Below are 115,343 nucleotides of genomic sequence, written 5' to 3' on the forward strand. Positions count from 1 at the left end.
AGGCCCTGAAATACAAAACGCCCGATGAGGTTCATCGGGCGTCAATTGCCTTGGCGGGCTAGGTGCCCAAGGTCGCCATCAAAACCTGTCAACCTATGTCAGGACTTGACAAAGGGCCGACGCCGCCTCAGGCGCTCTGCTGCGTATTGCTCGCCGCCTCCAGCTTCTCGCCGTTCTGGTGGTGATCCGCCTGTGTCTTGCCGTCGGCAGCCTTCTCGGCCTGCACGTCGGCAACGCGCACGCCCAGCAACTGGCGCAGACGCGCGCGCTCGGCCAGCACCTTGGCGCCGTAGCCGCCGTCGGTGTTGGTGGTGGCGCCCACGTAGTACTTCAGGCCGCCTTCGATCGAACCGGCACGGGCGATGCAGTCCTTCAGCACCAGCGCGCCGATCTTGATGTTGGCGTACGGATTCAGTGCGGCGGTCACGCCGCCGACAGCCTGGTACTTGTCCTGATGCACCTTGGTCATGACCTGCATCAGGCCCTGCGCACCGACGCCACTTTCGGCATACGGGTTGAAGCTGGACTCGATCGCGATCACGCCCAGGATCAGCAGCGGGTCGATGCCGACCTCGCGGCCGGTCATGTAGGCTGCCTTGACCAGTTGCGCGGTGGCCTGCGCCGCCACGCGGTACTTGCGCGCAATGTAGTCGGACACGGCCGCCTGTTCGCGCGCGGTGCCAAGCGTGCTGGTGCTGCGAGCGTCGAGCGCCACGCGGGTCACCGGGATCTGGGCCGCCAGGTGGGCCACGGATGGCACCTTGGCGGCCGACGCCACGCTCCATTCATCCACGCCCGACACGGTCGGCAGGCCCGCGCGGCCATAGCCGAGCTTGGCTGCCGCCACGTCCGCCGTACTCGAAGGCACGGCAGCGCTGGCGATGGCCGGCACAGGTGCAGGCGCCGCGGCGCCCACCAGCACAGCCGGCGCTTCGTCGCCGGCCAGCAAGGCCGCCACCGTGGTGCGCCATTCCTGGCTCAGCGACAGCGAGACGGCCGAAACGACCGATACCACGCCGAGACTGTTCAGGGCGTACTTCAAAGTTGTGCGGCCCCCGCGCAAGGCGCGGCCCGCGACCGGATGCGCAAATCGGAACTGAAACGCCCGATTCACTCCGGGTACCGGCTTTCTGAGGCGGACCTGCAATGCCCGCCCGATGCCGGGAAGATGAAGGGTTTTCCAACCGCTCATGCTTACCTCCATCCGTTGCCCGCTGCACGCGCCAGACAGCTGCACGCACCCGATCTCAACGTACTCAAGTAAGGATGCTGCGCTGCCTAGCAGTGGCAACCGGCACCTGTTGGTGGGCGCTCCCCATGCGCCCAACTAGAAACAGGGCACGCTCTTGGGGGAGCACGCCCTGCCACGGACAACTCAGAACGCCCGGCGAGTCGGCAGAGCGCAACCGGTCGAGCCCCTGGGGCCCGCCTACCGGTCTGGATGGAGGAATCTTCTGCTCACATTTTTTATGTGCACCCCTTGACACAAGGGGAAATTCCATGTTGCAACACAACATTCCATCGAGCAGACGCGATTGTAGGAACGCTTTTATAACCAGTCAAGAATAACGATCAGGAATAACAGTACTTTTGGTTATTAGTAACAGGCCCCACGGGGTGAGATGAACGCCACTCGAAGGCCGGGAATCGTAGGCCAGGCCTAGGCCCGTCCCGATTCTAACGACGCCGGCGCGGTCAAAAAACTTACAATTTGCGTTGACGCAAACAAGCGTTTTTTTTGCCGGGACGCTCGTGCGTGTGTATCGTGGCACACATCACAGGGGCGCACCGGCATTGCCGCGGCGCCGCACCAGGACCAGAATTCACTATGCAATACAAAGACTTGCGCGATTTCATCAACCAGCTTGAGCAACAAGGGGAGCTGCGACGCGTCAGCACGCCGGTGTCCCCCAACCTGGAAATGACGGAGATCTGTGACCGCTTGCTGCGCGCTGGCGGGCCGGCTGTCCTGTTCGAGCGCCCGGCGGGCTGTGGCAGCCCTGACGGCATCTATAAGGTTCCAGTGCTCGCCAACCTGTTCGGGACAACACGAAGGGTGGCGCTGGGCATGGGTGCGGAATCGCTGGAAGACCTGCGCGACATCGGCCGGGTGCTGTCCGCGCTAAAGGAACCCGAGCCGCCGCGCGGACTGCGCGAGGCCGGCAAGCTGTTCACGCTGGCCAAGTCGGTCTGGGACATGGCACCCAAGCGCGTCAGCAGCCCCGCCTGCCAGGAGATCGTCTGGGAAGGCAATGACGTAGACCTGTCGCGCCTGCCGATCCAGACCTGCTGGCCCGGCGATGCCGCGCCGCTGATCACGTGGGGGCTGGTCGTCACCAAGGGGCCGCACAAGAAGCGGCAGAACCTGGGTATCTACCGCCAGCAGGTGATCGGCCGCAACCAGGTCATCATGCGCTGGCTGGCCCACCGTGGCGGCGCGCTCGACTTCCGCGAACACGCGCTGGCCAACCCTGGTAAGCCATTTCCGATCGCCGTGGCGCTCGGCGCCGACCCGGCAACAATCCTCGGCGCGGTCACGCCGGTGCCCGACACCCTGTCCGAGTACCAGTTCGCCGGCCTGCTGCGGGGCAGCCGCACGGCGCTGGCCGGATGCCTGACGCCAACGCTGTCCGAGCTGAGCGTGCCGGCTTCGGCCGAGATCGTGCTGGAAGGCCATATCCAGCCTGACCCGGAACATCCGTCGGGTTACCAGCACGCGCTTGAGGGCCCCTATGGCGACCACACCGGCTACTACAACGAGCAGGACTGGTTCCCGGTCTTCACCATCGACCGCATCACCATGCGGCGCGATCCGATCTACCACTCGACCTACACCGGCAAGCCGCCCGATGAGCCGGCGGTGCTCGGCGTGGCGCTCAACGAGGTGTTCGTGCCGCTGCTGCAAAAGCAGTTCCCGGAGATCACCGACTTCTACCTGCCGCCCGAAGGCTGCAGCTACCGCATGGCGCTGGTGCGCATGAAGAAGCAGTACGCCGGCCATGCCAAGCGCGTGATGTTCGGCGTGTGGAGTTTCCTGCGGCAATTCATGTACACCAAGTTCATCGTGGTCGTGGACGACGATATCGACGTGCGCGACTGGAAGGAAGTGATCTGGGCCATCACCACGCGCGTCGATCCCGCGCGCGACACGGTCATGGTGGAGAACACGCCGATCGACTACCTGGACTTTGCGTCGCCGGTATCCGGGCTTGGTTCCAAGATGGGCATCGACGCCACCGACAAGTGGCCGGGCGAGACCACGCGCGAATGGGGCCGCACGATCAGCATGGATCCGGCCGTCAAGGCCAGGGTGGACGGCATGATGGCCACCCTGTTCGACCGCCCTGCCGGCGCGTGAGCCCGGACGCCGCTATCATGTCAGGCTGAACCGCGGAGCGGCGCGGGACGCACCCCTCCGCCCCGTTCGACCTCAGCATCCCCTCACGATCCGATACCCGCGACAGACGGGAGCCAGGAGGAGACATGACGACCCTCGCAGACGGGAACCTGATGTGGACGCCGTCCGCCGCTTTCCGCGACCGCAGCCAGCTCGCGCAGTTCATGCGCTGGCTCCAGCGCGAACGGGGGCTCGCGTTCGATGATTACGCCAGCCTCTGGCAGTGGTCGGTCACCGAGATCGAAACCTTCTGGGATGCGGTGCGCACGTACTTCGACGTGCGCTTCGATACGCCCGCGCAGCGCGTGCTGGACCGGCGCGCAATGCCCGGCGCGCGCTGGTTCGAAGGCGCCAGCCTGAACTACGTGCAGCAGGTGTTCCGCCACGCCGGCAACGGCCCTGTCCGCCAGCGTGCGGCCATCCGTCATGCGGGAGAGAATCGTCCGCTGGAAGACGTGAGCTGGGATACGCTCGAAGCACAGGTCGCGTCGCTCGCGCATGCGCTGCGCAAGATGGGCGTGCGCCGCGGCGACCGCGTGGCCGGCTACCTGCCGAATATCCCGGCGACCATCGTTGCCTTCCTCGCCACGGCCAGCCTGGGCGCGGTATGGTCGGGCTGCGCGCCGGACATGGGCCAGGTGGCCGTAATCGATCGCTTCCGCCAGATCGAGCCCAAGGTGCTGATCGCGGTGGACGGCTATCGCTACGGCGGCAAGGACTATGACCGGGCGCCGGTCGTGGCGGACCTCGTCGCCGCCCTGCCCTCGCTCACCGATGTGGTCATCGTCCCGCACACGGGCAACCAGGTCCGTGCACGCGCTGGCGTATGCGTCCAGGCATGGCACGACGTGCTGTCCCACCGCGTGCCGCTGGCCATGGAATCCGTGCCATTCGACCATCCGTTGTGGATCGTCTATTCATCCGGCACCACGGGCATGCCCAAGCCGATCGTGCACGGCCATGGCGGCATCGTCATCGAGCAACTCAAGCTGATGGCGTTCCATAACAACCTCGGCCCCGACGACGTGTTCCACTGGTACAGCAGCAGCGGCTGGATCATGTGGAACGCGCAGGTCGCCGGACTGCTGCTGGGCACGACCATCGCGCTCTATGACGGCAACCCGGCATGGCCGGATGCCGGCGTGCTGTGGCGCTTCGTCGACGACGCGCGCGTCACGGTGTTCGGCGCCGGCGCGGCCTTCTTCACCAACTGCATGAAGGCCGGTGTCGAGCCGGCGCGCATCGCCGACGTGTCGCGGCTGCGTGGACTGGGCTCGACCGGCTCGCCGCTGCCGGTGGAAGCCTACGACTGGATCTACCGCCACGTGCGCGGCGACATCTGGCTGGCGCCGATGTCGGGCGGCACCGATTTCGCCGGCTCCTTCGTCGCCGGCTGCCCGCTGCTGCCGGTGTATTCCGGCGAGATGCAGTGCCGCTGCCTCGGCGCCAAGGTAGAGGCCTACGACGACAACGGACGGGCCCTGATCGACCAGGTCGGCGAACTGGTCTGCACGGAGCCGATGCCGTCGATGCCGCTGTTCCTGTGGGGCGATGCCGATGGCAAGCGCTACCGCGACAGCTACTTTGACACCTACCCCGGCGCATGGCGGCATGGCGACTGGATCAGGATCACGGCGCGCGGCGGCGCCATCATCTATGGCCGCTCCGACGCCACCATCAACCGGCACGGCATCCGCATGGGCACCAGTGAGTTGTACCGCGTGGTGGAAGAGCTGCCCGAAGTCCTGGACAGCATGGTGGTGGATCTCGAGTACCTGGGCCGGGAGTCGTACATGCCGCTGTTCGTGGTGCTGCGCGACGGACTCGTGTTGGACGACGCTTTGCGCGACACGCTGCGCAGCCGCATTCGCGACGCGCTGTCGTCCCGCCACGTTCCCAACGAGATCCTCCAGGCGCCGGCCGTGCCGCGCACGCTGTCCGGCAAGAAGATGGAAGTCCCGATCAAGAAGCTGCTGCTTGGGCATGCGCCGCACAGCATTGCGAACCGCGACGCCATGGCCAACCCGGACAGCCTGGACTGGTACTTTGCCTACGCCGGACGATATCTTGCGGCTCGGCAGGCCGAGTCCGCCCCGGTCTGAAGAGCCTGAAGCGCCGTGCGCCCGGCGAACGTCAGAACTCCACGTCGAGTTCGCTGATCTCGTCGGGCTCCTGCTTGGCTGCGGCAATCCACTCCTGCAGTTCGGGCATGGCCAGGATCTGCTTGCAGTACTCGACGGGCACCGGGTCCAGCATCACGCCGTAGGTGACGAAGCGCGTTACCACCGGCGCATACATGGCGTCGGCCATGGTGCGCGCGCCAAACAGGTAGGGCCCGCCATAGCGCGTCAGGCAATCCGTCCAGATGGCTGTGATGCGATCGATATCGGCCTGTGCGCGCGACCACACCTTCAGGCCGGGGAAATGCCCCTTGAGGTTCATCGGCAAGGCCGCGCGCATGGCGGCGAAGCCTGAATGCATCTCCCCGCAGATCGCGCGGCAATGCGCGCGCGCGGCGCGGTCGTCCGGCAGCAGCCCCGCCTCCGGACGGATCTCGTTCAGGTATTCGGCGATCGCCAGGGTGTCCCAGACGGTCACGTTCTGGTGGCGCAGGCAGGGCACCAGGATCGAGGGCGACAGCAGGAGGATTTCGGCGCGCACGGCCGGATCGTCCGGGGTCACCAGCACCTCGTCGAACTCCAGGCCGGCAAAGCGCGCCAGCAGCCATCCGCGCAGCGACCAGGACGAATAGGTCTTGCTGCTGATGGTGAGTGTGGTCTTGCCCATCTCGCCTCCTTGTCGCCCGTCGCGACGATCTGCACGATTGCCGGCCGTCCGGCGCAACGCACCCATGCGGTGCAGCGGGTCGCACCAGCGTGAAGCCCTTCCTTGCGCCGCCGGCCCGCCGCCCCTTTTAGGCGGCTATCACACCACTCACGGCCCGTTTCGCCCGCTCTCGCCGTGCGGCTCGCAAAGCTTGTGCCACCATTGATGCGGATGGCATATATATTGCGGATAGCGGGCCCACGAATTCACGGGAGGCGAGCCATGCTGTACCAGGCGTATCAGACCTACGCGGACATGATGCAACCGGGCTGTACGCTGGCCGATCTCACCGCATCCATGCTTGCCATCAACCCGCGCTCCGTGGGTAGCGAGTCAGTGCGTTCGCTCTGGGCCGCCTGCGAAATTCTGGCGCTGGCACGCCTGACCCATCACCGGCCCGCTTTCGGTATTGACAGCGTAGTCGTCAACGGCGTGCCCGTGCAGGTTTCCGAGGAAGTCGTCGCCCGTACGCCATTCTGCTCGCTGCTGCACTTCCGCCGCCACGGCGTCGGCGGGCAGCCCCGCGTACTGCTGGTCGCACCGATGTCCGGTCACTTCGCCACGCTGCTGCGCGGCACCGTGCAGACTATGCTGACCGACCATGACGTCTACATTACCGACTGGCACAACCCGCGCGATATCCCGCTGCTTGCCGGCCGCTTCGGCTTCGACGAGTTTGTCGGGCACCTGATCACGTTCATGCACGAACTCGGCGGACACACGCACCTGGTAGCCGTGTGCCAGCCCACCGTCGCCGCATTGGCCGCCGCCGCGCTGATGGCCGAGGACGAGGATCCGGACCAGCCGCCCAGCCTGACGCTCATGGCCGGTCCGATCGACGCGCGCGTCAATCCAACCAAGGTCAACGAGCTGGCCATGAGCCGGCCGATTGAATGGTTCGAGAGCACGCTGATTGGCTTCGTCCCGCTGCGCTTTGCCGGCGGGCTGCGCCGCGTCTACCCGGGCTTTGTCCAGCTGCTGGCCTTCATGAGCATGAACCTGGAAAAGCACGATCAGGCGCTGCGCGAAATGCACGCGCTGCGCTCGCGCGGCGAACATGAAAGGGCCGATACCATCCAGGATTTCTACGTCGAATACTTCGCCACCATGGACCTCACGGCGGAGTTCTACCTTGAGACTGTCAGCATGGTATTCCAGCGTTTCCTGTTGGCGCAGGGACTGCTGGAAGTGGCCGGACGCCGCGTATCCACGCGTGCCATCCGCCGCACGGCGCTGCTGACCGTGGAAGGCGAACGCGACGACATCTGCGCCATCGGCCAGACCATGGCCGCCCAGGACCTGTGTGGCAGCCTGCGGCCGTACCTGCGCATGCACCATGTGCAGACCGGCGTGGGCCACTATGGCGTCTTCAACGGCAAGCGCTGGGAGACCCAGGTCTATCCGCTGGTCCGCGACACGATCTATATGCGGGATTGACGCGGCCGGCAGCCGCGGCAACCCGCGGGCCCGATTGCATCAGGGGCCACGGCGAATACAATGCGCAGTCCAACACCGGACCCAGCATGGCATCGCTACACATCCAACGCTTTCAGGACCAGGACCTGGTCCGCATCGGCCACGACGAAAACTACCTGCTGCTTGCGCCGCGGCATGGCGGGCGGCTGGTGCGCTGGGTCCTGCACGGGGAGGACATCCTCTACTGGCCCGACCAGGCCGACTGGAGCCGCCCTGCGAAGATCCGCGGCGGCAATCCGCTGCTGTTCCCGTTTATCGGAAGGCATTTTGCCGACGGGCAGGTTGGGCACTGGCGCGACGCGGATGGCACCGTCCACGCATTGCCGCAGCACGGCTTTGCGCGCGATCTGCCCTTTGCCGTCGCCAACAACGTGGACGACAGCATCGCCATGGTTCTGGAGGCGTCGGACACTACCCGGACCGGCTATCCCCACGCCTTCCGCTTCGAGGCGCACTACCGCCTGATCGACCGTGGGCTGGAAGTGGCCCTGCGCACCGAAAACACTGGCAGCACGCGCCTGCCCTACTATGCCGGCCACCATTTCTATTTTCGCCTGCCCGCCGCGCAGCGGCGCAAGAGCCGCCTGCTACTCCCGGCAACGGCACGGGTACGACAGGAGCTGGATGGCCGGCTGACAACGGCGTTGTTGGGTGACCCCGCCTATGCACTGGACGATGAACGCCTGCAAGACACTTTCCATGTGCTGCAAGGCGCCGGGCCCGTCACATTGACCATGCCGGACCGGACGCTGGCGATTGACCTCGACATGCCAGGCGGCATCGCCTGGCATGCGGTTACCACATGGTCGGAAAGCGAGGACTACGACTTCTATTGCGTCGAGCCGTGGCTTGGCCTGCCTGACGCCATCCACAACGGCCAGGGCCTGCGCTGGCTGGAGCCCGGGCTACAGGAAACCGCCTTCTGCCGCCTGCGCGTGGATTAGATCGCCACCTCAGTGCTCGAAATCCAGCCCGCCGATCAGCACCGACGGGTCGGCCTGCGACAGCGAACTCCAGTCGAGCTGGCGCGGCTCCTGCCAGGCCTTCAGCTTGGCCGGCAAGGCCGCCAGATAGCCGGCAAAGCGCTGCGGGCCACCGTCCGCAAACAGGGCCTCGACCTCCAGCCCATCCCACGCCAGGGTGACATCGAGCGGATGCGTGAAACGCTTCAGTTCCACCGCCCCGTGGCCCCGGATGCGAACGCGGGCAGGCCAGCCGGCCGGCGTGCCCGGCAGGACTTCCACCTGCAAGCGGTGCGGGTAAAGGCGGACGATCGCTTCGACGATGCGCGGGATGCAGTCTGCTTCGAAACGCGCGATGAAATCGGTGGTCACGGTGGGCCCTTCTGTGTTGAGCAACTGTTGGACGGCTTTGCCGGAGGGCAGCAGTCGTTGCTGCAGGCAAGCATAAGGCCCAGCCGCACGGCCGGGCAACCAGCCGGCTGGCGCGATCGGCAATTGCGGCGGGGTGGCACCAAATCGTGCTAGAATCCGGCCCCAAGTCATGCCAGAGGCATGACAAGGCGGGCGTCGTATAATGGCTATTACCTTAGCTTCCCAAGCTAAAGACGTGGGTTCGATTCCCATCGCCCGCTCCACTGCCAAGTCTCTTGGCGTGTGCGGCTGGCCCCCAGACGGGCCGATAGGCAGCAGGAAGACACTCGTTGTCCCCCGTTGCGGCCGACTCCATCTCCCGGAGTAGCTTTGCCGCATTCGCAACCCTGGTTTTTCGCCGGGGTTACCCATGCTCCACACGGTCCGCCCGTTATCCGAGGATGATAAGTGCCATCTGAACAACGAGATGTATCTGTGCTGCACGCCAGCAAGAAACCGGTCCATGTGGCATTCGGCGTGGATGCAGGCTACTACCGTGGCATGGGGGTAGCCATCACATCCGTTGTGGAAAACAACCCGGGGCTGGATTTCGTTTTCCATGTTTTCGCTTTCTCCATCACGGCAGACAATCAGAAAAAGCTGGAGAAGCTGAAGGAACAGTATGGCGTAGCTGTTCAGCTCCATCTGCTCGACACTGCCGCCCTTGATGAGTTCCGCCAGTTCCCCTGCTTCAGCAAGCATTCGCTGGGTACGTTCATCCGCTTGCTGATCCCAACGACGCTGAAGGGCATCGCGGATCAAGTGTTGTACCTGGATGCTGACCTGCTTTGCTTCGGCGACCTGTCCGACCTGCTTGCGATCGATCTCGGGGACTGCATCGCCGCGGCGGTCGCCGATGAGAAGGACACTACTGTCAACACACAGATTCCGGCACTGGGGCTGAAACACGGCCACTACTTCAATGCAGGTGTCATGTACATCGATGTGCGGAACTGGGTTGCCGCCGACATCCAGCAGGTCGCGTTGAAGGCTCTCTCGACGCTGGACATGCGATTTGCGGACCAGGATGCCCTTAACATCGCGCTCGATGGCAGGGTCAGATATGTTGAAACGAAGTGGAACTATCGATATCACCTCGTTGACTACCTGACACGCGGCGAAACCAAGCTGAACGTCTCACAGCCTTACGTTTTCATGCACTTCACCGGCCCGGTAAAACCGTGGCACACCTGGTGCCTGCATGATATCCGGGACTTATTCACGGAAATCCAGTCTCGCTCGCCATGGGCGGAGTCGCCACTTGACGGGCCGCGAACCGCGCGTGAACTGAAACTGTTCTCCAAGTTCCTGATCACACAACACCGCATTGCCGAAGGCGTCTACTGGCATTGCCGCTACCTGAGATCGCGGCTGAAGCAAAAACTGAAATCCTCATAGGGCTCTCGCCTGCGAACTAACCGTTTTACGCAAGTAAGTGCAGACCAAGAAGAGAATGACTCAACAACTTGATCAAAGCCTCGCTTCAACCGCTTCAGTGTCGGGCTTTGCTTCCATGGAAAGGGACAACGCGATATTCCGCGTCATGACCCGATTTGCCGCATTTATCCTTGCTGCTTTTTACGTGCTCGCGCTGATCGTCGATCGTGCGGCCGGAGTACTTTACGGCCTGCTGATTGTGCTGGGCCTTGCAGTTTTGATCTACCGCTGGAAGTCACAGAAGCGATTATTTGCCGACCAGATAAGGCGCTACTGGCCGCTAGCCCTCGCAATGGCCGCACCGATGTTGGCGGTAATAGCAAACGAGATTTCAAGGCTGCAATTCTCAGGCCGAAGCATTGATGCTCCATCGCGACTGGCTCTTTTTGCGCTGGTGCTCTGGACTGTTTCTCGCACACCGCTTCGATATTTGCGCCATTTGCAGTGGGCCTTTGTGGTCGGTGCGATCTTGTCCACCATCAAGATCCACGTATTAAGCCACGGCGGGCAAGACAGGTATCTGACGGACTTTATACCCATTACCATCTTCATTGAAATGGCTATGGTGCTCGGAACGTATGGGTTATTCTCAATTGCCTGGAACTCGAGGCAGAACAAGACTCAGATCGCGATTAAAGTCTTGGCGGCAGCGGCGATCCTGTATGGCAGCTACCTTTCCCAGTCACGCGGGGCATGGATAACCATACCCCTGTTCAGTGGTATTGCGCTGTACTCCAGTGGAATTCTGCCAAAGGGCCGCAAGCTTGCTGTGGCAGTCGTGATTGCGTTTGCGCTTATCGCGGCCATGAGCCAAGCCAGGCTAGTCAAGGATCGCATCGCCGATGCACGCAATGACATCGAACAGTATGTAACCGGAAGCAATGTCGAAACCTCAATCGGCTTCCGGTTTCAGCTATGGCATGGATCCGTCGTGATCTTCCGGGAGCATCCGGTTTTCGGTGTAGGTGCCGACAAGTATCGCGACGCCCTTGCAGATCTGGCAAATCGGAAAATCATTACCCCATCCGCTGCCATTTTTGCCCATTCGCACAACGAATTTCTCTTCAATGCCGCCAAATTGGGCTTGTTTGGCATTGCTGCCTTGCTGGCCTTGTACCTGGTGCCTGCCTACTATTTCGTGCGGGATCTCCGGCACCGCGACAAGGAAGTCCGTGCCGCGGCTTGCATGGGCGCCTCCTTATGCGGCGGCATTTTTGTGCTCGGCCTGACCGATGTAGTATTCCTTTGGTGGGAAGTTTTTCCCTTCTACGCGGTGGGCATTGCCACATTCTTGAGCTTCATCGACAAGAAAAAAGCCGCCATACCGGCTCCACAAGGCGCCGCCGGGTAGATGCCGCTGATCAGGTAAAATTCCACTTCTCCGCAGCAGCACCGCGCCGCAAGACGGACTGCTTCAGATTTGAACAACTTGCCCGCCGCGAAGGCCTGCAGCCAAATGGCCGACGCGGTGCATCCCTTGCCGTAAGCTGCCTGAACCGCCGGTCGCAAGACCTCCAGCGGTCCTCCCGACGGCTTTTTCGTTGCCATGCCTGCCCAAGACCCCAGTACCGAAGCCATCTCGACTAAAGACGTTCCAAGTGGCGAGAACGTTGAAGCGCCATCCACGACCGATCCCGAAGGCGTCGCCCACCCCCGCCGCATCCGCTCCTTCGTCCGGCGCGCCGGCCGCACCTCCACCGGCCAACAACGCGCCATCGATGAAGTAGGCCCACGGCTGCTGGTACCCTACGCCCCCCAGCCGCTGGACTGGGAAGCCACATTCGGCCGCAAGGCCCCTGCCATCCTTGAGATCGGTTTCGGCATGGGTGAAACCACCGCGCATATCGCGCAGTTGCGCCCGCAGGACAATTTCCTTGGCTGCGAAGTGCACGAACCCGGCGTGGGCGCGCTGCTCAAGCTGGCGGATGAGCGTGCTATCGGCAACATCCGGATCGTCCAGCATGATGCCGTGGAAGTCATCGCGCATATGCTCACCGAGAACTGCCTGGACGGCGTGCATATCTACTTCCCCGACCCGTGGCACAAGAAGCGCCACAACAAGCGCCGGCTGGTGCAGCCGCCGCTGGTGAAGCTGCTGGCCGGGCGTCTGAAGCCGGGCGGCTACATCCACTGCGCCACTGACTGGGAAGAGTACGCGCACCAGATGGTGGAAGTGCTGTCCGGCGAGCCGGCCCTGGAGAACACGTCCTCGGCGGCTGATGGCTTCTCGGAGCGGCCGGAATATCGCCCCATTACGAAGTTCGAGCGCCGCGGCGTACGGCTCGGGCATGGCGTCTGGGATGTAGTGTTCCGCAAGCGCGGCTGAACCGCTCCACCGGCGCAAACAAAAAGGCGTGGCACATTGGCCACGCCTTTTTTGCTTCCGGCATATGCCTTGTCAGGCGTGCCAGGAAACGAGCCCGGTGTACGCGGTAGCCAGCACGATGATGCCGAATGCAATCCGGTACCAGGCAAATGGCTTGAAGTCGTGCGTGGCGACGAAGCGCAGCAGCCAGCGCACGCACAGGAAAGCGGACAGGAAGGCGAAGACGAAACCGACCCCGAAGATGCCCAGGTCGTCCGCGGACAGCAGCGCGCGGGCCTTGTACAGCTCGTACACGGTCGCTCCGAAGATCACGGGGATGGCAAGGAAGAACGAGAACTCGGTCGCCACCTGGCGCGACAGGCCGAACAGCATGCCGCCGATGATGGTGGCGCCCGATCGCGACGTCCCCGGCACCAGCGCAAAGCACTGAGCAAGGCCGACCTTCAGGGCATCGCGCCAGTTCAGGTCGTCGACCGATTCGATGCGCGGCGCACCGGCCTTGGCGGCTTGCAGCAATGCATTGCCGCGCGGATTGCTCACCACCGCGCGGCGGCCCTCGCGCCATTCGGCCAGCAGGATCACCACACCGCCGACGATGAAGGCCAGCGCCACCGTGATCGGGTTGAACAGGTGGGCCTTGATCCATTTGCCGAACACCAGCGCCAGCACGATGGCCGGCACCGTCGCCACGATCACGTTGATGGCAAAACGCTGCGCCTTGGGGTCCGTCGTCAGCCCGGCCAGCACGTTGCCGATGCGCCGGCGAAACTCCCAGCAGACCGCCAGGATGGCGCCGAACTGGATGACGATCTCGAAGATCTTGCCCTTTTCATCATTGAAGTCGAGCAACTGGCCGGCCAGGATCAGGTGGCCGGTGCTCGAAATAGGCAGAAACTCGGTCAGTCCTTCGACGATGCCGAGTATGACGGCTTTTAGGGCAAGTGCGATTTCCATGGATGGGATCGTTTAGGCGGGGACATGTCCGATGTTGGCCGGATGATGCCTGCTCTGTGGCTCAGGGGCGATTGATTTTGACGTTGATGCCGTCAGACAAGACGGTGATTGTACCGGGCTCGACATCACTTCCCGCAAGGCGCAGCTGGTCCGGCCGGAAGGTGTACAGCGCGTAGCCCTGCAGGAACTGTTCAGCCACGATCCCGCCCAGCGCATTGATCTGGCGCGAAAACTGGCCGGGCAGGCCCTGCACGTCGAACTGCCGGACTTCCGGATCCTGCAGCACGACCGAATGACTCTGGGCGTCGTAACGCAGCCCGCTATCCAGCGCAAACCGGCCCGCCAGCGCCTGGCGGAAGAACAACTTGTTGTCAACGGTGGCATCGAACTGCAGGTTGACACGATTGCGCGCCGGGTCGAGCGTCAGGCGCGGGTTCGACAACTGGATGTCGAACAGCTCCAGGTAGCGCTTGCTGAACGGGAACTTATGCTCGAGCGCCGACTGCAACTGGCTCTGCGAGAAGGTGTAGTCATTACCGAAGGAACCGCAGGCGCCCAGCCAGACAGTCACCACGGCAGCGGCGATGGCGCCTGTCCAGCGCCGCCGGGAAATCCGGATCATATTGCCTCCGATGGAGTGGGTTTGCGCCGATCGGCGCGGGCGGCCCTAGTTGGCCCTTAGTTGGCCCTTAGTTAGATGTCGCGCCGCGGCCGTCAGGCGCGGTCAGGATCTCGAGTTTCGTGAGCCAGCGCAGTGCGGATTCGCGAGAGTCGCCGCACATTTCGGCGGATGGCTGCAGGCCGCCGCAGAAGGCCGGCCGCTCGGGCCGGCCGAACACGGCGCACCTCGCATCCGGCAGCAGCTGCGCGCAGCGAACTCCGGCCGGCTTGCCCGCGGGCATGCCGGGAAGCGGCGATGCGATTGACGGCGCGATGCAGCAGGCGCCGCAACCGTCGCGGCAGGAAATGTGAGACTGGCAACTCATGGGAATGGTTCAGCAAGCCGCTTCCGGGCAATGGCAAACGCGCCATTGTGCCCGAATACCAGCCCGATCCTGCCGCCCTTCCGGGGATTCCGCATCAAGAGCACCCTGAATCACCTGTTGTATGGGTGCCGCGCCTTCGTACCGAGGCAGGGCGAACCCGGGTTGACCCCCGCTGCAGAGCCGCCCTACATTACTGACCCACAAGTTATTAATATTTGCGCTGCTGCTGCTTCATCCATGGCAACCCCCAGGAAGTCCCCCGTGACCAACCGCCCCGCTCACCCCAACGACGCCGAAGCACCGCGCTGGAGCCGGCGCAAGGCCGCGCGCCCGCAGGAACTGGTCAGCGCCGCGCTCGACTTGTTCGTCGAGCGCGGCTATGCCGCCACGCGACTGGAAGACGTGGCGGCAGCCGCCGGGGTCTCCAAGGGGACGGTGTACCTCTACTTTGCCAACAAGGAAGAGCTGTTCAAGACCGTGGTGCGCGAGAACCTGGTGCCGGCGCTGGCGCGGGGCACCGACCTGGTCGACCGGTTCGAGGGCTCGACGCCGGAGTTGCTGCGCGAACTGCTGCGTGGCTGGTGGGGACTGATCGGCGCCACGCCGGTGGCGGGCCTGACCAAGCTGATCATGGCGGAATCGGGCAATTTCCCGGACATCGCACGCTTCTACCAGGAAGAGGTGATGGTGCCTGGCGACGAACTGTTCGCACGCGTGCTGGCGCGCGGCGTGGAGCGCGGCGAGTTCCGCGCCCTGCCCTCCAACCCCGCCACCACGCTGGTCTGCGCGCCGCTGGTGTTCCTGATGCTCTGGCAGCGTGCGTTCGGCCTCTATGCGCACAAGGAAATCGACCCCGATGCCTATCTCGACAACCTGCTCGAGATGCTGCTGTTCGGCCTGACGACTGGTGAGACCCGCGACCGCCCGCTGCCGCCGAAGTCCGGCCCCTACGTCTGGGAAAAGCTCCGAGACGAGATGCAAGCCCAGCGGCTGGCGCAGCGCACCGACGAGCCGGACACGATGGCAACCCCTGGCGCCGCACAACAAGACAAGACATGAAGCGAAACAAGAAGATCCTGATCGCCGTGCTGGGCGCGGTGGCCGTACTCAGCGCCACCGCCGCCGTACGCAAGGCCGGCAGTGCGCGCCAGGCACATGCATCGGCGCAGGCCGCGGCGCCCTCCGTGGTGGAGTTCCTGCAGTCCGACCTGGTGCAGGCGGGCACGCATGACCTGCGGGTCGCGCTGCCGCTGTCGGGCAGTCTGCGCGCGCTGAACCAGGCCTCGGTCAAGGCCAAGGTCTCGGGCGAGGTGCAGCAGGTGCTCGTGCGCGAGGGCGAGGCCGTGCGCGCGGGACAGGTCATCGTACGCATCGACCCGACCGAGTACGAGGCCAAGGTCGCCCAGGCTCGCGGCCAGATGCTGGCGGCGCGCGGCCAGTTCGAGAACTCGCGCCAGACCTGGGAGCGCAACCGCGAACTGGTCGGCAAGGGCTTTATCTCGAAGACCGCGTTCGACAACTACCAATCCAACCTTGACGTGGCGCGCGCCAACCTGGACGCCGCCCAGGGCGGGCTGGCCGTCGCGCAGAAAGCGCTCAACGACACCGTGGTCAAGGCCCCGCTCGATGGCATGGTTGCCGCGCGCGCCGTGCAGCCCGGTGAAAAGGTATCGCCCGACACGCGCCTGATCGACGTGGTCGACCTGCGCGTGCTGGAACTGGAAGCACCCGTGCCGATGGCCGACGTGGCGCGCGCGTCGGTGGGCCAGTCGGTGCAACTGAACGTGGAAGGCGCCGGGCAGTTCACCGGCGCGCTCGTGCGCATCAACCCGGCCGTGAGCCAGGGCACGCGCAGCATCATGGTGTACGTGCGCGTGCAGAACGGCGACGGCAAGCTGCGCGCCGGCATGTTCGCGCGCGGCGCGCTAGTGCTCGGCGAGCGCAGCGGCGTGGTGTCGGTGCCGGCCTCGGCCGTACGCAGCGACGGCGACCGCGCCTTTGTCTATGTGGTCGAGAACGGCCTGCTGGCCGAACGCGCCGTGCAGACTGGCGTGCGCGACGACGGCAGCGGCCTGGTCGAGATCACCTCGGGGCTGGTCGCCGGCACCGAGATCGTGCGCAACAACCTGGGCACGCTGCGCAGCGGCAGCCAGGTGCGCCGCGTGAAAGCCTGAGGACGACGCGCCATGTGGTTCACCCGCCTGTCGATCCAGAACCCGGTGCTGGCCACCATGATGATGCTGGCCTTCATCGTGGTGGGCCTGTTCTCTTACCAGCGCTTGCCGGTGGACCAGTTCCCCGACATCACCTTTCCGGTGGTGGTGGTGCAGACCGAATACCCGGGCGCCGCACCGGAATCGGTCGAGTCCGACGTCACGCGCAAGGTCGAGGAGATCGTCAACACGATCTCGGGCATCGACGAGATCTTCTCGCACTCCTACCAGGGCACCTCCGTCGTCGTCGTCAAGTTCGACCTGAGCGTCGACGTTGGCCAGGCCGCGCAGGACGTGCGCGACAAGCTGGCGCTGATCCGCCCGCAGCTTCGCGACGAGGTCGAAGAGCCGCGTGTACTGCGCTACGACCCGACCGACGCACCGATCTTCTACCTCTCGGTCTCGAACGCGCCGGGCGCCCAGCGCAGCCAGCGCGAGCTGACGACCATTGCCGACCAGATCGTGCGCAAGCGGCTCGAGACCGTGCGCGGCGTGGGCGCGATCAACATCGTCGGCGGCACCAAGCGCGAGGTCGAGATCCGCATCCGCCCGGCGCAGCTCGAAGCGCTCGGCATCGGCATCGACCAGGTGATGAACGCCATCCGCAGCGAGAACCAGGAGCTGCCGGCCGGCGAGCTGCGCTCGTCCTCGACCGAGACCGTGGTGCAGATCAAGGGCCGCGTGCCGACGCCCGATGCCTTCCGCCACATCATCGTCGCGCGCCGCGCGGGCCAGCCGGTCACGCTGGGCGAGATCGCCGACGTGCGCGATGGCCAGGAAGAACAGGAAAGCCTCGCGCTGCTCGACGGCAAGCGCGCCCTCTTCCTCTCCGTGGTCAAGGCCCAGGGCCAGAACACGGTCGATACCGTCGACGGCCTGGTACGCATGGCCGATGAAGTGCGCAAGCTGGTGCCCGCGGGCGTGCAGCTTACCGTGGTCAACGACACCGCACGCGGCATCCGCAGCAGCGTGAAGGAAGTACGCTCCACGCTGCTCGAAGGCGCGCTGCTGACCGTGGCGATCGTCTTCCTGTTCCTGGGCTCGTGGCGCAGCACGGTCATCACGGGCCTGACGCTGCCGATCGCGCTGATCGGCACCTTCGGCGTGATGTACCTGTGCGGCTTCACGCTCAACGTGATCACGCTGATGGCGCTGTCGCTGTGCGTGGGCCTGCTGATCGACGATGCCATCGTGGTGCGCGAGAACATCGTGCGCCACAACCTGATGGGCAAGGACCACCGCACGTCGGCGCTCGATGGCACCGCCGAGATCGGGCTGGCGGTGCTGGCCACGACGTTCTCGATCGTCGCGGTGTTCCTGCCAGTGGGGTTCATGGGCGGCATCATCGGGCGCTTCTTCCACCAGTTCGGCATCACCGTGGTGGCGGCCGTGCTGATCTCGATGTTCGTGTCGTTCACGCTGGACCCGATGCTGTCCTCGGTCTGGCACGACCCCGACCTGCACGGCACCGGCAACAAGACCAGCTGGTACGGCCGCACCGTGGGCCGGCTGCTCGACTGGTTCTCGGCGCGCATGGACGCACTGGGCCATGGCTATGCCGGCATGCTGGGCTGGGCGCTCAGGCACCGGCTGGCCACTACGCTGATCGCGATCGTCACGTTCTTCGGCAGCTTTGCGCTGGTGCCGCTGATCGGCACGGAATTCGTGCCCGCGGCCGACCTTGGCGAAACGCAGGTCGGCTTCACCACGCCGGTCGGTACGTCGATGGAAGTCACCGAGGCCAAGGTGCGCCAGGTGGAAGCCGCGCTCAAGTCTTTCCCCGAAGTCGCCTATACCTACGCGACGATCAATTCCGGCAATACGTCCGGGCGCAACAACGCACTGGTGTCGGTGCGGCTGGTGGAGCGCCGCGCGCGCAAGCTGTCCACCGTGCAGCTCAACCCGAAGATCCGCGAGCGCCTGAGCGGAATTGCCGGCATCACGCTGACCATGGTCGGCATGCCCGACGGCGCCGGCGGCCAGAAGGCGGTCCAGGTGTCGATCCAGGGCGATGACCTCAACGAACTGCGGCGGCTGTCGCAGGAGGCCAGCCGCCGCATGCGGTCCATCCGCGGCCTGGCGGACCTGGATTCGAGCATGAAGGACGACCGGCCCACCGTCGAGGTGCGTATCCGCCGCGAACTGGCGTCGGACCTGGGCGTGGGCGTCGCCCAGGTCGGCAATGCGCTGCGGCCGCTGCTCGCGGGCGATGCCATCAGCTCATGGCGTGCACCGGATGACCAGAACTACGACGTGCGCGTGCGGCTGCCGCGCGACGCGCGCACCGGCCTGGCCGACCTGACCGCGTTGATGATCGCCAGCAACCAGACCAACCCCGACGGCACGCCGAAGATGGTGGCGCTGCGGCAGGTGGCCGACCTGGTGCCGACCACGGGCGCCAACCAGATCAGCCGCCGCGACCTGAACCGCGAAGTCGAGTTGACCGCCAACACCGCCGGGCGCTCGGCAGGCGAAGTCGCGCGCGACGTCAAGGCCGCGCTTGACGGCATGACCTGGCCGGCCGGCTACAAGTACCGCTTTGGTGGCTCGACCAAGTCGATGAACGAGTCCTTCGGCTACGCGGTGTCCGCGCTGGCGCTGGCCGTGATCTTCATCTACATGATCCTGGCGTCGCAGTTCGCCAGCTTCTTCCAGCCGATCGCCATCATGACCTCGCTGCCGCTCACGCTGATCGGCGTGTTCGCGGCACTGCTGCTGTTCCGCTCGACGCTGAACATGTTCTCGATCATCGGCTTCATCATGCTGATGGGGCTGGTCACCAAGAACGCGATCCTGCTGGTGGACTTTGCCAACCAGGCCCGGCGCGGGCACGTGGACGGCGCCGACGGCCAGGCGCCGCTCTCGCGCGAGGCCGCGCTGATCGAAGCCGCGCGCGTGCGGCTGCGCCCGATCCTGATGACCACGCTGGCCATGATCTTCGGCATGGTGCCGCTGGCCTTCAGCCTGGGCGAAGGCGCCGAGCAGCGCGCGCCGATGGGCCAGACGGTGATCGGCGGCATCATCACCTCGTCGATCCTGACGCTCGTGGTCGTGCCCGTGATCTATACGTACCTTGATGATTTCGCGGCGTGGCTGCGGCGACGCTGGCAGGGCAAGCCGGCAGTGGCGGCCAGTTCTCCCGCCGGGGCCGACGCAGGAGGAGCGGCACAACATCGGAGCGCCGAATGAGCCGGACGGCGCACGGAGGGTTAAAATACTGGGTTTGACAAGACTGCCCGGCCGTGGCACCGCGCGGCCCGGACACAAGCACCCACATAGCGGTTGGCATTGGTAAGGAATGGCAAGATGGATCTCGAAAAAGCCCGCTTCAACATGATCGAACAGCAAATCCGCCCATGGGATGTGCTGGACCAGGAAATCCTCGACCTGCTGGCAGTGGTCAAGCGCGAGGAATTCGTTCCCGCGGCCTACAAGGGCCTGGCCTTTGTCGACATGGAGATTCCGCTGCCGGGCGGCCAGAACATGCTGCCGCCGCGCGTGGAAGCCCGCATCCTGCAGGAACTGGCCGTGCGCAAGCATGAGAACGTGCTGGAAATCGGCGCCGGCTCCGGCTACATGGCCGCGCTGCTGGCCAACCGCGCGCGCCATGTGCTGACCGTGGACATCATGCCGGAACTCGTGGCCCTGGCCCGCCAGAACCTGGCCGACGCAGGTGTCACCAATGCCGACGTGGCCGAAGGCAACGCCGCCGACGGCTGGACCGCCGCGGCCCCGTACGACGTGATCTGCATCTCCGGCTCGCTGCCGGCCATCCCGCAGTCGATCCTGTCGCAGGTCAAGGTGGGCGGCCGCATCGCCGCGTTTGTCGGCGCGCTGCCGGTCATGGAAGCCCGCCTGGTCACGCGCCTGTCCGAAACCGAATACCAGGTGGTGAACCTGTTCGAGACCGCGGTCAAGCCGCTGATCGGCGCAGCCCAGCCGTCGCAGTTCCGTTTCTGAGGACACAGCCGCCATGCAGGTCATCCAAGCTACCGAACTGGCCCAGTGGCTGGCCGACGCCAGCCGCGCCAGGCCGGTCCTGCTCGATGTGCGTGAGCCGTGGGAGGTGCAGACCTGCGCCATGCCCGGCATCACCCACATCCCCATGCGCGACATTCCGGCACGCGCCGCCGAACTCGACGAGGACGCGGACATCGTCTGCATCTGCCACCACGGCATGCGCAGCATGCAGGTAGCCGCGTATCTCGAACGCCAAGGCTATGCCAGGGTCTACAACCTCACCGGCGGCGTCGACGCCTGGGCGAGCCAAGTGGATCCGGCCATGCCGAAGTACTGAGAGGCCGGCTCTGGCTTGCCGGCCGGCCCGCGAAGTCAAACCCGAAGAAGAAACGACCGTTGGCCGCGCCTGTGCCGGCAACCTGGAGATGTGATGACGTTTGCGCCTTTCGCCGCGACCGGCAGGATGCGGCTGGCTGTAGCGCTGTCCTTGTATGCGCTGCTGCAAATGCCGGCGGCCTCGGCTGCCGACCTGCTGCAGGTCTACCGCGATGCCCAGTCCAATGACGCCCAGTTCGCCAGTGCGCGCTCCCAGTTGCTGGCCACGCGCGAGAAGCTGCCGCAGGGCCGGGCCGGCCTGCTGCCGCTGGTCACCGGCACGGCCGGCGCCAACCGTACCCGGCTGGACCAGACCGCTTCAGTCGCGCAGGGCCTGGTCAGCGCCTCGGGCGTGCGCTTCTTCGACAACAACAGCTGGGCCCTGCAACTGAGCCAGCCGCTGTTCCGCTGGGACCGCTGGGAAACCTACAAGCAGGGCGAGCTGGCCGCCATGGCTGGCGAAGTCACGTTCCAGCAGGCGCAGCTCGACCTGATCACCCGGTCCTCGCAGGCTTATTTCGACGTGCTCACGGCCCAGGACAACCTCTACCTGGCCGGCGCGCAGAAGAAGGCCATCGGCGAGCAGCTCGCGCAGGCCAAGCGCAATTTCGAGGTGGGCACCGCCACCATCACCGACGCCAACGACGCCCAGGCCCGCTACGACCTGGCCACGTCGACCGAAATCGCCGCACAGAGCGCGCTGGAAGTTGCCCGCGCCAACCTGCAGCAGATCACCGGCAAGCCCGTGGACGAGCTGCTCGGGCTGCGACCCGAGGCCGAGTTGCCCGCTCCGATGCCGGCCGACTCCAACGCCTGGGCGGCCCAGGCCGAGGCCAGCAACCTGCAGGTGGGCCTGGCCAACTACAACCTGGAAACCGCCCAGCGCGAAACCAACAAAGCACGCGCCGCGCACCTGCCGTCAGTGGACCTGGTGGCCTCTTACGGTTTCACCAACCAGACCGGCAGCGCCACGCAGACAGTGTCCACGCACTACACCGCCTCGCAGATCGGTGTACAGCTGAGCATGCCGATCTTCGCGGGTGGCCAGATCCAGTCGCGCGTGCGTGAAACCATAGCGCTGGCCGACAAGGCCGCCAGCGACCTGGAGTTCGCACGCCGCACTGCCGCGCAGGGCGCGCGCCAGAGCTATTCGGGAGTCTCCAATGGCCTGGCGCAGGTCAAGGCGCTGGAAGCGGCGGAGCGTTCAGCGCAGAGCGCCGTGGAATCGAACCAGCTTGGATACGAAGTGGGCGTGCGCATCAACATCGATGTGCTGAATGCCGAGGCGCAGCTCTTCCAGACACGCGCCAACCTGGCCAAGGCCCGCTATGACACGATCATGAACGGCCTGCGGCTGAAGGCCTCGACGGGCGCGCTGAAGGAAGACGATATCGTTCAGATCAACACGCTGCTGACGTCGGCGCCGGGGGCCATGTACCAGTTGCCGCAGAAGGCCAAAGTAGGCGCGGTGGCATCGCCCGCGCCCACGGCGGCCAGTCGCCGCGGGGGCCGGCGTGAAGCGCTGGCAAGCGGGACGCCCCGCTCCTGACGGACACGATGGACAGCACAGAACGGGCCGCAATGCGGCCCGTTCTGTGCGCCGGCCCTAGTTCGCGCGCGTGCGCGACTCCACGCTGAGCAATTGCCAGCGGATCGAAGCGGCATCCGCAGGCGGGTTGGGCACCTTGTACTCGCGCACACGCAGCTTGTACGACACACCCTGCTCGAAGTCCAGTCCCTCGATCGGCCCGTACCAGAGCTGCCACGGCGCATCCGGCGACTCGCGCCAGCGGTAGCAGGTCATGCGGCCCACGCCGCTGCATTCCACGCGCTGGGAATCGATATAGACGATCTTTTCAACGCTGCCCGCGGCATCGATGCGCGCGCCGCGCTGGCCGACGCCCTCACGCTCGACGAACTGCAGCAGGTCCTCGCTGGCGGTCTTCCAGATGATCTGGCGGCCCGTGGAACCTGACGTCGGCTGCGAGCCAACCGTCAGGAACGGGGTCTGCATGGCCTGGAGCAAAGCCGACTCCAGCTCCATGCGCGGCGGCGGGCAGGCCATGCGCGTACCGGCGACGCGGTCGAAGCGGATGCCGGTATCGGTCTTGCCGTAGCTGCCGGTGAAACGGTTGCATCCGCTCGTGCCGCTGACCGTGCCCTGGGCGGCGTCGATGCCGGCGCTGAACTCGAAGATGATGGGCTGGCCGTTGTCGCCATGCGGGATATCGCGCAGCCTGCCGTCGGGCTGTTGCCAGCGCACCAGTTCCCAGCGGCTGGGGCCGGAGGATTGGGTCTGGTTGAGGGCGGTGGTGGCGCCGGTGGAGTCAGGCGCCGCCCCGGTCGCGCACGCGCCCAGGGCGCCTGCCAGTATGGCCGCGGCTGCCCCGCGCCGGGCAATCCGGCGGCAGGTATCACGGGTCAATGTCTGCATGGGTCTTGGCTCCTGTCATGAGGCGAGCCAGGCAGTCCACTGACTGGCGCGCCAGGTTAATGCCCCTTAGAGCCCGGGCCTTGCCGCGAATTCCCGTTCCGCTCAGGCACCCAGCGCGGGTGCCAGCGCCGCCAGCGTCCGCACCGTTGCCCCACGGTGCACACCCGCGAACGTGCGTGCATGCGCGCGCATCTCTGCCAGCGCGGTGGCATCCGCGAGCAAGCGGGCCGCGGCCTGCATCAACTCTTCGGCATTCGCCACGCGCCGGCATGCACCGGCCGCGATGGCGTCTTCCGTCGCCTGCGCGAAGTTGAAGGTATGCGGGCCGACCAGCACCGGCGTGCCCACGGCGCAGGACTCGATCAGGTTTTGTCCGCCCAGCGGCAGCAGGCTGCCGCCCACGAAGGCCAGGTCCGAAGCGGCGAAGTACATGGCCATCTCGCCCATCGAATCGCCGAGCACGATGTCCGCGGTGATCGGTGCGGCCAGTTTGTCGACATCCATCGCACTGCGGCGCTGGACCGAGAAGCCCGCGCGTTCCGCCATGGCCGCGACTTCGTCAAAGCGTTGCGGATGGCGCGGCACCAGCAGCAAGGCCGGCCTTGGCGTGTCGCCGCAAAGCTGAGGCCAGCGCGAGAGCGCATCCAGCAGAAACGGTTCCTCACCTTCCCGCGTGCTCGCCGCCGCCAGCACGGCACGGCCGCCAAACGCCTGGCGCAGGCGATGGCCGCGCTCGATACCGGCCGGTGCCGGCTGCATGTCGAACTTGAGGTTGCCGGTGATCTGGACCGCTTCGAGGCCCAGGGCCTGGAAACGCTCGGCATCGCCGCTGGTCTGCGCCAGGACGCCGGCAAAGTCCGCATACATCGCCGACGCGGCGCGGCCGAAACGCGCCGTACGGCGGAAGCTGCGCGGCGACAGGCGTGCATTGACGAGGAACAGCGGCACGCCGGCCCGGCGCGCGCCATGCACAACGTTGGGCCAGACCTCGGTTTCCATCAGCATGCCCGCGGCCGGCCGGAAATACCGCAGGAACCGGCGCACGAGCCACGGCAAGTCATAAGGCAGGTAGCACTGGAGCACGCGCGGCTCCTTGCCGAACAATTGCGCGCCGGTCTGCCGGCCGGTCGGCGTCATATGCGTGAGCAGCAGCCGGTGCGTCGGATAGGCCGCCAGCAATGCCTCGACGAGCGGCTGGGCCGCGCGCGTCTCGCCTACGGAAACCGCATGCACCCACAACCATGGGCCTTGCGCGGGCAGGTGCCCGTAGGCCCCGAGACGTTCGCCGATGTTGCGCACATAGCCCGGCTCCTTGCGCCCGCGCCAGACCAGCCGCAACAACGCCAGCGGCAGGATGACGACCCATAGCAAGCTGTAGAGGACGCGCAACATCAGGCCCCTGCCCCGCGTACGCGGCAGGCCGCCTGCCAGACTTCATCGACCGTGGGCACAACCCCGTCATCGCCCACGTTGGCGATCCGGTCGGACCAGTACCCCTCGGTCTTCCAGCGCCAGGTGGCGGTATAGATTTCCACGGTCGGACGGCACAGCGCCGCGGCAATATGGACCAGCCCGGTGTCCACGCCAATGACCACCTCGGCGCGATTGATCAGCCCGAAGCCCTGCATCACGGAGAAGCGCGGCAGAACCTGCGCACCAGGCACACCGGCTGCGATCTCCTGGGCCGCGCGGCGCTCTGCCTCGTTGCCCCAGGGCAGCAGCATGGCCAGGCCATCGGCCCGCAGCCGTTGACCGAGCGCGTGCCAGTTGGCCAACTGCCATTTCTTCTTGGCGCCGGCGGTGGCATGGAAGCACGCCGCATAGCGCGCCGGCAACTGCGCCCAGAGCGGGTCATCGACGTGGAGCGATCGCGCCGACTCGCCGAAGAACCTCGGCGGCTCGGCCGGCGCCATGCCGGTCAGTGCGGCGCCAAGCAGGCGCGAGCGGCGCACCGAATGCGCCTGGCGCGGAACGCGGACAGGGGCGGTGTACAGCAGGCGCGCGGCAGGCTCGTAGCCGGAACCTTGCGTGCGGTTGCCAAGACCGACGATCGGCGCACTGGCAGCCCGCGCTGCCACACGAGCAACCACGGCGGTTTTCAGAAGCCCTTGGCTTTCGACCACGGCGTCGTAGCGCTGCGCGCGCAGCGCATCGCGGACCTCGCCGATCTCATGCCAGATGGCCGGTTGCCAGAAGCGCTTGCGCCAGCGCCGCAGCGCAAACGGGATCACGCGCGCAACGTCGGGCAGCAGGCGCACGAGGTCGACATAGCCCTCTTCCACCACCCAGTCGATCTGCGCGCCAGGCCAGCGCGCGCGCAGATCATGGATCAGCGGCATGTTGTGGACGACATCGCCGAGAGACGAGACCTTGACCACCAGGATGCGCGGATTGGCCGGCAACGCGAACGGCACCGCCTGCGTCACGGCGTGCGGTACCGCCGGAGCGGCCATCGCCTCGCGCATCTGCTCAGAACGGGAGCTTGGCATCAGGCTTTTCGGCCAGGATCACACGCTTGAATTCAGCCTGGATGCGGGCCAGCGCCGCGTCGTTGTCGGCCTCGAACCGCATCACCACAACGGGGGTGGTGTTGGACGGACGTGCCAGGCCAAACCCGTCGGGATACTCCACGCGCACGCCGTCGATGGTGATCACCTCGCGCGCGCCGTCGAACTTGGCGTTGGCCTTGATCTTGTCGAGCAGCGTGAACGGCTCGCCTTCCGCGCACTTGAGCTGCAGCTCCGGCGTGTTGTTGGCGTTGGGCAGCGCGTTCAGCACGGCGCTCGGGTCGGGATGGCGCGACAGGATCTCAAGCAGGCGCGCGCCGGTGTACAGGCCATCATCAAAACCGTACCAGCGGTCCTTGAAGAACACGTGGCCGCTCATCTCGCCGGCGATCGGTGCGCCGGTTTCCTTCAGCTTGGCCTTGACCAGCGAGTGGCCGGTCTTCCACATCAGCGGCTCGCCGCCGTGCTGGCGGATCCACGGGGCCAGCTTGCCGGTGCACTTGATGTCGTAGATGATCTGCGCGCCCGGGTTGCGGCCAAGGATCTCCTCGGCGAACAGCATCAGCTGGCGGTCCGGGAAAATCACCTGACCGTCCTTGGTCACCACTCCCAGGCGGTCGCCGTCACCGTCGAAAGCCAGACCCAGTTCGCAATCAGTTTCCCGCAGAGACTTCATCAGGTCCTGCAGGTTTTCCACGTGGGCGGGATCGGGGTGGTGGTTGGGGAAATTGCCATCCACGTCGCAGAAAAGCTCGGTCACCTCGCAGCCCAGGCCGCGGAACAGGTCGCCCACGAAGGCGCCCGCCACGCCGTTGCCAGCGTCAAGAGCGATCTTCATCGGGCGAGCCAGTTTCACGTCGCTGGTGATGCGGTCGAGGTACTGCTGACGCACATCATATTGGCGGTAATCGCCTGCGCCGCTGGTGAAGTTGCCGGACTCGATACGCTGGCGCAGGGCCTGGATCTGGTCGCCATAGATCGCCTTGCCGGCCAGGACCATCTTGAAGCCGTTGTAGTCCGGGGGGTTGTGGCTGCCGGTGACCATGATGCCGGAAGTGGCTTTTACGCCATCCAACTCGATATTCGTACCGAAGTAGACCATCGGCGTGGCGACCATGCCGAGGTCAATCACGTCCATGCCGGCAGCGCGCAGGCCGTCGACCAAGCCGCCGATCAGGTCCGGGCCAGAGAGCCGGCCGTCGCGGCCGACCACCACGGCCTTCTCGCCGGCTTCGGCCGCCGCGGAACCGAATGACAGGCCGATCAGGCGGGCCACGCCGCGGGTCAGCGACTTTCCGACGATGCCGCGGATGTCATAGGCTTTGAAGATGGAAGGATCGATTACCATACTTAGTTCCGTATTGGCGGCCTTATTCGCCGCAATTGATAGTCAACTCAGTCGCTATTGTGCCGGATTTATGTTCCAGAACTGAGGGACAGGCGGTTTATAATGCGCCCCCATCCCCTTCTAATGGCCGTATGCCCGTTGCCAAGGCTAATCCCGCCTGCGTACCCGGTTGGGCCTGCAGAACCGACGAAAATCTCAACCGCGCACAGCGCCTTGAACCGACAAGCCCCGACTGTTCTGTATGCAGCGCCCCCTAGAACCGGCTGGTCATACATTGGCGCGGCTCCCGCGTCATAAAATGAAGCTGCCAACGCGAACGTCATCTGAAACCATCCGCCGCCGCAGCCGCATGCTCGCATGGACCGGGCTTGGCCTGCTGTTCTACGGGTTGGCTGCCTTGGCAGGGCATGAGGCGCGGCGACACGGACTGGTAACGCAGGTTTTCCTGAATACCATTGGCATGTCGGTGATCCCCTATGCCGTCGCTTACCGCTTGCTGGACCGCACCATGCATATGCCCCCGCTTGAGGGGAACAATATGGTGGCGCCTGCAACGCTCCTACCCTTCGCCCTGCTGCTTGCCGTCTGCGCGACATTTCGCATCGACTATTCACGCGGGGCAATGCTCGTATGCATGCTGATCACATTGTTGTGGCTCTGGAGTGGCTACAAGCGGTTTGTCAGTCAATACGTTCCCACCTTTGGCTATAGCGACCCACAGTCGCTCGCGCACCTCAATACACTGCTAGACATGCCAGGTGCGGCGCAAAGCTCACACGCAGAATTTCGCCATATAGTCACTTTGCCCGAAGCCGTCAACTGCGATGGGCTCATGATGGACCGTAGCGCAACCGTTGACCCGGAACGTACCCGTGCGCTTGCCCGGTTCAAGCTTAGCCACGTTCACGTTTATTCGGTGGAGCGGATCGCCGAACTCCTTACCGGACGCCTGGCTCTGTCGAACATAGATGAGAACTTCCTGGATGACCATGCCCAGAACTTCATCTATGCCCCGCTCAAGCGAATAAGCGATATCGCGGCAGTCCTGATACTGGCACCGATTGCCATTCCCGTGGGACTAATCGTCGCAGCCGCCATCCGTTTGGAGTCCAGCGGACCGGCGATCTTCCGCCAGGAACGGGTAGGCCTTTATGGCAAGGTGTTCACCATGTTCAAGTTCCGAAGCATGGCGGATGTACCCGATGTTGAAGCCCAGTTTGCCGCGCACCGGGATCCTCGTATTACGCGGGTTGGACGCTTTATCCGCAAGTACCGACTCGACGAAATCCCGCAACTCTGGAACGTATTCGTTGGACAGATGAGCCTGATTGGCCCCCGCCCGGAACAGGCATCGCTGGTGGACTCCTTCTCGGAAACGATCCCATACTATCCGTACCGCCATCTCGTGCGCCCCGGATTATCAGGTTGGGCCCAGGTCCAGCAAGGGTACGCTGCCAGCCACGAAGAGACGATCACCAAGCTCAGCTATGACCTTTACTACGTCAAGCACTGCTCGATGGCGCTGGATTTGCTGATTGCTTCCAAGACCATACGTACCCTCCTCACGGGTTACGGGGCACGTTGATGCGATCCGGCTCACCTGGCTGCCGCCTCACAACCTGATGCGTATTCTGTTGCTGACCACCGGGCTCAAGCTTGGCGGGGCAGAGCGCCAGGTCGCAGATCTGGCCAGCCAGTTCACCGCACTCGGGCATAACGTAGCCGTGGTAAGTCTTACCCTCGCGCAAGAGATTGAGCTACCACCTGGCGTAACGCTGTTCCGTGTCGACCTGCGCAAGGCTCCACTGCAATTCCTTTTCACGTTGCGCGCTGTACGAAAATGGGTCGAAGACTGGTGTCCGGATATTGTTCACGCGCATATGTTTCACGCCAATATCTTTGCGCGACTGATGCGCGCCCAGCGATCCACGGGCAATCGCATTCCGGTGGTTTGTACGGCGCACAGCCTGCGTGAGGGTGGCTGGCTTCGTATGCTTGCGTATCGACTGACGGACCGATGGTGCGCGCTGACCACGCATGTCAGCGCAGAAGGCCGGCAGTACATGCTGGACGTCCACGCGACGACTGCAGACCGCATCCGTGTCATGCCAAATGGAATCGACACGGATCGCTTTCGGCCTGATCCCAATGCCCGCATACAAACGCGACGAGCGCTCGGCTTGGGCCCGGACAGTAGAATCCTGTTGAACGTCGGGCGGCTCGTCCCGGAAAAAGCGCAACAACACCTGATCGAGGCATTTGCTGTGTTGCGCCGTGACCCGCAGGTCGCCGCCAACACGCATCTGCTGATAGCCGGCGATGGCCCCCTCAGGGAAGCACTGTCCAGCCATGCCGCCGCGCTGGGCCTGTCTCATGTGGTCAGGCTGCTCGGCCCCTGCTCCAACGTGCCCGAACTCATGAACGCCAGCGATGTCTTCGTGCTCTCTTCCGTGCTGGAAGGGCTGCCTCTTGTCGTTGCCGAGGCATTGGCTTGCGAGACTGCCGTCGTTGCGACCGACGTATCAGGCATACGATCCCTGCTCGCAGCGTCTGGCACCATCGTAGCGCCAGCCAATATTGGCGAACTCGCCACAGCGATGCGTATGGCCCTGCGCGAGCGCCAGGATGTCGCGTCGGGACGGGCACACGTCGTAGCCACCTACGGCCTGCCCCACGTCGCAATGCAATGGATTCAGTTTTATCAAGATCTGTCTGGCGCTGGGGGCCGCAGCCCAGGCGATGTGTCCTGCCAGGGGGCTGGGCATGCGTAGACAGATCGCGCGCAACGTGGTCTGGCTGCTTGGTGAGCGCGCCCTTCAGGTCACGATCGGTATCGTTACTGTTGCATTGATCGCGCGTGGCGTAGGCCCGGAAGGTTTCGCCCACTTCCAGTACGCGCAGTCCCTTGTCCTCATTGCCTCATCCATCGGGCTCATTTGTGGCAGCGAGGTGGTTGTGCCGCGCCTGGTCGCCAGCTCGTCACCCGCCGCGCAATACCATCTTCTGGCGCATGTGTTCGGACTACGGGCAGTAGCCGCCATGGCAGGCTACCTGCTGCTCCTCCTGGCAATCGTGCTCACCGGTCAGGATGCCATCACAGTGCACATCGCCGCGATCCTCGGGCTGTCCATCTTGCTGCGTGAGCCGTTCGGCGTAGTCAATGCCTGGATGCAGGCCCATACGGATAATCGCGCGGGTGTTACCTTCAGCTTGCTGGCGTTGATGCTGAAAGGAGCGTTGATTAGCTCCCTCTACCTTTTACAAACGCACGCCGTTCAAGAATATGCGTGGGCCTTTGTGTTCGAATCCGCCCTGCTGGCTGCCCTGCTGGCCCGCCACTACCTGCAACGCCGTCCGCGCCTGCCGGCATCGGCGGACCGGGCGCTAGTTGCCAGTCTGGTACGAAGTGGCTCGGTATTCTGGATCGGCATGATGCTCATGTTCAGTGCAAGACGCATCGATCAACTCTTGCTTAAACCTCGTGTGCCGTTGCCGGACCTTGGGGCGTACGCCGCCTGCATGCAAGTCCTGGACAACTTTGCGCTACTTGCCACGATTATTGCCAGTTCCGTCGCGCCACTTGCGATTTATGCGCAACCGACGCTGGCCACGGCACGTCGCAACGTGGCGCGAGTCGCGGGCGGCATGGCAGCAATAGGCGCAACTGGTGGCGCAATCATTGCCGTCAGCGCGCCGTGGATTGTGCATCTCCTCTATGGCGGCCGCTTCGATGCCACGGTGACTCTGCTTCGGCAGGGCGCCCTTGCAAGCGGCCTGCTCTTCGCTGATGTAGGCCTATCCCTGTTTGCCATCCACCTGCGCAAGCCAGGCTGGCTGGCCGCCAAATGCCTGCTCGTGCTGGTTGTCACAGCGGCTGTCGACCTGGCCACCATTCCGCGCTTTGGCGCACAGGGTGCCGTCTTCGGGTATATCACTGGCAACGCGCTGGCAGTAGCGGCAGGCCTTGGCTTACTGCTACTGTACCGCGGCGAGCCCGCCGCTTCGCCGCGAACCGCATGAACCCGCGTCCGACAATCTGCTTCCTGACCGGCACACTGGATGCACTTGCTGGCGCCGAGCGGGTTACCGCAGTCATTGCCAACGGACTCGCACGCCGTGGCTGGCAAGTGCGAATACTCTGTCTCTGGAGCCAGAACACCCAGTACACCCTCGATTCCTCCATCCGACTTGATGCCCTCCACTCCAAACGGCCGTCGTTCAAGTCAAGGTATATCGAGACGGTGCTTGGGATCCGGCGTTATGTGGCCGACCATCAAATTGATATCCTGATCAGTGTGGACACCATGCTGACTCTCTTCACGCTACCCGCCTGTTTCCGTTTGCCAGTGCGGCAGATCGCATGGGAACACTGCAATTTTGACCAGGACTTGGGACGGCGCAGCCGGCGCCTTGCACGACGGCTGGCGGCGCGATTTTTCGAGCGAGTGGTGGTACTGACTGCGCGAGACCGTGCACGCTGGCATGCGTGCCTGAATCCCGCAAATCCAGTCGAAGTCATCTCCAATCCCCTCCCCTTCAAGCCACCTGAGTCAAGCCCGATGCCTCACTCAAGAACCGTGCTGGCGGTAGGCCGCCTGACCGAGGCAAAAGGTTTTGACGTCTTGTTGCGCGCCTGGAAACAGGTGGCAATGGCCTACCCCGGCTGGAAGCTGCGCATTGTGGGTGAAGGGGAATGCCGGGCTGAGTTGGAACGGCTTCGTGATCAGCTCGAACTGAGCGATTCGGTGACACTGCCTGGCGCAACCAGCCAAATTACGAACGAGTACAGCGATGCGGATATCTTCTGCCTGAGTTCACGTTTTGAAGGCTTTGGCATGGTCCTGATCGAGGCCATGGCCTTTGGCCTGCCAGTTGTATCGACAGATTGTGAAACCGGGCCACGCGAGATTCTGCAAGACGGCAAAAATGCACTGCTTGCTCCAGTGAACGACAGTGAGGCATTGGCCGGGCGAATTATGCAACTTGTTGCTGATGATGCCCTGCGTCAGCAAATTGCGCGGGGCGGAGCCGCCACGGTGCGTCGCTATATGCCAGACCTGGTCCTCGAAAGCTGGGAGCGACTGTTACTAGCTCCTAACGCCTGAGATATGCCGGAATTGGTTCGGATGCGCCATTGAAAGTGAAGCAACGGCAACGCCAGCGTATTCATGGGGTTCTGCTAAAATCCGCCCGGCCCAGCGTAATCCCTGATGAGGCGCGCAGGCAGGGATGCAGAACTACGCGACTGACTGTTCATGCAGTGGATTGACCGTCAAAATAGACTGCGAAGGATGCGAAATAGTACTTACGAACGCCCAGCCCCGATTATGCTGGGCGGCCAGGAAGCAACGGCTGCGCGGTCGGACGAACGGCGACTGGACGGCACTCATGTTGCATTCGTAGCGAACTCGTGCTGGTCCATCCAACAGTACCGTAGCGGCGTTATACGCGCTTTGCTTGCCCGTGGCGCCAAGGTCAGCATTATTGCTCCGCCGGACCGCGCCTCCGATTCGCTCCAAGCGCTAGGCTGCGAATTTCACCCCCTGACCCTGTCCGCAAAGAGCGCCAATCCCCTGGCTGACTGGAAGTGCTTCAGCCAATTGGCGCGGCTGTACAGGCAGCAAAGGCCCGATTGCATATTCCAGTACACAATCAAGCCCAATATCTATGGTTCGCTGGCAGCCCGACTAGCCGGCATTCCCTGTATTGCAGTAACCACTGGGCTTGGCTTCGTCTTCATCAATGACAATCTCGTGGCCCGTATCGGGCGGGCGCTCTACCGAGTCGCCCTGCGCTCGACCCGCCAGGTGTGGTTCCTCAACGAGGACGACCGGCGCGAATTCCTGATACGTAACCTTGTCAGGGAACAACAGACCTTTGTACTCCCCAGCGAGGGGATCGATCTTGACTACTACGCCCCAGGTCAGCGACCGCCCAACGAAGACGGCACCTTTCGATTTCTCTTGATTGCGCGAATGCTATGGGACAAAGGCGTTGGCGAATACGTCGAAGCAGCACGCCGCATCCGCGCTGACCATCCCCATGTCCGGTTCCAATTGTTGGGGCCCGCCGACGTCGCGAATCCCAGCGCGATTTCACGCGCACAGCTCCTAGCCTGGCAGAACGAAGGGCTCATTGAATACCTTGGCACCGCACCGGATGTCAGAGGCGCCATTGCCCAAGCAGATTGCGTCGTCTTGCCGTCCTACCGCGAAGGCGTGCCGCGCACGCTGCTCGAAGCAGCTTCGATGGAGAAGCCAATAGTGGCCACAGACGTACCCGGATGCCGTGATGTGGTGCGTGATGGTGTAACTGGTAGGCTTTGTCGGGCGCGCAACTCTGATGAGCTGACGGCAACTCTGCTGGAGCTGTGCAATAGCGACGATGAAACGCTGCGGGAGATGGGCAAGGCCGGGCGGCAGGATGTTGCAGCCCGGTTCGGCGAAGCTCAGATTGTTGATATCTACCTTCAGACAATTAACCAGTTCATGCTTCTCAAGGCCTACTGGCCTGGTCGCTAGAACTCTTGGACCCTTTCCCCGTCCTTGCCCGAGCGGGATAAAACTTGCCACGCGCTTCTGGAGCGATCTTCATTCGGTCCGTCCCCTCCCATAGCCGCGGACGGCGCAGTCCGCGCCTGAAATGCATCCGTTTCTACACGCTTCTTGCGAGGACAAAGATTCCACCGGTAATCAGGAATATACCGAATGCTCTCCCAAGGGAGATGCTTTCGCCGAACACGACTGTGCTTGCAACCGCCACCAGCAGAAATGTTGCGCCCGCCATTAATGGAGCCGCCATGGAGAGCGGATTTACGGCGAACACCTTCACGGTAAGCAAAAAGCTCGATCCGTAGAGGGCAATTGCAAGGAGCAGCCATGGCGATAGCCAGGACGCCAGGCCTTCGCTACCCACGCCGTGCCGCCCCGCCACTTTGATCATCACCTGTGCACCCACGTTGCACAGCACCGATACGAGGGCCAGCAATGGAGCGTTCATCATCGAACATCCTTTTCGTGAGAAACGCGAACAAAAGGCGGGCGCCCCTTTATTTCATCGTAAATCCGACTCAAGTAATGACCAATAATACCGAGACTCACCATCAGTATGCTGCTCGTCATGATGATCAGGAGATTGACCGTCGTAAAACCATCGAGCGCGCTACCTTCAGCTTTCTGAATCAAGCTCATCGCCCCGACAATGCCACCTAGTATGAACATCAGCGCGCCAAGCCAGGTAATGGACTTGAGGGGAAAACTAGAGAACATGGTGATGTTGTTGACGGCATACTTCAGCAACTTCAACTTGTTCCATTTAGATCCACCAACGTCACGCTCGGCGACCTCGAAGGGGATATGAGCACTCCTGAATCCTGCCCAATGAATCAGGCCACGGAAAAACCTATTACGCTCAGGCAAGTTTATATATGTCTGTACTACAGCCCGATCAAGCAACTTGAAGTCAGAGTGGCCAGCGATATCGAGTTCCGACAAGCGGTGGAATAGTGTATAGAAAGCCCTGGCAAAGAGGCCACTAGCCAGCCCCTCTCTGCCTCGGCTCGCTTTGACAGCCTCGACCACCGGGAAGCCGCTTTTCCAAAGACCGATCATCTCCGGGATGAGTGCTGGCGGATGCTGCAAATCAGCATCAATCACAATTACGGCATCCCCCCTCGCCTCCATTAAACCGGCGAGAATTGCCGCCTCCTTGCCGAAATTGCGCGTGAAGTTGACTCCCCTGATCCTACTATCGGAGGCGGCGGCACTACAAATCTGTGCCCACGTGCCATCCGTCGAGCCATCATTGACAGCAATGACTTCCAGGGTATGGTTCTCTGATTCGGCTTCACGCGCGATAATTTGCAAATTGCGCGTCACAATCGCCTCTTCGTTGTACAACGGCACTACTACTGAAATCATTGTCATTTATTAGGACCTTCTCTCCACGGTGACGCCGTAGATCTCAATCACGCCGTTACCGTCATACATGCTTCGAATCTCAAGTGCCGGCAAGGACCGATCCGATGTGAAATCCGCACTGAGACTCACACTCGATCCATTTGTACCCCGCAGCAGCCCCTGAGAAATGTTCCGCATCTTGTTCGCACCGTCCGCGACAACATCCCACGAGCCACATTGACCATCCGTAGCCATCGAACACGAATACTCGATCGATACCCGGTATGTGCCTGGCGCAAGGTCGACGTAGGGGCCGTAGTTCAGGATGCCAGGGCGGCTAATTTCGCTGACAATGCGCTCGTCTTTGCGGCGCCCCACTACTGTAGGAAGTTCATTGGCTGAATATTCCGCTTTCGTTTCAAGCATCAAGCCGTCGATGGCCTTCGCACCCCAATGAATTGCCCCTTCTCCCCACCTCAGTCCGCGCCTACACAGGAAGATGCCATCAACAACCATGCATTCATCACGTTTAACTGCTGATGTGAGCGCCGGCGGGAGATCGAATCGGATGAATGGGAGTTCGCTCTGGGGCATGATGAAGACCGCATCTTCGTCGAATTCGGCGGGCAGACCGGCTCCCGCTACGCCGCATGACGTACGCAAGCGTGCGATGTAGCCCGTATTGAACGTCAGGCCCTGGCGAGCCGCCAGGTTCTGGAAGTACAGATATTGTTCTGGACCACCGTGGCCGCAACCGAATGCCGGATACATAATCAGATGCCGAGCGCCAGCGAGAATAGCATTCCATGGCTTAGGGTCCTCTTGGGCTGGACGATGAACGGCCTCCATAACGTTCTTTCGGATTGCCGAAGTGTCGGTCCATTGCACTGCCAATGCCACAGCAAGTACGGCGACCGGTACCAGGCGAGCTTTGCTCTTCAACAATTGGGCTAGCGCTACAAACAACAAGAGGTATCCAACCACCCAGAAAAAACGACCACTCGCCCGAAAGGTTCCGGTCACTATTTTGAATACGGAAGGAAGTGAATAGCTGAGTACCTTGTCGCCAGCCAGATACCATGTAGTCGAGAGGGCATAAAGGGTCAAAGTACCTGCCATCAGGATCAGGAACGGATACCTGTGTCTGGCGGCACCAGGACGGGGATTGCGTATTGCCGACAAGGCGCCAGCAGCGAGGACCAGAAGCCCTCCTGCGCCGAAATAATTAAAACCCTCCGCTTGTCCGCCCGTAGCGTCGATTTGGCAATGCAAGAGTAGACCTCCGCAGAAGGGGGAGGCCATATTCATTGAGAAATAGTCAAAGCCTCCAGCCCCCCCAGCCGATCCGACGTAGCCGAGAAGGTACATCAGTGTCGTTAGCACACCCAGCGACGTCGCAATGCGAAGTCCTTGCAGACGCCAGCCCTCCCCCGCGACACCCATATCAAGCACGTAGGCAAGGAAGATGGCATAAATCATTGCCAACAGGTATGGATGCACCACCAGCCCAATAGCGCTCAGAGCGATCAGGATTACGCCTGCCAGCCTGCTCTTCCTTGTATCCCAGCGTCCTGCGAAGTAGGCACTCAGCGCGAACAGTATGAGGCCATGGGTCATCAAAGACGTGTGTCCCAGGCGATTTGATAGTGCTGGCCAGGTAACAGCGAATGCCGCGGCTACGCCCGCAGCGAAGAGCGTCCGACAACCGAGCACGCGTATCAGTACAGCGGCTGCCAGAGCCTGTAATAAGTAGGCAACGCCGTGCCACAACCCAATGTACTGGAAACCCTGTGGTAGATAAGCGGTCAGCGGCTTGAGAAAAAGGGCGACCAGCGGAATACTGTCGGTCAGCGCGATGCTCACACCGTCCGGGGCGTTTAAGCGTGACGTGCGGAGCAGCGGAAAGTGCCAACTGTCGTGCGCGTAGAACAACCACCCGCTAACGTGCTGGGCGGCGTCGCCATCGGCAAAGTAGGCCCCCGTTCCGCGGAAAAAATCCAATGGATAGATATACGTCACGTATGCCAACGCTACCGCAACCGCCATTGTCACAGCTGCCCAAGTTGGACAGGCAAACACGAATATTGCTTTGGCGATACGCCTCACAAGCACTCCCCTCCCACTTCAATGCTTTTAGCCGTTAAGACCCGGTCGAGCATATCAGCCCTCGGCCGTGCCGCCCTCTAGCACCCTGTGCCAGGACCCCCTCTAGCACCCTGTGCCAGGACCTAGTCGAACCGTATAGTATGCCTTGAGCCAACACCTCTTCTCAACATGCACACGAGTTTCACTCGGCAGAGGTCGCCGAATCCTATAGCTGCCTCTCTCGCATCGCCGTAATCACGACCCACTTGCCGGAAATACCCATCTGCTCAGCCCTTTCCCAGTAACCAAAACAGCGATGCCAATGCTCTTCAAAGGAACGCCCTATGGCGGGGAAGACCTGGCCTCTCATCTGGTGACTTGGATCCCAAATGTGGACAATCGCGACCAAAAAAAAGGACTGACCGTTTGCAGGAATATGAGGCAGCCATGAAAGCGTCATTCGATCCACAAGAATTGGTGCAGTGACGCGACCCTCAAGGCTTCCATGCGGCAGACTAACGACGATTGGATGTCCGCAATTTACCCCGCCCTCGATCATATCGTTGTAGCTGCGAGAACCCAGCGCCAATCACCCATCCACCATCGGATCCCTGCACGGTGTGCAGGGATCCGATGGTGGATGCCATGTGGGACCGTGCTCAGCGACTGCATTGCACGGCCCACCACGGGTCCAATCGAACGCTATCTTTTCCTCAAAGACGTCCAAATCCACACACCCTCTACTTGCCTATGACACTCCCGCAAGAGGCACTTCCAGGCCCGCGCCTTGAACCACTTCAAACAGATTGCACAGCCCTCCAGCGCGACAACCGCAGTAAACTCTTCCTAGGCCGTTAGGAACTCGATGCGCTCTAGATCTATAACCGATATAGACTGAGCATAAGCTTGAATTTCGAAATGCGTGATGTCATCACGCACTACAAAATTAGTTTCTAGCATGTCCTCCGACAATTCAAACTCTGCCAACTGCGACTCCCCCCCTTCAACCAAAATGACTCGGACCTTCCCTCGAATATGACCATGCAACCTTAACTTCCAATTCCCTTTCCGCAAAAACCATCTAGGCCCAGCAAATAGTATTTTGCCATCCTTGCCTAAATAACGTTTTGCAATCCCGCCTTCGACCCCATCTCCATACAACTGATTCGGGTACACTGAAAATCCGGTTCGACACAAGCTATCAACGGCCGCCGACGGGGCTGCCAATACATCGCCGACCCATTCACAATAGCTACTTTTCAGTTCCAATGGCACAAGAGTCGCAAATGGCCCGACCCCATAGAGTGCCAATCCACGACCAGAAAGAAATTCTCCGATTTCGTCTGATACGTTCCCTGCGGAATCCAATTTTTCGAATAATATCTTCGCGTTGGGTGAACGGTTGAGAACGTCTCCCATCCCTTGGAGAACCCTCAGTTCATGCCCCTCCACATCGATCTTCACCAAATCGACCGCCAAATCTGCGGGCAATAAATCATCGAGAAGCCTTGCTCGCACCGCCAGTTTTTGCCCCCGCCCACTCGAAATTCGAGAGGAGGATCCCTGGCCAAGATGGCCATCGGGAAAAAATAAATCCAAGATCTCATCTTGGTCGGAGGCCGCACATTCAAATACCTGCACCACCTTCTCAAGTCCATTCAACTGCAGACTACGCTGAAGCAAGTTAGTCAGGGTCGGATGAGGTTCCACAGAAAATACTTTACCACCACCCTTCAGTCGGTTACCCAGGGCAATGGAAAAATATCCGACATTCGCTCCAATATCCAAAAATACACTCTTATCAGTCAGAAAACTATACAGAACTGCGAGATTATCCGGCTCCCAAATACCACCATTGATGATTGGTGATGGACACCCGAGGTCGCCGGTATTCACAAAAATTGGACTCTCATCCCTTAGATAAGTAAGTGCCATGCCAGGCCCGGCATAGCTGGCATATCGGTGTTTGATAAACTCAACGTCATTGGCAATCCGTGCAAACATTTTCCCGCGATCCGCATCATGAATTGAGCCCGTTCTAATCCCCGGCCCGACGTGTGCAGAGATTGTCCTACCGAGGCCAGATACTTGCCAACTGACACTAGCAAATCGTTCCTCGGTCATCTTCGCGAGGTTCGCAACCGCTTGACGAAGCTCTCGATTGTCATGCCACAAATCTGAATTATCTTTCCGCAAATCCGCGTTAGCTTCAATCATCAATGCCTTGACTCGCAATACTATCCGACGGGTCACAGGTCTCGCTAACTCGTAAAGCCATCGCCCGAGCTTAAGACCCTTGCGTTTAATAAATGGTTTTAGTTGAATAGCGTATGACCGATTTGTGCTCAAAGCTCTCGGACTAGTGTCAGCGTCGGCCGGGGCGATCGCCGAGCAATCCCTACCGCTGTTGTCTGTCGCCGGATCCTCGCCTTCGGCAACTGCAGTCGGCAGCACTGCCGAGGGGCGAGGCAATATTTGTAGGAACCGGGTAAGCAATGCAACCTCGTCAAACTGAAGCTTAAATACTTCTCCGGCAGAAACGATCATCCGATCCACTTCTCCCTTCTCCAGCGACACAATTTTTGACACAAGGTCTTGTGTATTGAAGGACCATCCATCCACAATGGCTCTCGCATTGTCCGGAACAGGTACCGGTGCTGCCGGTATCAACCAACCAGTTCGGCCTTCGAGAACAATTTCGTTGTGTGGACGAGCATTAAGGGAAATTACCGGCGTGCTCCTACTAATGGACTCAAAAAATCCGAGTCCAAGTCCTTCATGCGATGAAACCTGGATGCTGACATCATGCTCTTCGTAGAGAGCCAAAATCTCTTCCCTTGACAAACTCTTGTCAATAATTGTGATATTCTCTGGCAGTTCACCGGAGTAATAAGACGATACGGAGTCGAGGGAAGTTACGGTCAGCTCGATATCGTCACGCAGCTTCAACGCATTTGAAAAGGCCTCTATCACCTGAGGAGTGTTCTTTCGAGTCTTAGGATTATGACCCGCAACATGCAGAAAACGAAGCTTTGAGCGGTCCGCCAACCTGGCCCGCTTCTCCCGAATTCTATTACCCGGAAGCGGACTACCAAATCCGTGCCCCAAGAAAGCACCATTCTTTATCCCCTCCCGAGAAAGAGTGGACTCGGCCAACCTGGTACAATAGAAAGTCGATGTCAGTCTATTATGATTAGAAATCTCCTCCTTAATGACAATCTCGATCATCGGAACGCTGCAGATTTCCAATCGGTTTACTTTGAGAGCAAACAAACGCTCCCAATTTTGCGACCAGCAGATTTCAGGGACAATCAATGTGTGAACATTGTTTGCCAGAATGAACTGAGTAATTTCATGAACGGTAACATTTTCCCGATCGTTCAAGGAGTAATAAATAGAATCGGCGTGGGAAGGCGCACTCCAATCATCAGGATTACTTTGCCTAACAAGCCCTTTTCCATTCATCGCGTACGGTTGCGCTGAAAATATGTGGACTTTATAACCAACTCGACGCAAGAGTTTACTGTATGTGTGAGAGAGATTTCCCAACCCCTGATCACCCCAAATCGTAAACATGCCGACATTACGATTGACCGAGTTATCAATTAACCCCATGGCGGTCCGGATAAACCCGCGAAAATCACTTCCAAACATCGCACGCAGGCGAGACTGTTGCGCTTGTCCGATTTCCCTCAATCGAGTTTCGTTGTGATAGAGACTCGCTATCATTTCTACCCATTCCGCCGGATTCTCAGAAAGAAAGACTCCAGCATCGCCGAGCATCATAGGTAAATACCCGTTGGCAGTCGAAAGAACAGGAATACCGTTCATGGCCGCCTCAAAAGCCACGCGACAGAATGTCTCGTCCACTAGAGTTGGAACAATAACCAAGCGAGCTGTGCGGTAAAAATCACGCACATTGCCATATGATTTCAACTCGCAAAGCGGATGACGGCCAACTTCATCAGCCAAGCGCGTAAATAGATCCGAAGGTTCTGGCTCGCTCTGTATTCCCATGAATGGAATAACAGCCCCCAGCGCCCGAACACATTCAAGAAAAATCTCCCCCCCCTTCAGTGCGCAAACATTGACCTGCAGCACATAAGTGCCAGAATCATCCCTATTCGCCAAGAATTGAGCACTATCGGATATCGGATGTAGTACCTGCAGTTCCTCCGCGCCATTTAGGCGCTTATAGACGTCCTGCATGAACTCTGATGCTACGTACTTCGAAATCAATCCGGATTGATGGCCAATCATCGGCCTCAATTGGTGATTCTCCAAATTATCCAGAATATGACGATTACCGGTCTCCCCAAGGTCGACCAAGCCGCTCCAGAAATGATATCCAATCATAGTCGTGAGGCGACAATCTTCGGCAATCTCCATTGCCGCATCGTTAGTGCCGCCCTGCGCGTGTACTAGATCCGGGCCAAAAGCGTCGATTGCCCGCTGCATGTCTTCCCTACATCGTCCTCCTGCATAACGAACATCCACGTAGTAGGGCGTATAGGTGACCGAGTCCTCTATATACCAGCCTTTTTCCGGGTGGAGAAAGCTTACCCAAACGCATTTCACGCCAAATTCACTCAGAATTCTGCATGTTTGATGCATAAAGGACTCACCCCCTCCCATCGGATAACCGAGGTGGGTGGGGATCAAGTACACGGGAACAATCTTTCCAAGCTTCCTCAGTTCTGCTATGAATTCTATTTCTGAGTAACGATCAATCAAATCGAATACATAATCCTCTGCAACCCAGGCTAGGCGCAAGAGAATGTTGAAAATTTCATTTGGTAAAACAAGTTGAAAAGAAGTCTGTGACCGCAGGGAGTCGCATTTCTTAATATCACTCAGCGCAGGAAGGTTTCTGCAATTTCGCGCAGCAAAAATAACTTCACCGATCTTCTGCGGATCAATAAGCGTCTCCCCGAGAGCAAGCGATTCGAATTCGTACGCCTTCAGGGCACAAAAAAGTCGCTTTTCCGGACAATTTTCCTCGACATAAGGCAAAATAACCGACCGAATCATCTCCAGCCTCTGCCCAATAATGTCGTATTCCAGCATCCACTTATGAGCACCCGACACGTCTCCATTGAGACCCTGACCTATTGTTGCTTCCAACTGAATCGAATCACCAGCTGATATGCTGATGTTGGATATCAGTGCGAAGATGGCCTCCAAGTGACCCGCCTTGGAAAGCAGGCGAATACATGTGCTAACCCCGTCCTGATCGGCACGGAGCGCGGATATTAGTTTTGAATCGGTAATTATCAGAGCTTCGGACAAGGCGTAAGCTAGATTACTGCCGTTTTCGTCAAGCACCTCATCGAAAGCAAGTGCCTTGGCCGAATCAATGAGATTTCGGGATCCGCCCATGAGTAAATTATCGACATATAAATTGTTCATTCTCGCAACCTAGCCTTTCGCACCGATCGGATTCGACGTCATTTTCTCCCAATCGACGAAGAAGAAGCGATCAGAATTACTAACTAATAGCACCACCGCAACGATCAATACTCCGAACAGCATGTTTAATTTGGTAAACTTCCAACTCCGGACATAGGCTGTCTCGGTAACCATGACGGAGAACGCTACACTAGTAGCAAGCACGGCCCAATAAACATATCGAAAATCTGCCATGGGCGTCGCTGGCACGTAGCCAAGAATATAAAGAAGAGCAGATATTAATAATGCTCTAACAACCGCTGTAGACGCAGTCTTGGCGGATAAAAATGTTACCCAAAGAAGTGCCAGCGAAAGAAGAAGCCAAAAATACGGCTTGAAGAAAAACGAAATAGCTGCAGCGGATGATTTAACGTACCATTCAACCGCTACCGTCAGACCATTCTGAGCCTGTCTAATCCCCATTTTATTCTCATCTATACCAGGATGCCAAATGTAAAACGGCTCCATGCTCGATGATCGAAGCAAATAGGAGAAGGCCGATAATCTAAACCACAAATAACTGAAAGGATCTTCAACAACTTCCCGACGCCAAACATCTCTAGTTCGAGAACTATAAAGATCACTTCTCGAATAACTCTCTTTACGAGAAAGGCAAAAGTCCCTTCCAACAAGTTTGTTTTCCCCCACCTCCTGGCTGGCGCAATCCCGTATATCATCCATCGGAATTCCGGGTATCAAACTTCTACCTCTCTTCATCGACAAATAGGAAAGATCATCAACCATCATATAGGTGGATGGACTCGATTTCACCGCCCGCAGAACTTTATAATTAAGAACATTTCCAAGCGCGATCAACACGACCAAAAGCGCCATCGCAAGAGCGGCAATTCCATATTTGGAAGTGCGATCAAACCATTGTCTCAACATTAGAGCGACGATAGGAATCGCAGCAAAGAGAGCATTGTATCTAAGATTTATCGCATAAAAGACCAAAATAAGCGCTACCACCATTCTCGCTCGGGTTTTCTTCTGAATGATCAAACCCATGGCCAAGAGAAGCGCGTACGCCATCTCAACATCTTTCCATAGCACACCGGAAAAATTCACAATCCACGGCAAAAATCCTACCCCCAGGATTATCCAAGAATATCTCTTATCACTATATTTTTGATACCAAGCATACAATCCCAGCCAAAACAATCCCAATTGAAACAGCAATAACCCCTGCGGTCCGTCAACATAAACATCCAGCATCGACCAAACCCACGACATGATAGGTGGATGCCAATCATTAAATTCCAATGTTTTGGAAATTGAATACTGCACAAGGGAATCCGGAGACATGAACCCCGGATAGAAAGCCGTTACTAGTAATACATAACCGAGGATAGCGATACGCACTGGCGTTCCGAGCGCCTTCAGTTTGGTCATCGAGTTTGCGTGCATTTACACACCCGAGCGCGGATTATAGATTCCGACGCAAACTTTAATTAGTGTACTCAAAATGGCTAAATTACCCTTGAAACTGCTAATTTTGGTCGGAACTTCGCCATCCGGATATCTCCGAATAGTTGGGATCTCGTCGCATCGGTAAGCAAGCTTCGGCACTCGGTACGAAAAATACGCGAGGAGTTCATAGCTCATGAACACATTACGAAACGGGGCAATATTGGGATCGAGGAGCACCCTTCTACTGTATGCACGAAATCCCTGAGTAGTGTCCGTCCACTTAAAGCCCGAGGCGAGACTTAACATCGGCGCGTGTATGAAGCGGATAGCCAAATCCCTCAATTTTGGGGTATTCTCAGCCTTACCCCCGGGTAAAAAGCGAGAGGCCTGTACGAAATCCACCCCATCCTTCAAAGCATCAATGAACCGGGGAATTGCCTCCGGGTCATCTTTGTCATTGCCGTCAATGGTAATGATCCCCTCATAACCCTGATCTAACGCAAAGGCATAGGCACAGCGGAGTTGTGCACTGAGCTTGCCTGCCCCTTTTTTGACCAAAAGACCACAAACTCCCGCCTTTTTCAGCCCCGTCAATTCAAGGGATCCGTCATCACTACCGCCGTCAACAATTATTATGTCTGCCGTATTGGCAATGCTCAATGCTGCCATTCTTGTCAGAAGCCCTTTTATGCGATCACCCTCGTTGATCACTGGAATTACTACGCACCAACGATGCTGTCGACGTAACCAAAGCGGTACCTCGAACGCCGGAACATCCCAAGTCGCTCGAACGTCGGGGCAAATATTTGAGGTCAGATTCATGCTTCTTATCTCTTACACTGCATGAACAGTGATGAGAACCACTCCAGCTATTACTAATAAGATACCGACGCCAGCAGTCCAGTGGATCGGCTCCCCAAAAATAAAAAAGGAGAACAAGGCAACTGTTGCAACGGCCCCAGACGTAAGTATTGGGTGCGCTACATTTAACGGTAGGCGAGCAAGAGCCGCTGCGTAGAGCAGGAACGCGCCGCCATATAGGCTCAGCCCGGACCAAAACGGCCAGTTAAGCACAAAGGCCATCGGGTCGGATAGCGTTGGAAATCTTCGTGGTGGTATCATCGCCATTTTTATTAGAACGCTGGCAGACGCATTAGTAGTGATACCAAGTATAAGAATGAGCCACTTCATCGAGTCACCACACAAACATTTCGATAATGTTCATTAGCTACCTTCAGGCTTCTTTCGATTGACACCAGGTGCGGTTCATTGTTGGTCGCTACCATTTCGATCGAGACGATCGACTCGGGCAAGTATCGCCTAATTGCCGCACTTATCCGTGCATGATCACTTCGACCATCACCGAGAGGAAGTAGATCCGGTTCACTCGCATGAATATGACCAATCAAGGGAGCGCAATCCTTCAGCACGGCTGCAGCAGCTTCTCCATTGATCGTCAATGCGCCGGTGTCAAATTGCATCTTGATCGCCGCATGGTCAACATATCTAACCATTTGAGCAGCCTCGATACTCGTTGTCATAAAATTCGCGCCGTAACAGGGTGGATTCGGCTCGAGGCAAATGAAAACTCCATGTGACATAGCAATGTCACCAAGCCGTCTAAAGAATGACACTGCCACTTCCAATGATTCTTGGAATCCTAGGCCCGTACGGTCCCGATTTTTGGGAGACCCGAACACTATCCGTGGGGCTCCCAGTTCGGCGCCGAGTCGACAAACCGCCGAAAGATGTGCGAGCATTTTCTCCCGTACCTCATCGGAACCGAACAGGTTTAATCCAGTGGTTCCAAATAGCAATGCCTGCATACCGGTAATTTCGATACCTTTCTCTGCCCACCAGGTCTTCACCCGCGCCACATCTTCTTTGGTGGTATTGTTGTGCAAAGGGAAGTACTTTCCCGGTGCAATATCTATTGCATCGATGCCGTAGTGCATTAGCAATTGGGCGACCGTCTCGTCTTCCGAGACATCCCAGGCAATGTTAGATATCGCAAGCCTCATCCTGTTACTCCCGCCTCCAACTTCAACGTCATCGCCTCAGACTGCGCGAAGGCCCGAATCGCTTGAATCGACTCACGGGTGCTGTATTGGTAATCGCCCTGCACTCCAAAAGCTGCTGCGTGTCGGGTGCGCATGTCGTATCGTGCGGGAGATCCAGCCAATTCGTGGCTAAAGATCTTACCAAAACCATATAGGGAAACATCTGCAACACTCATTGGTGCTGCAGAAAAATGGACCAGACGCAGTCCGACATCGAGAGCAATTCTAATGTCATACCACAAATTGATCATTGGGTAAAACTGAAATACCGCTCGACTGTCAATCAAGTGCAGGTTGTTCTCGTTCAAGAAATCAAAAATAGCGTTCTTGCGTAGACCTGGCCCCACCAACCCAGGAAGGCGGACAATCAGATAGTTTGAGAAGTGGGTTTCCACAAATTCCTCAAGAAACCGCCTATGTGTGCCGTAGGCATGAAGCCCAGTAACATCGACAATGGTATCTTCATCCACACCGACCGGATTCTTGAAGACATCGACTGTACTAATCAGAATGAAAGTTTTGCACTTTATAGTTTTCAAGTGCGCAATTAGACTTTCGATTTTTTGGCGATCTGAATGCGGCTCGCGATTTGCAAGCCATTTTTGGGCTGGTGCACCAGCGCAAACGACTGTATCAAATACCTCGCCTTTAATGTCGGATATATTGGAAGAACGATATAGCGCCGCAAATTTTGTCTGCTTGAGCAGCGTACCCCCAACGAACCCTGAAAACCCGATCAACGCATTTTTCATTTAATTCTCCAAGACGCTTCCAAACTGTTCGGCGTTCAGCAGCTCAAGGACGTCATAAATATTATCAATCTTTCCGCCGAGTACGGAGTAACATCCGGGGAGTTCGACGTGCCGCTCAAACAAGATAGGTCGACCGTCGTCCCCTTCGTTCTTTGCAAGAACCGTCTTAACCTCAAAAAGAGACTCGACATACTTTGCGCCTGTCACCGACGGCAGATATCGCCGCACGTCTCTAACCATTCGGTCTACCCGAGTTTCGCACTCGTAGGATGCGAGCCTTTTATATGGATCTATCCCCCGTTCATCGCTCCAGTTCAAATGTGGGGTGTAACGAACGTGAGAGAGTGTGTGCAAACCGCGCGCCGGAAAGGGCATCATTGAGAAGAAAGGGCCGTCCATAACCGTGATACCCAGTCCTTGAAGTACAGAGGGGACTTGCATCAGTGCCATTTCTGTGATCTCATGTTTCAATCTCGTTCGGGTGCCCCCGAACTCGCCCTGAAATTGATTAAGACCACTGTACGTACAGTTAAAAACGTATTGGCAATCGATCACTTCATCAATAGAAGTTTCGTCTGATTGGATAACAACTATCAACGAGTTCCTGGGTCCCCTGGATATTGCATTCACTTGCGTCTGAAATCGAACCCTCACACCGCTCTCTTCCAATTCACGTTGTGCGCTTTGAGCTAGGCGACTCGTGTCAAAAGCATACTCTTCTACGAGGAACACGTTCTCAATCAGTCGAGGCTCGAAGAGGTTTCGAAGATGCGACTCAGCAGGTTGAATCCTTGCGCCGATCTCCCGGCAGAAGCGTTCGAACTGTTTGGCGGTGACTTTGGAGTTGCGACGAGCAATGGCGTAGAGCTTGATGAAATCCTGTTTTATCGCGTGTGGCCAGTCGTGTACAAATCGGGGCAGATTGACGCGACTCCGGTAGGCGGTCGTGAAACTACGTGGATAGTGATAGCCATTATGGACCCGTGCCTGGTTGCTATATGAGGCACGCGCCAATAGTGACGTCTCACGCTCAACGAGAAGAATGCGCTTTAGGCCTCGCTGTTTAGCCAAGTAAACGGCAATCGCGGAGCCATAAAAACCGCCTCCAATAATTAGCGCATCCACTTTATTGTCTGACAGCCTCATCCGGCAACTCGTCTAGACGGGGAAACCGGCGCTCTAATGGCCTGCGATTCCACTACTTCAATATTGAGTTTTTCTCGGCGTGTAATGCGAGCGCTCGTGAACTCCTGACCAATATGATAGAGAGGCCCTTCGTTCGACAAGCTGGCCATGTTAAGGATATATTCGCCAAGCACCAGGAGCACCAAGGAAATCAGAAAGAACATCCCGGATTGCTGCAATGACAAACTGATCCATCCCGGGGCAACGTCTGCCTTAAATAGACCAATAGCGACCACGTAGATTGAATAAAATAGGTTGGCAACGGCACCGAATAGCGAGAGAGAGGTCACGAGCCGCATGGGCGCTCGGGTTGTCGAGATCAATAGTCGCATACCGCGATCCACACTCTCGCTAAGCCTCTTCTCGCGTAGCTCGCTTGGTTTGGCGCTGTACTCGAGATTGGCCCGTGCAAAGCCACCTGTTGCCGGCAGATGGCGATACGTTACAGCCGGTTGCGGGTGCTGCAAGATAAAGTTGACAACCCGTTTGCTCAGAAGACGGTATTGGGGCGCCTCTTTGGCCAAGTGAATCCCGCTGAACGATTTGTAGAGTCTATTAAAAATGGCGTTAGCGCAACGGTATGCCCAACTTTGCGATGACTTCTGCCGATTATTTGCAAAAACGACATCCACACCAGAGACAGCAGTATCGAGCATTTCAGGCAAAAAGATGATCTCATCTGCTAACGGATCAATTACCGCGATGAAATCACCTAGTGCATTTTCAAGGCCGACCCACGATGCGGTGTCGGCGTCTACCTCCTTAGTCAAGGCATATACCTGCAAATTTGGTAGCCCATTTTCGTTAGTCAGCCTCTTAAGAATTGCCACACTCTCGTCGTCCGAGCCATTATCAACCACAATCAATTCATGGTCGGCGACCAAGGACGAAAGAAAGCCGGCTGCATTTGTTAGGAGATGCTCTAAATGGGCGGAGTGGTTGCGGACTATATATACAACCGAAAGAAAAATCGGGAAATTTGCCATCAAGTGCCCCCAAATACCCGCGAATTAGCGAGCGCCATTTATCATGAAGACTGCTATTTTAAGCTGTGAGGGTGGCTCCGTCACCCTTTTTCCTGCGATGCAGCGTGAGCCTCCCTGCGCTTAGGCTCCCGCTGTTTGTACTCCTCGCCCCGAGGCCGCCCTGAGCCAATTTGGACACCTCGAGCCATGATCAGAACCGCTCCGTCAGAGTGACTGTCTGTATCAGACGACCTCCTCATGTCAAGCCCGCCGCGTCGCAGAAGTCAATCTGACTCAACGGATCCTGCATCATGCGGCGGCTTTCGCGCCCGTCCGCCGGACCACTTGCCCGGCTTTGGGACTGGCATTCAGTCTCTAGCTTTCGTCACTAATTTGCACGATGTGCATGATCTGCCGTCAACGCTGATCTGCGAACGCCGGGGCCATTGGGTAAACGCAAGGTCACTCGCCAATACGGAAGGAGTCGGCCTCTTCACGCCAGAACGGCGGCGAGCCGTCGATGACGAGCAGCCTCGGTCCGCTGATCGCGCGGCTTAAGAACTCGGGCAATCGGTTCCGTTGGCGCGCCGTCGCAAGTCGCATCACAGGTCGGTGACCGTAGTGAAGCACCTCTTGATGCCCGCCCCGCGTTACCCGATAGGCGGGCGCGCTTGCGATGTGCGTCATGCCAACGCCAGAAAACCCAAGCAGCAAAACATTCTCAGCCCGCTCGATCAATGCGAGACTGGCCAACTCTTGTATCTGCTCGTCCGGAGAATGCTGGCGAAGCCGAAGTCGAATTGCTCCAGCGCCTTGATGCTCGGCAGGAACGCAAGCTTCGTGAATATCCGGCGCTTTGCGCTCCTGGCGTGCACCGTGTTCGGCCTGCAGGGAAGTCGCGCCAGGAAGTCGGCGATGCTCGCACCGATCGTCGCGGCGTGGTTGCGCGTGCACGCAACTACGCGCAAGCGTCCGACCACACTGGCAGATGAGCAGGCAGCACTCCTACGTCGACATCTGCCGCTGTGTTCTCTCGAAGTTGTGCCGCGGGCTGCCGCGCAAAAGCCGAAAGCCCCGCAACATCCGCAGGCAGTGTATGAGTGCTGCTGGAGGTTGCCGCATGAATCTCCAGCATCGGAAGATTGTCAGGCTGCGCGTGCACCTCAAGCTCGACAGTATCGCCAGCGATTTGGGAGCACTCGCGCGGCAGATGGCGGCTAAAGTGCTCCATCTTGCTCTTGACCATCACCCGATAGAGGACTGACACCTTCGGTCTGACGCCGTGGGTCTCAGCGACGGCGAAGTGCGGCCACGGTTATGGATACTGAGAAATTTCTCGCCACTCGCTTTGCGAGAAACAGTGATACGACCTCAGATCCACGCCTTAACAGTCGTGTCTGTTCATCACGCTCCAAAATATGCTGCAACCACCGATTGAGGATCACCATCCATGCGGACTTTCCCATGCTCCAGCCAGATAACGCGATTGCATGTATGTAAAATCAGCTCCCTAGAATGACTTGCAATCACCAATATATTAGTGGATTGGACCAGCTCGGCCATGCGCGCCTCGGCCTTGTGCTTGAAGCCTTCATCGCCCACCGAAAGCCATTCATCCATCAGTAGAATTTCCGGTCGAACAATGGTCGAGACCGCGAACGCCAAGCGCAAATGCATGCCAGTCGAATAGGTACGTAACGGCATATCGACGAAATCCCCAAGCTCGGAAAACTCGATAATTGCGTCAATTTGCTTCGCGATTTCGGCTCTGGTCATGCCTAGGAGTCCTCCGCGAAGGTAAATGTTTTCCCTACCTGTCGCTTCAGGATCGATCCCCAAGGAAATATCGATCAGCGACCCGATATCGCCTTTGATTTGGGCGGTACCTGAAGATGGCTCATAAACGCCGCTCAACAGCCGAAGCAGCGTACTTTTACCCGCACCGTTGTGCCCCAGCAATCCGACTCGATCTCCGTCTTTTAGGGAAAAATTAAGGCCTTCTAATGCCCGTACCACAACGCGACCTTGCTCGTTGGCTCCTAGTTGACCACCCGTCGCAACCTGGATCAACCGTTTCTTCAATGATCTGCCACTTGCATTGTAAATAGGAAAATCAACACAAACATCCTTGAATTCTATAGACGCCACCGTTCAATTTCCTCCATTAAAGCCAGTAGGCGATGCGATGCTTGTAGCGGCCGAACACGGTGATCGCGACGCCCCATCCAATCAACGCCAGCGCCAGCGACACGTTCCAATTCGTCGCGGTTGGTAGTTGCCCCAAAAGAGGAGAACGAACAATCTCGAGCAGGTGATAGACAGGGTTCATATCCAGCAGGTAGAGGCCGGCTCGTTCAGGCAGGCTGCTCGGCAGCCACATAATAGGCGTTAAGTAGAAGATGACCTGCAGAACGCTATTCACCATTTGGGGGAGATCGCGATATCTTGCGCATAGGACTGCCAGAATCAAGGCAACCCACATCAGATTAACAATCGCCAACAACAAGCCAGGAATGCTCAGAAATGCAACAATGCTTAAGGGCTTGCCCACTATTAGGAAGACGAGCGGCAAGATCACGATATTGTGAGCGAGAATCAGGAGATTTCGCCAAATCATGCGCAGGATATGGACGAACAATGGAATGGGGAGTTGTTTAATAATCCCTTCCGCAGCGATAAATCCGGTGCACCCTTCCATAATAACGGAAGAAACAAAAGTCCAGAGAATCATACCCGCGCTAAGATATGGCAGAAACTCCTTCAAGGGCGATTTAAAAATCTGGCCAAACACGACGCCAATAGTACCAATCATCACCCCCATACTAAGGGTAAGCCAAAATGGCCCCAGGGCCGATCGCCTGTAACGTTGACGCACATCTTGCCACCCCAGCATCGCTACTAAGGAATAGCGCTTGGATGCCGCTCCTATATCAGAAATAGCAATATTTGCCGAACCGTTCCGCATTAGAAATACCGAGTTAGTCACAAATTTACAATTACGAGGATATAAGCCCCCGCCGCAGTACGAGCATCAAATTACGTCACGTATGAAGTATCAGGAGTGCATTTACTGTCTTTCAGAATTTGGTGGTACAACTTCACGTATGACGCCGCCATCTTTTCCGCCGTAAATTCGGATTCAAAGCGCTGCCGAGCCTTGCCGCCCATGGTCGTCGCAAGGCCACTGTCGGCATATAATCTATCCATTGCACTTCGAAATGCGAGTGGATCTCCGGGCGGCACCACCAGGCCCGTCTCGCCATCGATGTTGATAAAGCTACTTCCTGTTCCGATTTCAGAGGAGATTAATGGTTTACTATTCATGGCACCCTCAAGAAGCGTTACGCCGTAAGCCTCAGAGCGCAAATGCGATGGGAATACCACAGCTCGGCAAAGTTTCAACAATGCCATTTTGTCCTCATCCGGCAATGCACCGAGAAAATGAACGTTGTCGAGCTTTAGTTGCTCCGCTTGCTTGCGCAATTGAAATTCGATTGGGCCGGCACCCACGATAACAACTTGAAAAGGTGCTCCAGCGATCGCATCGAGCAAAATATGCAAGCCTTTGTAGTAGCGGATAACACCGACAAACAGAAAAAAACGGTTTCCGAGTCGCGCCTGCCAATATGCAACCCGATCGGGGCTAACCGCCGGATAGCTGGCCTCGTTCAGGCCAATGGGTATGACTGAAACTTTGCCGCGGAATTGCTGCAGGGTCTCACTAGTTTCTACATAATTTGGAGACGTTGCGACAACGGCATCCATGCTACTGATAAACTGTCGCATCAGCGGCCGATAGAATTGCAGCAGAGTACGCTGACGCACTATATCTGAATGATAAGTAAGCAGCGACGGCTTTCCAGGACGTGCAGCCAAATGCAACACGTCACCGAAAGGCCATGGAAAGTGGTAATGAATGACATCCGCCCACGCCGATGCGTCGCGAAACGGTTTGAGCGCGGAAAGTGAGAGTGGCGTTGAGGCTATATTTATGCATGAAGGCGCCTGGATGACCTCAATGTCACCATCATGGACAAAACGCACACGGGGCGCAGATTTGCTGAGCGTGAAGACCCGCCCTTCCACGCCCAATGGGCGGGAAGATAGGGCAATTTGACGTATCACTTGCTCGACGCCGCCAAAGGAATCAGGATAGTACGTTTTGAAGACGTGTAATACGCGCATAATTGGTCCGGCAGCTCAGATGACGCTTCGGTAGACTTCGGCAGTTAGACTCGCGGTATTTTCCCACGACAGATGAAGCGCACGCTCCCGACCCAAGGCGATGCATGTGTTACGTGAATTCTGATCCTCCGCCAGCCGCTCCATCGCTGCCACGAGATCGTCTACGCTAAGCGCATCAACTTCCATGGCTGCGCCAGCGGATACCTCCGGCAACGATGAACTGTTCGACGTAATGACAGGCACTCCCGAAGCGAAGGCTTCGAGTACGGGGATACCAAATCCCTCATATAACGAGGGGAACACGAACACCCCGGCATTGGCATAGATTGCCTTGAGGTCCTTCTCTCCCGTAATGGATTCGAGCCATACGACCCGCTCCCCCTTTGCTTGCGCGGCACGAATCGCTTCAACCTCCGACTTGCAACTCCAACCTGCCCGCCCGACGATCACAAGCTGACATGATTCGCGGACGCTCTTTGGCAAGGTAAGATACGCCGCCAAGATTCGCGCGACGTTTTTGCGAGGCTGAAGGGTGCCAACAAAGAGGAAATATCCAGGTATCAGGCCGAACCGGCTAACAACGGTCGCCGCGTCGGCCGTTTCGACCGGCTGGAGCCAGTGGCGATCAATGCCGCACGGCACCACTGAAATCTTGCTTTCCTCGATTCCAAAGAATTCCACCAGATCGGGAATTGATGCGCGCGCATGAGCAATGACATGATCAGCGATGCGCCCCGCCTGTCGAATCTGCCAGTTCTTTAGCCAGCGCAGTCGGGAGGAAGTCCACTCCGGATGTTTCAGAGGAACCGCATCATGGAGTGTTGCAACGACCGGACAATCCATTCGCACGACGTGAAAATCCGTGGCATGGTACACGTCAATCCGTCCCTCGGTGCGCAATGGCCAGCCCAGGCTGCTGAAGGCTGCCTGGGCATGGAACGACCGGGGAAATGCGATACTGCCGGAGACGCTGGTAGTTTTAGCAGTCCTGCGAACTAGACCCGGAGAAGAGTAGAAGCACGGCGTAGGCTTGCACCGTGAGTTGGGAAGCGCGCGCGCCAATGCTGCAGTGTAGACACCAATGCCATCGGCCCTTGTGCCGTGCCTCTGGAAACTCAGGCCAACACGAAGCTCGCCTTGAAGTTCCTCTTCAAGCAGCTCGGTCATGCTGCATACATCCACTGCAAGGTCTCTTCGAATGCAGGCCTTTCCAGATCGGGGACTAGCTCATCCAGCTTCTTGGCAGAGCCAATCAACGTGCGGACTTCATTCTGACGGACGAATGCCGGATTGACACGGACCTCGATCTCATATCCGGCCGCGCGCTCCATAGCCGCAATGATGTCGCGCAAACTATATGGGCGGCCGCTGCAAATATTGACCGTTTCCCCGCTTGCGGCCCCGCGCAACAGCGCAGCATAGGCACTCGCCACTGTACGCACATCGGAAAAATCGCGCGTCACATCTAGATTGCCGAGCTCAATGGATGCCTCGCGCCGCTTGAAATGGGACACGATCTTCGGCACCAGGAATTGGCCAGCCTGGCCGACTCCTGTGTAATTGAATGGTCTGGTCAGTATGATGGGGAGCCGGTCAAACCAAGTGCGCACCATGTACTCCATCGCCACTTTGCTCGTCGCGTAGTGGTTGACGGGCTGCGGCGATTGGCTTTCCTCAATCACGCCTTCACACGCGTTCCCATACACGTTGGCGCTACTGGCTACAAGGATCTTCGCAGGCTCATGGCCAACGTCGGCGCAGGCCTGCAGCAAGTTCAACGTGCCAAGGACATTGACCCGGTAGAACGCTAGTGCATCTTCATGCGCGACAAAGCTGATAGCTGCGAGGTGCGCGATATAGTTCGGCCGATACTCGTCGATGACGCGTCGGCACTGTTCTATATCCGTGATATCAAGCGCTACGTCGCCCACGCCGCCACCTTCAACGTCGGCACAGGTTTTCACCACAGCAATACCAGCTTGCTGCAGTGCGTCGCTGAGGTAGCGCCCTGTAAAACCTCGAGCTCCAGTGAGCATAGCGCGCATGGTTAGCTCCGTAGACACCTTAAAAGGAGAAGCCAACCTGATTCCTCCGCAGATCGGCCTCAACCATCATCTGGCATAGTTGCTCGAGTGTCGTATGAGGTTGCCAACCCAGCTTTTCCTTGGCCTTGGCGGGGTTGCCGATAAGCAATTCCACTTCGGACGGTCGATAGAACTTCGGATTGATGCGAACTATGGTCTTGCCCGTCGCGGCATCAATGCCAACTTCGTCTTCAGCGCGGCCCTTCCACTCGATCGAAACCTCCACAGCCTTGAAGGCCATCGTCACGAAGTCCCGGACAGTTTCCGTGCGATTGGTGGCGAGAACGAAGGTATCTGGCTCATCAGCCTGCAGCATGCGCCACATCCCCTCGACATACTCCTTGGCAAAGCCCCAGTCCCGCTTGGCATCCAGGTTGCCGAGCTCAAGCACGTCCAGCTTGCCCAGTTTGATCTTCGCTGCCGAATCGGTGATCTTGCGTGTTACAAACTCGCGCCCGCGCAGTGGCGACTCATGATTGAACAGAATACCGCTGGAGCCAAAGATGCCGTAAGACTCGCGATAGTTGACGGTAATCCAGTGCGCGTACAGCTTGGCAACGCCATATGGGCTACGCGGGTAAAACGGTGTAGTCTCGATCTGCGGGATGGCCTGCACCTTGCCGAACATTTCGGAAGTTGAAGCCTGATAGAAGCGAATCTTAGGATTGACGATTCGGATAGCTTCGAGCAGGTTAAGGGCCCCCACACCCGTGATCTCGGCAGTGGTCACAGGCTGCTCAAATGAAACCCCGACAAAACTCTGGGCGGCCAGATTGTAGACTTCGGTGGCACCACTGGCCTGGAGCAGGCGAATACACGTGCTCAGGTCGGTCAGGTCGAACTCCACAAGGTGAAGATTTGGGTGATGGGTAATTCCCAGTTCATCCATCCGCCAGAAATTGACCGAACTGGTCCGACGATAGGTGCCATAGACCGTATAGCCCTTTTCCAGCAAGAGCTCAGTAAGATAGGCACCATCCTGGCCAGTCACGCCAGTGATTACTGCAGCACGTTGAGTCATTGTTCGGTTCCTGAAGAAAAGTTAATTGTCTGCGCTTTTGCAAGGCCGCCGGCGCCATCCTCAAACAGCTTGCTGGCCAGCTGCTGGGCGCTCTCGCGCCAGGTGATGGGGCGAATTTTACCCGCCAACGCCCGACGCTCGTCCTTTGTCATCTTCGAAATGTGATCCACTGCTTCTTGCAGCGAAGACGGTACGCCCAATTGGAAGTACAGTGCACCGTCTCGACCGACCTCGCGGAACACAGGGATATCGCTCGCGAGTACCGGTACCTGGTGCATTGCGGCCTCAACGATTGGCAAGCCATAGCCCTCAATCGTCGAGGCGGCAATCAACGCGGTTGCATTCTCATAGCAGCGGTTGATCTCTGCGTCGGTGAAATCCTCGATCACAAACAACTTTTTCCCATTCATGGGATGGTTGCGAATCCTTGACACCAGCGCCTCAACGTGCCAACCCTGCTTTCCAGCCAGACACAATCGTGCATCGCCGCCCGCAGCCCAGATCCGCTCAAAGGCATCGAGGACAAAACCATGCCCCTTTCGCGGTTCAATCGTGCCTACCAGGAGAAATAGTGGCGACTGGTCTGTGATCACGTCCAGTACGGCTGCCCGAATTTCCGCTTCCCGATCAATCTCCACCAAGTCTGCGCCGAGGTTCCAATGCTCTAACAAAAGCGGGCGCGGGGGTGCCTCCCCCAGCCTTGCCAAGTATGCTTCCAGGGTCGTCTTCACGGCTCCCGAAATGCAAATCAGCATATCGCTTTCCCCTACCGCTAGCCGCAGCCATTTGCTGAAGACGGAAACTAGGCCTGGGCTGCAAAACTCAGGATGCAGGATCGGGATCAGGTCATAAACCACAGAGATGACGCGCCCCCCGAACTGCCTGACTTGCTCGAAGACCGGCAGGAACTGCTCATATTGTTCCCAGGACGAGTCGATCATCAGCAGGAAATCGCCGGGCTGAACATCGATGAACGATTCACCATAGGCGTCACGCTCGCACTCAAACACCGATGCCACCACGCCGCTGGCGCGAACCAGCCTGCCCTTCACGAGCCGCACAATTTCAATGGGGGGCGTTTCCGTGCCCCGGCACAGTTCCCTGACGATATTGCGGACCACACGTTGAATTCCGCTACGCGCGTCGTTCTTGGCCAACTGCGTGACATCGATCAGGAGGCGCCGACGCCGATTGAGCCTCAGGTTATGGCCGACGCTGGTAGAGATCCGATCAATCAATAATTCATCAACCGCAGATCCATGCAAAACCTGTGCAACTTCATCGACTAGGCGCGAAGGCGAAAGGTAGTAAGCATTATCGACAATCGACTGGAGATCCTCGGTACGGTCACCTGCCATGTCAACCACGGCAATCGGAGGGCACCAACCGTTGGCGCAATGTCCCTGCAGTGCCCTTGCGGAATGCTCTGTTTGGGTAACCACGACCAGACAGGATGCCAATAGATGCTGGGTTGCTGGCGGCCTAGTCCGATCGCCACCGATGCTGCCATTTGCAGGCCGAAGAAGCGCACGGACTCCCGCTTCAGGGTAATTGCCCGCCAGTCCCGAAGAACCCAGCACAAGTACACCTGGGTTGGCACGCATTTCATACAACAGTGATGCGGGCGGTGATGGGCTCTCGCACGCGTAGATCGTCAGTCCGCAACCTGACGCGCCACCAAAGGGCGCCGGCTCGGCCGAACCAGGAGTGATCGTAGCCGGCGAGCTCGGCTGCTCCTGCTCTAGAACGTTCGCAAAGACAGACAGCCGGCTGGCGAGTTGCCTGGCAAGATCTGGTTCATGGCCAGAGCGGACAGCATCAGCGGTGACAAGTGAAACTGCAGGCCGTAACGAATCACCTACCGGTGCAGCATCATTGGCGCTGTATCGAGGCAGTTCCATCGCTTGCTCGATAGCCGTCCAGGCTTTCGCACCTACATCATCCCAGCTGAAAGCCGCTGCCCGAGCAAGGCCAAATGTCTTCAGCTCCTGCCGCAAGCTTTCATGTGCGAGCACATTTGATAAGGTCCCGGCGATGGACTGCGGATCCTCAGCACTAAACAGCACATCGGCTCGACCCATGACTTCCGGAATCGAAGAGTTATTGGCCGCAATGACCGGCGCCCCACAGGCCATCGCCTCCAACACCGGCAGGCCGAAGCCTTCATAAAGAGATGGAAAAACAAAAACTTTGCACTGCTGATAGAGCGCGACAAGTTCATCGTCATCGACGTGGCCAGTCACAACAATGTCATCTTCGCTCAGGCCAAGCGCCTTCGCCTGTTTCCAGAACGTCAGACGGTCTCCCGTCTGGTTGACCACAAGCTGATGTGCGCGTCGCACCGCCTCGGGCAGGCGAGCAAAGCCCTGCAACATGCCCGATAGATTTTTGCGGTAGTCAGCATTCCCGGTATACAAAACGAAGGGGCGCTCAATGCCAAGCCGGGAAATATCCCCGAGGGCTTCGCCCGGAGCCTGCGGACGAAACCGCTGATCCGCAGCACCACCGATGACGGCAATTCGGTGCGGATCAATACCAAGCTGCTGGATGGCATCCTGACGCGTCGCCTCCGAGATGGCCAGCAGCAGGTCGAATCGTTTCAGCTGTTGAAGGCGCTTTGTGTACCACGCCTTATACGAAGGCGAGCCATTCAAGTATTGCGCAGGGAAGAGCCACGGAATCAAATCGTACAAGACGGCCACACGCAGGCTGGACCCCACACGAACACCAGGATCGGGCACAACTCCGTTTTCGCCCCAACCTTCGAATGGACTCAGACACAGGACTGCGTCGGGAGCGAGGACTCGATAGGCTCCGCTTACCAGACCTGCGGCTAACCGTTCATCCTCGGGCGCAGAAACACCGCAATGACGATAACTGGCCAAACGCCCTGCGCCCAGCGTGGGAGACAAGGTAGCGCGCAACTCGTCACACGCCTTGCTGAACTGCGCATCCGCCAAAGCATGCATTTGATGCGAGCCCCGGGAGCGCACTAGCGCCTCTGTCAATGCCAGCGCGTATCTGCCAATGCCGCGCAATCGGGACGTGGTTTGGCAAGGAAGCAAATCAAGCAAAAGCCGCATCAGGAAGGCTCCCCGGAGATCTTATTTTCTGTGTGCAGCCGATTGATTAGTGCCGCCTTAAACATCTGTGCATCTTCGGTGAGATACGGGACGACCAGCACCTCATTAGCTATAGCACCGCGGACGCGGCGCATCAACCAATCCCAAAACCCCGGGAATTGCCTGGCGATCCACCTGAGGATCGGGCGCAACCATGCCTGAGCCTGCACAATCGGCACCAATGCCCTGATCACGCGTTTCGAGATTGCCAAAGCACTCGCTCTTGGCCGTCTGATTGCAGGCAGCGTATTGGCGAACGCCCGCAGCGGCTTGGTAAGTCTCCATGACGTACTACCATACACAGCATCGAGGCTGGCCTGCAATCTGCGGTTCTCGGTTCGCATCTGTTCGAGTTCCGTGCAGAGAGTCTCGTAACGTCGAACCACCTTGGCAAGGTCCGATTCCCGTTGTCTAGTTTGTCTTGCCATCTCCGCTCTTTCGGCTACATCGGCCTGCCGTTCCTCGACCCGACCCACAGAAACCATGCGATCAATAACGAAATCGTCAAATACGTTAGGGGGTACTCCGAATGCGCCTTCCAGATTCCGCTGCTCCTCGGCAACGTAAAAGCGATTCAGTCCGTCGAAATAGACGAAGCTATATCCAGCCAACAGAACGGACGACTCCCACAGCTGATGATTCGGCTCGGTACTATTGGGCTTGGTGGCTTCCACGACCAGCACCCAAGGACGCCAGACCTTCAAATTGAGGCCCTTCAGTACTGCGCCCTCGGCACCCTCCACATCAATTTTGAGAAAATGAACGGGGCCAGTTGCATAGCTGTCTAGAACGTTTGATAAGGTATCGACCTCGATTTGATGGGCGACCACATCAGTGCCACCGGCACGATATGCGTCGGCAACCGTAGGATCAAGCGTTGAAAGCCCGCGCTGCGGGACAGAGTAAAAGGAAGCTATCCCCTTGGACTCCCCTACCGCGATGGGCAAATTAACGTCCCGCGTTCGCGCCTCGCTGAGGCGACGCCAGTAGTCGTGCTCCGGTTCAATGTTGATACCCGACCAGCCGTGCTCGTAGAAAAGCCTCGTAACTGAGTCAACGTCCGGGTCATTCGCACCAACGTCGACATAGAAGCCGTTGGAGACTTGCTTTAACGCGCGCCACAACACGATGTCTTCGAGGTTCTGCGCGTACGACGTAATGGTCATTACCTTACTGTTCTGGACATGGGGGAGCCAGTGCCCGTTCTGGCACAAAGCATCCGGGACCTTGTTAGCTCAGCTCTAGGAATTGACCAGGAAGCCTGTCATCCCGGACTGGCGCCCCCTCACATGGTGCTGACTCAACAAGGTGCAGACGAGCAGCGCGGACTTCGGTTCTTGCCGAAAAATAAGGCAACAACAGGCGGCTAGCTAATGCATCAGGCGTTAGTGACGAACACACCGGACCGTTGCCATGAGGTATTACACCATTTACTCGTCCGAATTTTCCTAAACTACCCGACCATACGAATCTGCAAAGCGCACGATATCGTCTTCACCCAGGTACTCGCCACATTGCACCTCAATCAGCACGAGATCCATCACACCGGGATTAATCAACCGATGCTTATGCCCGGCCGGAATATAGGTAGACTGATTCGGTTGCAGCGAGATAATCTGCTCGCCGTTAACAACGTTGGCGGTCCCGCTCACCACAATCCAGTGCTCGCTGCGGTGGTGGTGCATTTGCAAAGACAGCTGCGCACCGGGCTTCACCACGATCCGCTTGATCTTGAAACGGTCACTCTCTTCCAGCACCGTGTACGTACCCCATGGGCGGTGCGCTGTCTTATGGATCTTGTAGCTATCATGCCCGTTCTGCTTGAGCTGACCGACGATGTGCCTCACGTCTTGCGTACAATCGCGGTTTGCCACCAGCAGCGCATCTGGGGTATCGACAATAATCAGATTGTCTACACCCACAGCACCGACCACTCGATCATCGCTCTTGATATAGCAATTGCTGACACCATGCAACAGCGCATCGCCATAGATACGATTACCCTGTGCATCCGGTGGCGTCAGTTCGCTAATGGAATGCCAAGAGCCGATATCACTCCATCCCATATTGCTCGGCACGACCGAGACGCGATCCGATTTCTCCATGATCGCGTAATCGATAGAGATGTCCGTGACACGCTTGAAGTGTGCCGCCTCGAGTTCCAGAGCGCGGCAACAATCAGCCGTCGAAACAGCACCAGCAGCAAAGCTGCCTTCACAAGCCCGAAGCAGGTCGGGAGTAAAGTGATTGAATTCCTTGAGGATGGTCTTCACGCTGAAGCAGAACATCCCCGAGTTCCAAAGATGCGAGCCACCCGCAACGAGCGCCTCGGCGACGTCCAGCTTCGGCTTTTCGACGAACCGGACCACAGGATGAACGCCGTCCAATCCTCGCTTCGTATCGAACTCGATATAGCCATAGCCAGTCTCGGGAGCGGTCGGGCGAATACCGAACGTCACGATGCGCCCTTCGGCCGCAGCCGCAGCCGCAGCATTCACTGCGGACTGGAACTGTTCGAGGTCTTCAATCAGGTGATCTGCAGGCAACACCAACATCACCGCATCCTCGCCGTGATGCTGCTTGACCCAGCATGCCGCCGATGCCACTGCCCCTGCCGTATTCCGGCCAAACGGCTCAAGCACAAACCCAAGCGGAATGCGATCCTCATTCACCTCCTGGCACTCATCCCGAGTCAGGAAAAAAGTCTCCCGGTTTGTGACGACCACGACCTCTGGCACATCCTCAAACAAAGTCGCCCGCTTGAAAGTCTTCTGGAGCAGACTTTCCCCATCCGCAAGCTTCAGCAGCGGCTTGGGGAACGCCTCACGGGAAACCGGCCACAGCCTGGTTCCTGCCCCACCGGAGATAATGACTGGAATGATTTGCATGTTTGACCGCTTCTCTTGGCTTAGTCGCGAATTGTAACGGAGCGCTCCAGCCCCCCTGTAATAGCCGTGTAAATTTGTCTTGCCAGCTGTAAGGTTCGGCGCAAGCCGACCATCTGTACTTGCCAAGAGCACGCCGTACTGCTAGCACACAAATTTGAAACCGATCCCACCATCTAAAGACCCAAACCGCTGCAACAAGCGACGCGAGCTTCACTCAACCGGGAGTGTAATTGTGAATTATGCATCACAAATAACAACTCCTACCGATACACGTGCTTACAGAATCGGGGGAATGCGGGAGTTCAGCAAGAGCCGTTCCTGTCACCAATCGTGTAGCCCGCCAGCACAGCCGGGCGGAATTGCCTTTCACGATCAGTGTGCAAGGCTCGCGCTCTTGTCCCCGCCACATCCATTGGCACCATCACCATGTATGTGTATGCCGTTTGACGACAATTACATGAGGGCAGACTGCTCCACATCAACTAGCTCTAGAGCAGAGGGGTGGCGACTTTGCAGAGCAATCCTGCATGCGCTGACAAGACCAAGGGCCTGTGCACCAAGCGTTCAGACATCCAAAACGTGGTGCAGCCCAAGTCATCTAGCCGGCCCGATGGTCGGCTGTTGGCGCGAACCCAGTATTTTGGACGAACCTGCTCAAAGAAAGCAACCGCTTGCTCCAAGATGCGTCCTTGTCTGCCCGCAATAAGGGGGGCGATCACGAAGCTGCCACGCGGCTAGTTGTCCAGGCGAGACACACGGAGCCGCGAGGACCTTGAGGCCCTGGCCTGCCATCCGACGAATGGCGCAGCACTAGTGCAATGCCCAGCCAGACCATGCGCACCGGTTGCAGTTGTCGTAGACAACTGGTTGTGGGCCAACGTCCTGCACACTTGGCCACTTTCTTGCCGGTAACTTGTATCGAGCAAGTGTCGAGTTACCTGCGTTCCCCATTCCACCGCGCGACTTCCTAGGTCACGCAAAGACTTCCGCCTCTGCCAACCGCCTGCCTGCTGCATCCTTGGCAGCAAGGACTGGCTGACCTTCAGTAGGCCATTCGATGCCAATCGTCTCATCACTCCAAAGAAGGCTGCGCTCATGCTCCGGGTACCAATAGTCAGTCGTCTTGTAGAGAAACTCCGCTGACTCGGAGAGGACTACGAAACCATGCGCAAACCCCTCAGGTACCCAAAGCTGTTTCTTGTTGTCAGCGCTCAGCCTCACACCGACCCATTGTCCAAATGTCGGCGACGATCGGCGCAGATCTACGGCAACATCAAAGACTTCGCCTGACACAACACGCACGAGCTTCCCCTGAGAATGCTGGATCTGATAATGGAGGCCGCGGAGCACATTCTTCGCCGAACGGGAATGGTTGTCCTGAACAAACTCGGGCCGCAGCCCAGTGGCCGTCTCGAAGTCCCTGGCATTGAAGCTTTCAAGAAAGAATCCACGGTCGTCGCCGAACACCTTCGGCTCAAGAACCATTACGCCATCAAGCTTCGTGGCTGTTACCGTCAATTTCATTGTTTCGGCCCCTCTTACCGAATGCCGTCCAGGAGAAGGCGCTGCAGGTATTGCCCATACGAATTCTTGGCCAAAGAAGCCGCCAACTTGGCCACCTGCTCGGCACTGATCCACTTGCTTCGATAGGCAATTTCCTCCGGACACGCGACCATCAGTCCCTGGCGCTTTTGCAGCGTTGCGATGAAGCTCGCGGCATCGAGCAACGAGTCATGCGTACCCGTGTCCAGCCATGCATAGCCGCGGCCCATGATTTCGACATTCAGGCTGGACATCTCGAGATACCGCTTGTTGACATCGGTGATCTCAAGTTCGCCACGGCCTGACGGCCTGATATCAGCGGCAATGTCGCAGACCTGGTTATCGTAAAAATACAGCCCCGTCACTGCGTAGTTCGAACGCGGCTTGACCGGCTTCTCTTCCAGAGATACGGCTCGAAATCGCTCATCAAACTCCACAACGCCATAGCGCTCCGGATCCTGGACGTGGTACGCAAAGACCGTAGCCCCCTGCTCTTGCTCCGCGGAACGTGTAAGCTGGCTAACCAGATCGTGCCCGAAGAACAGGTTGTCCCCAAGGATCAGAGTGCTCGGGTCATTGCCAACAAATTCACGGCCAATGATGAACGCCTGGGCTAGTCCATCAGGCGATGGCTGCACAGCATATTGGAGGTTCAGCCCCCACTTGCTGCCGTCCCCCAGCATCTCGGAAAAGCGCGGCGTGTCTTCGGGCGTGGAGATGACCAGGATGTCCCGGATCCCCGTCAGCATCAGCGTGGACAACGGATAGTAGATCATCGGCTTGTCATACACTGGCAGCAGCTGTTTGGAAACAGACCGCGTGATCGGGTAAAGCCGAGTGCCGGATCCACCGGCCAGGATAATTCCTTTACGCATGTCGACCCCTGTTATGGAAGGATCTGGTCCAGCAAATGGTGGACCCCCTGCTTCCAGTCCGGTAAGTAAATGCCGAAGGTTTGCCGCAGTCGCGTGGTATCCAGACGAGAGTTGGACGGTCGCGGCGCCGGCAGCGGATACGCCGTGGCAGGAATGGCTTCGATTTGTTCTGGATTGACCTTGAGTTCAGCGCCATGCGATTTTGCATAGCGAAGGACTTCCGTGGCATAGGCGTGCCAGGTTGTCTCACCGGCGGCTGCCAGATGATAGATGCCGCCGGCAAAGGCGTTGCGGTCACCCGCCAGCCAGTGGCGAGCGACGATCTGGGCCGTGACGTCTGCAACAAGCGATGCGGTGGTGGGCGCACCAAACTGGTCGGCAATGACACGCAACTGGTCACGCTCCTTGCCCAGACGCAGCATGGTCTTGGCGAAGTTGCCGCCGTGCACACCGGCCACCCAGCATGTCCGCAGCACCAGCGCCTGCGCCCCCGAGCCAGCGATCGCCTGCTCGCCGGCCAGCTTGCTCCTGCCATATACGGACTGGGGATTGACCGCGTCCGTTTCGATATAGGCGCCGTCCTTGGTACCGTCGAACACGTAGTCCGTCGAGTAATGCACCAGCAGACTGCCAAGCGCCTTCGCCTCTTCCGCCAGGATGCCGGCAGCAGCGCCGTTGATGGCAAAGGCCATTTCGGCGTCTGATTCGGCCCTGTCGACCGCGGTATATGCGGCAGGGTTGACGATCACATCGGGCCGATTCTCGCGTATCACCTGGCGCACCACATCGGGATTTGTCAGGTCGCACGCGGCACGGTCCAGAGCCACCACGTGGCCGAGCGGCGCCAGACTGCGGCGCAGCTCGAATCCAACCTGCCCATTGCAGCCGGTGATAAGAAGCGTCGGCGCCTCCGGATTATGCTGCATAGTGCTTCGCCACCCAGTTCCGATACTCGCCCGACATCACGTCCTGCACCCATGCGTGATTGTCCAGGTACCACTGCACGGTCTTGCGCAGCCCTGTCTCGAAGGTCTCGACAGGCTTCCAGCCCAGTTCGCGTTCCAGCTTGCGGGCGTCGATCGCGTAGCGGCGATCGTGGCCCGGCCGGTCTTTCACGAACTGGATCTGGTCGCGGTAAGAGCCACCGCTCTTCGGGTGGAGTTCATCCAGCAAGTCACACAGTGTGTGGACGACATCCAGGTTGGTCTTTTCATTCCAGCCACCCACGTTATAGGTCTCGCCTGGCCGTCCGCATGCCAGCACTTCTCGAATGGCGGAACAGTGATCGCCGACATACAGCCAGTCACGCACATTCAGGCCGTCGCCATAAACAGGCAACGGTTTGCCAGCCAGTGCATTGGCAATCGTCAGCGGGATCAGCTTCTCGGGGAAGTGGTAGGGCCCGTAGTTGTTCGAGCAGTTTGTGGTAAGGACCGGCAAACCATATGTGTGGTGGTACGCGCGAACCAGATGATCCGAGGCGGCCTTGGATGCCGAGTATGGGCTGTTAGGCGCGTACGGGGTCGTTTCCGAGAATTGCGGATCGTTCGCGTCCAGCGATCCGAACACCTCGTCCGTGGATACGTGGAGGAAGCGGAATGCGGATTTGGGCGGTTCTTCCAGCGAACCCCAGTAAGCGCGAGCGGCCTCGAGCAATGTAAAGGTTCCGACAATATTCGTCTGAATAAACTCCCCGGGACCATGGATGGACCGATCAACATGGCTTTCCGCAGCAAGATGCACGACCGCCCGCGGCTGATATGTGGCGAACAGTCTGTCCAGCGCGCCACGATCGCAGATGTCCGTCTGCGAAAAGACGTGGCGACTGTCGCCCTCCAGCGATGACAGCGTCTTGCGATTGCCGGCATAAGTCAGCTTATCTACATTGACAACGCCATCCGCCGCGCTATTGCGCAACCATGCCAAAACGAAATTGGCTCCGATGAATCCGGCGCCTCCGGTGACCAAAATATGCGGCACGACGTGCTCCCTGCTTCGATATTCTCCGAAACCCGGCAAAAACCGACCGTCCACCATCTCCGTAACTGGAGCGCTAAGTGGGTGCAGAAGTCGAGGTATTCTATCGAACTCTATGTACTCGACGCCCTCGCACGGGCGTCGGTTTGTACGACGAGTAACAATCTCATTAGATTGGGGAATCTTCTCGAGAATTAGCCATGACTTCTCCTTCCTGCCCTCAGATGCGAACCTGATGTGACTTTTAAAGCATATTTCGCCATAGGCGACCTCCAAGGGTGCTCCGGCTCCTTCGACCAGCTTCTTGCCAAGCTCCCCGCCGGCAGCGGCCTCCGCCTAGTCGGCGACCTCATCAACCGCGGCCCCGCCTCCCTCCAGACCCTGCGCACCGTGCGCGGACTCGGCGCACGCGCCGAAACCGTCCTGGGCAACCACGACATCCACGCCTTGGCCGCGGCCGCAGGCCTCCGCAAGAACGGCAAATCCGACACCCTGCAGGACATCCTGATCGCCCCCGACCGTGAGGACTTGCTCACCTGGCTGCGCCACCGCCCCCTCGCCCTGCTTGAAGACGGCTTCCTCATGGTCCACGCCGGCGTCCTCCCCCAATGGTCCGCCGAGCAAGTCATCGACCTCGCCCACGAAGTCGAAGAACAGCTGCAAGGCCCCAACTGGCAAGACTTCCTGGCCGACATCTTCGGCAATGCTGCCGACCGCTGGCATGACGGCCTTCGAGGCGTCGAGCGTCACCGGGTGGTCATCAACGCCCTGACGCGGCTGCGCTATTGCACCGCCGACGGCGTGATGGACTTCAAGACCAAGGAAGGGCTGGGCAAGGCCCCGGCCGGCTTCATGCCATGGTTCGACGTGCCGGCACGCCGCACGGAGAATGTCACCGTGGTATGTGGGCACTGGTCGACACTCGGCCTGGTGATGCGACCGAACCTGATGGCGCTCGATACCGGCTGTGTCTGGGGTGGCAAGCTTACCGCTGCGCGGCTGGCAGCGGATCCTGCCGCGCGGACGCTCATCCAGGTGGAATGCCCGCAATATTGTGATCCGCTAGCCTGATCCTGTCGTCCCCGCCATGGCAGGGGACGACAGTTGAACTCAGCTCATGGCAGTGGGAGCTGGCTCGCTGGGTTCGCCCGAATCTTCCTGACTGCGCCGCACCGCGGCAGCAGCGGCAACTTCGTGTGCGCCCTGCTTCAGGTGAACGACCACTTCGCGCGCAGCGCCCGCCAGTTCGCGGCGACTGTCAGATGTGGGATGAAGCAGCGGTCCGATCGCAAGCCGTGCCTTGATGCGCGGCGCCTTCAGGATAGCGTTCAGGCAATCAAGCAAGCTCAGGTCACCAATGTAGGCCGGCGCCAGCGTCGGCCTGCCGGTCGCAGCATCCACATAGCTGAGTCCGAGCGGCAGCACCGGCAGTCCGCCCGAGATCGGCGCCTGCATCAGGTTGGCGTGAAACGGCAGCACATCGCTGCCGTCCGTCGTCGTGCCCTCCGGGAACACGCCGACGAGGTCGCCCTGCAGCATCACATCGGTAATGTCATGCAGCACGCGATGGGCATCGCGCTTGCGTGCGCGTTCGATGAACAGCGTGCCGGTCTTCTCGCACAGCCAGCCGATGACGGGCCAGCTACGGATCTCCGATTTGGCGACAAAGCGCACCGGCCGCCAGCTGTGAATCACATAGATGTCCAGCCACGAAATGTGGTTGGAAACCACAAGCGCGCCCTGGCTGCCGCCGTGCGTCGGCAGTTCACCGGCGATTTCGAGCTCGATCCCGCAAATCCGCAGCAGACGGCGCGACCAGCGCCGGATGTGCCATTCGCGTGAACGCACGCCCAGCCAGGGGAACAGCACCGCACACGTCAGCAACCCCCGCACCAGGTGCAGCACCAGCGCAGTCTTGCGCAGCCAGACCATGCGCGTGTCAGTGATGGTTGTGGTTGCCGTGAACGACCTGGCCACCAACCACCGTCATGCGCACCCTGCCCTCCATCTCATAGCCCAGCCACGGCGAGTTCTTGCCCTGGCTCTTGATGGACTGGCGCTCGACCTTCCAGACTTCCTTCGGATCGAATACACAGATGTCGGCAACCGCGCCCATTGCCAGAGTGCCGGCCTTCAGGCCTGCCACGCGCGCGGGCTCGGAGGTGATGCGGGCAAGGGCCTTCTGCAGCGGCACTTTATGCTCGCTTGCCCAGCGCAGCGTCAGCGGCAGCAGCAGTTCCAGGCCGATGGCACCCGGCGTGGCTTCGTCAAACGGCAGCAGCTTCTCGTCATCATCCACCGGCGTGTGGTCCGAGCATAGCGCGTCGATGGTGCCATCGGCCAGCGCGGCGACGATGGCATCGCGGTCGCGCGCGCCGCGCAGCGGCGGCGAGAAACGCATCTGCGAGTTGAAATAGCCGATGTCCACGTCGGTCAGCGAGACGTGGTGGATGTTGACGTCGCATGTCACCGGCAGGCCCTCGAGCTTAGCTTGGCGGACCAGTTCCAGCCCCGCTGCCGACGACAGGCGGCAAAGATGGACGCGGGCGCCGGTCGAGCGAATCAGATCGAAGATGGTATGCAGGCGCACCGTCTCGGCGATCACGGACACGCCCGACAACCCCAGGCGCGACGCCACCGCGCCACTCGCGGCCACGCCGCCCCCGAGGAACGGATCTTCCGGGCGCAGCCACACGGTGAAGCCGAAGGTCTGCGCGTACTGCAGTGCGCGCAGCAGCACCTGCGTGTTGCGCACGGGCGCCTCGGCCTGACTGAAGCCGACGCACCCGGCTTCAGTCAGCTGGTTCATCTCGGTCAGCACTTCGCCCTTCAGGCCCTGCGTCAGCGCGCCCAGCGGGTAGACGTGGGTCTGGTTCAGCGTACGGGCGCGGAACTTGAGCATCTCTACTAGTCCCGGCTCGTCGAGCACGGGGTCAGTGTCAGGCGGGCAAAGCAGGCTGGTCACGCCACCGGCGGCCGCGGCGGCCACTTCGGATTCGAGCGTGGCCCTGTGTTCGGACCCGGGCTCGCGCAGCCGGGCAGACAGGTCGACCAGACCCGGGCACACGATCAGGCCCTGGGCATCGATGGTCTTGTTGGCGGTGAAGTCCGCCGGCGCGCTGCCAACACCGACGATCTTGCCGGCGGCAATATAAAGGTCCTGCTGGACGTCGAGGTTCGCAGCCGGGTCGATCAGGCGGCCGCCCTGGATTTGAATTTTCATCAGTTTGCGCGAGAAACCTCAGCCTTCAGGCTGGGGAGGGATAGCGCGCGACGCGAAGCGTCGCCCCTGTTTTCGCTCTCCTTGCGTGCGGGCGCTACGAATGAATAACCATATCCGTCACCGCGCTGAATCAGCTTGCAATGCTTGTAGGAAATACCCTGCACTGCGCCAGATGCGGTCTGGATGTTAAAGGAACCGGTTGCCCGAACGGCGACCCGGCCGACATACGTACCAGTCTTTTTGCCGGAGGGGACCACCGCCTTGACCATGTCGCCGGTCTGAAACCCATATGCGTGTTTGCTTCGCATGAGAAAGCCGCGCGGGAAGCCGTGGGCTGTCAGCCGGGTCCTCTGATAGCTCCCTCGGCCAGTGCATTTGATACGCAGCACGGGTTGTTGCCAGTCCAGGACGGAATGCACTTCCCCAACGCAGGCTGCATCGAGCGAATGCGACTTGGGGATTTCGAGGCGCCGACGGTTGTACTTGGTCTGGCCGCCTGATCCTGTCTCGACCGGCAGGCCAAACGATTTGAGGGTCTCCAAGAGGGCGAAGCGAATGGTGTTCACCGCAGCGGCATCCCGCAATGGTGCCTTCGCGCGTGTCAGGATTCGCTTGGCGCGCGCTGGATCCTTGCCCAGAAATACCTCCAGCGGTAATTTTCCCTTTTTCTCGTTACATGGCCGGCAAGCGAGCGTGAGATTGGAAACGCGATCCGAGCCCCCGTTAGCCTTGGCGACAATGTGCTCAGTTTCCAACGGGCGATCTACCGCGTCGCAGTATGAGCAGGTTCGCCCAAACTTCGCCAGGAGATACTCCTTCACCTCGTAGCCAAGGAGAGTCCCTTGCTGGTATTCGACCCCGGAGATTTCGGGATTTTCCATCGCCTGCATATCAAAGCGGACCAGCTCCACGCCGGCGGCCTGAAGGGGGGCGAGGTTGCTGAAGCGGCGCACCCACGCTTCGGTGGTTACGACGCGGTGGCGAAGGCTAGGCGCAAGCCAGCCTTTAGGCTTGTGCCGATTGTCGAATCTGGCCGCGCGGTATCGAGTCTTGCGCCCGCGGCGGGCGCGCCGAATCGAACTGCGGGCAGTCAATGCCTCGCTGATCTGCCGGCCACGGTGGATGATCTCGGCCAGCAAAAGAACGTTAGCCCTGCGGGCTCCCACTGCGCCAAAGATCGCCTCACGGACGATTGCGACACCAGTCTCTTTGCTGCCCGGATCCAGTTTGAGGCGCAGGGGCTGGAGTTCACTGTCGCTCAGGTCCCGGTCAATCAGCCGGATCGCGAATGGCATCAGCCGATGCACGCGAGCGCGGCCACGCTCGAGCAGCAACCGCGCTCGCTTCTCACTACACGGCATCAACGGCTTGCCGTGCTTGCCCAACACAAAGACTGCCATGGCAATCTCCCCTAGATGGTTGCCCTTACGGGCCTGGTTACGCGCCCCTTACGGGGCGTCTCCCTTCGGCAATGTTGCGAATCGGCGATCTGCCCCGATCCGTTTCGTGCTTACCCTGTCGCTTGTCTGCAACCGGAGCTTCGAGAGGTTGGAACTAAGGAAGCATCCCAACGTCGGTCTTGCACCTATTCGCAACGTAGCGGGTTGGTTACCGCTTTGCCTGGTCAACTCGAGCTTGTCAGTTGCGTTTCAAGCTCCGGCCTTTGGGCCGGGGTAGTTGACAGCTTGGCTTGTCGTGTTCAGGGTGATGTCGTTCGGCTGCGGCATCAGTCGTTGTTTCCTGCCACGATCCCCATCACCGCCATGCGCACGGCGATGCCGAACGTCACCTGGTTCAGGATCACCGATTGCGGGCCGTCCGCCACCGCGGAGTCGATTTCCACGCCGCGGTTCATCGGCCCCGGGTGCATCACGATGGCATTGGGCGCGGCCAGCGCCAGGCGCTCGGGCGTCAGGCCGAATGCCTTGAAGTATTCCTGCGCCGACGGCAACAGCGCGCCGCTCATGCGCTCGTTCTGCAGACGCAGCATGATGACCACGTCCACGCCCTTGAGACCCTCTTCCATGTTGTGGAAGACGCGCACGCCCATCTGCTCCAGGCCGGACGGCAGCAGCGTGCGCGGGCCGATCGCGCGCACTTCGGGCACGCCCAGCGTAGTCAGTGCGTGGATGTCCGAACGCGCTACACGCGAGTGCAGGATGTCGCCGACGATTGCCACGCGCAGCTGCGTAAAGTCCTTCTTGAAGTGCCGGATGGTGTACATGTCCAGCAAGCCCTGCGTGGGATGCGCATGGCGGCCATCGCCCGCATTGATCACGTGCACGTGCGGTGCCACGTGCTCGGCGATCAGGTATGGCGCGCCGGAACTGGCGTGGCGAACCACGAACATGTCCGCCGACATGGCCGACAGGTTGTTGATCGTGTCCAGCAACGACTCGCCCTTGCTGGTCGACGAGGCGTTGATGTTCAGGTTCAGCACGTCCGCCGACAGCCGCTTGGCGGCGATCTCGAAGGTGGTGCGCGTGCGTGTCGAGTTCTCGAAGAACAGGTTGAACACGCTCTTGCCGCGCAGCAGCGGCACCTTCTTCACATCGCGGTCGGAATCGGACAGCGACACGAACTGGCTGGCGGTGTCCAGGATGTGCGTGATCATGTCACGCGACAATCCCTCGATCGACAGCAGGTGCTTCAGTTCGCCGTTCTTGGTCAGCTGCGGGTTGCGGAACGTCTTGGTCATGGGTGGTCAGGCGCGGGCAGGAATCGGGGGGTCTGGTCTCGGGGCCGGTGGACGAAAAATTGGCCGGTTCAACCGGCCGAGGATTCGGTGGAAAAAGCAAAGGTCGCCTGCGCGCCCTCGCCCTGGCGCGACAGCACGAAGGTGGCCTCGCGCGGCAGCTCGGTCTGCAGCGCGACAAGGTCCGCCGCAATCGGCAGCTCGCGGCCACCGCGGTCCACCAGCACACCCAGCGCAACACGCGCCGGGCGGCCATAGTCGAACAGTTCATTGACCGCCGCACGGATGGTGCGGCCGGTGGCCAGCACGTCGTCGATCAACAGGATCTTGCGGTCCTGCACGGCAAACGGCAGCGTGCTCGGCTGGGCCTGGCTGTGCAGGCCCTTCTTGGCATAGTCGTCGCGGTGAAAGGCGACATTGATGACGCCATGGCCGGGCAGTCCCAGGTCCGCCGCCAGCCGCTGCGCAATCCAGGCGCCGCCGGAGTGGATGCCGGCCACGGACCACTGCGCAGGCTCGGCCTGGATCAGCGCTCGGGCCTGGTCGAGCAACGCGCGGTACAGCGCCTCGGCGTCGGGATTGGTATGTCGGGTCATAGCGGAAGCTGGTCGAAATACTGTTGCAGGATGATGCGTGCGGCCTCGGCATCGAGTTCGCCGCGGCGCGCGCCGGCCATGGCGGCCATGCGCGAGGAATAGCGTTCGTCCACCCACTCCACCGGCAGACTGAAGCGCCCGTTGAGCTGGTTGCCGAAGCGGCGCGCAAGCCGCATGGAAGGTTGCTCGCCGCCTTCAGGATTGACCGGCATGCCAACAATCAGCTGCACCGGGGTCCATTCGCGGATCAATTCGCCCACGGCCTGGAAGCGGCCCTCGACGGACAGGTTCGGAACAATGGTCAGGGCGGTGGCGTGGCGCGTGACGAAGTTGCCCAGGGCAACGCCGATCTTTTTCTCGCCGTAGTCGAATGCCAGGACCGTGCCGTCGCGGGGCAGTTCGCGCCCCACGCCGTCAGGCATGCCCGGCCTCGCCCGAAAGCATGGTGAAGTCGATGCCCAGCAGGCGGACGGCTGCCGCAAACCGGTCTTCCGGCGGCACGCTGAAGATGATCTCGGGATCGGCCTGGACCGTGAGCCAGCCATTGCGGGAAAGCTCTTCTTCCAGCTGGCCGGCGCCCCAGCCGGAGTATCCCAGCGTCAGCAGGAAACGATGCGGACCACTGCCGTTGGCCACGGCTTCCAGCACGTCCTTGGAGGTGGTCATCTCCAGCCCGCCGGGCACCGCCAGCGACGACACGTAGATGCCCACCGGGTCATGCAGCACGAAACCGCGCTCGGTCTGCACCGGACCACCGAAATAAACGGGCTGATGGGCCACGGGCTGGATTTCCAGCTTGAGGTCGATCTTGTCGAACAGCGTGGCCATATCGATATCGATCGGGCGGTTGATCACCAGCCCGAGCGCGCCGCGCTCATTGTGTTCGCAAAGGTAGACAACAGAGCCCGAAAAGGTCGGATCGGCCATACCGGGCATGGCAATCAGGAACTGATTGGTCAGGTTGATGGGTGTGGGTGCTTCGGGCTTGGCCATACCTCGCATTTTATCAAATCGCCGGAGGGCGTCCGGAAAAGAATTGGACGACGCTGCAGTGCAGCAGCCGTGCGCTTATTCCTTGCTGTTCAGGGCCGCTAGGTCCTCCGGTGTCAGCCAGCGCCACTCGCCTTCGGGAAGCGCGGGATCCAGCTTCAGGCCGCCTACCGCGCTGCGATGGAGGGCCGTCACGTGGTTGCCGGCCGCGACCACCATGCGCTTGACCTGATGGTACTTGCCCTGCAGCAAGGTCAGCCTCAGGCTATGTTCGCCGGTGATTTCGCAGGCTTCTGCGGCGATCGGAGCGGGTTCGTCGTCGAGTTGCACGCCAGCTCGCAACGCTTCGGCCTGTTCCGGCGTCACCGGCTCCGCCGTGGTGACTTCGTACACCTTGGGCACCTTGCGCTTGGGCGAAGTCTGAGCGTGGATGAACTGGCCATCGTCGGTCAGCAGCAGCAGGCCGGTGGTGTCGTGATCCAGCCTCCCCACTGCCTGGACCTCGCGCTGCCGCAGCGGCACCGGCAGCAGGTTGTAGACGCTGGGATGGTTGCGCGGGCGCTGCGAGCACTCGTAGCCGGCCGGCTTGTTCAGCATCAGGTAGGCCTTGGTACAGGCCACCCACGCCTCGCCATCGACGGTCAGCCGCAGGCCGTCGACCTCGAACTGGGCACGCGGGTCTTCGCAGAGTTCGCCGTTGACCTCCACCAGCCCGGCGCCGATCAGGTCGCCACAGTAGCGCCGCGTGCCGAAGCCCTGGGATTGGAGGATGCGATCAAGGGTCATGGAAATGGAATCGTCAGTGAAAAGATTGTGGAGCGGCGCAGCCGTGTCGCTATGGTAGGGTATCGCCCGGCCTTTCCTTCCTCCAGGCACCATGCACGTCGCAGACACATCGGCCGCAGCTCGTCCGCCATACCGCATCGGCCGTCAGTTCGACCGCGGGCTCGTGTGGTTCCGGCGCGACCTGCGGGCCACGGACCACGCGGCGCTGCATTATGCCCTCAAGCACTGTGTCCGGGTGTGGTGCGTGTTCGTGTTCGACCGGGACATCCTGGAGCCACTGCTGGCCCGCGGCCTGAAAGCGGACCGCCGCGTCGATTTCATCCGGGAGTCGCTGGGGGAGCTGGACGCCACGCTGCGCGCGGCCGGCGGCGGCCTGATCGTGCTGCACGATGCCGCCGTCAGAGCAATCCCTGCGCTGGCACGCGAACTCGATGCACAGGCCGTGTTCGCCAACCACGACTACGAGCCGGCCGCCGATACGCGCGACGCTGCCGTACGCCAGTCGCTGGCGGCTGACTCTCGCGCTTTCTTCACCTTCAAGGACCAGGTGATCTTCGAGCGGGATGAAATCCTGACCGGCCAGGGCAAGCCTTTTTCCGTATTCACGCCGTACAAGAATGCCTGGCTCAGGACGGTCCGGCCGTTCGACCTGCGGCCCTATCCGATCGAGCCATACCTGGAGGCGCTGGCGCCGCCGCCCGAAAGCCTTCAGGGTCCGCTGCCATCGCTGGAGGCCCTCGGTTTCGCCCCGAGCAACCTGCCGGACATCGCCATGCCAACGGGCAGCTCAGGCGGCCACGCATTGCTGGAGGAGTTCACGTCGCGCATCGGCGACTACGGCCGCCGGCGCGACTTCCCTGCCCTGCGCGGGCCGAGCTACCTGTCCGTGCATCTGCGCTTCGGCACGGTGTCGATCCGCACGCTCGCCCGCGCTGCGCATGAGGTGACGCTGCGCGGTGGCGCGGACAGCGCCGGTGCGGCCACCTGGTTATCGGAACTGATCTGGCGGGACTTCTATTTCATGATCCTGCACCACCATCCGCACGTGGCTGCCGGCGCGGCCTTCCACCCCGCTTACGACACCATCCGCTGGCGCAATGGCGCGACCGCCGAGCGCTACTTCGACGCGTGGCGGGACGCCGCCACCGGCTATCCGCTCGTCGATGCCGCGATGCTGCAGATCCGACAAAGCGGCTATATGCACAACCGGTTGCGAATGGTGACAGCCAGCTTCCTGGTCAAGGATCTGGGCGTGGACTGGCGCCGCGGCGAGCAGTATTTTGCCGACCAGCTCAACGACTTCGACCTGGCGGCCAACAACGGCGGCTGGCAATGGGCCGCCTCGACGGGGTGCGATGCGCAGCCGTGGTTCCGTATCTTCAACCCGGTCACGCAATCCGAGAAGTTCGACCCGCAGGGCCGCTTTATCCGCAAGTACCTGCCGCAACTGGCCGCGCTGCCGGACAAATACGTGCATGCTCCGTGGACCGCCCCTGAAGACGTGCTGGCGGCCGCGGACGTGCGGCTCGGCGAAAACTATCCGCGCCCGCTGGTACAGCACGACGTGGCGCGCAAGGAAACGCTGGAGCGCTATGCAGTGGTGAAGGCGGCGGCCGGAAAGATGAACGCCGCGCAGCAATGATGCGCGGCAGCCCGCGGGCTGCGGGCTGCCCCCCCGCCGGTCTCAGGCGGCCAGCATCGCGCTTTCGCGGTAGTGGCGCTGCGCTTCCTCGGGCCGTTCGGTCTCTTCGAACAGGCGTGCCAGCGCCAGGTGGGTGCGCACGCGCAGGCGGCCCTGGTGATTGCGGTCCGCATATTTCAGAGCGCGTTCGAAGCTCGACTGCGCCTTGCCCCAAAGCTGCTCGCCAAGGCAAAGCACGCCGAGTGCGTAATAGAGGTCCGCGTCCGCCGGATGCTCATTGAGCCATTTTTCCGCCTGCTGGATCTGCGGCAGTGCCTGGCCGGCCCTGGCGCAGTCGGGGTAGCGCAGCACGAGGCGGCTGTCCCAGTTGACCTTGAGCGCGTCCTCGATGATGCGGCGTGCCTCGTCCTGCCGGCCGAGCGCGGCGAAGTAGCGCGCCGCCGGCTCGGCGATGCGCGCGGCACGACGTTCATCGGCCGAAAGCGTGCGCCAGAAGGCGGAAAGCGCCTCGGCATCGTGGCGGCGCTCTTCCAGCATGGCCTCGCAGGCCATCTGCTTGAGCCGCAGCGCAAGCACCGGATGCAGCGCGTTGCGTTTTTCGAGCGAACGGGCCAGGCGCAGCACCTCTGACCAGTTCTTCAGGTGCTGGTGCGCGCGCAACGCAATGCGCTGCACGTGGATCTGGCGGCCGCCCTGTGCCTGCAGCTGCGCGATGGTTTCCAGCGCGCCGTCCGCATCGCGCGCGTCGACCAGCAATTCGGCCATCGATACCAGCCGGGCCTGCTCGCGCTCGGGATCGGTGACCTGCGCCATCCAGGCGTCGCGGCGCTCGATTTCCTGCATGCGGTGCGCGGCGCGAGCGCCGACCAGCGCCGCCGTCTGGGCCTGCGCCTCCCACGACTGTGCTTCGCGTGCCGCGCGCTCGGCGCGGGCAAAGCGGCCGGCGAACAGGTTCTCGATCGATTCGCGCAGCGCCGCCTGGGCCTTGTTCATGCGGCTGCGCTCGCGATAGGCAGCGGCGCGGCGCGGCATCTCGGAAAGATGGCGCACCGTGGACAAGACCGTCCACACCACGAAAAACACCAGCAGCAGCAGCGCCAGCGCAAGGTTCAGCGAGAGCTCGACCCGGTACGGCGGGTAGAACAGCACGACATTGCTGTGATTGAACTGTGTGAACAGAGCCAGCCCGACGGCGCCGCCAAACAGGACCGCGACCCAGAACAGAAGGCGCATGCTTACTCCTTCTTCAGCGCGTGCAGGGCGCCCAGGCTTTCCGCCATGGTCGGCAGCTGCACCGTCACCGCGCCGGCCTGCGCCTGCTTGAGCAATGTCAGCACGGTTTGCACGCGCCGCGATTTGGCATCGAAGTAACGGCCGATCATGGCCTGCGCCGCGGCCAGGTCATTGCGGAAGACCGGCTCGTTGCGCGACAGCAGCGCCAGCCGCGCATTGAGCAGGCGCAGCTTGACGTTCTCGCGCAGGAACCAGCCCTGGTCGCCCGACAGCAGCAGGGCTTCGGTGTCGTCGACCTTGCGGATGCGGATGACCTGCGCCATTTCCTCGCGCATGTAGTCCCACAGCCGGGTGAACCAGTTGCCGGTGCCGCCGCTTGCCGGCGCCGATGCCTTGGCCCCCTTGGCCGCACCACGGCTTGCTTCCTGGCGGTCCCCGGCTTCGGTACGTTCCAGCATGCGTTCGCTCGACAGCAGCGGCAGCGCATCGATCTGGTTGATGGCCTCGTCCAGCTTGATCGCCGCGCCAGTCAGATCGGTGTCGGGCACCGCCTTCATGCGGGCGATATCGCGCGCCAGTGCACGGCGCAGCAGGTTGTACTGCGGTTTGTCGGTACGGGCCAGGCGCGTGTCGGCGCTCTGCAGCGCCGCCAGCGCGACCTGCACGTTGCCGGTGAGCTGGAGTTGCTGGCCGGCGTTGGTCAGCAACTGCTGGATCTCGGCGATCTCCCAGTCGTCGCGGTTGCGCATCAGGTCCTGGTAGACCTGTTCGAGAGCGGCCTGCTTGTCGCGGGTTTCGCCGACCTGGCCGTCCAGCGAGCCGACCTTGGCTTGCAGTTCCTTGACGGTGTCCTGCGCATTGCGCGACAGCACACGGGTCTCCTGCACCAGCGCGTCGTTGCTCTGCTGGCGCCGCGCCAGCTCTTCGGTCAGGTGGTCGACCCGCTGCTGCAGCCACCAGAAGCCGCCGGCGGTCGCCAGTACCAGCACGGCCACGAGCGCCCACAATGCGGCGTTGCGGCGCGGCCCGGTGAACGACGGGGCCGGCCCGGCCGAAGCCGAAGCCGTGGCCGCGGGGGGAATCGTGGTTGAGGAGGACGTAGATTCTTGCGTCACGCGTTCGACCCTGTTTGTCATGGCAGGCGGCGGCTCCGGCCTTGGCGCCGGCGCTGCTGCGGGCGCTGCGGGCGCCGCGGCACTCGCGGGCACCGGTCCGGCATAAGCATCCGCCCACTGCTTGCATGCCGCAAGCAAGCCGGCATCGCCTGGCGCCGCGCGCACGATGCGTGTGAAGCCGAGCACCTCCGCCTGTTCGGCGATTCTCGCATGCGGCGCGATGCACTGCACCTGTTTCAGGGTGGCCAGTTCCTGCGGCGACAGGTTCTGTCGCGCCAGCGTATCGAGGTTGCGCACGGCTTCCGAGCTGGTCAGCAGCCAGGCCTGCGGGGCCGCGCCCGCGCTCAGGCCTTCGCGCACGGCCTGCCATTGCATGGCGCCAGGCTCGGGCAAGGTGCGTTGGTAGGCCTCGACCGCCGTCACCTCGGCGCCCGCTTCCCGCAGCCGATCGCCCAGCCAGTCGCGGCCGCCGTTGCCGCGCACGATCAGCACGGCGCGCCGACGTAGCGCGGCGGGCTCCAGCTGCGCCCACAGGGCCTCGGAATCGAAACGCGGTCCTTCGGCCGCGGCGCCACCGTTCGTGTCGTTGCAGTGGCCATCGGCGCCGGCCGGCGCGATCACGCGATGATCGGGCGCGGCAATGCCACGCTCGGCGAGGGCCGCGACGCTGGCGGGACCCACCACGGCCACCGGCACGCCGGACGGCCACTGGCCCACGGCATTGCCCTGCACCGCCGCCAGCGCGTCGAACGCGTACTGGATGGCATTGGGACTGACAAAGACCACCAGCGCGAACTCGCCCAGCCGCTCCAGAGCGGCACGAAGCGGTGCGTCATCGTCGGCAGGACCGATTGCGAGCAGCGGAAAGCCCAGCACGTCCAGGCCCGCGGCCTGGAGCGCCTCGGTCAGTTGCCGGGACTGCCCGGCGGGTCGTGTGACAACGACAGTCGGGCGGGGCATGGGCCGGCCTCAGGCGGGAGCTTGGGGATCAGGCGTCTCGGCCAGCACGGCGAGGATCTCGGCCGCACCTTGCGACAGCAGGTCGCGTGCGACGGATTCGCCGAGTGCTGCGGCCGCCGCGGCATCGGGTGCGGGACCGGCCGCTGTGGCGCGCGTCTGGCGCGTGCCGTCGGGCATGGCCACGAAGGCGTCGAGCCGCAGCTGGTCGCCGTCCCAGCGCGCATGCGCGGCCAGCGGCACCTGGCAGGATCCGCCCAGCATGCGCGACACGGCCCGTTCGGCCGTGACCGCGAGCGCCGTAGGCTGGTGGTTCAGCGGCGCCAGCCATGCGGCGATGTCCGGGCGCGTCGACAGGATCTCGATACCGAGCGCGCCCTGCCCCGCGGCTGGCAGCGAGGCCTCCGGCGCGATCAGCGCGCGAATGCGCTCGCCCAGGCCCAGGCGCTTGAGGCCGGCCGCGGCCAGGATGATGGCCCCATATTCGCCGCGATCAAGCTTGCCCAGCCGGGTATCCAGGTTGCCGCGCAGCGGCTTGATGACCAGGTGCGGATAGCGCGAGCGCAGCGCGGCTTCGCGGCGCAGGCTCGACGTGCCGACCACGGTGCCGGCCGGCATCTCGTCGAGCGACGCGAAGGCAGACGAGACCAGTGCATCGCGCGGGTCTTCACGCTCCATCACCGCCGTCAGGGCGAAGCCTGCGGGCAGTTCCATCGGTACATCCTTGAGGGAATGCACCGCCAGGTCGGCCCGGCCTTCCGCCATGGCGAATTCCAGCTCTTTGACAAACAGACCCTTTCCGCCGACTTTCGACAGAGTACGGTCTAGAATCTGGTCTCCGCGCGTGGTCATGCCCAGAATGGACACATCGCACGCGGGATAGTATTGTTGCAGCGCAGCACGCACATATTCAGCCTGCCACATGGCCAGACGGCTCTCGCGGGAGGCAATGACAAGCTTGTGTGGAAGGCTGCTGGACACGGCGGTAGAAGAAGTCGGAAAGGCGGATGCTTGCATTCGTCAATGTTAGCACGCGACCCAATCGCCGCTCCGCACCATCGGACAGAACTAGAGCAAGAGGAGATTGCATGACGCAGCACGCTGCGCGCCCCGGCCGACGCACGGTCAATCGAGAAGTGCCCTCCCAGGCCTCAGGCCAGAGTGACGCAAACGGCGCCCCCACCCGCAAGACCGTTTCCACCGGAACCAAACGGATTTCAAAGGCCAACCTGATGGTCGTGCCCGCCAACGGTGTCATGAACACCAGCCCCGCCCGCCGCTCCGCCGCCGACAAGGACCTGCCGCTGCGCGAGGACATCCGCTTCCTGGGCCGCCTGCTGGGCGAATGCCTGCGCGAGCAGGAAGGCGACGCCACCTTCGAGGTGGTCGAGACCATCCGCCAGACCGCCGTGCGTTTCCGCCGCGAGAACGACCGTGCCGCCGGCACCGAGCTGGACCGCCTGCTCAAGCGCCTGTCGCGCGACCAGACCAACCAGGTCGTGCGCGCGTTCAGCTATTTCTCGCACCTGGCCAATATCGCCGAGGACCAGCACCACAACCGCCGCCGCCGCATCCATGCGCTGGCCGGCTCGCCCCCGCAGGACGGCAGCCTGCAGCACGCGCTGGAGAAGATCGACGCCGCCGGCGTCACCGGCAAGCAACTGCGCAAGTTCCTGGACGAGGCGCTGATCGTGCCGGTGCTGACCGCGCACCCGACCGAAGTCCAGCGCAAGAGCATCCTGGACGCCGAGCGCGAGATCGCCCGCCTGCTGGCCGAGCGCGACCTGCCGATGACCGCGCGCGAGCGCGACCACAACACCGCGCAACTGCGCGCGAAGGTCACCACGCTGTGGCAGACCCGCATGCTGCGCGACTCGCGCCTGACGGTGGCGGACGAGATCGACAACGCGCTGTCCTACTACCGCACCACCTTCCTGCACGGCATCCCGCAACTGATGAGCGAGCTGGAAGAGGACATCGCCGCGATCTTCCCGGCCTCGCGCAAGGCCAAGGGCGGCGCGGCCGAGCCGGCGCCCCTCGCACCGTTCATGCAGATGGGTTCGTGGATCGGCGGCGACCGCGACGGCAATCCGAACGTCACGGCCGAAACCCTGGAACACGCCGCCACCCAGCAGTCGCAGATGATCCTGGGCTGGTACCTGGATGAGGTGCATGCGCTGGGTGCCGAGCTGTCGATGTCGACACTGATGGTCGATGCCAGCCCCGAGCTGATGGCGCTGGCCGAGGCGTCCCCCGATCATTCCGCCCACCGCGCCGACGAGCCCTACCGCCGCGCGCTGATCGGCATCTACGCGCGCCTGGCCGCGACCAGCAAGGCGCTGACCGGCCACGCCGCGCCGCGCCACCCGGTGGCCGACGCCGAGCCGTACAGCAGCGCCGAAGCCTTCGCCGCCGATGTGCAGGTGGTGATCGATTCGCTGCGCGCGCACCATGGCCGCGCCCTGGCCAGCACGCGCATCGATGCGCTGGTGCGCGCCATCGCCGTGTTCGGCTTCCACCTGGCATCGGTCGACATGCGCCAGGTGTCCGACGTGCACGAAGCCGTGGTGGCCGAGCTGTTCGCCGCCGCGGGCGTGGAGAAGGACTACGCCGCGCTGCCCGAGTCGCGCAAGCTCGAACTGCTGCTTGCCGAGCTGCGCCAGCCGCGCCTGCTGACGCTGCCCTGGCACGAGTACTCGGAACAGACCCGCAACGAACTGGCCATCCTGGCGACGGCGCGCGAACTGCGCGCGCGCTACGGCAAGCGTGTGGCGCGCAACTACATCATCTCGCACACGGAAACGCTGTCCGACCTGGTCGAGGTCATGCTGCTGCAGAAGGAAGCCGGCATGCTGCAGGGCACGCTGGGCAGCAAGACCGACCCGGCCCGCATGGAGCTGATGGTCATTCCGCTGTTCGAAACCATCGAGGACTTGCAGAACGCCGCCGGCATCATGCAGTCGCTGCTGGACCTGCCCGGCTTCGATTCGGTGATCGAGCACCACGGCGTCGAACAGGAGGTGATGCTGGGTTATTCCGACTCCAACAAGGACGGCGGCTTCCTGACCTCCACCTGGGAACTGTACAAGGCCGAGCTGGCCCTGGTGCAGCTGTTCGAGCAGCGCAAGGTCAAGCTGCGCCTGTTCCACGGCCGCGGCGGCACGGTTGGCCGCGGTGGCGGCCCGACCTACCAGGCGATCCTGTCGCAGCCGCCGGGCACGGTGAACGGGCAGATCCGCCTGACCGAGCAGGGCGAGATCATCAACAGCAAGTTCGCCAATGCCGAGATCGGCCGGCGCAACCTGGAAACGGTGATCGCTGCCACGCTGGAAGCCTCGCTGTTGCCGCAGCAGAACGCACCGAAGGAGCTGAGCACCTTCGAGGGCATCATGCAGCAGCTGTCGGACCGCGCCTTCGGCGCCTACCGCAACCTGGTGTACGAGACCCCGGGCTTCAAGGACTACTTCTTCGCGACCACGCCGATCACCGAGATCGCCGACCTGAACCTGGGTTCGCGTCCGGCCTCGCGCAAGCTGATGGACAAGAAGAACCGCCGCATCGAAGACCTGCGCGCGATTCCGTGGGGCTTTTCGTGGGGCCAGTGCCGCCTGCTGCTGCCGGGCTGGTACGGCTTCGGCAGCGCGGTCAAGTCGCTGCTGGACACCGCGCCCGACGACAAGGCGCGCAAGGCCGCGGTGGCCACGCTGCGCAAGATGGTCAAGACCTGGCCGTTCTTCTCCACGCTGCTGTCCAATATGGACATGGTGCTGGCCAAGACCGACCTGGCCGTGGCCTCGCGCTATGCGCAGCTCTGCGACGACGCGGCCCTGCGCAAGAACGTGTTCGCGCGCATCAGCAAGGAATGGCACCTGACCTGCGAGATGCTGGCGCTGGTCACCGGCCACCAGGAGCGGCTGTCCGACAACCCGATGCTGGCACGCTCGATCAAGAACCGCTTTGCCTACCTGGATCCGCTCAACCACTTGCAGGTGGAGCTGCTCAAGCGCTATCGCTCGGGCAAGGACGGGGACGATGTCCGCGTTCGCCGCGGCATCCACCTGACCATCAACGGGGTGGCGGCGGGACTGCGCAACACGGGTTGATCGCGGCCTGAGCCATCGAGTCAGAAAGCGCCCGGACGGCTTGCCGTCCGGGCGTTTGTCCATCTGGCCCCGGTTGCTTGTTCCAGATGGAATAAGGTTTGCCAGTCAGGTCAGCACCACCATTCGTCCCCGATCATCAGCCGACAAACGCGCCGGGCACCGGGTCTTCGCCCAGCGCATGCAGCAGCACCGCCCAGTGCATGGCCTCGTCGCCGAGGATGCTGCCCGCCGCCTTGGTCAGGTCACGGTTGTAGAAATTCGGGAGCACGCCGAGATATGCCGCAGTGGCGCCCTTCTCCAGCCCGGCGGCGAAACGCAGCACGTCCGCCTGCGTCTTGAGCTGTCCGGTCGGGAACGCATACTCCGACGGCTTCTTCGCCATCACCGGCGACCCGCCGAGCTTCGATACCGTACCGGCCAGTACCTGTGCATGGGCCTTGTGGTGACCCTGGAACTTCACCGCTGTATCGAGCACGGGCTTCTGCAGCAGCCCGCTTTCCGCCCCGACCTGGTAGGCTGCGATGGCCTGATACTCCAGCCCGAGCGCAACGTTGAGGATATTGATGTCGTCCTTCGTGCTGCCCGACTGCGTCTGCGCCCAGGCCGGCATCGACTCGCCCAGGCTCAGCACGGCCAGCGACCCGAGCGCGAACAGGCCCGGCACCTTGAGCAAGCCGCGCCGGCGCTCGTCGGGCAAGGTGGCAATGGCAACATCCGCGGATTGAACCAGCCGGCGGTCCGGCGTCGTGGGCATGCGTTCCATGGTGTTCTCCTGTGAGGGATCAAGGGGCAGCGTCCGCTGTGCGGCTTGCCTGACCCTTTTACGCACGGGCCGGACGATCGGATGCACCGGCACTGCCTATAATCGGGCAGAGCCTTCCGCCAGGAACCGCCGCGTGCCCCCTTCCCCCGAACCGTCCTTTGCCCCGTCGGCCGACAACGACCGGCTGGCGGCGTGGCTGCAGGCGGCGGCGCTCGGCGACCGCCACGCCTTGCGCGCGCTCTACGAGCAAACATCGGCGAAACTGTTCGGGCTTGCGCTGCGTATCACTGGCAGACGCGACTGGGCGGAGGATGTCGTGCAGGAAAGCTTTGTCAGCATCTGGCACCACGCCGGCGACTACCGGCCGCACCTGGCCGCGCCGATGACCTGGATGACCACCATTGTTCGCAACCGCGCGCTGGACTGCCTGCGCCGCGCGGCCGCCGCGCGCCTGCCACAGACCGTGGAACTCGACGAAGAACTGGGAGAATGGCTGGCCGACGATGCCGCGGGCCCGGCCGAACTCGCGCTCGCGAGCCAGCAGGCGCGCGCGCTGAACCGCTGCCTGCAGCGCCTGGAGCAGGCGCAACGCCAGGCCATCGAGCTCGCCTACCTTCACGACCTGAGCCACGCGGAACTGGCGCAGCGGCTGCGCATGCCTCTGGGTACCGTCAAGTCCTGGATCCGCCGCGGACTGGAACGCCTGCGCACCTGCCTGGAGGGTACGCCATGAGGCTGACCCGCCACCCGCACTTGCTTGACCGCATGGCAGCCCAGTACGCGCTGGGCGTGCTGCGCGGCGGCGCGCGGCGACGGATGGAGCAACTCGCGCGCGAGGAGCCGGCGGTGCGCGCGGCAATCGGACACTGGCAGTCGCGCTTGTCCGGCATGGCCGAACTGCAGCCGGCCGCCGAGCCGATCGGGGCGGTGTGGTGCGGGATCGAGCAGCGGCTCGGCTGGGCGGCGGCGCCAGCGTCCGCGGCGCCGGAGCCGTCGTGGTGGCGCAAGCTGTGGTCGGCACCGGCATTCTGGCGCGGCGCCGCGGCGGCGATGGCCGTGGTTGCGGCGCTGGCCGTCGGCCTCGGCTGGCAGATGACGCAGCGGCAGCCCGGCGAGACCACGGTCATCGCAGTGCTGAACAATGCGCAATCCCGACCGGCGCTGCTGGTGTCCTGGGATGCCGGGGCGCGCCAGCTGGTGGTACGAAGGCTCGACGACCTGGCGCTGCCCGGCCAGCAGGTGCTGCAGCTGTGGGCCCTTCCCGAGGGTGGCAAACCGCGCTCGCTGGGCGTGATCGGCCGCGGGCCGACGGCGCGGCTGGCGCTGGCGCAGGTTCCCGCGGCCGTCCCGGCCCTCGCGGTCAGCGTCGAGCCGCCGGGCGGATCGCCCAACCCCGACGGGCCGAGCGGCCCGGTGGTGTTCAAGGGACCGTTGATCCACTCCCTGCTCTGAAGCACCCGGGCCTCGGCCCCGCAACCGCCGTCGCGGCCCGCGTGGGGCGATATAATCGGCGTTTCCCCGAAATCCGCTCGCGCCCGCCCCGCATGGTCATGCACCGGCCGCACGCCGCGCGAGCCACAGCCCTGACGTCCATGACGACCTCCCAACTTGCCAAGAAAGGCGAAGCCTGGTCCGCCCGCTTCTCCGAACCGATGTCCGACCTGGTGAAGCGCTACACCGCCTCGGTGTTCTTCGACAAGCGCCTGGCCCTGTTCGACATCCAGGGTTCGCTGGCCCACGCTGCGATGCTGGCAAAGCAGGGCATCATCGCCGAGGCCGACCGCGCCGAGATCGCGCGCGGCATGGCGCAGATCCAGGGCGAGATCGAGGCCGGCAGCTTCGAGTGGAAGCTGGACCTGGAAGACGTCCACCTGAATATCGAGGCGCGCCTGACCGCGCTGGTCGGCGATGCCGGCAAGCGCCTGCACACCGGCCGCTCGCGCAACGACCAGGTCGCGACCGATATCCGCCTGTGGCTGCGCAGCGAGATCGACAATATCGTGGCCCTGCTCGGCGCGCTGCGCGTGTCGCTGCTGGACCTGGCCGACCAGAACGCCGACACCATCCTGCCGGGCTTCACGCACCTGCAGGTGGCGCAGCCGGTGACCTTCGGCCACCACCTGCTGGCCTATGTGGAAATGTTCACGCGCGATGCCGAGCGCATGGCCGACTGCCGCAAGCGCGTCAACCGCCTGCCGCTGGGCGCCGCCGCGCTGGCCGGCACGAGCTACCCGATCGACCGCGAATTCGTGGCGCAGCAGCTCGGCTTCGACGGCGTGTGCCGCAACTCGCTGGACGCCGTCTCGGACCGCGACTTCGCCATCGAATTCTGCGCCGCCGCCGCGCTGGTGATGACCCACGTGTCGCGCTTCTCGGAAGAACTGGTGCTGTGGATGAGCCCGCGCGTCGGCTTCATCGACATCGCCGACCGCTTCTGCACCGGCAGCTCGATCATGCCGCAGAAGAAGAACCCCGACGTGCCGGAACTGGCGCGCGGCAAGACCGGCCGCGTCAACGGCCACCTGATCGGCCTGCTGACGCTGATGAAGGGCCAGCCGCTCGCCTACAACAAGGACAACCAGGAAGACAAGGAGCCGCTGTTCGACACGGTCGATACCGTGGTCGACACGCTGCGCATCTTCGCCGACATGGTGCCGGGCATCACGGTCAAGCCGCAAGCCATGCGCGCCGCCGCGCTGCAGGGCTACGCCACCGCCACCGACCTGGCCGACTACCTGGTCAAGAAGGGCCTGCCGTTCCGCGACGCGCACGAGGCCGTGGCCCATGCCGTGCGCGCCTGCGACAGCCGCCAGTGCGACCTGGCCGACCTGAGCGTGGCCGAGCTGCGCGACGTGTCCGGCCTGGGCGACAAGGCCGCGCTGATCGGCGACGACGTGCACGGCGTGCTGACGCTCGAAGGCTCGGTCGCCGCGCGCAACCACATCGGCGGCACGGCGCCGGACCAGGTGCGCGCAGCCATCGCCGCCGCCCGCGCCGCACTGTAAGTTCCGCGTAGTTCAAGCAAGAAAAAGCCACGATGGCCGCGCCATCGTGGCTTTTTTCTTGGCTGCTCCTGATTTTTGCGCAATGTGATAGGTATTAGCCCCAAGCGCCGACGCATTTTGTTACAGATAAACTAATCGCCGCAAAAAACCGGGGAGACAACCCATGAACTACTTGCTTGGTCTGTCACGACAGATCGACAGGTTGAATCAGCACACGGGCAGGCTTGCAAACATCATGATCCTGCTGTCGTGCCTGATCAGCGCGGGCAACGCCCTGCTGCGCTATGGCTTCAACTTGAGCGACAACTGGCCACTCGAACTGCAGTGGTACATGTTTGCGATCGCCGTGATGTTCGGCGCCTCGTACACCTTCCAGCGCAATGAACATGTCCGCGTCGACCTGATCTACGGCAACGTCTCCGAGCGCGCGCAGCATTGGATCGACATCTTCGGCATCGTCTTCTTCCTGCTGCCCTCGTGCATCCTGTTCATGTGGCTGTCCTGGGACTCGCTGTTCCTGCCCTCGTGGCGCATCCTCGAGCAATCGGGCAACTCCGGCGGCCTGCCGCGTTACCCGATCAAGCTGGTGGTGCCCGTCGGCTTCGCCCTGCTCGCCCTGCAGGGCGTTTCCGAACTGATCAAGCGCTTCGCCGCCCTGAAAGGCCTGGTGCGTATCGAATCGAAATACGAGAGGCCGGTGCAATGATCCCATTGGAATACATGCCGCCGATGATGTTCGGCGGCCTCGTGCTGTTCATGCTGATCGGCTTCCCGGTCGCGTTCTCGCTGTCCGCTGTCGGCCTGGCCTTCGGCTTCCTGTCCATCCATTGGGGCTACTTCCCGCTGAGCTTCCTGCAGGCCGTGCCCAGCCGCGTGTTCGGCAGCGTGCTGGCCAACGAGCTGCTGCTGGCCATCCCGTTCTTCACCTTCATGGGCGCGATCCTGGAGAAATGCGGGCTGGCCGAGGACATGCTCGACTCCATGGGCCAGTTGTTCGGCCCGGTGCGCGGCGGCCTGGGCTACTCGGTGATCATCGTCGGCTTCATCCTGGGCGCGATCACCGGCACGGTGGCCGCGCAGGTGATCGCCATGGCGATGATCTCGCTGCCGGTGATGATGCGCTACCGCTACAACATGAAGTACGCCACCGGCGTGCTGGCCGCGTCGGGCACCATCACGCAGCTCGTGCCGCCGTCGCTGGTGCTGGTGGTGCTGGCTGACCAGCTCAAGACGCCCGCCGGCAGCGCCGACGTGGGCAGCATGTATCTGGGCGCATGGGGCCCGTCGGTGGTGCAGATCGCGCTGTTCGCGCTGTACACGTTCTTCCTGGCGCGCTTCAAGCCCGACTGGCTGCCGCCGGTTCCGGCCGAAGCCCGCACGCTGCGCGGCTGGGCGCTGTGGGCCAAGTGCCTGCGCGGCATCATCCCGTGCGCGGTGCTGATCTTCCTGGTGCTGGGCACGATCATGCTGGGCATCGCCACCCCGACCGAATCGGGCGCCATGGGTGCCGTCGGCGCGCTGGTGCTGGCCGTGCTCCGCGCCAAGGCCTTCAACCACACCGACCGCCTGATCTACCGCGTCGGCATTGCCGCGACGCTGGTCGCCGCGGCCGTGGGCGTCTTTGCCTTTGGCTCGCATCTGTTCCGCGTTCCGCTGGCGGTGCTGTACCTGGTCATCCTGTGGCTGGTCATCCGATCGGGCCAGATGACCGACCTGCGCCTGCTGATCGTCGAGGCCTACCAGTCCACCGCCCGCATCACGGCGATGGTGGTGTTCATCCTGATCGGCTCCACCTGCTTCTCGGTGGTGTTCCAGGGCGTGGACGGCGGCGCCTGGGTGGAGCACCTGTTCACCTCGCTGCCGGGCGGCTGGATCGGCTTCCTGATTGTGGTGAACCTGTTCATCTTCTTCCTGGCGTTCTTCCTGGACTTCTTCGAGATCGCCTTCATCGTGGTGCCGATGCTGGCCCCGGTGGCGGTGAAGGTGCTGGCGCCGGTCGTGGCCGACTCGATGGGCGGCAACCCCGAAGCCGCGGCCACCGCCGCGCTGGTGTGGTTCGGCGTGATGCTGTGCGTGAACATGCAGACCTCGTTCATGCACCCGCCGTTCGGCTTCGCGCTGTTCTACCTGCGCGGCATCGCGCCGAAGGAAGTCAAGAGCTCGGACATCTACTGGGGCGCCCTGCCCTGGGTCGGCCTGCAGCTGCTGATGGTCCTGGCCGTGATGTTCTGGCCGGGCATGGTGACCGCCTTCCTCGACAAGGGATCGCTGCACCACAACACCGGCGCGGAGGTCAGTATCCCGCTTGGGGGTGAACCGGAGAAACCCGCTTCTGCGCCAGGCTCGCTGGAGTTGCCGGGAACTGCGGCACCAGCGGAGCCGGCGGCGCCGCAGTTCGAGTTTGAGAAAAAGTAGCCATCGAATGCCCCGACAGAGCCCCGCAGCCGCGGGGCTCTTTGCCTTGCAGGGCCGCCGGCCAGCGGGACAGCCTGCGCTTAGTTCGTAGTCGTCACCAGCACATCCCCCCGCCGCGCCACTACGTTGACGACCACGCTGCTGCCCGAGCGCCGCAGCATCAGATCGACGGACGCATCGGCAATGGACAGTCCTTGCAGCGCCAGGTCTTCCATGAAGGACGGCAGCGCCGGATAGTGGAAGCTGATCTCGCGCGCGCCTACGTCGAAGTCCAGGTTCAGGCACGATTGCAGCAGCGACAGCGGTGTGGCCGCCGCCCAGGCCTGCGGGATGCATGCCACCGGATAGAGCGTCGGCCCACGGTTGCGCCGGCGCTCGAAGCCGCAAAACAGCTCGGGCAGGCGGCGCAGGTCAATATGGGTGGACGCGGCAAAGAGGCCGTCGAAGATGCGCAATGCCGCATCGCGCAGCCCGTAGCGAACCATCCCTGCGGCGATGATGGCGTTGTCATGGGGCCAGACCGAACCATTGTGATAGCTCATCGGGTTGTAGCGGCTTTCGCTGGAAGCGATGGTCCGCACGCCCCAGCCGGAGAACGATGCGCTGCCCATCAGGGCGGCCGCCACCGCTGCCGCGCGTTCAGGCAATGCAATACCCGTATAGAGCGCATGGCCCGCATTGGAGGACAGCACGCGGCATGGCCGCTTGTCGCCATCTAGCGCGATCACGTAGGTGCCCAGGTCCTCGTCGAAGAACGCTTCGTCAAAGCGCTGCCGGAGCTGCGCGGCCTTCGCATCGAGTGCGGCGGCGCGCCCGTTGTGGCCAAGGCTGCGCGCCATCCGCGCGGCCGCCATCCAGGCGCCGTACACATAGGCCTGCACCTCCGCCAGCGCGATCGGCCCCTGGGCCAGGGTGCCGTCGGCATGGAAGATCGAATCCCGGCTGTCCTTCCAGCCCTGGTTGAGCAGCCCTTCGCTGGTGCGCCGTCCGTACTCGACGAAACCGTCGCCGTCGCGGTCGCCGTACTTGTCGATCCAGCCCAATGCCGCCTCGATGGCAGGCCACAGCGAGCGTATCGTGCCCACGTCATGCGTGCGGTCCAGGTAAGCGCCCGCCAGCATGACGAACAGCGGCGTGGAATCGATGCTGCCGTAGTAGCGGCGGAACGGCACCTCGCCAAGGTTCGCCATTTCGCCCTTGCGGCTTTCGTGCAGGATCTTGCCCGGCTCGGCATCGGCAGAGGGATCGGAACTCGTCGCCTGGTTCGCCGCCAGGTAGCCCAGCACGCCGCGTGCGATGCCGGGGTCCAGCCACAGGGTTTCCATCGCGGTGATCAGCGCATCGCGGCCGAAGAAAGTGCTGAACCACGGTATGCCGGCATAGGGATAAGGCCCGTAAGGTGTTTTCGTGATCAGCATGTAGAGATCGGACATGCTGCGGCCCACGGCTTCGTTGAAGATCTCGTTGGAGGTGGTCACGGTTGCCGCCTGCGCGGACAGCCCCTGCAGTGCACGACGTGCGGCCCGCAAGGCTGACGGGAAAGCGCCGCGCGGCGGGCGCCTGTCGTGCCGCACCTGGTCGCAGCAGACTTCCACGTAGAGCAGGTGCGTCTTGTGCGGCATCAGTTCCAGCTCGAACACCGCCATGTCGCCACGCAGCCGGGTCGGCACGGGATCGAACGTCAGGTGCGTGGTGCGCACGCAATCATCGAGTCCGGTGTAGGCGAGCTTCGCACCACTTTCGGTCAGCTCGGGCGGATCCGTGCGGCCGCGCTGGGCGCGTCGGGCGCCGCGCACTTCGAACAGGTCCGCAAAGTCCGCCGCAAACGCCAGTTCCAGGCTGATGTGCCGCGGCGCTTCATCGAAGTTGCGCACAGCCAGCCGCTCATAGCAGGTGCCCTCCCAGAGAAAACGCGAGCGGCGCACATGGATCACGTCGTGGGGCATGACCAGTTCTCCCTGCGCGTCAAACAGGTCCGGATTGGTCAGGTCGCAGCTGAACGCGGCGTCGTCGTCGCGCAGCACGGAACTCAGCAGCACGGGACGCCACCCGTGGATGGTCAGGTGGAAGTGCGACAGGTGCCGCGTGTCGCAAAAGAAGATGCCGTCTGACCCGCCCGAACCGGCGATGGCATCGCCATACTGGTCGAACACCGCGAAGGTGTCGCCTTGCTTGAGCGTGCGCGGCTGGGTCAGACGCAGTGAGTGCGTCGCAGCGATGACGATGGGCGCGGCAGGCGTCGCGTCCGGCACCAGGCTGCGCCGGCCTTCGGGAGCGTCAAGCATTGTCTCTCTCCAGGTTCAGGCCGCGACCTGCAGGCCAGCATCCGCCTGGGCGGACCGGTCCGGATGCGGGCAACCGTCGGGCGACGGTCCGCGCAGGCGGCCATAGAGTGCCAGGTAGTCATGGGCCATGCGCTCGGCGCTGAAGCGCGCAAGGAACGCACGGCGCACGGCGCGGCGGTCGATTTCGCCGATGCGCCCGACTGCCGCCACGGCCTCGTCGACACTGTCGACGACGAAGCCATTGACCCCGTCATCGATGACTTCCGGGACCGAGCCGCATCGGAACGCGATCACCGGCGTGCCACAGGCCATGGCTTCGATCATCGCCAGGCCAAAGGGCTCGGGCCAGTCGATCGGGAACAGCAGCGCACGGGCGCCGCCGAGAAACCGCGTCTTCTCCCGTTCGCCGATTTCTCCAAGATACTCGATATTGGCGTGCCGGCTGACCAGCGGCGCGATGTCGGCTTCCCAGTATGCGCGGTCGACGCGGTCGATCTTGGCGGCGATCTTCAGCGGCAAGCCGCTTTGTACGGCAATCCTGATGGCGCGGTCGGGGCGCTTCTCGGGCGAAATGCGCCCGAGGAATGCGAGGTAGCCGCCACGCCCCGCCGCATGGAACGGCAGCAGCCGTTCGGGCAGGCCGTGGTAGACGTTGCCGAGCCAGCAGACCGGCGGCATGGGGTCGCGCTGTCCCAGCGATATCGACACCAGTGGCATGTCCGCGAACGCGGAGTAGAACGGCCACAGGTCCGGAAGGTCCAGCCTGCCGTGCAGGGTCGTTACGGTGCGGTCGGAGAAGCTCCGCGCCATCGGGAAATGCAGCAGGTCGGTGTGAAAATGCAGGACGTCGAAGTCGTCCGCCCGCCGGCAGACTTCGTCCAGCATCATCACGTGATAGGGCAGGATGTCGCGCACCGACGGGTCGGTGCGCAGCGCCCGCGGCGCGCAACTCACCAGCCGGGCGGCAGTCGATGAATCGCCGCTGGCAAACAGCGTCACGTCGTGCCCCTGCCGGACCAGTTCATCGGACAGGTACGCGACGACGCGCTCGGTACCACCGTATTGCCGTGGCGGGCATGCTTCCACAAGTGGGGCAATTTGAGCGATTTTCATCGGCAGGATATGCGCGTTGCTGAAAAGTTTGACCACCGGTTGCAGGACCGCTTTCGCCACCGCGCCCGCGCAATCGCGCTGGCCCGTTGAACCGAGAGGAAGATCCCACGCGGGTGTGGGCGTGCCATCGCAGGCACGGCTGCCTTGCCCGCCGCATTCGATGCCGGCAAGCCATGCCTGGCTGTCGCCGGCACCACCTTGACATGGCTGCTGCCGAGGGGCAAAGGGTGCCGCGCTGCAGCAAGAGGGATTCCATGCACTGGGCTGTCCGGCAATCGATCTCAGGCCTGAAGCCCTTCGTTGCAAGCGCCATGCCCGCCGCGCCGCGCGGATTGCTATGCTCTAGGAATCCTCCACACTGAAATCTGCGCGCAACCGCCCGCGAGGAGCCGCGTGACCAACCATCCCTCCAGCCCGCCGGCGCATACGTCCGCGGCAGCCCATTCAAACGCCGGCTGGCTGCGCTGGCTGCCGGGACTGCAGATGCTGCGCACGTACGAAGCTGGCTGGCTGCCGCGCGATCTGGCCGCGGGGCTCGTGCTCACCACCATGCTGGTGCCGGTGGGCATCGCCTATGCCGAGGCATCGGGCGTGCCGGGCATCTACGGCCTGTACGCCACCATCATCCCGCTGCTCGCCTACGCGCTGTTCGGCCCGAGCCGCATCCTGGTGCTGGGACCCGATTCCGCGCTGGCGGCACCGATCCTGGCCGTGGTGGTGCAGCTGTCCGCCGGCGACCCGGCGCGCGCCATCACCATCGCCAGCATGATGGCGGTGGTATCGGGGCTGGTCTGCATCGTCGTCGGCCTGTTGCGGCTGGGCTTCATCACCGAGTTGCTGTCCAAGCCGATCCGCTATGGCTACATGAACGGCATCGCGTTCACCGTGCTCGTCAGCCAGTTGCCCAAGCTGTTCGGCATTTCGATCGAAGATGCCGGGCCGTTGCGGGAGTTGTGGAGCCTGGGCAATGCCGTTGCGGCCGGCAAGGCCAACCCGTACAGCCTGGCCGTGGGCGGCGCCAGCCTGGTGCTGATCCTGCTGCTGAAACGGTTCGAGCGCGTGCCCGGCGTGCTGATCGCGGTCGTGCTGGCAACGCTCAGCGTGAGCCTGTTCGGTCTCGATGCGCAGGGGGTCAAGGTGCTCGGTAAGATGCCGCAGGGCCTGCCCGCCTTCGCCTTGCCGTATCTGAGCGGGGTAGACCTCACCCAAATCGTGGTGGGCGGCTGCGCCGTCGCCCTGGTGGCGTTCGCCGATACCAGTGTGCTGTCGCGCACCTACGCCGCGCGCCTGAAGTATCCGGTCGATCCGAACCAGGAAATGGTCGGCCTGGGCGCCGCCAACCTGGCCGCCGGACTGTTCCAGGGCTTTCCGATCAGCAGCAGCGCGTCGCGCACGCCGGTGGCCGAAGCCGCGGGGGCGCGCACGCAACTCACCGGCGTGGTCGGCGCACTGGCCGTGGCGGCGCTGCTGCTGTTTGCTCCGGACCTGATGCGACACCTGCCCAACAGCGCGCTGGCCGCCGTGGTCATCGCGGCGGCCATCGGCCTGTTCGAGTTTGCCGACCTCAAGCGGATCTACCGCATCCAGCAGTGGGAGTTCTGGCTGGCGATGGCCTGCTTTGCCGGGGTTGCGGTCCTCGGCGCGGTGCCGGGCATCTGCCTGGCCGTGGTCATCGCCATCATCGAGTTCCTGTGGGACGGCTGGCGCCCGCACCACGCGGTGCTCGGCCGCGCCGACGGTGTGCGCGGCTATCACGACGTGGAGCGTTACCCGAACGCACGCCGCGTGCCGGGGCTGGTGCTGTTCCGCTGGGATGCGCCACTGTTCTTCGCGAATGCCGAACTGTTCCAGGAATGCGTGCTGCGCGCGGTCGATGCATCGCCCACGGCGGTGCGGCGCGTGGTGGTGGCCGCCGAGCCGGTCACCAGCGTCGACGTGACCTCGGCGGACATGCTGCGCGAACTCGACAAGGCCCTGGACGAGCGCGGGATCGAGCTGCACTTCGCGGAGATGAAGGACCCCGTCAAGGACAAGCTCAAGCGCTTTGAACTGTTCGACAAGCTGGGGGAGGATGCCTTCCATCCTACGGTCGGCGCGGCAGTGGATGACTACCTGAGCGACTACGGCGTGGACTGGACTGCCTGACGCCACAAAAGAAAACGCCGGCCTGCCAGATGGCAGGCCGGCGCATTGCTACCTCAGCGCATCAGCGTAAAGCTCAGCTTCCCTGCTTCACGCAATCCACGAAGTAGGCCTTCTGGCCATCGACCTCTTCCAGCACCAGCCCGTGCACGTCGGTCTCGAAGCCCGGGAAGAGCTTGTTGAACTCGCGCGCGAACTTCAGGTACTGGACGATGATGCGGTTGAAGCGCTCACCCGGGATCAGCAGCGGGATGCCCGGCGGATACGGCGTCAGCAGGATGGCGGTGACGCGGCCCTCCAGCTCGTCCACCGGCACGCGCTCGATCTCGCGGTGCGCCATCATCGCCCAAGCATCCGACGGCTTCATCGCCGGCTCCATGTCCGACAGGTACATCTCGGTGGTCACGCGCGCCACGTCGTTGGCCTTGTAGACGCTGTGCACGGCGTCGCACAGGTCGCGCAGGCCCATGCGCTCGTACTGCGGGTGCTTGCCGACGAACTCGGGCAGCACGCGCCACAGCGGCTGGTTCTGGTCGTAGTCGTCCTTGAACTGCTGCAGCTCGGTCACCAGCGAGTTCCAGCGGCCCTTGGTGATGCCGATGGTGAACATGATGAAGAACGAGTACAGGCCCGTCTTCTCGATGATGATGCCGTGCTCGGCCAGGTACTTGGTGACGATGGCCGCCGGGATGCCGCGCTCGCTGAACTCGCCGTCCACGTCCAGCCCCGGGGTGATGATGGTGGCCTTGATCGGGTCGAGCAGGTTGAAGCCGTCGGCCAGGTCGCCGAAGCCGTGCCAGCGCTCGTTGGCCTTGAGCATCCATTCCTCGCGGTCCGGCATGCCCTCTTCATTCAGCGTATCGGGACCCCAGACCTTGAACCACCAGTCGCCGTTGTGGCCGGCGTCGTACTCGCCCTCCACCTTGCGCATGGCGCGGCGGAAGTCCAGCGCTTCCTGGATGCTTTCTTCCACCAGCGCGGTGCCGCCAGGGGCTTCCATCATCGCCGCGGCCACGTCGCACGAGGCGATGATCGAGTACTGCGGGCTGGTCGAGGTGTGCATCAGGTACGCCTCGTTGAAGCGATAGCGGTCCAGCTTGCGCGTCTCGGAATCCTGCACGAGGATCTGCGAGGCCTGCGACAACCCGGCGAGCAGCTTGTGCGTGGACTGCGTGGCGAACACCAGCGCGTCCTTGCTGCGTGGACGGTCGCGGCCGATCGCGTGCATGTCGTGATAGAACTCGTGGAACGCCGCATGCGGCAACCATGCTTCATCGAAGTGCAGCGTATCGATTTCGGACGCGAGCATCTCCTTGATCTGCTCGGCGTTGTACAGCACGCCGTCATAGGTACCCTGCGTGATGGTCAGGATGCGCGGCTTCTGGTTCCTGGCCTTGCTGGCGAACGGGTGGCTGGCGATCTTCCGGCGGATGGTCTCCGGGTCGAACTCGCTCTTCGGGATCGGGCCGATGATGCCGTAGTGGTTGCGCGTGGGCATCAGGAAGACCGGGATCGCGCCCGTCATCATGATCGCGTGCAGGATCGACTTGTGGCAGTTGCGGTCCACCACGACGATATCGCCGGGCGCCACGTTGGCGTGCCACACCATCTTGTTCGACGTGGACGTGCCATTGGTCACGAAGAACATGTGGTCCGAGTTGAAGATGCGCGCGGCATTGCGCTCGGACGCCGCCACGGGGCCGGTGTGGTCCAGCAGCTGGCCAAGTTCGTCCACCGCGTTGCAGACGTCGGCGCGCAGCATGTTCTCGCCGAAGAACTGGTGGAACACCTGGCCGACCGGGCTCTTCAGGAATGCCACGCCGCCCGAGTGGCCCGGGCAGTGCCACGAGTACGACGAATCCTGCGCGTAGTCGATCAGCGCCTTGAAGAACGGCGGCGCCAGCGAGTCGAGGTAGACCTTGGCTTCGCGGATGATGTGGCGCGCCACGAATTCGGGGGTGTCCTCGAACATGTGGATGAAGCCGTGCAGCTCGCGCAGGATGTCGTTCGGGATATGGCGCGAGGTGCGGGTCTCGCCGTACAGGAAGATCGGCAGGTCGGTGTTGCGGCGGCGAACTTCGTTGACGAACGCGCGCAGCTTTTCGATGGCGGACGCTTCGGGCTGGTCATCGGCGGTCACGAACTCGTCGTCATCGATCGACACGATGAAGGTCGAAGCGCGGCTGGACTGCTGCGCGAACGAGGTCAGGTCGCCGTAGCTGGTCAGGCCCATAACCTCCATGCCTTCTTTCTCGATCGCCTCGGCCAGCGCGCGGATGCCCGAGCCGGAGATGTTCTCGGAGCGGAAGTCTTCGTCAATGATGATGACGGGGAAGCGAAATTTCATCGGGCATCCTTGATGGAAAGCAGGACATAAAGGACTGAGCCACATGGCCGGCAGGGGTTCCCCCGCGACGGCGACATGTGGCTCTCACGTCAGGTGTCGGCGCCCGCGCGTCGATCGCGAGCCGCCCGTTCCGGCAAACGCCGGCATTGTAATGCGCTCAGGTCTTCGGCAGTGTGACACCGTGCTGGCCCTGGTACTTGCCGCCCCGGTCGGCGTACGAGGTCTCGCAGACCTCGTCGCTCTCGAAGAACAGCACCTGGGCGCAACCTTCGCCGGCGTAGATCTTGGCGGGCAGCGGCGTGGTGTTGGAAAACTCCAGCGTCACATAGCCTTCCCACTCGGGCTCGAACGGCGTCACGTTGACGATGATGCCGCAGCGCGCATACGTGCTCTTGCCCAGGCAGATGGTCAGCACGCTGCGCGGAATGCGGAAGTACTCCATCGTGCGCGCCAGCGCAAAGGAGTTGGGCGGGATGATGCAGACGTCACCCTTGAAGTCCACGAAGGACTTCTCGTCGAAGTTCTTCGGGTCGACGATGGTGCTGTTGATATTGGTGAAGATCTTGAATTCGTCGGCGCAGCGGATGTCGTAGCCGTAGCTCGACGTGCCGTACGACACGATCTTGCGCCCGTCAGCCTCCCGCACCTGGCCGGGCGCGAACGGCTCGATCATGCCGTGCTGTTCCGCCATGCGGCGGATCCACTTGTCGGATTTGATGCTCATAGGGTCGGGACGGGTAAACGCTTAGGCAGGGTGCGCCGAATTGTACAACCAATCTGCCCGGGCGCCGGCTCAATTGAAGTGCTGCCTACGCGACCACTTCCTCGGGCAGCCGGTGGTGAAAGCGTTCTTGCCCCGTGTAGAGCAGGAAGTGCTTGCCCGTACACCTGGCGAACAGAGTCAGGTTGACCCGCTGCGCCATCTGGTAGCCCATCTGCGTCACGCCCGAGCGCGACAGCAGGAACGGGATGCCCATCTGCGCGCCCTTGATCACCATTTCGGAGGTCAGGCGGCCGGTGGTGTAGAACACCTTGTCGTCGCCCTGCATGTCCTCCAGCCACATGCGTCCGGCGATCGCATCCACCGCGTTGTGGCGGCCCACGTCCTCCACGAACATCAGCAATTCGCTGCCGCGGAACAGCGCGCAGCCATGCACCGAGCCCGCCTGCTTGTACACCGACTGCTGCAGGCGGATGGTGTCGATGATGCCGTACAAGGTGTCCTGGTCCAGCGTGGCCCCGACTGGCAGCCGGACATTGTCGATTTCGTCGAGCAATGAGCCGAACACCGTGCCCTGCCCGCAGCCTGTGGTGACCACGCGGCGCGCGGTGCGCTCTTCGATGCGGTCGACGCCCGTCCTGGTGGTCACGGCAGCCGATTCGGTCTCCCAGTCCACCTGCACGGCGGCGATGTCCTCGATCGACTCCACCAGCCGCTGGTTGCGCAGGTAGCCGAGCACAAGATGCTCGGGCGCCCCGCCCAGCGTCATCAGCGTGACCAGTTCGCGCCTGTCGAGATAGACCGTCAGCGGGCGCTCCCCGGGAAGGTACGCCGGCCGGGCACGTCCCAGCTCATCGACGACTTCCACTTCTTCGATCAGGGGAACGGCGGCGTGGGTGAGTTCGGGACGCAGGGGCATGGGTGGCGAAGTCGGGGCTGCTCAGGTTTGCCCCACACGCCAGCCTGGCAAGCGATGGGGCCTGGATTACGGCGCCTTTGCAGGCGATTGTACTGCTGCCGAGGCGGCGGGGGCGGCTGGTGCTTCAGGCGGCACGAACGGCCCCGGATCCGCGCAGGCGGCGGTCTGCACAGGGGCGTGAGTTTCCTTGCCGCCGGCCTTCATGTCGCCGTAGTAGCGTGCCGCGATCTTGTCCTGGGACTTGCACAGCTGGAAGGCCGCGACCTTGTCAGCCCAGGCCGACCGCGCCTTCGTCTCCTCGGCCTTGGCCTTCTGCGCGTCGGTCGGCGGCGGCAGCTTGGCCAGCGCGGCCTCGGTGCCGACGATGCCGGCGGCCACGGCAATCAGCATCAGCAAGCGTTTCATGGTCAGTATCCGGTGAAAGAGTGCAATGCCCGTACCTCAGGCCTCGCCGGGACTGCGCCGGCGAGCTGCCTTGGGGTCCGGCGTTGCCGAGCGCTGGACCGGGATCTTGCCGGCCTTGACGTCGTCATACCAGTGCTCGTGATGCTCCTTGGCCCAGGCCTCGTCGACCCAGCCGTCGCGCATGGCACGGTAGGCGCCTTCCATGCCGATGGTGCCCATGTAGATATGGCCGAGCGACATTGCGATCATCAGCACCGCCGCGATGCCATGGATCACGTTGGCGATCTGCATGGTGGCGCGGTAGTAGTCGAGTCCGGGCACGATCATGTCGAGCACCCAGCCGGACGCGGACAGCACCAGGCCGAAGATCACCAGCCCTCCCCAGAACCACATCTTCTCGCCGGCATTGAAGCGGCCGCTCGGCACATGCTTGCCGCTGACCAGGCCGCCCAGGCTGGTCAGCCAGTGGAGGTCATCACGGCTGGGCAGGTTGCTGCGCACGAAGATCACGAAGGCGACGATGATCGACAGTGTGAACACGGGACCCGCCAGGTTATGAATGTTCTTCAGCAGGTAGCTGAGCCAGCCGAACAGCGTATGCCCCATCATCGGCAGCAGGAAATGCTTGCCGAACAGCATGACGATGCCCGATACCGCCAGCAGCACGAACGCGATCGCCATGGTCCAGTGGACGATGCGCTCGAACGGCGTGAAGCGCTCGATCATGCGTCCGGTGCGCGGCTCGCGCAGCGGAATGGTGCCGCGCCAGAAGAAGAAGCCAAGGATCGCCAGCGGCACCACGACCAGCAGCCAGCCGCCCCACACCGTGATCACGCCATTGCGGAACAGGCGCCACTGCTGCCCGGTACGCTGGATCAGCACGCCGGCTTCCTTGGCCGGCAGGCTGCTGTAGTGGGCCTGGTCGGAATTGACCTCGCGCCAGACCGGCGCGTTGTTGCCGGGCTGTGTCAGCGTGCGTTCCTTCTGCGACTGGGCCTCATTGGCGAGGTCGCGGCGCGGCACATTGAAGATGTTCTCCGAGGCAATGCCGGCGAACGGCTGCACGGGATGCGTAGCCGGGTTGTTCGCGTCCGCCGCTTGCGTCGACTGACTGGCTGGAGCGGCCTGCGGCGCCGAGGCCGGCGCCTGCGCGGCGGCGCCGCCGCTTGCGAACGTCAACATGGCCAGCGCGCCTGCGGCAAGCCAGGCACGCCAGTGGCACATATTCTGCGTGGGCCTCATATGCGCTCCCTTCGGGTCACCCCGCCCTGCCTGCGGCGCAGTCATGGCGTGCGGTTGTATTCGTTCTGCAGCTGGTTGCGCTGGCGGATCTGGTTGTCCCAGCTCGTCTTGTCACCGGCCGTCCAGCCCTTGACGACAAACGGGTCGTCCGGTGCGCCCTTGAAGGCGGGCGTGTCCGACTTCTTGTGGGAGGCCGTCGCGGTCTGGGCCTTTTCGCCACAGCCCGCAAGCAGCAAGCCGGCCACGGCCAGCATGGCCGCCATCGGAATGCGCGTCATGATGGTTGCCCTCCGTTCCCGTTGGCCGGCGCCGCCGGGTTGGCCGGTGCTGCTGGCGCGGCAGGCGCCTGCTGCGCGCCCCCCTTGGTCCCGTATGCGGTGCCCCAGCCGAACACATCGCCGCCCTTGCCGCGCTTGATCACGCGATTGCGCAGGATGTCGGCGATCACGTCGCCGTCGCCGCCGAGCAGCGCCTTGGTCGAGCACATTTCCGCGCACAGCGGCAGCTTGCCCTCGGCCAGCCGGTTGCGGCCGTACTTCTCGAATTCGGCCTCGGAGCCGTTCGTCTCGGGGCCGCCCGCGCAGAAGGTGCACTTGTCCATCTTGCCGCGCACGCCGAAGGTGCCCGTGGCCGGGAACTGCGGCGCGCCGAACGGGCAGGCATACGAGCAGTAGCCGCAGCCGATGCAGACATCCTTGTCGTGCAGCACCACGCCGTCCTCGGTGCGGTAGAAGCAGTCGACCGGGCAGACCGCCATGCACGGCGCGTCCGAGCAGTGCATGCAGGCCACGGAGATCGACTTCTCCGCGCCGACCATGCCGTCGTTGATGGTGACCACGCGGCGCCGGTTCACACCCCACGGCACCTCGTGCTCGTTCTTGCAGGCGGTGACGCAGCTGTTGCACTCGATGCAGCGTTCGGCGTCACAGATAAATTTCATGCGTGCCATGGTTTCACCTGCCCTTATGCAAAGCGTTCGATCTGGCAAATCGTGGTCTTGGTTTCCTGCATCATCGTGACCGAGTCATAGCCGTATGTGGTGGCCGTGTTGACAGCCTCGCCGCGCACGATCGGCATCGCACCCTCCGGGTAGTACTCCTTCAGGTCCTTGCCCTGCCACCAGCCCGAGAAGTGGAACGGGATGAAGGCCGTGTCGGGCCCCACGCGCTCTGTCACCAGCGCGCGCACCTTGATGCTGGCACCGGTCGGCGTCTTCACCCAGCAGAAGTCGCCGTTGCGGATGCCACGGTCGGACGCGGCACGCGGGTTGATCTCGACGAAGTTCTCCTGCTGCAACTCGGCCAGCCACGGGTTCGAGCGGGTTTCTTCGCCGCCGCCCTCGTATTCGACCAGCCGGCCCGAGGTCAGGATGATCGGGAACTTCTCGTAGAGCTTGTTCTCGACGTTGCGCTGCTGCACGGTCTTGTACAGCGTGGGCAGGCGCCAGAACGCCATCTTGTCGTCGTGGGTCGGATACTTGGCAACCATGTCGGGCCGCGTGGAGTACAGCGGCTCGCGGTGCTGCGGGATCGGGTCCGGGAAGTTCCACACCACCGCGCGCGCCTTGGCGTTGCCGAACGGGTGGCAGCCATGCACCTTGAGCACCACGCGCTGGATGCCGCCCGAGAGGTCGGTCTTCCAGTTCTTGCCTTCGGCGGCCTTCTTCTCGACATCCGTCAGGTCGTCCCACCAGCCGAGCTTCTTGAGCAGCACGTGGTCGAACTCGGGATAGCCGGTGGTGATCTCCGAGCCAAGCGAACACGACCCGTCCTCGGCCAGCAGGTTGACGCCGTCGCGCTCCACGCCGAAGTTCGCGCGGAAGTTGCCGCCGCCGTCCATCACGTGCTTGCTGGTGTCATACAGGTTGGGCGAGCCCGGGTGCTTGAGTTCCGGGTTGCCGTAGCACGGCCACGGCAGCCCGAAGTAGTCGCCGGTCAGATCGTAGCCGGTCTCGGCATCCTTGCCGCCCTTGCAGCGCAACGTCTTCACGTCGAACATCTGCATATTGCGCATATGGGCCTTCAACCGCTCGGGGGACTGCCCGGTGTAGCCAATGGTCCAGTTGCTGCGGTTGATTTCGCGCAGGATCGATTCCGGCTCCGGCTCCATCCAGGTCCGGCCGGCGCGCTTGACCTCGATCAGCTTGAGGTTCTTGGACAGTTCCTTGCCGAAGCCCAGCTTATCGGCAAAGGCCTGCATGATGGTCTGGTCGGGCATCGACTCGAACAGAGGCTCGATGACCTTCTCGCGCCATTGCAGCGAGCGGTTCGATGCCGTGCACGTGCCCGAGGTCTCGAACTGCGTGCAGGCCGGCAGCAGGTAGACCGCGCGGTTCGGGTTGACCTTGTCGCCCTCGGCCGGCGGCATGTTGGCCATGGCCGCGGTCGCCGACGGATAGGGGTCGACCACCACCAGCAGGTCGAGCTTGTCCAGCGCCTTCTTCATCTCCAGGCCGCGCGTCTGCGAGTTCGGGGCATGGCCCCAGAAGAACACGCCGCGCACATTGTTGTCCTGGTCGATCAGCTCGTTCTTCTCGGTGACGATATCGATCCAGCGCGACACCGTGGTGCCGGACTTCTCCATCATCGCCTGCGAGGCGAACTGCTTCTTGATCCATTCGTAGTCCACGCCCCACACCGCGGCGTAGTGCTTCCACGCGCCGGTGGCCAGGCCGTAGTAGCCCGGCAGCGAGTCCGGGTTGGGGCCCACGTCGGTGGCACCCTGCACGTTGTCATGGCCGCGGAAGATGTTTGCGCCGCCGCCCGACACGCCGATATTGCCCAGCGCCAGCTGCACGATGCACGATGCGCGCACGATGGCATTGCCGATCGTGTGCTGGGTCTGCCCCATGCACCAGACCAGCGTGCTGGGCCGGTTCTTGGCCATGATCTCGGCCACCATCTTCACCTGCGCCTCGGGCACGCCGCAGACTTCCTCCACCTTGTCGGGCGTCCATTTGGCCAGTACTTCCTGCTTGACCTTGTCCATGCCGTAGACGCGGTCGTTCAGGTACTTGGAGTCTTCCCAGCCATTCTGAAAAATGTGGTACAGCACACCGAACAGGAAGGAGATGTCGGTACCCGAGCGGATGCGCACGTAGTGGTCCGCCTTCGCGGCCGTACGCGTATAGCGCGGGTCCACCACGATCACCTTGCAGCCATTCTCCTTGGCATGCAGCAGGTGCAGCATCGACACCGGGTGCGCCTCCGCCGCGTTGGAGCCGATATACAGAGCCGCCTTGGCGTTCTGCATATCGTTGTACGAGTTCGTCATCGCCCCGTAGCCCCAGGTGTTCGCCACGCCCGCCACGGTGGTCGAGTGGCAGATCCGCGCCTGGTGGTCGGTGTTGTTGGTGCCGAAGAACGACACCCATTTGCGCATCAGGTAGGCCTGCTCGTTGCTGTGCTTGGACGAACCGACGAAGAACATCGAATCCGGGCCGGTCTGCTGGCGGATCTCCTTCATCTTCGCGGTGATTTCGTCGAGCGCCTGGTCCCAGCCGATGCGCTGGTATTTGCCATTGACCAGCTTCATCGGGTATTTCAGGCGATATTCGCCGTGGCCGTGCTCGCGCAGCGCGGCGCCCTTGGCGCAGTGCGCGCCCATGTTGATGGGCGAGTCGAACACCGGCTCCTGCCGCACCCATACGCCGTTCTGCACCACGGCATCGACCGCGCAGCCCACCGAGCAATGTCCGCACACGGTGCGCTTCACCACGATGCCGCCCTTGCCTTCCGCGGCCGCGACGGTCTTGTCGTCAGCGGCATCGGCCTTGCGCAGCAGCGTCAGTTGCGAAGCCGCCAGCCCGGCCCCGACACCAATGCCGGAACGCTTGAGGAAGCTGCGCCGGTCCATGGTCGGCATGGCGCCGGCCAGGCCTGCGGCGAGCCGTGTCGAAAGCCGGCCCGTTCCAGCTGTCGCGCTGGCCTGTGCGAGGCCGTCTGCCAGCCGGGTTGATGCGCCCTGCGCCGCGCGTTTGCGGGTCAAGATCATGTCTCACCTCAGCAGAGGAAAGCAGCAATCAGTACATGCCGGACTGGCTGGGCCGAATGCACCGGCCCGCCAGCATGCTCACACCAGCGTGGTCCGGTAGTACTTGCGAATATGTTCAGACACCCGGTAGCCCTTGTTGTCCGACGGCACGTCGGCAGGCTCGGGAATGGCAGCACTCTGGACTGGCGTGGCCGGACTGCGCGCAGTTAGCACCGCTGCGCCGGTGGCGGCAGCGACAACTCCAGCGCCCGCAAGAAACGTGCGGCGCGCGACCCTGGGTTGCTTCTCTTTCATGTGGGCACTCCTCGGTTCGGCACTGGGGTGCCGATGATTCAGCCGTTATGCGTTGTTATGCATATTCTAGGTGCAACCTCGCTGAAAGACCATGCCGATACCGGGTTAATCCCTATTACAGATAGCAATGTACTCAGTGCATTTCGAGTGCCACGGCCTCGACATCCGCAAAGGCCTGCATCAATCCGGCCACGCTGCGATAGAAGCGCGCCTTTGGATGCCCGCTTAATGCATCGCACAATTTCCCGATCCAGGGCTGCAGGTGCCGTGCGTAGAAGCGCTGTTGTTCGCCCAGGTTGGACACGGCGATATCATCCCCCGCCACGAGGAACCGCATCACCTCGCACAGCGTGGCGACGTGGTCCTCGGTCTCGCTGACATCGTCGTGCCTTACCAGCCCATAGCGGGCCAGGTCGTCGCGCAGGACCACCAGCGGGCGCTCGTTCAGGAAGCCGGTGAGGTAATAAGACCCGTACAGGAAGATTTCCTGGCGCCCTACGCCCAGGAACAGTTCACGGTACTCCTCCGCGGCCTCGGTCGCGGTGGTGGTCGATGCCGCATCGCACAACGCATTCCACGCCCGCCCGAGTACCGTGCCCGAATCTCCGTCCGGCGCACGGTTGGCCGCGATGTGATGGAGCAGTGCCGCGTCCGGGGCCCGGTAGAACAGCGTGGCCAGGAGGCCATACAAATCGGCGCGGGCAATGTCTTCGGCATCGTCCGCGGGCATCGCGGCTGTCAGCTGGATCGGCTGGAAATCTGTCATGTCGTGATGTTTATTGTCTGGGCGGGAACGCTTAGCGGAGCGTGGCTCCGCTGATCGCGCCCGGATCGCGCTCCATCATGTCGATCACGCGGCAATCGGGGCACATCTTCAGGCGCTCGGCGGCCGCGCCGGCAAAGGCAGGGTGTCCGGCCAGGCGCACCAGCATCGATTCCACCATCTGCGCGGTGCCGAACGGCTTGGCGCAGCGCACGCAATGGAACGGTTGCGATTCATTGAGCGTAACGGTGTGCCGCGCGGCATCACCTGTCAGCAGGCGCGGGACGAGCGTGATCGCATTCTCCGGGCAGGTCTTCTCGCACAAGCCGCACTGCACGCAGTTGCGCTCGAGGAAGCCAAGCACCGGGCGCTCCGGGTTGTCGCGCAGCGCCTGTGCCGGGCACGCGCCCACGCAAGCCATGCAGAGCGTGCAGGCGGCTGTGTCCACGGCCACCGCCCCGATTGGCGCCGCCGCCGGAAGCGGCACGATGTCGGCCGGAACCGGCGCGTGCCGTACGAAGTGGTCGAGCGCGAACTCGAGCATCTCGCGCTTGGCAGCTACCGCACCGAACGGCGCGGGCGGCAATGCCTGCAGCGCCGGGCGCAGCGCGGCAAGCCCTTGGTCCAGCGACGCCGCGTCGCTTGCCTCGACCAGCGACACGGCATCGCCGTCGTAGCCGAGCCCGGCCAGCAACGAACGGGCGACATCGATCTGCTCGATCAATGCGGCGCGGTACTGCGGCGCTTCGTCGCCAGTCAGCAGCACCGCCACGCGCGCCGCGCCCCAGCACAGCGCCGCAAGCCAGAGTTCCAGCCCGGCGGAAGCAGGATGAAATACCTGCACCGGCATCACATTCGGCCGCACGCCTTGCGCCTGCCCGGCGCGCGCGGCGCGGCCCAGCGCCAGGAGGGCCGGCGTGCCGGACGCTTCCCCGTGCAGCAACACCACGGCATCTCGCCCCCCTGCCGACCGGTAGGCCGACAGCAGCGTGCGCAAGCGCGTGCCCAGCATCTCCGGACCGGGATAGGCGTAGCTGATCGCGCCGCTCGGGCAGACCGTGGTACACGCACCGCAGCCCATGCAGAGATTGGGCGTGACCTCGATGCGGCCCTTGCCGTCATGCCACTGCGAATGGATGGCCTGCGTCGAGCAGATGTCGATACATGCGGTACAGCCGGTGGTCTGGTTGCGGCCGTGGGCGCACAGGCTTTCCTTGTAGCGGAAGAACTTGGGTTTCTCGAACTCGCCGACGAGCTGCGTCAGGGCCAGTGCCTGTTGCTGCTGGCGCAGCGCATCCGCGCCGGCATGCAGGTAGCCTTGCGGCGGCTGGTGCATGGTGAAGGCCGGCGCGTCATTGAGATCGAAGACGAGGTCGAAGCGGGCCTCGGTGATCGCCGGCGGCCGCTCGAAATCAATCGCGGCGGCGGCGCCGCATGCCCGCACGCAATCACGGTGCGCGCGGCAGCGGTCCAGGTCGATCTGGTAGCTGAAGTCGATCGCCTGTTCCGGGCAGGCTTCGATGCAGGCATTGCAGCGCGTGCAGAGGTCAAGATCGATAGGATTGCTGTGGCCTGCGCCAGTCTCCCAAGCGGCCGCAAACGCGCCGAGCCAGCCCGTCAGCGTTTGCAGCGTGCCGCTGTGGACGGGGTAGGCCCGCGCTGCCGGCACAATGCCTGATTGCAAGCGGGCACCAGGCGCGGTGCCGGCCGTCAGCAGCACGGTGACTTCGAGCGACATGGCCGCGAGACGCTCGGCCCACGGCAAGGCGCGGTCGGCTGGGCCCATCACGAGCACGGCGCCTTCGGAGCGGTAGTCCACCACCGGCACGGGATCCGGCTCGGGCAAGGCGGCCACGGCCAGCAAGGCGGCGATCTTTGCGTTGGCGGTCTTGGGATCGCGCTTCGCGCCCTGGGACCAGCCCCCGGTCTCGCGGATATTCACGAAGCGCACGGGTGCGGCCACCACGGCACGGCCATGCGTGCCAGACGCGGCCTGGGCCGCCACCTCCGTAAACAGGTGCCGCTCCTGCGTGCAGGCGACGATCACGTCATCGGTGCCGTCGAGCGCGGCGGTGAAATCGCCGATCTCCCTGCGGCACAGCAGCCGGTGGACCTTCAGCGGCTCACCGCTGGCCCGGGACAGCGCCGCCCCGTCAAGCGGCATGGTGTCATTGCAATTGCAGATCAGCGTCGGCATGGCGAATGCGGCTGACCGGCCCGGATGCCCTTCTTGCCCACTGCGTCCGAGAAAACGCGTCCGGGCGGCTGTGCCTCGAGGTCGCAGGCTAGGCGCAAAGCGCAGCAATAGCGGGCTATTGCGAGCATTTGCAACGACGCATGCGGCTTCGAGGTGCGGCCGAACGGGTGCGTTTTCGACAGAGCAGTGGGCTAGTGAGGGTCTGCAGGCCGGGAATTGTGGGAGCCCTATTGTAGGCCCGGCGTAATTGCGCAGCTACGCGTGTTTGTCCGGGTCCGGGGCGATCACTTCGACAGGTGGCGCGGGGACTCCGGCATCATCCGGTTCCTGCTGTGGCAAGGCCGCGGCGGTCTCCGCTACGGGCCCCGGCAATGCCGCGGAATCCACCGCTTCCGGCGCTTCCGGCGTTTCCTCGTCATCGAACAGCCCCAGCGCCTCGGACTGCCGCAGGCGCCGCAGCACGTCCGGCGGAATCGGGTCCGGCTTGCCGTAGTCGTCGATATAGGTGTCGAGGCCGTCCATGACATTGAAGTGCGGATCGGCAAACAAGGTCTTGAGCGCGGCCCGCTTGACGCCCTCGTCCACGCCGCGCGCGACAAAGCGCGCGATGTTGTCGCCGGGTCGCAGCAGCGCCACATCCGCCATGGTCGGCAGGTCGGCCGGCGCTTCGCTGGGCGTGGTGGGCGTGGTGGGTGCCTGCGCGACGGCTGCGGGCAGCGGCTCGGGCTGAACTGGTTCGGTCACCGCTTCGGCAAGCGGCGGCTCGTCCGGCACGGAAGCGCCCTCCCGCACCGCGGCCTTGCGGCGCGACCAGCGTGACAGGAAGGACGATTCGCTCATGGCCGGCAGCCGTCAGTAGCGCGCGCGATCCTCCGGCGCCTTGAACGACTCTGGCCGGCGGCGCTGCTTGGGTTCAGGGCGGTAGTTCTGGTCGACGTAGGCCTGCAGCCATTCGCGCTGGTCGGGTGCAAGCGGCACGTTCTCCACGGTTTCGCCGGCATCGAGCCAGCGCCCCGCTTCGTTGTAGGACAGCGAGACGGTGACGGGCACCGGCCGCGCCTCGTCCGCGGCAATGTCCTCCTGCATGCGCCAGTGCACGAACCAGCAGGGCTGCGTCGAGGTGAGGTTGAGGTAGTAGCCCTCGCCCTGGTCATGGAACAGCACGACCTCGAAACCGGGATAGAGCCAGCGCGCGCCGTGCTCGTCCTGTTCCAGGCACATGGGAGCGGCGCCGAACTCGCCCAGGTCGGGCCACACGGCGTCAAGCTCCCATTTCCAGGACTGCCAGCGGCTTGCCAGCGCCACCCTTCGCATGACCACCGCCATCGTGACGGCGGGGCGGGCTTGCGGCGCGGGCGTGTCCATGGCGTGGCCTCAGGTGTTCTGCACGACGATGCTGGGGAACTTGCTGGTCATGTCGCGCGCCTTGTCGGCCACCTTGATGGCCACCTTGCGCGCGATGCCGCGATACAGCTCCGCCACCGGGCTGTCGGGATCGGCGACCACCGTGGGGCGGCCCGAATCCGCCTGCTCGCGGATCGACAGGTTCAGCGGCAGGCTGCCCAGCAGATCGACGCCGTAGTCGGCGCACATCTTCTCGCCGCCGCCGTGGCCGAAGATATGTTCGACGTGGCCGCAGTTCGGGCAGCAGTACACCGCCATGTTCTCGACGATGCCCAGGATCGGGATGCCCACCTTCTCGAACATCTTCAGGCCCTTCTTGGCATCCAGCAGCGCGATGTCCTGCGGCGTGGTCACGATGACCGCGCCGGTCACCGGCACTTTCTGCGACAGCGTGAGCTGGATGTCGCCGGTGCCGGGGGGCATGTCGACGATCAGGTAATCCAGGTCATGCCAGTTGGTCTGGCGCAGCAGTTGTTCCAGCGCCGACGTGACCATCGGGCCGCGCCATACCATCGGGTTGTCCTGTTCGATCAGGAAGCCGATCGAATTGGCCTGCAGGCCGTGGCCTTCCAGCGGCTCCATGGTCTGGCCGTCGGAGGACTCCGGGCGGCCGTCGATCCCCAGCATCATCGGCAGGCTGGGGCCGTAGATGTCCGCGTCGAGCATGCCGACCCGCGCGCCTTCCGCCGCCAGGGCCAGCGCCAGGTTGACCGCCGTGGTGGATTTGCCGACACCGCCCTTGCCCGAGGCGACGGCGATCACGTTCTTCACACCCGGCAGCAGCTTGACGCCGCGCTGCACCGCGTGGGCGACGATCTTCATGCTGACGCTGACGCTCACATTGCTGACGCCGGGCAGTTGCCGCACCGCAGCAACCACCAGCTTGCGAATCGGCTCGAACTGGCTCTTGCCCGGATAGCCCAGTTCCACCTCCAGCGACACGTCGCCGCCGTCGACGCGGATATTCCTGGCCGAGCGGGTGGACACCAGGTCCTTGCCCGTGTTGGGGTCGATGACCGTGCGCAGGACTTCCGTGACCTGTTCAGTGCTGAGGCTCAAGACAAACTCCGCTTTTTTAGAGGGTGGGGACGGGCTAATGTATCAAAGTATGCAGCAGCGGCCATCAAGGTCCGCGAATCGGCGCGCAAGCCCTTTCCTGCTTTGTGGGATTACACACATTTACAAATCTCACAAGCTTGCACTTGTGCGCGCGCCGCCATATCCATATTGTAGTGCCCCAGTGTTGCACAAGGCCCCGCCGTGCCTGCCTGACTCCGCGCTGGCGGCATCTCGCGTGCGCCGGGCGCTACTATCGGCGTTACTATCGACGCTAACATCCTCGTTGCAGCAAGCAAAAATACTTCTACGGGAACATCAGAAGGAGAAAGCATGAAATTCAAGTTCGCCACCATCTCGCTCGCCGCGGCCACGCTTCTGGCCGCCGGCTGCGCCACCGAACAGCAGACCCACACGGCCGTCGGGACCGGCGTGGGCGCTGCCGTGGGCGCGGGCCTGGGCAACCTGATCGGCGGCAATACCACTGGCACGCTGGTCGGCGCGGCGGTGGGCGGAGCCGTCGGCGGCGCCACCGGCTATAACTGGAACGCCATCCGCGGCAAGCTGAACAAGGACACGGCCGGCACCGGCACCCAGATCACCGAACAGCCGGATGGCTCGCTCAAGGTCAACATCCCGAGCCAGGTCACCTTCGACACGGACAGCGCCACCATCAAGCCGTCGTTCCGTACGGTGCTGGACCAGGTGGCCCAGACCCTGGGGCAGCACCAGGACGTGAGCGCAAGCGTCGTCGGCCATACCGACAGTACCGGCAACGCGCAATACAATATGCAGCTCTCGCAGCGCCGCGCCCAGAGCGTGGCTAGCTACCTGGGTGATCGCGGGGTCGCCCGCACCCGCCTGTCTGCCGAGGGCCGGGGCCAGACCCAGCCCGTGGCGGAGAACGCCACCGAGGCCGGCCGGGCACAAAATCGCCGAGTTGAAATTTTTTTGAAACCAATTCAGGGATGACCCGGTCATAGAGACAGGTACCGCTTGCCACCGTTGCTGGCTCGCGATGGGTGGCTGACCTCCCGGGCGGTACCTGATTTCTCCTCCTTTTCCGTTGTGGAAAGCTGCGCCGGCGCTGACCGGCGCTTTTTTTTGGTCGCAGCGATCCATGCGCCCGCAAAGGCACCCGCCATTCTTGCGGGTTTCACCATGCGCAATACCGGCCCTGCCACGCGGTGCTTGCTAGAATATCCCTTTCGCGGCCGGCGCCCGGCTCCGCCGCGGCTGCTGTCCCGATTGCTTCTCGTCATCCCACCGGCTCTTTTCCATGACCGCACGTCGTATCCTCGTCACATCTGCCCTGCCTTATGCCAACGGCCAGATCCATATCGGACATCTGGTGGAGTACATCCAGACTGACATCTGGGTGCGCTTCCAGCGCATGATGGGCAACGAGGTCTACTACGTCGGCGCCGACGACACGCACGGCACGCCGGTCATGTTGCGGGCCGAGAAGGAAGGCATCACGCCGAAGCAGCTGATCGACCGCGTCTGGACCGAACACAAGCGCGACTTCGACAGCTTCCTGGTGTCGTTCGACAACTACTACAGCACCGACGCGGAAGAAAATCGCGCGCTGTGCGAGAAGATCTACCTGGCCCTGAAGGCTGATGACCTGATTGCCGAGCGCGAAGTCGAGCAGTTCTTCGACCCGGTCAAGAACATGTTCCTGCCGGACCGCTTCATCAAGGGCGAGTGCCCGAAGTGCGGCGCCAAGGACCAGTACGGCGATTCGTGTGAAGTCTGCGGCACCACCTACGTGCCGACCGACCTGAAGAACCCGTATTCCGTGGTGTCCGGTGCCACGCCGGTGCGCAAGTCGTCCACGCACTTCTTCTTCAAGCTGTCCGACCCGCGCTGCGAAACCTTCCTGCGCGAATGGGTGGCCGACCTGGCCCAGCCCGAAGCCGCCAACAAGATGCAGGAATGGCTGGGCAGCGAAGGCGAAGCCTCGACCCTGTCCGACTGGGACATCTCGCGCGACGCGCCCTACTTCGGCTTCGAGATCCCGGGCGCGCCGGGCAAGTACTTCTACGTGTGGCTGGACGCGCCGATCGGCTACTACGCGAGCTTCAAGAACCTGGCCGAGAAGAAGGGCATCGACTTCGACGCCTGGGTCGGTCCGCACTCCACGGCCGAGCAGTATCACTTCATCGGCAAGGACATCCTGTATTTCCACACGCTGTTCTGGCCGGCCATGCTGCGCTTTTCGGGCTACCGCACGCCGACCAATGTGTTCGCGCACGGCTTCCTGACAGTGGATGGCGCCAAGATGAGCAAATCGCGCGGCACCTTCATCACCGCGCAGAGCTACGTCGACACCGGCATGAATCCGGAATGGCTGCGCTACTACTTCGCCGCCAAGCTCAATGCGAGCATGGAAGACCTGGATTTGAACCTGGACGACTTCATCGCCCGCGTCAACAGCGACCTGATCGGCAAGTACGTCAATATCGCCAGCCGCGCGGCGGGCTTCCTGGTCAAGCGCTTCGAGGGCAAGGTCGATGAGGCCGCGCTGGCCCATCCGCTGCTGGAGCAACTGCGCCAGGCCGCGCCGCAGATCGCCCACCTGTATGAAGCGCGCGAGTACAGCAAGGCGCTGCGCCAGGTGATGGAACTGACCGACGCCGTCAATGCCTTCGTCGACACGGAAAAGCCGTGGGAACTGGCCAAGGACGAAGCCAGGCGCGCCGCGCTGCACGCCGCGTGCTCGGTGTCCCTGGAAGCCTTCCGCCTGCTGACGATCTACCTGAAGCCGGTGGTGCCGACGATGGCCGCTGGCGTGGAGCGATTCCTCAGCGTCGAGCCGCTGGACTGGCGCGCGATCGACAAGCAGCTGTCGGCCGCAAGCCCGGTGCAGCCGTACCAGCACCTGATGACCCGTGTCGATGCGAAGCAGGTCGACGCGCTGCTGGCCGCCAACCGCGAATCGCTGCAGGCCACGGCGCCGGCCGCGGCCGCATCGATCGAGCCGATCGCCGACACTATCACGATCGACGACTTCGCCAAGATCGACCTGCGTGTCGCGAAAATCGTCGAATGCCAGAAGGTCGAAGGCTCCAGCAAGCTGCTGCAGCTCACGCTCGACCTCGGCGAAGGCCGCACGCGCAATGTGTTCTCGGGTATCCAGTCCGCCTATTCGCCGGAACAGCTGGTAGGCAAGCTGACCGTGGTGGTGGCCAACCTGGCGCCGCGCAAGATGAAGTTCGGGGTATCGGAAGGCATGGTTCTGGCAGCTTCGGCAGCCGATGAGAAGGCCAATCCGGGGCTTTATATCCTGGAACCGCACAGTGGCGCGGTGCCGGGGATGCGGATCGGCTGATCTGCCTCGCGGAAAGCAGAACGGCGGCGCCCTCGGGCAGACCGCCGTTTTTCTTCATCGCAGCGGGACGATCATCCTCCCCCCATGCGGGAAGGATCGTCGCTTCGCGAGGTCGTCGTGACCATGCCGTCGGGATTGAAGTGCACATTGAAGAAGGCCTTCTCCTGCGACGACTCCCACCACCGGTAGCCCCACACCTCTTCCTTCTTCAGCGCGAACTTCTCGATCTTGGTCGGTTTGCCAAGCATGCGCCTGACCTGGTCCTGATTCATCCCGGGCCGCACGCGCGCGAAATTCTCCGCGGTCAGGACCTGCTCGATGCGCGCGACCTTGCCATCGGCATCGACCGTCACCATCCACGTGGTGGCGCCCTCCGGGCCGCGCGGATATTCCAGCCGCCGCGCGCCGTTCTCTTCTTCCCAGGTGGTCTCCGGCTTGCCGGCCTGGCGCAGCACGTCGGCCTCGGTGGACTGCCCCGGCTCGATGCCCTTGAACA

93 protein-coding genes and 1 tRNA gene (1 of these 94 running past the window's edge) are annotated in these 115,343 nt (G+C 62.0%); 31 read left to right on the forward strand and 63 right to left on the reverse strand.

The features are described from left to right. Positions 1–127 precede the first annotated feature (127 nt). Positions 128–1,192 (reverse strand): lytic transglycosylase domain-containing protein, encoded by a 1,065-nt coding sequence (locus KHO22_RS02310; RefSeq protein WP_211945494.1) that lies wholly within the window; start codon positions 1,190–1,192, stop codon positions 128–130. A gap of 636 nt (positions 1,193–1,828) precedes the next feature. On the opposite strand from KHO22_RS02310, the gene ubiD reads away from it, so the two are divergent. Both ubiD and KHO22_RS02320 read left to right on the forward strand, forming a co-directional pair. Continuing rightward, a complete protein-coding gene (gene ubiD, locus KHO22_RS02315) occupies positions 1,829–3,358 on the forward strand; it encodes a 4-hydroxy-3-polyprenylbenzoate decarboxylase (protein ID WP_211945495.1) in 1,530 nt (509 codons plus the stop codon). Between the two features lie 125 nt (positions 3,359–3,483). Continuing rightward, the gene (locus tag KHO22_RS02320; RefSeq protein ID WP_211945496.1) at positions 3,484–5,499 is read left to right on the forward strand and encodes an acetoacetate--CoA ligase; all 2,016 of its coding nucleotides are present in this window, start codon (positions 3,484–3,486) and stop codon (positions 5,497–5,499) included. 31 nt (positions 5,500–5,530) lie between these two features. Here KHO22_RS02320 and KHO22_RS02325 read toward each other — a convergent pair whose 3' ends face one another. Continuing rightward, positions 5,531–6,184, reverse strand: coding sequence for a glutathione S-transferase family protein (locus tag KHO22_RS02325; RefSeq protein ID WP_211945497.1), 654 nt, complete (start codon positions 6,182–6,184; stop codon positions 5,531–5,533). Between the two features lie 261 nt (positions 6,185–6,445). Between KHO22_RS02325 and KHO22_RS02330 the strand changes: the two genes are divergently transcribed. Both KHO22_RS02330 and KHO22_RS02335 read left to right on the forward strand, forming a co-directional pair. Next, positions 6,446–7,660 (forward strand): polyhydroxyalkanoate depolymerase, encoded by a 1,215-nt coding sequence (locus KHO22_RS02330; RefSeq protein WP_211945498.1) that lies wholly within the window; start codon positions 6,446–6,448, stop codon positions 7,658–7,660. An 86-nt stretch (positions 7,661–7,746) separates the two neighbouring features. Further along, positions 7,747–8,643, forward strand: a complete 897-nt coding sequence (locus KHO22_RS02335; protein WP_211945499.1) for an aldose epimerase family protein — start codon at positions 7,747–7,749, stop codon at positions 8,641–8,643. Positions 8,644–8,652: 9 nt separating this feature from the next. Here KHO22_RS02335 and KHO22_RS02340 read toward each other — a convergent pair whose 3' ends face one another. Further along, positions 8,653–9,033, reverse strand: a complete 381-nt coding sequence (locus KHO22_RS02340; protein ID WP_211945500.1) for a DUF5594 family protein — start codon at positions 9,031–9,033, stop codon at positions 8,653–8,655. Between the two features lie 188 nt (positions 9,034–9,221). Here KHO22_RS02340 and KHO22_RS02345 point away from each other — a divergent pair. From KHO22_RS02345 to trmB, 4 genes are all read left to right on the forward strand, one after another. Next, a tRNA-Gly gene (locus KHO22_RS02345) sits at positions 9,222–9,296 on the forward strand. Positions 9,297–9,507: 211 nt separating this feature from the next. Next, positions 9,508–10,470 carry a glycosyltransferase family 8 protein gene (locus KHO22_RS02350; RefSeq protein WP_230426723.1) on the forward strand — a complete coding sequence of 321 codons (963 nt, stop codon included), beginning with the start codon at positions 9,508–9,510 and terminating at the stop codon, positions 10,468–10,470. Positions 10,471–10,507: 37 nt separating this feature from the next. Beyond that, positions 10,508–11,860 carry an O-antigen ligase family protein gene (locus tag KHO22_RS02355; RefSeq protein ID WP_230426724.1) on the forward strand — a complete coding sequence of 451 codons (1,353 nt, stop codon included), beginning with the start codon at positions 10,508–10,510 and terminating at the stop codon, positions 11,858–11,860. 195 nt (positions 11,861–12,055) lie between these two features. After that, on the forward strand, positions 12,056–12,835 hold the full coding sequence (trmB, locus tag KHO22_RS02360) for a tRNA (guanosine(46)-N7)-methyltransferase TrmB (RefSeq protein WP_211945501.1): 780 nt from the start codon (positions 12,056–12,058) through the stop codon (positions 12,833–12,835). Between the two features lie 72 nt (positions 12,836–12,907). On the opposite strand, the gene KHO22_RS02365 is transcribed toward trmB, so the two are convergent. The 3 genes from KHO22_RS02365 to KHO22_RS32425 form a co-directional block, all read right to left on the reverse strand. Then, a complete protein-coding gene (locus KHO22_RS02365; RefSeq protein WP_211945502.1) occupies positions 12,908–13,789 on the reverse strand; it encodes an undecaprenyl-diphosphate phosphatase in 882 nt (293 codons plus the stop codon). 61 nt (positions 13,790–13,850) lie between these two features. Beyond that, positions 13,851–14,411 (reverse strand): DUF1439 domain-containing protein, encoded by a 561-nt coding sequence (locus tag KHO22_RS02370; RefSeq protein ID WP_211945503.1) that lies wholly within the window; start codon positions 14,409–14,411, stop codon positions 13,851–13,853. A gap of 67 nt (positions 14,412–14,478) precedes the next feature. Beyond that, entirely contained in the window at positions 14,479–14,775 is a 297-nt protein-coding gene (locus KHO22_RS32425) for a YkgJ family cysteine cluster protein (RefSeq protein WP_230426725.1), read from the reverse strand. A 237-nt stretch (positions 14,776–15,012) separates the two neighbouring features. Here KHO22_RS32425 and KHO22_RS02375 point away from each other — a divergent pair, with 237 nt between their 5' ends. The 6 genes from KHO22_RS02375 (at position 15,013) to KHO22_RS02400 (ending at position 22,872) form a co-directional block, all read left to right on the forward strand. Further along, complete coding sequence (locus KHO22_RS02375; protein WP_211945504.1) at positions 15,013–15,834, forward strand: TetR/AcrR family transcriptional regulator; 822 nt, start codon at positions 15,013–15,015, stop codon at positions 15,832–15,834. Next, positions 15,831–16,949, forward strand: a complete 1,119-nt coding sequence (locus KHO22_RS02380; protein WP_211945505.1) for an efflux RND transporter periplasmic adaptor subunit — start codon at positions 15,831–15,833, stop codon at positions 16,947–16,949. The genes KHO22_RS02375 and KHO22_RS02380 overlap by 4 nt, the downstream gene beginning before the upstream one ends. A gap of 12 nt (positions 16,950–16,961) precedes the next feature. Then, complete coding sequence (locus KHO22_RS02385; RefSeq protein WP_211945506.1) at positions 16,962–20,177, forward strand: efflux RND transporter permease subunit; 3,216 nt, start codon at positions 16,962–16,964, stop codon at positions 20,175–20,177. A gap of 117 nt (positions 20,178–20,294) precedes the next feature. Then, complete coding sequence (locus KHO22_RS02390; RefSeq protein ID WP_211945507.1) at positions 20,295–20,948, forward strand: protein-L-isoaspartate O-methyltransferase family protein; 654 nt, start codon at positions 20,295–20,297, stop codon at positions 20,946–20,948. Positions 20,949–20,961: 13 nt separating this feature from the next. Beyond that, complete coding sequence (locus KHO22_RS02395; protein ID WP_211945508.1) at positions 20,962–21,285, forward strand: rhodanese-like domain-containing protein; 324 nt, start codon at positions 20,962–20,964, stop codon at positions 21,283–21,285. Between the two features lie 93 nt (positions 21,286–21,378). Then, positions 21,379–22,872: a TolC family outer membrane protein gene (locus KHO22_RS02400; protein WP_211945509.1), complete on the forward strand. Its 1,494-nt coding sequence runs from the start codon at positions 21,379–21,381 to the stop codon at positions 22,870–22,872. Between the two features lie 57 nt (positions 22,873–22,929). Here the strand turns inward: KHO22_RS02400 and KHO22_RS02405 are convergent, their stop codons facing one another. The 4 genes from KHO22_RS02405 to KHO22_RS02420 all read right to left on the reverse strand — a co-directional run bounded on the left by KHO22_RS02405 (position 22,930) and on the right by KHO22_RS02420 (position 27,612). Continuing rightward, positions 22,930–23,757: an META and DUF4377 domain-containing protein gene (locus tag KHO22_RS02405; RefSeq protein ID WP_211945510.1), complete on the reverse strand. Its 828-nt coding sequence runs from the start codon at positions 23,755–23,757 to the stop codon at positions 22,930–22,932. Positions 23,758–23,859: 102 nt separating this feature from the next. Then, positions 23,860–25,149 (reverse strand): lipid IV(A) 3-deoxy-D-manno-octulosonic acid transferase, encoded by a 1,290-nt coding sequence (gene waaA / locus KHO22_RS02410; protein ID WP_211945511.1) that lies wholly within the window; start codon positions 25,147–25,149, stop codon positions 23,860–23,862. After that, entirely contained in the window at positions 25,149–26,246 is a 1,098-nt protein-coding gene (gene waaC / locus KHO22_RS02415; RefSeq protein WP_420839571.1) for a lipopolysaccharide heptosyltransferase I, read from the reverse strand. Before waaC ends, waaA begins: the two co-directional genes overlap by 1 nt. Continuing rightward, entirely contained in the window at positions 26,227–27,612 is a 1,386-nt protein-coding gene (locus KHO22_RS02420) for a phosphomannomutase/phosphoglucomutase (protein ID WP_211945512.1), read from the reverse strand. The genes waaC and KHO22_RS02420 overlap by 20 nt, the downstream gene beginning before the upstream one ends. A 298-nt stretch (positions 27,613–27,910) precedes the next feature. On the opposite strand from KHO22_RS02420, the gene KHO22_RS02425 reads away from it, so the two are divergent. From KHO22_RS02425 to KHO22_RS02445, 5 genes are all read left to right on the forward strand, one after another. After that, a complete protein-coding gene (locus KHO22_RS02425) occupies positions 27,911–29,197 on the forward strand; it encodes an exopolysaccharide biosynthesis polyprenyl glycosylphosphotransferase (RefSeq protein ID WP_211945513.1) in 1,287 nt (428 codons plus the stop codon). Between the two features lie 37 nt (positions 29,198–29,234). Next, the gene (locus KHO22_RS02430) at positions 29,235–30,383 is read left to right on the forward strand and encodes a glycosyltransferase (protein ID WP_211945514.1); all 1,149 of its coding nucleotides are present in this window, start codon (positions 29,235–29,237) and stop codon (positions 30,381–30,383) included. Then, positions 30,376–31,632 carry a lipopolysaccharide biosynthesis protein gene (locus tag KHO22_RS02435; protein WP_211945515.1) on the forward strand — a complete coding sequence of 419 codons (1,257 nt, stop codon included), beginning with the start codon at positions 30,376–30,378 and terminating at the stop codon, positions 31,630–31,632. The genes KHO22_RS02430 and KHO22_RS02435 overlap by 8 nt, the downstream gene beginning before the upstream one ends. Continuing rightward, entirely contained in the window at positions 31,629–32,717 is a 1,089-nt protein-coding gene (locus KHO22_RS02440; protein WP_211945516.1) for a glycosyltransferase family 4 protein, read from the forward strand. Before KHO22_RS02435 ends, KHO22_RS02440 begins: the two co-directional genes overlap by 4 nt. A 222-nt stretch (positions 32,718–32,939) precedes the next feature. Then, entirely contained in the window at positions 32,940–34,133 is a 1,194-nt protein-coding gene (locus tag KHO22_RS02445) for a glycosyltransferase family 4 protein (protein ID WP_211945517.1), read from the forward strand. 133 nt (positions 34,134–34,266) lie between these two features. On the opposite strand, the gene KHO22_RS02450 is transcribed toward KHO22_RS02445, so the two are convergent. From KHO22_RS02450 to KHO22_RS02505, 11 genes are all read right to left on the reverse strand, one after another. Then, positions 34,267–34,614 carry a hypothetical protein gene (locus KHO22_RS02450; RefSeq protein ID WP_211945518.1) on the reverse strand — a complete coding sequence of 116 codons (348 nt, stop codon included), beginning with the start codon at positions 34,612–34,614 and terminating at the stop codon, positions 34,267–34,269. Further along, entirely contained in the window at positions 34,611–35,537 is a 927-nt protein-coding gene (locus KHO22_RS02455; protein ID WP_211945519.1) for a glycosyltransferase family 2 protein, read from the reverse strand. Before KHO22_RS02455 ends, KHO22_RS02450 begins: the two co-directional genes overlap by 4 nt. 3 nt (positions 35,538–35,540) lie before the next feature. Next, positions 35,541–37,616: a DUF6311 domain-containing protein gene (locus tag KHO22_RS02460; RefSeq protein ID WP_211945520.1), complete on the reverse strand. Its 2,076-nt coding sequence runs from the start codon at positions 37,614–37,616 to the stop codon at positions 35,541–35,543. Positions 37,617–38,441: 825 nt separating this feature from the next. Continuing rightward, complete coding sequence (locus KHO22_RS02465) at positions 38,442–43,004, reverse strand: FkbM family methyltransferase (protein ID WP_211945521.1); 4,563 nt, start codon at positions 43,002–43,004, stop codon at positions 38,442–38,444. 9 nt (positions 43,005–43,013) lie between these two features. Then, entirely contained in the window at positions 43,014–44,435 is a 1,422-nt protein-coding gene (locus KHO22_RS02470; protein WP_211945522.1) for a hypothetical protein, read from the reverse strand. 15 nt (positions 44,436–44,450) lie between these two features. Next, positions 44,451–45,275, reverse strand: a complete 825-nt coding sequence (locus KHO22_RS02475; RefSeq protein WP_211945523.1) for a glycosyltransferase family 2 protein — start codon at positions 45,273–45,275, stop codon at positions 44,451–44,453. 365 nt (positions 45,276–45,640) lie between these two features. Then, entirely contained in the window at positions 45,641–46,474 is an 834-nt protein-coding gene (locus tag KHO22_RS02485) for a sugar phosphate isomerase/epimerase family protein (protein ID WP_211945525.1), read from the reverse strand. Continuing rightward, a complete protein-coding gene (locus KHO22_RS02490; RefSeq protein ID WP_211945526.1) occupies positions 46,471–47,265 on the reverse strand; it encodes an NAD(P)-dependent oxidoreductase in 795 nt (264 codons plus the stop codon). Before KHO22_RS02490 ends, KHO22_RS02485 begins: the two co-directional genes overlap by 4 nt. Next, positions 47,266–48,411 (reverse strand): NAD(P)/FAD-dependent oxidoreductase, encoded by a 1,146-nt coding sequence (locus tag KHO22_RS02495; RefSeq protein WP_211945527.1) that lies wholly within the window; start codon positions 48,409–48,411, stop codon positions 47,266–47,268. Further along, complete coding sequence (locus KHO22_RS02500; protein ID WP_211945528.1) at positions 48,408–49,436, reverse strand: glycosyltransferase; 1,029 nt, start codon at positions 49,434–49,436, stop codon at positions 48,408–48,410. The genes KHO22_RS02495 and KHO22_RS02500 overlap by 4 nt, the downstream gene beginning before the upstream one ends. Positions 49,437–49,877: 441 nt before the next feature. Further along, entirely contained in the window at positions 49,878–50,369 is a 492-nt protein-coding gene (locus KHO22_RS02505) for an ATP-binding protein (RefSeq protein WP_230426726.1), read from the reverse strand. A 166-nt stretch (positions 50,370–50,535) separates the two neighbouring features. Here KHO22_RS02505 and KHO22_RS02510 point away from each other — a divergent pair, with 166 nt between their 5' ends. After that, on the forward strand, positions 50,536–50,679 hold the full coding sequence (locus KHO22_RS02510) for a hypothetical protein (RefSeq protein ID WP_211945529.1): 144 nt from the start codon (positions 50,536–50,538) through the stop codon (positions 50,677–50,679). Between the two features lie 140 nt (positions 50,680–50,819). Here KHO22_RS02510 and KHO22_RS02515 read toward each other — a convergent pair whose 3' ends face one another. The 13 genes from KHO22_RS02515 to rfbB form a co-directional block, all read right to left on the reverse strand. Beyond that, positions 50,820–51,563 carry an ABC transporter ATP-binding protein gene (locus KHO22_RS02515; RefSeq protein WP_211945530.1) on the reverse strand — a complete coding sequence of 248 codons (744 nt, stop codon included), beginning with the start codon at positions 51,561–51,563 and terminating at the stop codon, positions 50,820–50,822. A gap of 16 nt (positions 51,564–51,579) precedes the next feature. Beyond that, positions 51,580–52,380, reverse strand: a complete 801-nt coding sequence (locus KHO22_RS02520) for an ABC transporter permease (RefSeq protein ID WP_230426727.1) — start codon at positions 52,378–52,380, stop codon at positions 51,580–51,582. Positions 52,381–52,451: 71 nt separating this feature from the next. Beyond that, positions 52,452–53,600, reverse strand: a complete 1,149-nt coding sequence (locus KHO22_RS02525; protein ID WP_211945531.1) for a glycosyltransferase — start codon at positions 53,598–53,600, stop codon at positions 52,452–52,454. Positions 53,601–53,615: 15 nt separating this feature from the next. Further along, on the reverse strand, positions 53,616–54,767 hold the full coding sequence (locus KHO22_RS02530; protein WP_211945532.1) for a glycosyltransferase family 4 protein: 1,152 nt from the start codon (positions 54,765–54,767) through the stop codon (positions 53,616–53,618). Then, on the reverse strand, positions 54,764–55,645 hold the full coding sequence (locus tag KHO22_RS02535; RefSeq protein WP_211945533.1) for a GDP-mannose 4,6-dehydratase: 882 nt from the start codon (positions 55,643–55,645) through the stop codon (positions 54,764–54,766). Before KHO22_RS02535 ends, KHO22_RS02530 begins: the two co-directional genes overlap by 4 nt. Positions 55,646–55,664: 19 nt before the next feature. Beyond that, positions 55,665–56,705 (reverse strand): GDP-mannose 4,6-dehydratase, encoded by a 1,041-nt coding sequence (gene gmd / locus KHO22_RS02540; protein WP_211945534.1) that lies wholly within the window; start codon positions 56,703–56,705, stop codon positions 55,665–55,667. Continuing rightward, on the reverse strand, positions 56,702–59,788 hold the full coding sequence (locus tag KHO22_RS02545; protein WP_211945535.1) for a glycosyltransferase family 4 protein: 3,087 nt from the start codon (positions 59,786–59,788) through the stop codon (positions 56,702–56,704). Before KHO22_RS02545 ends, gmd begins: the two co-directional genes overlap by 4 nt. Next, entirely contained in the window at positions 59,788–60,993 is a 1,206-nt protein-coding gene (locus KHO22_RS02550) for an FkbM family methyltransferase (RefSeq protein ID WP_211945536.1), read from the reverse strand. The genes KHO22_RS02545 and KHO22_RS02550 overlap by 1 nt, the downstream gene beginning before the upstream one ends. A 282-nt stretch (positions 60,994–61,275) precedes the next feature. Next, positions 61,276–62,715, reverse strand: a complete 1,440-nt coding sequence (locus tag KHO22_RS02555) for a mannose-1-phosphate guanylyltransferase/mannose-6-phosphate isomerase (RefSeq protein WP_211945537.1) — start codon at positions 62,713–62,715, stop codon at positions 61,276–61,278. 972 nt (positions 62,716–63,687) lie between these two features. Continuing rightward, positions 63,688–64,239 carry a dTDP-4-dehydrorhamnose 3,5-epimerase gene (gene rfbC / locus KHO22_RS02560; protein WP_211945538.1) on the reverse strand — a complete coding sequence of 184 codons (552 nt, stop codon included), beginning with the start codon at positions 64,237–64,239 and terminating at the stop codon, positions 63,688–63,690. Between the two features lie 14 nt (positions 64,240–64,253). Next, a complete protein-coding gene (rfbA, locus tag KHO22_RS02565; protein ID WP_211945539.1) occupies positions 64,254–65,132 on the reverse strand; it encodes a glucose-1-phosphate thymidylyltransferase RfbA in 879 nt (292 codons plus the stop codon). An 11-nt stretch (positions 65,133–65,143) separates the two neighbouring features. After that, positions 65,144–66,058 carry a dTDP-4-dehydrorhamnose reductase gene (gene rfbD, locus KHO22_RS02570; protein WP_211945540.1) on the reverse strand — a complete coding sequence of 305 codons (915 nt, stop codon included), beginning with the start codon at positions 66,056–66,058 and terminating at the stop codon, positions 65,144–65,146. Continuing rightward, on the reverse strand, positions 66,048–67,112 hold the full coding sequence (gene rfbB / locus KHO22_RS02575; RefSeq protein ID WP_211945541.1) for a dTDP-glucose 4,6-dehydratase: 1,065 nt from the start codon (positions 67,110–67,112) through the stop codon (positions 66,048–66,050). Before rfbB ends, rfbD begins: the two co-directional genes overlap by 11 nt. 234 nt (positions 67,113–67,346) lie before the next feature. Between rfbB and KHO22_RS02580 the strand changes: the two genes are divergently transcribed. Further along, a complete protein-coding gene (locus tag KHO22_RS02580; RefSeq protein WP_211945542.1) occupies positions 67,347–68,180 on the forward strand; it encodes a symmetrical bis(5'-nucleosyl)-tetraphosphatase in 834 nt (277 codons plus the stop codon). Positions 68,181–68,219: 39 nt separating this feature from the next. On the opposite strand, the gene KHO22_RS02585 is transcribed toward KHO22_RS02580, so the two are convergent. The 8 genes from KHO22_RS02585 to KHO22_RS02620 form a co-directional block, all read right to left on the reverse strand. Next, a complete protein-coding gene (locus KHO22_RS02585; protein WP_211945543.1) occupies positions 68,220–69,041 on the reverse strand; it encodes a lysophospholipid acyltransferase family protein in 822 nt (273 codons plus the stop codon). Between the two features lie 7 nt (positions 69,042–69,048). Then, positions 69,049–70,332 carry a dihydroorotase gene (locus KHO22_RS02590; RefSeq protein ID WP_211945544.1) on the reverse strand — a complete coding sequence of 428 codons (1,284 nt, stop codon included), beginning with the start codon at positions 70,330–70,332 and terminating at the stop codon, positions 69,049–69,051. Then, positions 70,332–71,732: an RNA-guided endonuclease IscB gene (gene iscB, locus KHO22_RS02595; RefSeq protein WP_211945545.1), complete on the reverse strand. Its 1,401-nt coding sequence runs from the start codon at positions 71,730–71,732 to the stop codon at positions 70,332–70,334. Before iscB ends, KHO22_RS02590 begins: the two co-directional genes overlap by 1 nt. Positions 71,733–72,058: 326 nt before the next feature. Continuing rightward, positions 72,059–73,030 carry an aspartate carbamoyltransferase catalytic subunit gene (locus KHO22_RS02600; RefSeq protein WP_211945546.1) on the reverse strand — a complete coding sequence of 324 codons (972 nt, stop codon included), beginning with the start codon at positions 73,028–73,030 and terminating at the stop codon, positions 72,059–72,061. Between the two features lie 68 nt (positions 73,031–73,098). After that, positions 73,099–73,623, reverse strand: a complete 525-nt coding sequence (gene pyrR, locus KHO22_RS02605; protein WP_211945547.1) for a bifunctional pyr operon transcriptional regulator/uracil phosphoribosyltransferase PyrR — start codon at positions 73,621–73,623, stop codon at positions 73,099–73,101. After that, positions 73,620–74,045, reverse strand: a complete 426-nt coding sequence (gene ruvX / locus KHO22_RS02610) for a Holliday junction resolvase RuvX (protein ID WP_211945548.1) — start codon at positions 74,043–74,045, stop codon at positions 73,620–73,622. Before ruvX ends, pyrR begins: the two co-directional genes overlap by 4 nt. Beyond that, the gene (locus KHO22_RS02615) at positions 74,038–74,616 is read right to left on the reverse strand and encodes a YqgE/AlgH family protein (protein ID WP_211945549.1); all 579 of its coding nucleotides are present in this window, start codon (positions 74,614–74,616) and stop codon (positions 74,038–74,040) included. Before KHO22_RS02615 ends, ruvX begins: the two co-directional genes overlap by 8 nt. A gap of 75 nt (positions 74,617–74,691) precedes the next feature. Next, the gene (locus KHO22_RS02620) at positions 74,692–75,399 is read right to left on the reverse strand and encodes a pseudouridine synthase (RefSeq protein ID WP_211945550.1); all 708 of its coding nucleotides are present in this window, start codon (positions 75,397–75,399) and stop codon (positions 74,692–74,694) included. A gap of 91 nt (positions 75,400–75,490) precedes the next feature. On the opposite strand from KHO22_RS02620, the gene KHO22_RS02625 reads away from it, so the two are divergent. Beyond that, complete coding sequence (locus tag KHO22_RS02625) at positions 75,491–77,041, forward strand: cryptochrome/photolyase family protein (protein WP_211945551.1); 1,551 nt, start codon at positions 75,491–75,493, stop codon at positions 77,039–77,041. A gap of 42 nt (positions 77,042–77,083) precedes the next feature. Here KHO22_RS02625 and KHO22_RS02630 read toward each other — a convergent pair whose 3' ends face one another. From KHO22_RS02630 to hemC, 3 genes are read right to left on the reverse strand one after another with little or no spacing between them, the layout of a single operon-like run. Continuing rightward, entirely contained in the window at positions 77,084–78,274 is a 1,191-nt protein-coding gene (locus tag KHO22_RS02630; RefSeq protein ID WP_211945552.1) for a heme biosynthesis protein HemY, read from the reverse strand. A gap of 2 nt (positions 78,275–78,276) precedes the next feature. After that, entirely contained in the window at positions 78,277–80,349 is a 2,073-nt protein-coding gene (gene hemDX / locus KHO22_RS02635; protein WP_211945553.1) for a fused uroporphyrinogen-III synthase HemD/membrane protein HemX, read from the reverse strand. Positions 80,350–80,358: 9 nt separating this feature from the next. Then, on the reverse strand, positions 80,359–81,363 hold the full coding sequence (gene hemC, locus KHO22_RS02640; protein WP_211945554.1) for a hydroxymethylbilane synthase: 1,005 nt from the start codon (positions 81,361–81,363) through the stop codon (positions 80,359–80,361). Between the two features lie 71 nt (positions 81,364–81,434). Between hemC and ppc the strand changes: the two genes are divergently transcribed. After that, a complete protein-coding gene (gene ppc, locus KHO22_RS02645; RefSeq protein WP_211945555.1) occupies positions 81,435–84,449 on the forward strand; it encodes a phosphoenolpyruvate carboxylase in 3,015 nt (1,004 codons plus the stop codon). Between the two features lie 136 nt (positions 84,450–84,585). Here the strand turns inward: ppc and KHO22_RS02650 are convergent, their stop codons facing one another. Next, positions 84,586–85,203 carry a ferritin-like domain-containing protein gene (locus KHO22_RS02650; RefSeq protein ID WP_211945883.1) on the reverse strand — a complete coding sequence of 206 codons (618 nt, stop codon included), beginning with the start codon at positions 85,201–85,203 and terminating at the stop codon, positions 84,586–84,588. Between the two features lie 142 nt (positions 85,204–85,345). Between KHO22_RS02650 and KHO22_RS02655 the strand changes: the two genes are divergently transcribed. The 5 genes from KHO22_RS02655 (at position 85,346) to KHO22_RS02675 (ending at position 90,632) form a co-directional block, all read left to right on the forward strand. Further along, positions 85,346–85,945, forward strand: a complete 600-nt coding sequence (locus KHO22_RS02655; protein WP_230426728.1) for a sigma-70 family RNA polymerase sigma factor — start codon at positions 85,346–85,348, stop codon at positions 85,943–85,945. After that, the gene (locus KHO22_RS02660; RefSeq protein WP_211945557.1) at positions 85,942–86,664 is read left to right on the forward strand and encodes an anti-sigma factor; all 723 of its coding nucleotides are present in this window, start codon (positions 85,942–85,944) and stop codon (positions 86,662–86,664) included. Before KHO22_RS02655 ends, KHO22_RS02660 begins: the two co-directional genes overlap by 4 nt. A gap of 140 nt (positions 86,665–86,804) precedes the next feature. Then, a complete protein-coding gene (gene argH / locus KHO22_RS02665; RefSeq protein ID WP_211945558.1) occupies positions 86,805–88,217 on the forward strand; it encodes an argininosuccinate lyase in 1,413 nt (470 codons plus the stop codon). 163 nt (positions 88,218–88,380) lie between these two features. Further along, positions 88,381–88,923, forward strand: a complete 543-nt coding sequence (locus KHO22_RS02670) for a TRAP transporter small permease subunit (protein WP_211945559.1) — start codon at positions 88,381–88,383, stop codon at positions 88,921–88,923. After that, a complete protein-coding gene (locus KHO22_RS02675) occupies positions 88,920–90,632 on the forward strand; it encodes a TRAP transporter large permease (protein ID WP_211945560.1) in 1,713 nt (570 codons plus the stop codon). Before KHO22_RS02670 ends, KHO22_RS02675 begins: the two co-directional genes overlap by 4 nt. Positions 90,633–90,712: 80 nt before the next feature. Here the strand turns inward: KHO22_RS02675 and KHO22_RS02680 are convergent, their stop codons facing one another. Both KHO22_RS02680 and KHO22_RS02685 read right to left on the reverse strand, forming a co-directional pair. Next, complete coding sequence (locus tag KHO22_RS02680; protein WP_211945561.1) at positions 90,713–92,917, reverse strand: amylo-alpha-1,6-glucosidase; 2,205 nt, start codon at positions 92,915–92,917, stop codon at positions 90,713–90,715. A 15-nt stretch (positions 92,918–92,932) separates the two neighbouring features. Then, positions 92,933–94,030 (reverse strand): glycosyltransferase family 4 protein, encoded by a 1,098-nt coding sequence (locus KHO22_RS02685; RefSeq protein WP_211945562.1) that lies wholly within the window; start codon positions 94,028–94,030, stop codon positions 92,933–92,935. Positions 94,031–94,513: 483 nt separating this feature from the next. Here KHO22_RS02685 and KHO22_RS02690 point away from each other — a divergent pair, with 483 nt between their 5' ends. Beyond that, positions 94,514–96,175, forward strand: a complete 1,662-nt coding sequence (locus KHO22_RS02690; protein ID WP_211945884.1) for a SulP family inorganic anion transporter — start codon at positions 94,514–94,516, stop codon at positions 96,173–96,175. Between the two features lie 73 nt (positions 96,176–96,248). On the opposite strand, the gene KHO22_RS02695 is transcribed toward KHO22_RS02690, so the two are convergent. From KHO22_RS02695 to apbC, 14 genes are all read right to left on the reverse strand, one after another. Then, positions 96,249–98,519, reverse strand: a complete 2,271-nt coding sequence (locus KHO22_RS02695; RefSeq protein ID WP_211945563.1) for an arginine/lysine/ornithine decarboxylase — start codon at positions 98,517–98,519, stop codon at positions 96,249–96,251. A 157-nt stretch (positions 98,520–98,676) separates the two neighbouring features. Then, a complete protein-coding gene (gene dcd / locus KHO22_RS02700; protein ID WP_211945564.1) occupies positions 98,677–99,243 on the reverse strand; it encodes a dCTP deaminase in 567 nt (188 codons plus the stop codon). An 85-nt stretch (positions 99,244–99,328) separates the two neighbouring features. After that, positions 99,329–100,159, reverse strand: coding sequence for a formate dehydrogenase accessory sulfurtransferase FdhD (locus KHO22_RS02705; protein ID WP_211945565.1), 831 nt, complete (start codon positions 100,157–100,159; stop codon positions 99,329–99,331). 66 nt (positions 100,160–100,225) lie between these two features. Beyond that, positions 100,226–100,564, reverse strand: coding sequence for a hypothetical protein (locus tag KHO22_RS02710; protein WP_211945566.1), 339 nt, complete (start codon positions 100,562–100,564; stop codon positions 100,226–100,228). Between the two features lie 36 nt (positions 100,565–100,600). After that, positions 100,601–101,806 carry a formate dehydrogenase subunit gamma gene (locus tag KHO22_RS02715; protein ID WP_211945567.1) on the reverse strand — a complete coding sequence of 402 codons (1,206 nt, stop codon included), beginning with the start codon at positions 101,804–101,806 and terminating at the stop codon, positions 100,601–100,603. A gap of 41 nt (positions 101,807–101,847) precedes the next feature. Further along, the gene (locus KHO22_RS02720) at positions 101,848–102,084 is read right to left on the reverse strand and encodes a hypothetical protein (protein WP_211945568.1); all 237 of its coding nucleotides are present in this window, start codon (positions 102,082–102,084) and stop codon (positions 101,848–101,850) included. Then, positions 102,081–102,755 (reverse strand): formate dehydrogenase FDH3 subunit beta, encoded by a 675-nt coding sequence (gene fdh3B, locus KHO22_RS02725; protein WP_211945569.1) that lies wholly within the window; start codon positions 102,753–102,755, stop codon positions 102,081–102,083. The genes KHO22_RS02720 and fdh3B overlap by 4 nt, the downstream gene beginning before the upstream one ends. Positions 102,756–102,769: 14 nt before the next feature. Further along, positions 102,770–105,799, reverse strand: coding sequence for a molybdopterin-dependent oxidoreductase (locus KHO22_RS02730; RefSeq protein ID WP_211945570.1), 3,030 nt, complete (start codon positions 105,797–105,799; stop codon positions 102,770–102,772). A gap of 78 nt (positions 105,800–105,877) precedes the next feature. Then, positions 105,878–106,093, reverse strand: a complete 216-nt coding sequence (locus tag KHO22_RS02735) for a formate dehydrogenase (RefSeq protein ID WP_211945571.1) — start codon at positions 106,091–106,093, stop codon at positions 105,878–105,880. A 133-nt stretch (positions 106,094–106,226) separates the two neighbouring features. Then, positions 106,227–106,859 (reverse strand): TorD/DmsD family molecular chaperone, encoded by a 633-nt coding sequence (locus KHO22_RS02740; protein ID WP_211945572.1) that lies wholly within the window; start codon positions 106,857–106,859, stop codon positions 106,227–106,229. Between the two features lie 31 nt (positions 106,860–106,890). Further along, complete coding sequence (locus tag KHO22_RS02745) at positions 106,891–109,053, reverse strand: 4Fe-4S dicluster domain-containing protein (protein ID WP_211945573.1); 2,163 nt, start codon at positions 109,051–109,053, stop codon at positions 106,891–106,893. A 255-nt stretch (positions 109,054–109,308) separates the two neighbouring features. Beyond that, positions 109,309–109,893 carry a DUF3306 domain-containing protein gene (locus tag KHO22_RS02750; RefSeq protein ID WP_211945574.1) on the reverse strand — a complete coding sequence of 195 codons (585 nt, stop codon included), beginning with the start codon at positions 109,891–109,893 and terminating at the stop codon, positions 109,309–109,311. Between the two features lie 12 nt (positions 109,894–109,905). Further along, positions 109,906–110,418: a DUF3305 domain-containing protein gene (locus KHO22_RS02755; protein WP_211945575.1), complete on the reverse strand. Its 513-nt coding sequence runs from the start codon at positions 110,416–110,418 to the stop codon at positions 109,906–109,908. Between the two features lie 9 nt (positions 110,419–110,427). Next, entirely contained in the window at positions 110,428–111,516 is a 1,089-nt protein-coding gene (gene apbC / locus KHO22_RS02760; RefSeq protein WP_211945576.1) for an iron-sulfur cluster carrier protein ApbC, read from the reverse strand. Between the two features lie 330 nt (positions 111,517–111,846). On the opposite strand from apbC, the gene KHO22_RS02765 reads away from it, so the two are divergent. Both KHO22_RS02765 and metG read left to right on the forward strand, forming a co-directional pair. Continuing rightward, a complete protein-coding gene (locus KHO22_RS02765; RefSeq protein ID WP_211945577.1) occupies positions 111,847–112,485 on the forward strand; it encodes a YiaD family glycine zipper/OmpA-like lipoprotein in 639 nt (212 codons plus the stop codon). Positions 112,486–112,792: 307 nt separating this feature from the next. After that, positions 112,793–114,847 (forward strand): methionine--tRNA ligase, encoded by a 2,055-nt coding sequence (gene metG, locus KHO22_RS02770; protein ID WP_211945578.1) that lies wholly within the window; start codon positions 112,793–112,795, stop codon positions 114,845–114,847. A gap of 71 nt (positions 114,848–114,918) precedes the next feature. Here metG and bamE read toward each other — a convergent pair whose 3' ends face one another. Beyond that, positions 114,919–115,343: the 3' portion of an outer membrane protein assembly factor BamE domain-containing protein gene (gene bamE, locus KHO22_RS02775; RefSeq protein WP_211945579.1), read on the reverse strand. 124 nt of this gene lie beyond the right edge of the window; the window shows 425 of its 549 coding nt (coding positions 125–549); its start codon lies beyond the right edge, outside the window; it ends in the stop codon at positions 114,919–114,921.

The organism is Cupriavidus yeoncheonensis, from assembly GCF_905397275.1.
GTDB classification, from domain to species: domain Bacteria; phylum Pseudomonadota; class Gammaproteobacteria; order Burkholderiales; family Burkholderiaceae; genus Cupriavidus; species Cupriavidus yeoncheonensis.

Coding starts and splice junctions, on each gene's coding strand:
- KHO22_RS02325 (WP_211945497.1), bottom strand. CDS start 6,184: ATGGGCAAGACCACACTCACCATCAGCAGCAAGACCTATTCGTCCTGG.
- KHO22_RS02680 (WP_211945561.1), bottom strand. CDS start 92,917: ATGCTTGACGCTCCCGAAGGCCGGCGCAGCCTGGTGCCGGACGCGACG.
- KHO22_RS02370 (WP_211945503.1), bottom strand. CDS start 14,411: ATGATCCGGATTTCCCGGCGGCGCTGGACAGGCGCCATCGCCGCTGCC.
- KHO22_RS02445 (WP_211945517.1), top strand. CDS start 32,940: ATGCTGGGCGGCCAGGAAGCAACGGCTGCGCGGTCGGACGAACGGCGA.
- KHO22_RS02720 (WP_211945568.1), bottom strand. CDS start 102,084: ATGACGCGCATTCCGATGGCGGCCATGCTGGCCGTGGCCGGCTTGCTG.
- KHO22_RS02310 (WP_211945494.1), bottom strand. CDS start 1,192: ATGAGCGGTTGGAAAACCCTTCATCTTCCCGGCATCGGGCGGGCATTG.
- KHO22_RS02420 (WP_211945512.1), bottom strand. CDS start 27,612: ATGGTAATCGATCCTTCCATCTTCAAAGCCTATGACATCCGCGGCATC.
- trmB (WP_211945501.1), top strand. CDS start 12,056: ATGCCTGCCCAAGACCCCAGTACCGAAGCCATCTCGACTAAAGACGTT.
- fdh3B (WP_211945569.1), bottom strand. CDS start 102,755: ATGGCACGCATGAAATTTATCTGTGACGCCGAACGCTGCATCGAGTGC.
- KHO22_RS02755 (WP_211945575.1), bottom strand. CDS start 110,418: ATGGACACGCCCGCGCCGCAAGCCCGCCCCGCCGTCACGATGGCGGTG.
- KHO22_RS02740 (WP_211945572.1), bottom strand. CDS start 106,859: ATGACAGATTTCCAGCCGATCCAGCTGACAGCCGCGATGCCCGCGGAC.
- KHO22_RS02425 (WP_211945513.1), top strand. CDS start 27,911: ATGAAGCTGCCAACGCGAACGTCATCTGAAACCATCCGCCGCCGCAGC.
- KHO22_RS02705 (WP_211945565.1), bottom strand. CDS start 100,159: ATGCCCCTGCGTCCCGAACTCACCCACGCCGCCGTTCCCCTGATCGAA.
- hemDX (WP_211945553.1), bottom strand. CDS start 80,349: ATGCCCCGCCCGACTGTCGTTGTCACACGACCCGCCGGGCAGTCCCGG.
- KHO22_RS02455 (WP_211945519.1), bottom strand. CDS start 35,537: ATGACAATGATTTCAGTAGTAGTGCCGTTGTACAACGAAGAGGCGATT.
- KHO22_RS02690 (WP_211945884.1), top strand. CDS start 94,514: ATGCTGCGCACGTACGAAGCTGGCTGGCTGCCGCGCGATCTGGCCGCG.
- KHO22_RS02620 (WP_211945550.1), bottom strand. CDS start 75,399: ATGACCCTTGATCGCATCCTCCAATCCCAGGGCTTCGGCACGCGGCGC.
- KHO22_RS02495 (WP_211945527.1), bottom strand. CDS start 48,411: ATGAGGCTGTCAGACAATAAAGTGGATGCGCTAATTATTGGAGGCGGT.
- hemC (WP_211945554.1), bottom strand. CDS start 81,363: ATGCAAGCATCCGCCTTTCCGACTTCTTCTACCGCCGTGTCCAGCAGC.
- KHO22_RS02375 (WP_211945504.1), top strand. CDS start 15,013: ATGGCAACCCCCAGGAAGTCCCCCGTGACCAACCGCCCCGCTCACCCC.
- KHO22_RS02330 (WP_211945498.1), top strand. CDS start 6,446: ATGCTGTACCAGGCGTATCAGACCTACGCGGACATGATGCAACCGGGC.
- pyrR (WP_211945547.1), bottom strand. CDS start 73,623: ATGACCCGACATACCAATCCCGACGCCGAGGCGCTGTACCGCGCGTTG.
- KHO22_RS02630 (WP_211945552.1), bottom strand. CDS start 78,274: ATGCGCCTTCTGTTCTGGGTCGCGGTCCTGTTTGGCGGCGCCGTCGGG.
- KHO22_RS02650 (WP_211945883.1), bottom strand. CDS start 85,203: ATGCCCACGACGCCGGACCGCCGGCTGGTTCAATCCGCGGATGTTGCC.
- KHO22_RS02400 (WP_211945509.1), top strand. CDS start 21,379: ATGACGTTTGCGCCTTTCGCCGCGACCGGCAGGATGCGGCTGGCTGTA.
- waaA (WP_211945511.1), bottom strand. CDS start 25,149: ATGTTGCGCGTCCTCTACAGCTTGCTATGGGTCGTCATCCTGCCGCTG.
- KHO22_RS02335 (WP_211945499.1), top strand. CDS start 7,747: ATGGCATCGCTACACATCCAACGCTTTCAGGACCAGGACCTGGTCCGC.
- KHO22_RS02320 (WP_211945496.1), top strand. CDS start 3,484: ATGACGACCCTCGCAGACGGGAACCTGATGTGGACGCCGTCCGCCGCT.
- KHO22_RS02730 (WP_211945570.1), bottom strand. CDS start 105,799: ATGATCTTGACCCGCAAACGCGCGGCGCAGGGCGCATCAACCCGGCTG.
- KHO22_RS02405 (WP_211945510.1), bottom strand. CDS start 23,757: ATGCAGACATTGACCCGTGATACCTGCCGCCGGATTGCCCGGCGCGGG.
- KHO22_RS02715 (WP_211945567.1), bottom strand. CDS start 101,806: ATGAGGCCCACGCAGAATATGTGCCACTGGCGTGCCTGGCTTGCCGCA.
- gmd (WP_211945534.1), bottom strand. CDS start 56,705: ATGACTCAACGTGCTGCAGTAATCACTGGCGTGACTGGCCAGGATGGT.
- KHO22_RS02625 (WP_211945551.1), top strand. CDS start 75,491: ATGCACGTCGCAGACACATCGGCCGCAGCTCGTCCGCCATACCGCATC.
- KHO22_RS02535 (WP_211945533.1), bottom strand. CDS start 55,645: ATGCGCGCTATGCTCACTGGAGCTCGAGGTTTTACAGGGCGCTACCTC.
- KHO22_RS02675 (WP_211945560.1), top strand. CDS start 88,920: ATGATCCCATTGGAATACATGCCGCCGATGATGTTCGGCGGCCTCGTG.
- rfbC (WP_211945538.1), bottom strand. CDS start 64,239: ATGAAATTGACGGTAACAGCCACGAAGCTTGATGGCGTAATGGTTCTT.
- KHO22_RS02685 (WP_211945562.1), bottom strand. CDS start 94,030: ATGAAAATCGCTCAAATTGCCCCACTTGTGGAAGCATGCCCGCCACGG.
- KHO22_RS02510 (WP_211945529.1), top strand. CDS start 50,536: ATGAATCTCCAGCATCGGAAGATTGTCAGGCTGCGCGTGCACCTCAAG.
- KHO22_RS02465 (WP_211945521.1), bottom strand. CDS start 43,004: ATGAACAATTTATATGTCGATAATTTACTCATGGGCGGATCCCGAAAT.
- KHO22_RS02470 (WP_211945522.1), bottom strand. CDS start 44,435: ATGACCAAACTGAAGGCGCTCGGAACGCCAGTGCGTATCGCTATCCTC.
- KHO22_RS02550 (WP_211945536.1), bottom strand. CDS start 60,993: ATGACCATTACGTCGTACGCGCAGAACCTCGAAGACATCGTGTTGTGG.
- rfbD (WP_211945540.1), bottom strand. CDS start 66,058: ATGCAGCATAATCCGGAGGCGCCGACGCTTCTTATCACCGGCTGCAAT.
- KHO22_RS02485 (WP_211945525.1), bottom strand. CDS start 46,474: ATGAGGCTTGCGATATCTAACATTGCCTGGGATGTCTCGGAAGACGAG.
- KHO22_RS02615 (WP_211945549.1), bottom strand. CDS start 74,616: ATGGCCAAGCCCGAAGCACCCACACCCATCAACCTGACCAATCAGTTC.
- KHO22_RS02430 (WP_211945514.1), top strand. CDS start 29,235: ATGCGTATTCTGTTGCTGACCACCGGGCTCAAGCTTGGCGGGGCAGAG.
- KHO22_RS02735 (WP_211945571.1), bottom strand. CDS start 106,093: ATGAAAGAGAAGCAACCCAGGGTCGCGCGCCGCACGTTTCTTGCGGGC.
- KHO22_RS02525 (WP_211945531.1), bottom strand. CDS start 53,600: ATGCGCGTATTACACGTCTTCAAAACGTACTATCCTGATTCCTTTGGC.
- KHO22_RS02695 (WP_211945563.1), bottom strand. CDS start 98,519: ATGAAATTTCGCTTCCCCGTCATCATCATTGACGAAGACTTCCGCTCC.
- KHO22_RS02600 (WP_211945546.1), bottom strand. CDS start 73,030: ATGACCAAGACGTTCCGCAACCCGCAGCTGACCAAGAACGGCGAACTG.
- KHO22_RS02660 (WP_211945557.1), top strand. CDS start 85,942: ATGAGGCTGACCCGCCACCCGCACTTGCTTGACCGCATGGCAGCCCAG.
- KHO22_RS02710 (WP_211945566.1), bottom strand. CDS start 100,564: ATGAAACGCTTGCTGATGCTGATTGCCGTGGCCGCCGGCATCGTCGGC.
- KHO22_RS02750 (WP_211945574.1), bottom strand. CDS start 109,893: ATGAGCGAATCGTCCTTCCTGTCACGCTGGTCGCGCCGCAAGGCCGCG.
- KHO22_RS02545 (WP_211945535.1), bottom strand. CDS start 59,788: ATGCGGCTTTTGCTTGATTTGCTTCCTTGCCAAACCACGTCCCGATTG.
- ruvX (WP_211945548.1), bottom strand. CDS start 74,045: ATGCCTGACGGCGTGGGGCGCGAACTGCCCCGCGACGGCACGGTCCTG.
- rfbA (WP_211945539.1), bottom strand. CDS start 65,132: ATGCGTAAAGGAATTATCCTGGCCGGTGGATCCGGCACTCGGCTTTAC.
- metG (WP_211945578.1), top strand. CDS start 112,793: ATGACCGCACGTCGTATCCTCGTCACATCTGCCCTGCCTTATGCCAAC.
- dcd (WP_211945564.1), bottom strand. CDS start 99,243: ATGAGCATCAAATCCGACAAGTGGATCCGCCGCATGGCGGAACAGCAC.
- KHO22_RS02590 (WP_211945544.1), bottom strand. CDS start 70,332: ATGAAAATTCAAATCCAGGGCGGCCGCCTGATCGACCCGGCTGCGAAC.
- KHO22_RS02365 (WP_211945502.1), bottom strand. CDS start 13,789: ATGGAAATCGCACTTGCCCTAAAAGCCGTCATACTCGGCATCGTCGAA.
- KHO22_RS02670 (WP_211945559.1), top strand. CDS start 88,381: ATGAACTACTTGCTTGGTCTGTCACGACAGATCGACAGGTTGAATCAG.
- KHO22_RS02395 (WP_211945508.1), top strand. CDS start 20,962: ATGCAGGTCATCCAAGCTACCGAACTGGCCCAGTGGCTGGCCGACGCC.
- KHO22_RS02765 (WP_211945577.1), top strand. CDS start 111,847: ATGAAATTCAAGTTCGCCACCATCTCGCTCGCCGCGGCCACGCTTCTG.
- KHO22_RS02745 (WP_211945573.1), bottom strand. CDS start 109,053: ATGCCGACGCTGATCTGCAATTGCAATGACACCATGCCGCTTGACGGG.
- ubiD (WP_211945495.1), top strand. CDS start 1,829: ATGCAATACAAAGACTTGCGCGATTTCATCAACCAGCTTGAGCAACAA.
- KHO22_RS02500 (WP_211945528.1), bottom strand. CDS start 49,436: ATGGCAAATTTCCCGATTTTTCTTTCGGTTGTATATATAGTCCGCAAC.
- ppc (WP_211945555.1), top strand. CDS start 81,435: ATGACGCAGCACGCTGCGCGCCCCGGCCGACGCACGGTCAATCGAGAA.
- KHO22_RS02520 (WP_230426727.1), bottom strand. CDS start 52,380: ATGCGGAACGGTTCGGCAAATATTGCTATTTCTGATATAGGAGCGGCA.
- KHO22_RS02435 (WP_211945515.1), top strand. CDS start 30,376: ATGCGTAGACAGATCGCGCGCAACGTGGTCTGGCTGCTTGGTGAGCGC.
- KHO22_RS02440 (WP_211945516.1), top strand. CDS start 31,629: ATGAACCCGCGTCCGACAATCTGCTTCCTGACCGGCACACTGGATGCA.
- KHO22_RS32425 (WP_230426725.1), bottom strand. CDS start 14,775: ATGAGTTGCCAGTCTCACATTTCCTGCCGCGACGGTTGCGGCGCCTGC.
- argH (WP_211945558.1), top strand. CDS start 86,805: ATGACGACCTCCCAACTTGCCAAGAAAGGCGAAGCCTGGTCCGCCCGC.
- waaC (WP_420839571.1), bottom strand. CDS start 26,246: ATGCCAAGCTCCCGTTCTGAGCAGATGCGCGAGGCGATGGCCGCTCCG.
- KHO22_RS02530 (WP_211945532.1), bottom strand. CDS start 54,767: ATGACCGAGCTGCTTGAAGAGGAACTTCAAGGCGAGCTTCGTGTTGGC.
- KHO22_RS02475 (WP_211945523.1), bottom strand. CDS start 45,275: ATGAATCTGACCTCAAATATTTGCCCCGACGTTCGAGCGACTTGGGAT.
- KHO22_RS02390 (WP_211945507.1), top strand. CDS start 20,295: ATGGATCTCGAAAAAGCCCGCTTCAACATGATCGAACAGCAAATCCGC.
- iscB (WP_211945545.1), bottom strand. CDS start 71,732: ATGGCAGTCTTTGTGTTGGGCAAGCACGGCAAGCCGTTGATGCCGTGT.
- KHO22_RS02450 (WP_211945518.1), bottom strand. CDS start 34,614: ATGATGAACGCTCCATTGCTGGCCCTCGTATCGGTGCTGTGCAACGTG.
- KHO22_RS02385 (WP_211945506.1), top strand. CDS start 16,962: ATGTGGTTCACCCGCCTGTCGATCCAGAACCCGGTGCTGGCCACCATG.
- KHO22_RS02555 (WP_211945537.1), bottom strand. CDS start 62,715: ATGCAAATCATTCCAGTCATTATCTCCGGTGGGGCAGGAACCAGGCTG.
- KHO22_RS02490 (WP_211945526.1), bottom strand. CDS start 47,265: ATGAAAAATGCGTTGATCGGGTTTTCAGGGTTCGTTGGGGGTACGCTG.
- KHO22_RS02585 (WP_211945543.1), bottom strand. CDS start 69,041: ATGGTCTGGCTGCGCAAGACTGCGCTGGTGCTGCACCTGGTGCGGGGG.
- KHO22_RS02380 (WP_211945505.1), top strand. CDS start 15,831: ATGAAGCGAAACAAGAAGATCCTGATCGCCGTGCTGGGCGCGGTGGCC.